Genomic DNA, 113,928 nt, shown 5'->3' on the forward strand with positions numbered 1-113,928 from the left:
TTGAATCATCAAACAGTAGGGGCGCCGCTTCATATTACAGCCCTGAATGCTGGAGCGGCTTTATATGTCGCAGGGAAGTCAGAAAACCTCATGGCAGGAACATTAAAAGCGATTGAAACGATTAAAAACGGCGCAGCCAAAGAACAATTGGCTCGTTTAAAACAAAAAACGAGAGAGGAAGAGATCTATGCTTAATCAAATCATTGCCCGCAAAAAAGAACATGTCCAAACATTGCAGTTACCAGTAGATGAACACTTTGAAAGACGATCATTTAAAGAAGCACTCATGAATCCTCATCGCTCAATTGGTCTAATTGCTGAGGTGAAAAAGGCGTCTCCTTCCAAAGGAATCATTCAACCAAATTTTGATCCTTTACAAACAGCAAAAGCTTACGAAAAATCCAACGCTGATTGCTTATCTGTTTTAACGGATGAACCATTCTTTCAAGGAAAAAACGAATACTTATCCCTCATTAAAAAACACGTAGATCGTCCAATTTTAAGAAAAGATTTCATCATTGACTCCATACAGGTAGAAGAGTCAAGACGTATAGGAGCAGATGCCATTTTATTAATTGGAGAAGTACTTGAGCCGCAAAAGCTGCACGAGCTCTATGCTGAAGCGAAAGAGAATGGACTTGATGTCCTTGTCGAAGTACATGCAGCAGATACACTGGAAAATATTTTAAAGTTGTTCACTCCTGAAATCATTGGAGTGAACAACCGGAATTTAAATACATTTACAACAACAGTTGAACAAACAAAAGAGATCGCCCCCCTCGTTCCAAAAGAGGTCTTACTAGTGAGTGAGAGCGGTATTCAAACATTTGATGATCTAACCTTTGTGAAGAATCATGGAGCGGGTGCAGTCCTTGTAGGAGAATCATTAATGAGAGAACAATCACAAGAAAAAGCCGTTCAGGCATTGTTTGGAGAATGAACAGGATGAAGCCTTATGTAAAATATTGCGGGGCAGTATCACAAGAAGATGTGGAATGTATTGCGCAATCTCACGCAGATGCCATCGGATTTATTTTTGCTCCAAGTAAAAGACAAGTCCTTCCAGATCAAGTGAAACAATGGCTCACCCAAACAAAATGTAAGAAAAAGATTGCCGGTGTATTCGTAAATGAAAAGATTCAAAGAGTACGCGAGATCTCAAAACAGATACCTTTAGATATCGTACAGCTTCATGGAGATGAAACGCAGGATGACGCAAAAGAAATCAAACAACAAACAGGGGCTGTCGTTTGGAAAGTGTTCCATCACGAGCTCGATTTAACAAGAACGCTTGAAAAAATGACGTCATTTGCGCCTGTTGTCGATGGCTTCCTCATTGATGCGAAAGTAAAAGGGATGAGAGGCGGCTCTGGAACAGCTTTTGCTTGGGAGGCAGTGCCTCTATACGTTAAACATGCAAAACGGCTGGAGAAGACTTGCGTAATTGCAGGTGGCATCACACCAGAAACGATAGCAGATCTGCTCGCCTATGGTCCAGAAGCGATCGATCTTTCAAGCGGAATAGAAGAAAACGGAAAGAAAAGCAGCGCTAAGATCGAAGCGCTCGAAGAAAGGATGTTAAATGATGTACGCATATCCAAATGAAATTGGCAGATACGGAGAATTCGGAGGGAAATTTGTCCCGGAAACGCTCATGCAGCCACTTGCAGAAATTGAACAGGCATTTCGTGAATTAAAAGAAGATCCTGCTTTTCAAGCAGAGTATGTATCACTACTTCGAAACTATTCAGGCAGACCAACTGCGCTTACATATGCTGACCAAATTTCAGCATACCTCGGCGGCGCAAAGATCTATTTAAAAAGAGAAGATTTAAACCACACAGGTGCTCATAAAATTAACAATGCGCTTGGGCAGGCCCTGCTTGCGAAAAAAATGGGGAAATCAAACATCATCGCGGAAACAGGCGCAGGTCAGCACGGAGTAGCTGCTGCAACGGTGGCCGCAAAGTTCGGGTTATCCTGCACGGTCTTTATGGGAAAAGAAGATGTGGAAAGACAATCACTCAATGTCTTCCGAATGAAACTGCTTGGCGCTGAAGTCATACCTGTCACAAGCGGAAATGGTACATTAAAAGATGCAACAAACGAAGCCATTCGCTATTGGGTTCAGCACTGCAGTGATCATTTTTATATGATCGGCTCCGTTGTTGGCCCTCATCCGTATCCTCAAATTGTTAGCGAGTTCCAGCGCATGATTGGTGATGAAGCAAAAGAGCAGCTGCTTGAAAAAGAAGGAAGACTTCCTCATAAAGTCATTGCCTGTGTTGGCGGCGGAAGTAATGCCATTGGAATGTACCGGGCATTCTTAGATGAAGAGGTAGATATCATTGGGGTAGAAGCTGCTGGAAAAGGAATCGATACGCCGCTCCATGCTGCAACCATCACGAAAGGAACCAAAGGTGTGATCCACGGGTCTTTGACCTATTTAATCCAAGACGAATTTGGCCAGATTATTGAGCCATATTCGATTTCCGCTGGTTTAGATTATCCGGGAATTGGACCAGAGCACGCCTATTTACATGCGAGCGGACGGGTTCAATATGTGAGTGCGACAGATGAAGAAGCACTAGATGCCCTAAAACTGCTGACTGAAAAAGAAGGAATACTTCCAGCAATTGAATCTGCACATGCGCTAGCCAAGGCGTTTGAGGTAAGCAAGACGATGAATGAAGATGAAATCGTTCTTGTCTGCCTGTCAGGAAGAGGCGATAAGGATGTGCATACATTAATGAACGTGCTTGAAAGTGAGGGGAAACAAAATGATTAGATTTCAATTAGAGCAAGATGAAAAATTATTCATCCCATTTATCACAGCAGGAGATCCGTCAGAAAACATCACGATTGATTTAGCTATCTCCCTTCAAGCAGCCGGTGCACATGCGATTGAACTCGGTGTTCCTTATTCGGATCCACTAGCGGACGGTCCTGTCATTCAAAGAGCCTCCAAAAGAGCTCTAAATCATGGCATGAATATCGTAAAAGCGATAGAATTAGCAGGGAAGATGAAAAAAAACGGTGTAAAAATTCCTGTAATTCTATTTACGTATTATAATCCTGTGTTACAATTAGACACAGAATACTTTTTCGCTTTACTGCGCAAAAATCATATTTCGGGACTCTTAACACCCGACTTGCCGTTTGAAGAGAGCAGCGAGCTGCAAAAGAACTGTCAAACCCATGACATTTCATATATTTCACTCGTTGCACCAACAAGCAAGGAACGATTAGTAAACATTGTAGAGCAGGCAGAAGGTTTTGTGTATTGTGTTTCATCTCTTGGTGTAACTGGTGTCAGACAATCCTTTGACGCGTCAATTACAGATTTTATTCAACAAGTGAAACAGCTGAGTCACATACCGGTTGCGGTCGGTTTTGGCATCTCAACAAGAGAGCAGGTAGACTCAATGAATAAACTGAGTGACGGCGTCGTTGTCGGCAGTGCACTTGTGAAAAAAATTGAAGAGCTTCAAGAACAATTGCTGGCAAGTGATACACGTCAAGAGGCTTTAAGAGAATTTGAAACATATGCAAAAACATTTAGTCCCCTCTATTCATTCAAATGAGGTGAAACATTTTGCAAATCAAAGATCAATTAAAACAGCTAAAACCGTATCAACCTGGGAAACCAATTGAAGAGGTCAAAAAAGAATATCAATTAGACAAAATTGTGAAATTGGCTTCAAATGAAAACCCTTTTGGATGTTCCGTACATGCAAGAGAGGCGATACAAGCTGAGCTCGAACATTTAGCCATTTATCCAGATGGATACAGCGCAAGTTTAAGAACGGAGCTGGCTGAATTTCTTCAAGTAAGTGAAAAACAATTAATTTTCGGGAATGGCTCAGATGAACTTGTGCAAATTATTGCGAGAGCATTCCTTGATCAACATACAAATACCGTCATCCCATCTCCATCTTTTCCGCAATACCGTCACAATGCAGTGATTGAACATGCTGAAATTCGAGAAGTGCCTCTTTTAGACGGAGGAGCTCACGATCTGAAGGGCATGCTGGATGCGATCGATGAAAACACGAAGGTTGTCTGGGTATGTAATCCAAATAACCCGACGGGAAATCATTTGTCAGAATCTGAGATTGTGGCGTTTTTAGACGAAGTGCCGGCTCACGTGCTTGTTGTACTAGATGAAGCGTATGTTGAATACGTTCGTGCAGAAGATTTTCCAGACAGTTTATCTTTATTACAATCCTATCAAAATGTCATTGTACTTCGAACGTTTTCTAAAGCGTATGGACTTGCAGCACTTCGAGTAGGTTATGGGATTGCATCAGAAGAGCTAATTACTGCCATTGAACCAGCGAGAGAGCCGTTTAATACTAGCCGTATCGCTCAGGCAGCTGCGCGTGCAGCGATAAAAGATCAAGACTTCATTCAATCATGCAGACAGAAAAATGAAGCAGGTCTCAAGCAATACCAAGATTTCGCTGACCGTTTTGGACTATATATCTATCCATCTCAAACAAACTTTGTGCTGATTAATTTTAAACGAGATGCAGATGAATTGTTCAATGCATTATTGAAAAAAGGTTACATTGTTCGTTCCGGTAAAGCACTTGGTTTTCCGACTTCTTTACGTATTACCGTCGGAACAAAAGAGCAAAATGAAGAAATTCTAAGTACACTTGCCGATTTACTGCAAGGCATTCGTGCGTAGCATAACCATAAAGTCATATCCTAATGCAGGATATGGCTTTCATTGTACCAACCTCCTATACATATAAGCCGTTGAAATAGGTTGTTTAATTTTCGCGAAAAATCAGGTGATGAATATGAACGATGCAAACGAAACTGTATTAATCGCTGGACTCGGTTTAATCGGTGGGTCCATTGCACTCTCGATTAAAAAAGAGTATCCTCATAAAAAAATTGTAGGATTTGATGTTTCCAAAGAGCAAATGGTTGCTGCAACAAAGCTGGGAATTATTGATGCAACAACTGATTCGTTTCTGACTGGATTAGAAGAATCTTCGACCATTATTTTGGCAACACCTGTCCAGCAAACTGTAAAGATGCTTAGTGATATTGCAGACTCTGGAATTGAAAGAGAGCTCACAATCACTGATGTCGGCAGCACAAAGCAAAAGGTTGTCCATTTTGCTGAAAAAGTGCTGCCTGAACATTACCAATTTATTGGTGGACATCCAATGGCAGGCTCTCATAAGTCAGGTGTTATTGCAGCAAAAGACTTTTTATTTGAAAATGCGTTCTACATTTTAACGCCTGCAAAGGAAACAAACCGTCAAGCTGTTGATCGGTTGATGGATTTGTTAAAGGGGACAAATGCTCATTTCATCGAGATGACACCAGAAGAACATGATGCTGTGACAAGTGTCATTAGCCATTTTCCTCATATTGTTGCAGCCAGCCTTGTGCATCAAGCGCATCATTTTGAAGAACAATTCCCACTTGTTAAACGGTTTGCTGCTGGTGGCTTTCGTGATATCACACGAATTGCTTCAAGCAATCCTGCAATGTGGCGGGATATCCTGCTGCACAATAAACACAAGATTTTAGACCGTTTTCATGAATGGAAAAAAGAGATTAACCGCATTGAGACCTTCGTACAGCAAGAAGATGCTGAAGGATTGTTCTCTTATTTTCAAGATGCAAAGGAATATCGAGATGGACTTCCTCTAAGGAAAAAAGGAGCCATTCCTGCTTTTTATGATCTGTATGTCGATGTTCCGGATCATCCTGGGGTCATTTCGGAGATTACAGGGCATTTAGCAAGTGAAAACATTAGTATTACAAATATCCGTATTATAGAGACGCGAGAAGACATTAATGGGATTTTACGCATTAGTTTTCAAACAGATGACGACCGGAAGCGTGCAGAAATCTGTATAAAAAATAGAGCGAATTACGATACATTTTATGCTGACTGAGGTGACAAACATGAAAATTCATAAAAATGCTCCAATGAATGGAGAAATTCATATCCCAGGTGATAAATCTATTTCACATAGATCAGTGATGTTTGGTGCAATTGCTGATGGAACCACAGTAGTGAAAAACTTTCTTCCTGGAGCTGATTGTTTAAGTACGATTGATTGCTTTAGAAAGATGGGCGTTGAAATTGAACAAAAAGGGACAGATGTTGTCATTCATGGTAAAGGACTGAAAGAGCTCAAGGAGCCGTCTGACATTCTCGATGTTGGCAACTCTGGTACAACCATTCGTTTAATGATGGGAATATTAGCTGGTTGTGAGTTTCACAGTACACTAATTGGTGATGAGAGTATTGCCAAAAGACCAATGAAACGTGTGACGGGTCCGCTTAAACAACTAGGAGCCAAAATAGACGGCAGAGCAAATGGCGAGTATACACCGCTGTCTATTCGTGGCGGTCATTTAAAAGGCATAACTTATGAGTCTCCAGTGGCAAGTGCACAAATTAAGTCAGCTGTCCTTTTAGCAGGGCTGCAAGCAGAGGGCACAACGACATTAACTGAACCACATAAATCAAGAGATCATACAGAAAGAATGCTCTCAATGTTTGGTGTAAAACTAGATGAAGATGAACAAAGTGTTTCCATTGAAGGCGGCCAAACATTAACAGCAACAGATATATTTGTTCCTGGGGACATCTCTTCAGCTGCATTTTTCCTTGTAGCTGGATCAATCGTTCCTAATAGCCGGATTGTCTTAAAAAATGTCGGGCTAAACAAAACAAGAACAGGTATTATTGATGTACTGAAACTTATGGGGGCAAATCTTGAAATCAATGAAGTAGATGCCAAAGGCGGAGAACCGTACGGTGATTTAACCATTTCTACTTCATCATTAAAAGGGATTGAAATTTCTGGTGACATGATTTCAAGACTCATCGATGAAATTCCGATAATTGCGCTTCTTGCGACCCAAGCAGAAGGAACAACAATCATTAAAGATGCTGCTGAGTTAAAAGTAAAAGAAACCAATCGAATTGATACAGTCGTATCAGAACTTAAAAAACTCGGTGCTGATATTGAAGCAACAGATGATGGTATGAAGATTCATGGTAAAACTATGCTTCAAGGCGGCGCAGTCGTCTCAAGCTACGGAGATCACCGTATCGGTATGATGCTGGGAATTGCCGCATGTATGACAAAGCAAGCAATTGAGATTGAAGATACAGAAGCTGTTCGTGTCTCATACCCGAATTTCTTTGAACACATTGAATATTTAACAAAAACAGTCTGAGGATGTCCTCAGGCTTTTTCTTTCCTTCTGCATATTTGTCAGAAATATAGCATAGCTTGTCTCAAGGTGAAACCTTGAAAAAAAACATTTTGTCCGATAAAAATAGTGTCTGCAGTTTACAAATCATCAGTTTCGTATAGGATGAAATGAAAAACAGTCTTTAAAACACAAAAATGGGTTCATTTTAAAAGAGCAACATATTTGCTGGATGTGCACCTGTCGATTATGATATGAAGTAACAATAGTTTAGGTTTTTGGAAACAGAAAGGAACGGTTTGATTTGAATAGTTCATTACAAGAAGCCATAAAATTAGTTGAGGCGGGTGAGACTGAAAAAGGACTCCAAACACTTGCTCAAGCAGAGAAACATTTGCACGATGAAGAAAAAGCGCAAGCGGCTCAATTATATTATGATTGGGGAGATATCGATAAAGCACGGAATCTCATCAGTGATTTACATGATTTATATCCAGAGGAAACAGGTTTAACGTGTTTTTATGCAGAGCTGCTGATTGACTCTGATGAAGAAGAGAAGGCGATTGCAGTATTAGAAACGATTCCTGAAGATGATGATGCGTACCCTGAGAGTTTATTGTTAATGGCAGATTTGTATCAGATGCAAGGACTATTTGAAGTCAGTGAACAAAAGCTTTTAAAAGCGAAAGAACTACTTCCGAATGAAGCTATCATCGATTTTGCATTAGGTGAGTTGTATTTTTCTCAAGGTCTTTCAAAGAAAGCGGCTGATTTTTTCTACAAAGTGGCAGATCAACAGCATGAGGTTGGCGGTGTCAATGTGTATCAGCGGCTTGCTGAATCACTCAGTACAGCTGGAGAATTTGAGGATGCACTTGAATGGTACGAAAAGGCAGTAAAAGATCAAGCAGACCCGAACACTCTTTTTGGCTACGGATTTACAGCGATGAGGGCTGGCAGAACAAAAACAGCCATTCAGCAGCTTACAGAACTGAAAGATATTGATCCATCCTATTCGTCACTTTATATGCCTTTAGCGAAAAGTTATGAGGAAGAAGGACTATATCACGAGGCTTTAGAGGTAGTAAAAGAGGGTATTAAAGTTGATGAGTATAACAAAGAATTATATTTATATGGTGCCAAGATTGATTTGAAAAATGGGGATTCAGTAGATGCGAAAAAACTGCTTCAAGAAGCACTTGCTCTCGATCCGGGTTATATTGAAGCTGTTCAAACTTTGCTGGCGATCTATTTAAATGAAGAGCTGTTTGATGAAATTCTAGATGTTATTAAAGAGGTTAAAAGCTTTGGGGAAGATGATCCAAAATGGAATTGGTATGCAGCATCTGCTTCTGTCGGGCGAGAAGAATACAAAGAAGCTGCCGAGTATTTCAAGCTTGCCCTGCCTGATTTTGATGAGGAACGTGACTTTTTATATGAATACGCTTCGTTCCTTTTAGAAGAGGGCAGACAAAAAGAAGCATTGCCGTTATTACGCAAAGTTCTAGAGAAAGATGGCACGAATGAAGAAATTGAAGAAACGATTTTAAGAATTGAAGACGAAATTTCCTTATAGTTTGCAGGAATGAAGAACTGGTTTGTTGAATAATTCATGTATAGCAATTTAATTTACGATAGAGGAGGGAATAACATGCAGACCCCTGTTTCTGTCAATGAAAAGAAGGAATTTATCCGGTGGTTCTTAAACCATTATCAGCTAAAGCGAAGAGAGTGTGTTTGGATATTAAATTATTTAATGAGTCACGACTCTTTGATGGAAAAGGTTCATTTTGTAGAGCAAGCAGAATTTTGCCCAAGGGGAATCATCATGTCAACACACTGTGTGGATGAAGTTCCCTTTAGATTTTATAAAGAAAACATCATGACGACAGATGCTGAAAAGTCATTTCATGATATTCGTTTGAATAAACAGCAGGATTTGTTTATTCAATTGAATTTCCGTTCTGCCTATCGTTCCCCGGAATATGCAGCTGTTCTTGAAACAAATCCCCATATTCCAAAGGATCTTTATGAGAACGAAAAAGATAAGGATCTTGCTGAGAAAGTGCTTGAGCACTCAATCGCAACTTTCCAAAAAGAACGGCTCATGAAAGAGATAGATGAAGCACTCGACCGTCATGATCAAGAAACATTTAATAAGCTGGCAAAAGAATTAAGCCTATTGTCATAAACTGAACGAATAAGCCTTGCCCTATACAGGCAGGGCTTATGTCATGAAAGAGGGGAAATTGATGAAGTTTCAAGCAGAGGATGCGGATCGCTTTTTGCAATCTAAAGCTTACATTGATACCGCTATCATTCCATTAGTTGGGATTAACGCAGATCAAATGAAACAAACCGTGTCTTTAGGAGAGTTTACTATTCTTGTAGCAGAGGAACTTGAAAGACAATTAAAAGGGCGGGTTTTTCTTTTTCCACCACATACATATTTGGAAGTGAGTGACCAGAAACAAGAAGACATACTCACAATGAAGCAGTCGCTCAAAGATCATTTTCAGCATGTCGCACTGATCACATCTGATCACCAGTGGAAAGAGCATGCTGAGATTAGAGAATCGCTATTTTTGCTCAAGCCGGTTCCACTGGAGCATTTGAAGGTTGAATTAAAGCAAAAAGTCATTCAAGACAGTGTTGAACAAATTTTGAACTTTTTGTTACAAAAATGGAACCCTTCATAAAAACCCTTACATTTGCATTGTACATAGCTTTTTAGGATGTTGACCTTGTGAATAGATTGATATATTATGAGGGTGTCCTAGTTTTATGAAATTTTTTCTAATTCAGTTATAAAGTAGCTGACGACCTGAGGGGGGGAGAAAAAAATGAGCGAGAAGAGACATGGAGTGTCCAGGCGTCAATTTTTGAATTACACGTTGACCGGCGTGGGGGGATTTATGGCCGCTGGAATGCTCATGCCTATGGTTCGCTTTGCGCTTGACCCTGTGCTTAAAGGAACAGAGGATCAGGATATGGTTCAAGTTGTCAGTGTAGATGAACTGACAAAGGAACCGAAGCGCTTTGACTTTAAAATTGATCAAGTAGATGCATGGTATGAGTCAAAGGAATCTAGGTCAGCATGGGTGTACAAAGAAGGGGATGAAATTGTCGCTTTATCGCCAATCTGTAAACATTTAGGATGTACAGTGAACTGGAACAGTGATCCGAAAAATCCAAACAAATTTTTCTGCCCGTGCCATTATGGGCTGTACGACAAGGATGGTACAAACGTACCCGGAACTCCACCGCTTGCACCGCTTGACCATTATAAGCAGCAAGTGAAGGACGGATACCTCTATCTTGGAAAAGCTGTGCCGAAAGGGGAAGGGTAACGATGCTTAACAAGATTTACGATTGGGTAGATGAGCGGCTAGACATTACACCGATATGGAGAGATATTGCGGATCACGAGGTGCCAGAGCACGTCAATCCAGCACATCATTTCTCCGCTTTTGTGTATTGTTTTGGCGGTTTAACGTTTTTTGTGACAGTCATCCAAGTCCTGTCGGGCATGTTTTTAACGATGTATTACGTGCCGGATATTAAAAATGCCTGGGAATCTGTCTATTATTTGCAAAATGAAGTGGCATTTGGCCAGATTGTCAGAGGGATGCACCACTGGGGTGCGAGTTTAGTCATTGTGATGATGTTTTTACATACGCTAAGGGTCTTTTTCCAAGGGGCGTATAAAAAGCCTAGAGAGCTGAACTGGATTGTTGGTGTGCTCATTTTCTTTGTGATGCTTGGACTTGGTTTTACAGGTTATCTTTTACCATGGGATATGAAGGCGCTGTTTGCGACGAAGGTTGGTCTTCAAATAGCAGAAGCAACACCTTTCATTGGTAAAGAGATCAAAACGCTGCTTGCAGGTCATCCTGACATTGTAGGGGCACAAACGCTGACGAGATTCTTCGCTATCCACGTCTTTTTCTTGCCAGCGGCATTATTTGGGCTGATGGCTGCCCACTTTATTATGATTCGTAAGCAAGGAATTTCTGGACCGCTATAAAATGTTGCGTTTGATGAATGTTCAATGAGGAGGGGATGACTTTGCATAGGGGAAAAGGGATGAAGTTTGTCGGAGATTCCAGAATACCGGCAGAAAGAAAACCTAACATACCTAAAGACTATTCCGAATATCCGGGAAAAACAGAAGCCTTTTGGCCGAACTTTCTTTTAAAGGAATGGCTTGTAGGTGCCGTTTTTTTAATTGGATTTCTTGTCCTAACTGTTGTTCATGCGCCTCCGCTTGAGCGGATGGCTGATCCGACAGATACTGGCTATATTCCGCTGCCAGACTGGTATTTCCTATTTTTGTACCAGTTATTAAAATATGAATTTGCTGCAGGTAGCTTCACTGTCGTCGGCGCGATGATTATGCCTGGAATCGCGTTTGGTGCACTTTTGCTCGCACCATTTCTTGATTCAGGTCCAGAACGCAGACCGTATAGAAGACCAATTGCAGTCGGGATGATGATCCTTGCAGTCGGCGCAGCAACGTATTTAACGTGGGAGTCTGTTGCAACCCATGATTGGGAAGCAGCGGCAAAACAAGGTGAGATTAAGAAAGAAGCAGAGATTGATACTTCAGCTGAAGAGTATAAAATTTATCAAGAGCAGACATGTATCTCCTGTCACGGGGATAACATGCAGGGCGGAGCAGCCGGACCGTCACTCGTTGACAACGGTCTTTCGCCTGAGGAGATCGCTAAAATCGCTGTAGAAGGAAAAGGCAACATGCCTAAGGGTGTCTTTAAAGGCAGTGATGAAGAACTCGAGAAGCTCTCTAAATATTTATCTGAGGTCAAATCAAAATAATTCAGTTGTTTAAATGCAAGTACAAGGATATACTCAAAAGAGAAAAAGCTGGCGCTGTCAGCTTTTTTCTGATTTTAACAGATCGTGAGTGAAGAGACATATGAGATGGATTCAATATTTGCTAGCGACGCGCTACATGCTTGTGCTGGTGCTTATGATCAATTTCCTTGGCACTGTTTATGGATACTATTGGTATATTCCGCAGCTCGTAGAGACGCCGGCTGTCTTTTTAGCTTTTGTACCAGACAGTCCAACGGCAAGCTTTTTCTTTTTATTTGTATTACTTGCGTTTTTGATGAAACGAAATGCTCCTTATTTTGAAGCACTTGCTCTTGTGACCTTGATTAAATATGGGCTATGGGCGGTAGGAATGAATATCTTTGTGCTTTTATCTGTTGATGATTTTCCGTGGGAAGGCTACATGCTGATTGGGTCTCACTTTGCGATGGCGGTTCAGGCTGTATTGTTTGCGCCGTATTATCGTTTTCAAATGCGTCATCTCGTGGTAGCGGGAATTTGGATTTTACATAACGATGTGATTGATTATGTATTTGGTATGATGCCGCGTTATTCTATGCTGTCTGCCTATTCAAACGAGATCGGCTATGCGACGTTTTGGTTAAGTATCGCGGTTCTTCTTGTTTCGTATTATCTCGTTCTATCGAAAAAATCGGTCAAGCTGGAACTCCCTTAACAATGTTGGTCTAACCTTGTCCTTTTCTTCATACGCTGTATGGAGAAGGGCTAGGAGGGACTTGCATGAAACGAAAGCCAATCGCGATGATTCTATTATTTTTTCTCGTATTACATCCGGCTGTTGCCAAAGGTGAGGAAACAGCTGCTAACACGCTGCAAGAATTAACGGAACTATCAGATTCCATCTTTCAATTAACGAGACAAGCTAAATATGATGAGGCATTACAAGTCGCATTGTATGTTGAAAAGACATTTAAAGCTGAGAATTGGCGTGGAACTTTGACGAATACGCAGATTCGGCAAATTACACTTGGCTATCAAGATATGATAAAAGGGCTGCCGCAGGAAGAATTGAATGAGCGCGAAAAGCTTCGTTATGCTTCTCAATTTAGAATGCTGCTTGATGCGATCCAGTCGGATTCTGAGCCTCTTTGGGGTTCGCTCGAGAAGCCCATTATGGGGTCTTTTCCTACTTTGAAAAAAGAAGTGAAAGATCCAGAATCAACGACATTTTATGAAACTTGGAATGAGCTGGTTTCTTTATACGATATGATCTATCCGAGTTTAACCATTGATATTTCGCCTGAAAAGCTCCAGACGATTAAGCAGCACATGGAAGTGATTGAGCAAGGTGAATTTTTAAAAGCATCAAGTGGGACAAAGCTTGAACGTCTCACGAAGCTGGAAGAGGATTTATCGAGTGTGTTTGCTCACGTCGATGAAGATGAAGCTGATCCATCGCTTTTATGGGTCATCTTAACAACCGGGAGTATCATTTTATTAACGTTAACGTATGTTGGATTTCGGAAATATCGTGCTGAAAAAGAAAAGAAGCAAAAACGTCAGGCTGATTATCCTAAATCATAAAAAAAGAAGCCCAAAACTGGTGCTTCTTTTTTAATGTGGATTGAGCGGCTTTTTGTGTTCATCTAATGTAAAGCCTTCACCGAGTACATCATGCACGTCACTGACAGATACGAACGCATGAGGATCGACTGAGGTCACGACGCTTTTGAGGTGGACAAGCTCGTTTTTCGGAACGACGCAATAAAGGACGTTGCGCTCCTGCTTCGTATAGGAACCGACCCCTTTTAAGATGGTGACACCGCGCTCCATTTCATCCGTGATTTTCTTTTGAATGATGTCATCTTTTTCAGAGATAATCATGGCGCCTTTGGCAGCGTAAGCGCCTTCTTGCATGAAGTCAATGACCTTCGCAGCAACAAATACTGCAACAAGTGTATACATCGCTTCTTTATAATTTAAGTAGGTAAGAGAAATGGTAATGACGCATGCGTCGAAGATGAACATTGTTCGTCCCATGGCCACCTGATAATGCTTGTTGATCAGCCTTGCAATGATGTCTACACCGCCTGTTGTACCGCCGAATTTAAAGATGATCCCGAGGCCTGTTCCGATAAACACACCTGCAAAGAGGGCGGCTAAGGCTAAATCGTGCTGGAGAGGCATATGTATTTGAAAGCGCTGGAAGATGGCAAGAAAGACAGAAAGACTGACTGTGCCTACAATTGTATAAGTAAACATCGTTCTGCCGAGCATTTTCCAGCCAATAAAAAAGATTGGAATGTTTAAGACAAGGTTTGAAATAGATGGGTCAATGTGAAATAGAAAATATAAAAGCAGTGTAATACCTGTAAATCCGCCTTCCGCCAAATTGTTCTGCATATTAAAATGAACAAGACCGAAAGAAAAAATCGCAGATCCTATTAAAATAAATACGATATTTTTAAGACGAATTTCTTTTAGCAAGAGATCACTCCTTTTTTTGCTTAGACAGCGATAATATTATATGGTATGGGAGAGAAACAAGCAAACTGAGTCTTAAACATTTGTCAAATTTTTATGATTTCGCTAACATGTAAGAGATGGATAGGAGGATGAGCTTCATGACGAAAGAAAAAACGCTGGGTCACGTGCAGCAAGAAGTAGATGATTACATAGGACAATTTAAAGAAGGCTATTTCAGCCCGCTTGCCATGATGGCCCGTCTGACAGAAGAATTGGGAGAGCTGGCAAGAGAGGTTAACCATTACTATGGAGAAAAGCCGAAAAAAACAACGGAAACAGAAAAAAGCATGGAAGAAGAAATAGGCGATGTATTGTTTGTGTTAACATGCCTCGCTAATTCACTTGATATTTCACTAGAGGAAGCACATGACCGTGTGATGCATAAATTCAACACAAGAGATAAAGACCGCTGGACGAAAAAAGAAGGGAAGTAGAGACGATGACGAATGAAACCATCAAAGTAGTAATCGCTGGAGCAAGAGGAAGAATGGGGATAGAGGCTGTGAAGCTGGCGGAAGAAACAGGCCATTTTCAGCTGGTGGCCGCACTTGATCACGTGCATGAAGGAAAAAAATTATCTGATGTGATCCATACGACCTCTCATGCGCCAATTTATACAGATATTGATGTGTGTCTTTCAGAAACAGCACCAGATGTATTAATTGATCTGACGACACCAGAAATCGGGAAAGTACATACAAAAAAAGCACTTGAACATGGCGTGCGTCCAGTCGTAGGCACAACTGGATTTTCAGAAGATGACCTAAAAGAGCTTCAGCAATTAACAGAAGAAAAGGGCATAGGCTGTATTATTGCGCCAAACTTTGCTGTCGGTGCGGTCTTAATGATGAAATTTGCCAAAATGGCCGCGAATTATTTTCCTGACGTTGAAATCATTGAGCTTCACCATGATAAAAAACTAGATGCCCCAAGCGGTACGGGCTTAAAAACGGCTGAAATGATTGCAGAAGTTAGAGAAAGCAAAAAGCAGGGACATCCAGAAGAGAAAGAATTGATCGAAGGGGCACGAGGAGCAGATTATGATGGTATCCGTCTGCACAGCGTCAGACTTCCTGGTATGATTGCACATCAAGAAGTGCTGTTTGGAATGGACGGACAGACGCTTACCATTCGTCATGATTCTTATAACCGTGCATCCTTTATGTCAGGTGTGAAGCTTTCAGTGGAACAAGTCATGCACATTGATCAGCTCGTCTATGGTTTAGAAAATATCATCGACTAATAAGGAGTGGATTCCTGATGAACATTGCTTTAATCGCTCACGATAAGAAAAAAAGTGACATGATACAGTTTGCCACCGCGTACCGTGATATTTTGGCAGATCATACACTTTACGCAACAGGGACAACAGGTTTGAGAGTGAAAGAAGCGACGGGGCTTCCCATTCATCGTTTCCAGTCAGGACCACTTGGGGGAGATCAGCAGATCGGTGCTTTAATTGCTGATAATGCAATGGATCTTGTGCTCTTTTTTAGAGACCCGCTAACTGCGCAGCCGCATGAACCGGATGTATCTGCACTCATCCGGCTTTGCGATGTGTATACCATTCCATTAGCCACCAATATGGGAACCGCTGAAATTTTAGTCAGGAATTTAAATAAAGGTACGTTTGATTTTCGAGATGTAGCAAAAAACGGAGGAACAAATGAAACGACTTGATATCCTTGCATTCGGTGCCCATAGCGATGATGTAGAGATCGGAATGGGCGGAACGATTGCAAAATACGTAAAAAAAGGGGCGCGCGTCGGGATTTGCGACTTGACCCAGGCCGAATTATCTTCAAATGGAACAGTAGAGAGCCGCAAAGAAGAAGCAAAAGCCGCCGCCGCTATTTTAGGTGTCAGAGCGAGAATCCAGCTCACACTGCCAGATAGAGGGCTGTATCTAAATGACGAAGCGATGAAGGAAATTGCGGGCGTGATTCGAACATACAAACCGAAACTGATTTTCGCTCCGCACCACCAAGATCGGCATCCAGATCATGGCCATGCGGGCTCACTTGTAGAAGAGGCCGCTTTTTCTGCAGGTATACATAAATTTGAAGATTCATACAAGCAGCCAGCGCATAAAATAAGCCAAATGTATTATTACATGATTAATGGGCACCATCGTCCAGATTTTGTGATTGATATTTCTGAGGAAATGCACCAAAAAATTGATAGCTTGCATGCGTATAAAAGTCAATTTATTAAATCGGCAAATTCAGTAGAGACACCTCTTGTGAACGGTTATATTGATTTTGTCAAAATGAGAGAGTCTATGTATGGAAGAGAAGTCAACAAAGCTTATGCAGAAGGGTTTATCACAAAGAAACCACTTTTGATGGACGATGACTTACTTGGGGGGTAATTATGAAAAAACTGAAGGTCGGAATTACATGTTATCCAAGTGTCGGCGGATCGGGCATTATAGCCACGGAGCTTGGAAAACGTTTAGCTGAAAAAGGGCACGATGTTCATTTCATTACCTCTAGCATTCCGTTTAGGCTTAATAAAGTGTATCCGAATATTTATTTTCATGAGGTGGATGTGAATCAATATGCTGTTTTTCAATATCCACCTTATGACCTTGCGCTGGCAAGTAAATTGGCAGAAGTCGCAAAACGAGAAAAGCTTGATATTATTCACGCACATTATGCGGTCCCGCACGCTGTCTGTGCGTTTTTAGCCAAACAAATGACTGGACACTCTGTGAAAGTCGTTACGACGCTTCATGGAACGGATATTACGGTTTTAGGGTATGATCCATCATTAAAGGAAGTCATTCGGTTCGCCATCGAATCATCGGATCGTGTGACGGCGGTGTCGCATTCATTAGCTGCACAGACGTATGATCTCATCAAACCAGATAAAAAGATTGATACGATTCATAATTTTGTTGATGAACGGGTGTATTTGCGTGAAGATCACGATTTGCTAAAGACACATTATGGTCTTTTACCGAACGAAAAGGTTATCATCCATGTATCAAACTTTCGAAAAGTGAAACGGGTGCATGATGTGATTCATGTGTTTCAAAAGATTTCTGAACAGGTGCAGGCAAAGCTGCTACTCATTGGTGATGGTCCTGAAAAATCGGTCGTATGCGAACTTGTGAAAAAACTGGGACTGACAGACCGCGTGTTGTTTTTAGGCAAGCAAGAGAAGGTTGAGGAGCTTTATTCAATAAGTGATTTGAAGCTGCTTCTTTCAGAGAAGGAGAGCTTTGGGCTTGTGCTTCTTGAAGCAATGGCGTGCGGTGTCCCTTGTATAGGAACGGATGTCGGAGGTATTCCAGAAGTCATTACACATGGAGAAACAGGGTTTCTTGTCCCGCTCGGCGATATAGACGGAGCAGCTAAGTACGCAGTGTCTCTGCTAAATGACGAAGCGCTTCATGAAAAAGTGTCAGCGGCAGCTCAGTCTAGTGTTCAGGCTCATTTCTCCTCTGAAAAGATTGTGAGTGAATATGAAAAGCTTTACCTAGAATTGATCGAAGGTGATGTTGAAGATGAATGAACCATTCACACATGCGATCCCTATATTACATACACTGCACGAACATGGGCATCAGGCTTACTTTGTCGGCGGAGCGGTGAGAGATGTTCTATTAGGACGGGAAATCGGCGATATCGATATTGCGACAGATGCAACACCTGATAAGGTTGAGTCCTTATTTGAAAAAACAGTAGATGTCGGTAAGGAGCATGGCACTGTCATTGTTTTACATGAGGGTGTCAGCTATGAGGTCACGACATTTCGAACGGAATCAGAATATGAAGATTTTCGCAGACCGAAAGAAGTGGCGTTTATCAAGTCGCTTAAGGAAGATCTTTTAAGAAGAGATTTAACGATTAATGCGATGGCTATGGATATAAACGGGGAAATCATTGATCATGTAGGTGGTAAACAGGATATTAAGCGGAAACGAATTCAAACCGTAGGAGATCCTGCGTGCCGCTTTCAAGAAGATGCGCTTCGTATGATGAGAGCTGTCCGTTTTTTAAGCCAGCTTGGCTTTGAGCTGGCTGATGAGACGGCTGAAGCTATGAAAAAAGATAAGCATTTGCTTGCCAACATATCGGTTGAGCGCAAAAAGATTGAAATGGAGAAGCTTTTAAAAGGCCGTCATTGTGAGCAGGCCATTCAAGTGCTCATCTCAACTAAGTTATATGAAGAATTACCAGGTCTCAAAGAGGATCGTCTTCACGAATCCTTTCAATCCTTTCCATATTACTTGCTGGATGGACTAGAAGAGGTATGGGGGGCTTGTATCCATTTGCTTGGCCTAGATGAAGCGGAGGCTGCGGTCTTCTTAAAAGAATGGAAGCTGTCAACGAAGCTTTTGAAAGACGCAATAGCTATTAGTAAATACGTTGATTGTGACTGGGATGCGGAAAACATGTTTGAAGCTGGTGAACACGTGCTCTTATCTAGTTTGAAGATCACGCAGCTAAAACATGAACGCCGCATTTTCTTTGATGAGCTGGAGGCAGCGAAGCGTTCTTATGATGCACTGCCGATTAAAAAGCTCCAAGACCTCGCTGTTTCAGGAAAAGATTTAATGGCCTTTCGGCAAAAGACGTCTGGGAAATGGATTGCAGAAGAGCTTCATTTTGTGAAAAAAGCTGTTTTGCAAAACCGTTTAGAAAACCGAAAAGAAGCCATAGAGGAGTGGCTTAAAGAATGCGATCCGCAATTAGAAAACGATTAATTGAACTATTTACAGCATCCAGCCAGGATTTTGTCTCAAGTCAGCAAATTTGTGATGAGCTTGGCTGCTCCCGAACGGCTGTATGGAAGCATATGGAAGACTTGCGAAAAGAGGGGTATGAGGTAGAAGCGGTCAGAAGAAAAGGATACCGTCTGCTTCGTAAACCGGACAAAATTAGTGAGGACGAAATTCTGTTTGGTCTTGAAACAGAGAGCTTCGGCAGGCATATTTACTTTCAGAAAGAAGTCGCTTCAACTCAGCTGATTGCCCATGATCTTGTAAATGAAGGTGCGCCCCACGGCACGATCGTTGTCAGCGATCACCAGACAGACGGAAAAGGCCGCCTTCAAAGAACGTGGCATTCACCAAATGGGACAGGCATTTGGATGAGTCTCATTCTCCGGCCTGAGATCCCGCTATATAAAGCGCCGCAAATGACGCTTTTGGCATCAGTAGCCATCGCAGAAGCGATTGCGAAGCAAACAGGACTCACTCCATTAATTAAATGGCCAAACGATATTTTGTTGAATGGAAAAAAGGTCGTTGGCATTCTGACTGAATTAAAAGCAGAAGCTGACCAGGTTCATGCGGTCATTATTGGACCGGGCATAAATGTGAACCAAACAGCTGATGACTTCCCAGCTGAACTAAAGGATGTCGCCACAAGTCTGCGAATGGAACTGAATGAAAAAGTGGATCGGGCTGCACTCATACAACAGATCATGTCCGCCTTTGAAAAAAGATATGATGATTATATGAAGCAAGGATTTGCACCAATTAAACAACTATGGGAATCGTTAGCGATGACGATCGGTCAACATATTGTTGCCCGCACCGTCAATGGGCAATATACGGGGAAGGCGCTTGGAATCAATGAAGAAGGTGTTTTATTGCTTGAAACGGAGGACGGTATCCAAAAAATCTACTCCGCAGACATTGAGATCAAGTCAACTTGAGTGGAACACCCGGCACATTTTTGATATACTTCGTGTGGGCAGTATCTGCAAAGAACTGTACCTGTTAGGAAGAAAAATTTGATAAATTTCTGCCTTGATCCTAAGGGACTTGGACAGAGGGATGATTCGCCGCACATGAGAAATTAACGCATGTGATGTGAGGCAAGCCATCTCCTCTCCAGAATGAGGAGGAACAAATGAAGACAAAGCTAGATTTTTTCAAAATGAAAGAACAAAATGAACCTATTGTGATGCTGACCGCATACGACTATCCAGCTGCAAAGCAAGCGGAAAAAGCGGAAGTCGACATGATTTTAGTTGGTGATTCACTTGGGATGGTTGTACTTGGATTAGATTCCACAGTTCAAGTCACGATGGATGATATGATCCATCACACAAAAGCAGTGAAAAGAGGCGCAAAAGACACATTTGTTGTGACTGATATGCCATTTATGTCTTACCATTATTCGTTAGAAGAAACAATGAAAAATGCAGCACGCATCATGCAAGAAAGCGGTGCCGATGCCTTAAAGCTAGAAGGCGGAGATGGAGTATTTGAATCCATTCAAGCTCTAACAAGAGGCGGCATTCCTGTCGTCAGTCATTTGGGCCTCACACCTCAATCAGTTGGTGTACTTGGCGGGTATAAGGTGCAAGGAAAAGACCACGAAAGTGCTCAAAAATTGATTGAAGACAGCTTGAAATGTGAGGAAGCTGGTGCAATCGCACTTGTGCTGGAATGCGTACCTGGCGAACTGACAAAACGAATTACCGACATGCTGAAGATTCCTGTGATCGGAATTGGTGCAGGAGCTGAGGCAGACGGACAAGTTCTTGTTTACCATGATGTGGTAGGATACGGGGTGTCTAGAACACCTAAGTTTGTGAAACAATACGCGCAAATTGATACTGTTTTAGAAGAAGCGCTCATTCAATATACAAAAGAAGTAAAAGCACGCACATTTCCAGAGGACATGCACACGTTTCATATCAAAGAAGAAGTCCTTGATGGCTTATATGGGGGAATCAAAAAATGAACGTTGTCACCCATATTCACGAGCTAAAAGAATTAATCAAGCAGCATCAAGATAAGCGGCATTCCATCGGTTTTGTTCCGACGATGGGCTTTCTTCATGAAGGACATCTGACGCTTGCGAAGGAGGCAAGAGGACAAAATGACATTGTCGTGATGAGTATTTTTGTCAATCCTTTGCAATTTGGACCAAATGAAGACTTTGAATCCTATCCAAGAGATATGGAAAGAGACCAGCGTCTTGCACAAGCAGCAGGAGTGGACATTTTATTTACACCTGATGTGAAAGAAATGTACCAAAATGAACCATCTATTACAATGACGGTTCAAAAGCGGACGGATGTCTTATGCGGAAAAAAACGTCCAGGACATTTTGACGGCGTTGTCACTGTGCTTACAAAGCTGTTTCATCTTGTGTTACCAACAAATGTCTACTTTGGTCTAAAGGATGCACAGCAAGTCGCTGTGATTGATGCGATGATCAAGGATTTCTTCTTTGATCTTCACCTTGTATCTGTACCAACAGTCAGAGAAGAAGACGGTTTAGCGAAAAGCTCAAGGAATGTATACTTGTCAGAAAAAGAAAGACAAGAAGCACCTGCATTATACCGCGCATTAAAAAAAGGACGGTCAGCTGTTGAAAAAGGTGAACGTGATGTCAGCCGTGTGTATCAGCTGATTGAAGAGGAACTTGTTCAGACGAGCGGGGAAATTGATTATATTGAGATCTACTCATATCCAGAACTTGAGCCGCTTGAGCAGTTAGCAGGTCAAGTCATTATGGCGATTGCGGTGAAATTTTCACGGGCAAGACTGATTGATAATGTGATTTTCCATGTACCTGAAAGCGGTGAAAAACATGTATAGAACCTTTATGACATCTAAGCTTCATAAAGCGACGGTAACAGAAGCAAACTTACATTATGTAGGAAGTATTACAATTGACGAAGATTTACTTGATGCGGCAGGTATGATGGCAAATGAGAAAGTACAAATTGTCAATAATCATAATGGCGCGAGACTTGAAACATATATTATTCCTGGCGAAAGAAAGAGCGGTGTCATTTGTCTAAATGGGGCGGCGGCGAGATTGGTTCAGCCAGGGGATGAAGTCATTATTATCGCTTATGGGATGCTGTCAGAAGAAGAAGCAAAGACACATACACCAAAAGTGGTCGTGTTAAATAAACAAAATCAAATTGAGCAAATGATTGGGCAAGAGCCTGCGAGAACGATTTTATAACGCAAGCTCCAGAAACAGAACAGTTTCAGGAAGGGAAGCTGTTCTGTTTCATCTATTTTGTCCAGAGTGTGTTTCACTTCAGGGTGAAACGAGGAATTGAGGTGTCCATTTTATGACCGATCAAAGGTTTGTTGTCGTTGATATTGAAACCACCGGGAATTCACCTAAAAAAGGTGATAAAATCATTCAAGTAGCTGCGGTGGTCATTGAAAATGGACAAATTGTCGAACGGTATTCAAAATATGTGAACCCGGGAAAAGCAATCCCTGGATTTATTGAACAGCTGACAGGCATTCAGCAGCACATGGTTGACGATGCAGTGTTTTTTGAGGACATTGCCCAAGAGGTGTATGATCTCATACAGGGTGCTTATTTTGTTGCGCACAATGTTCATTTTGATTTGAATTTTTTAAATGATGAACTAAAAGCATGCGGGAAAAATGAGCTGGATGTGCTAGCAATTGATACAGTTGAGATTTCTAGAATTCTTTATCCTGAGCTTGAAGGTTATAAGCTCACTGAATTAAGTGAAGAGCTCATGCTTCCACATGACCACCCGCATAGGGCGGATAGTGATGCGGAAGTTACTGCCATGTTATTTTTAACTTTATTACATCAATTAAAACATACACCGCAAAATGTGCTGAAGCAGCTGCGCAGATTATCCTCTTATCTTCTAAGTGATATAGGACTCTTAATTAAGCAGCTTGAAACGAGTCATGCCAGCCTGGAAGATTCTTTGGTGGAAGTCGGCTCTTTTTCTGTAAAAGATGTCACCAATCCTATCAGTAGGGCGACACATTCAGTAGGTGAAGATGATGAAAAGCTGTTTGAGGAGATCAAAAAGAAACTTCCGCAAACGGTAGAAGGCTATGAGGTAAGAGAAGGCCAGCTTACGATGATGAATAAAGTGAGAGACGTTTTTCATGAACGAGCCTATGCATTAATTGAAGCGGCACCAGGTATTGGGAAAACGCTCGCTTACCTCATCCCAGCTGCTTTAGAAGCGAGGAAATCAGGAAAACCTGTCATTATTAGTACATATTCCATCCTGTTACAGCAGCAAATGCTTCAGCGCGATGTGCCGATGTTGAATCAACTGCTCCCGTTTGAGCCTGCTGCCTGTGTCTTTAAAGGCCGGGCGCATTATATTTGTTTAGATAAGTTTGAGCATGTGCTTCATGAGGAAGATGATAACTATGATGTGGTCTTAACGAAGGCGCAAATTTTAATGTGGCTCCTTGTAACGGAAACAGGTGATTTATCTGAACTGAATTTACCGTCAGGAGCCGCCAATATAAAAGACCGCATTTCCTGTGTACATATGCCGTTTACATCAAAAAAGCGCCGTTTTAAAGAGTATTGCTTTTATGAGCGCGCCAAAAAAAGGGCAAAAACAGCTGATTTAATTTTAACGAATCATCGTCTGCTCTTATCACAAACAGAGGCATCGTCTATCTTTCAGCATGCTGACGTATATGTGATAGACGAAGCCCATCAATTTGAGAAAACAGCCAATGAAACACTAGGGGATAGTGCGTCTTATATCCAGCTACATGCGAAATTAACGCAGCTTGGCTCCTTGCAAGGCGGACTGTTAAAGAAACTGAAAAAAAGATTTCATCATGCAGGGTTACAGACGGACACTTTTATTGAAATGGATGAGTATCTGAATCAGCTTCAAATGGAAAGTGACGCTTTCTTTAGCACCGTTCATTCATTTGTGAAAAGGACAAAACCAAAAGCCGACATCAATCGTCTCATTCATAGAGTACGTCATCATTCAAAGCATGCTCAGTGGAAACGGATTAAAGAAACGGCAAGTAAGCTTTGTTCCTTGTTAATTGCTTGTGAGAAGCTGTATGAACAGCAAAAAAATGAGCTTCTTCAAAAAAGTGATCAGCTGACAGAACACTTTGCCTTTGAAGCAGAGGAATACGACCAAGTCATGTCGTTTATGCATACTTTTTGCAGTACGCTTTACCGGTTTATCTTTGAACCGAAAAACGATGAAACGGTTTGGATTGAAATTGATGCAAAGGGCGCCAAAAACGCTGTCTTTATGCATGCACAGCCGTTAGATACTGGGGAGCTTTTGGCTGATCGTTTCTTTATGAACAAAAAGAGTGTCGTCCTTACATCAGGGACGCTTACGATCAATCACCGCTTTGATTATTGCTTGGAACGGTTTGGCCTGCAAGATTTTTACCCTCATCTTGTGCAAATTGATTCACCTTTCGAACTTGAAAAACAGCTCAAGGTCATTGTTCCAGCAGACATGCCGCCGATTACAAATCGTGATGAACGAGATTATGTAAAGCAAGCTGCGCAATATATTAAGATTATGGAAAAGCAGCAGCATGCAAAAATATTGGTTTTGTTTAATTCACATGAGATGTTAAAAGCAGTCTATGATGAGCTAAAAACAGAAGGGATGCAGTCCGCCCTTTTTGCTCAAGGTCTGACAGGCGGAAGCCCCGTAAAATTAACGAAAATGTTCAAATTAGCAAAACAAGCCATTTTGCTTGGTACGGGTAGCTTTTGGGAAGGTGTTGATTTTCCAGGATCAGAGCTGACAACAGTCATCATGGCACGTCTTCCGTTCCGGCCGCCTGATTCTCCGCTCATTGAAGCAAAATGTGATGCAGCTAAAAAACAAGGGAAGAATCCATTTAAAGCCGTCGCTTTGCCAGAAGCTGTGTTAACCTTTAAGCAAGGAGCTGGACGCTTGCTGCGCTCTGAAAAAGACATTGGCACATTGCTGATTTTAGACCGCCGAGTGAAAACCGCTTCATATGGAAAACTATTTTTAGAATCACTCCCTCATGCGCCAGTTCACGAGATGTCAAAAGAGTCACTTGAGGCGTATATAGAAAACCTTAACAACGAAAAGCCGCTGTCATAAGCGGCCTTTAGCTGGTGTGGGTTTGGAGTTAATTTATCGTAACGGTTTTTTGTGATCCGTTGTAAAAATAGTATCGGTTCCCGTGCAGAAAAGTATGACTAACAATATTTACGTACCGAGGAGGAATTAGAAGTGGAAAGTAAAATAGAGGTACTTTCAACTGTTCAAATTAAGCATTCAGAAGACCTATACAAAATCGTTGATGTATTGAACAGAACGCTTAAAAGAGAAGATCTCATGTTTGGATTAGCATTAGACCAAGAAGACCAAAATCAAGCGGTATTCACGATATATCGCACATAGGGGAAGCTTGACATGAAAAAAATAGTCTGGATTATTTCATCTGTAGTGGCTCTCGTTCTGCTCATTGGCATCATCAGTTTTACGTGGATTTATCAAATTGCCATGGGACAAAGAGAACAAGGGCATGAAGCCGCGATCGAACGAGCAAAAGAACAAGCAAACATCGTACAAGTGGAGCAAGTGGAAACCTTTGTCGGGAAAGAAAAGCAATTTATTGTTGAAGGGAAAAACAAACAGAATGAAACGACCTACGTTTGGGTTCCTGCCAGCAAAAAAGAAAAAGTGATCGCAAAAAAAGCAAAAGAAGGCATTACCTCGAATCAAGCAGTACAAGCCGTTCAAAAGGAGAACACGGTCTCTAAGCTAAAAGAAGTCAAATTAGCGAGAGAAGGTGACGTACTCCTTTGGGAAGTGACGTACTTAAATGAGAACAATCAATATAGCTTCAGCTATGTCGACTTTTCGACAGGACGCGTGGAAAAAAATTTAACACCGTAGTTTCTCCTGTCTTGCGTTGACCATGCTGATTTAGAACGGTTATAATAAAATGTATGAAAAAAGATTCACACCTGACAAATAGGTGAGTTTCTTTCTGGCTTTGGAGGGAATTATGTTGAAAACAACGATTAATCAAGTGTTCAAACACGTCGATCAAGAAGTAACCATCGGCGCATGGATTGCCAATAAACGTTCAAGCGGAAAAATTGCATTTTTGCAGCTGCGTGACGGGACAGGGTTTATTCAAGGAGTCGTAGTAAAAGCAGAAGTGGAAGAGGAAGTCTTTAAGCTTGCGAAATCAGTCACACAAGAAACATCTGTCTATGTGACAGGTCAAGTGACAAAAGATGAGCGTTCACCACTAGGTTTTGAATTACAAGTGAAATCCATTGAAGTGATTCATGAAGCGACAGATTACCCAATTACACCGAAAGAGCATGGAACAGAATTCTTAATGGATCACCGTCATTTATGGCTTCGTTCTAAAAAACAGCATGCCATTATGAAAATCCGTAACGAAATTATTCGTGCTACATATGAATACTTCCATCAAGAAGGTTTCGTGAAAGTAGATCCGCCAATTTTAACTGGAAGTGCACCTGAGGGCACAACGGAACTGTTTGCTACTAAATATTTTGATGAAGATGCGTACCTTTCTCAAAGTGGTCAGCTTTACATGGAAGCTGCAGCAATGGCACTCGGAAAAGTATTCTCATTTGGCCCAACATTTAGAGCAGAAAAATCTAAAACAAAACGTCATTTAATTGAGTTTTGGATGATCGAGCCTGAGATGGCTTTTGTCGAATTCAATGAAAACCTTGAGTATCAAGAAAATTATGTGTCTCATGTTGTTCAAAGTGTACTTGAAAACTGTAAAGTGGAGCTGCATACACTAGGTCGTGATACAGCGAAATTAGAAAACATCAAAGCACCATTCCCGCGCATCACTTACGATGAAGCGATTAAATTCTTGCAGGAAAAAGGCTTTGATGATATCGAATGGGGAGATGATTTCGGGGCGCCTCACGAAACAGCGATTGCCGAAAGCTATGATAAACCAGTGTTTATCACTCATTACCCAACATCATTAAAACCGTTCTATATGCAGCCAGCACCAGATCGTGAAGATGTTGTCCTTTGTGCAGACTTGATTGCACCAGAAGGCTACGGAGAGATTATTGGCGGTTCTGAGCGTGTTCATGATTTAGAGCTTCTTGAAGCAAGATTGAAAGAACATGGGCTTGATCAGGAAACTTACAAATGGTATACAGAATTAAGACAATACGGTTCTGTACCGCATTCAGGTTTTGGTCTTGGACTTGAACGTACAGTTGCTTGGATTAGTGGAGCGCCGCATGTGCGTGAAACCATTCCTTTCCCAAGATTATTAAACCGTTTATACCCTTAAGACGTGAAAGCCTCCAACAAATGGAGGCTTTTTCAAACGTCTTTTTAGGGAGGCACGTGAAATAAAACGTGATATACTTAAAATGAAGAGGTGTATCCGATGAATAGGCAGCAATTTATTAATATGCAGCAAATGGGGGCGACAAGTTTGCCTAATTTGCTGATTGCTCATTATGAGCAGTTAGGACTGAATGAATCACAGATGATGGTCATGCTCAAGATTAAAATGAATGAAGAACAAGGTGTTTTCTTTCAAACATTTGAAGAGCTTTCTCATGGAATGACCATATCAGCGGAAGAGTGCGCGTATATGGTGCAGCATCTGATTCAAAAAGGATTTATCTCAATTCAGCCATTTGAAGACAGGTCTGGTATTCAGCATGACCGTTACTCAGTAGAACCTTTATGGGGCGTGCTGTTTGACTTTTTAGAAACAAAACAGGCGAAAGAAGCTCAAAAACAACATGTGCAGGCAGAAAAATCTTTATATGCTTTATTTGAAGATGAATTCGGCAGACCGCTGTCTCCTCTTGAAGGAGAAACACTTTCGATCTGGATGGATCAAGACCATCATGATGCTGAAATGATTCGGCTAGCGCTAAGAGAAGCCGTTTTATCAGGGAAATTAAATTTCCGTTATATTGATCGAATTTTATTTGAGTGGAAAAAGAAAGGGCTGAAAACAGCGGAAGAAGCAAAAGAGCATAGCCAGCATTTCCGTTCTCAGCAGAAAACGCCACCTTCAAAAGAAGAGACGTCCACTTATAAACGACAAGTTCCTTTTTATAATTGGCTGGAACAATAACCAATAAAGGAGAAGGCATGTTATCAAAAAAACAAATCAATGAGTGTTTAGATATTATAGGAGATATGTTTCCAGAGGCTGAGTGTGAGCTTGTTCATGCCAATCCATTTGAGCTTGTGATTGCTGTTGCGCTCTCTGCTCAGTGTACAGACGTGCTTGTAAATAAAGTCACCAAAACGTTATTTCAAAAATATAAAACACCAGAAGACTATTTAAGTGTACCGCTTGAAGAACTGCAGCAAGATATTCGCTCGATTGGTCTTTATCGAAATAAGGCTAAAAACATTCAAAAGTTGAGCAAAATGCTGATTGAAGAATATGGCGGTGAAGTACCAAAGGACCGGGATGAGCTTGTCAAGCTTCCTGGGGTTGGCCGGAAAACAGCAAATGTCGTCGTTTCAGTCGCTTTTGGGGTACCGGCAATAGCAGTAGATACACATGTAGAACGAGTCAGCAAGCGTCTAGGCATCTGCCGCTGGAAGGATTCTGTGCTTGAAGTAGAGCAAACCTTGATGAAAAAGGTGCCAAAAGAAGATTGGTCTGTGACGCATCACCGCCTGATCTTTTTTGGGAGATATCATTGTAAGGCGCAGCGGCCGCAGTGCGAATCGTGTCCGCTTCTTGATATGTGCAGGGAAGGGCAGAAGAGGCTGAAAAAAGGACTGGTGAAGCTGGCATGAGCGGGGCAGCTATTTTCACCTCATATGTCGAAAAGCTAAAAGAGGAAAAGGTAGAGATAAAAGGTGATCGAGTAGATATACTGAGAGCCAATCCGCTCGCATATGATCTATCTTCGGAACCTTTAACAGACGAGCTTCCATGGCAGGAAACAGAAGAATTTGTTCCATTCATGTTCGAACTGTGGAACGAATTAAAAGAAAAAATGCTTCCTCGTTTCCAAACAAGGAAATCCCGCTGTGATGAAGATGATATGCTGCAAGGAATCATCAGTATGATTGCGATGTTTTACTGGATTAAAGGGGAGAGAGTCCAAACGTTTGAATGGGAACTTATCAAGCAAGAGACATTTCCTGTTGCTCCGATTAATTGGACGGAACGTTTAGAGTTCATTTTGTTAAAACCTACTCAATATCACTGCTTTATTCAATTGGACGAGCTATATACGGAATTAAAAAAGCAGTATGGAAAATATGAAGCACTTAAGAAAATCAGACAGCAGCGTTAAAAAAAAGCACTTGCCAAGGAGGCAAGTGCTTTTTCATTATTCATCTTCTTTACGAGAAGTAGAATTTGATGGCGAATTGGAACTTTGAGAGTTGGCTTTCGCATCATCTTTCTTTTTATCTTTATGATCAGTTTGTGAGTTGCTGTTCCCATTTGTACTGTCTGAGCCATCATCTGAAGAACCATTATTTCCGTTTTCGGTATTTCCGCCTTGGTCTTTATCCTTATCTTGATCTTTTTTGTCATCAGGCTTTTGCTCATCAGTGCCAGGTGGCTGATTTTTGTTATCGTCTGTTTGGTCTGTCTGCTCGTCGTCAGGCTGCTGCGGTTCTTCTTCTTCTTTATTCTCATCATCCGCTTTTTCTTCTTCATCAGCGTCATCCTTAATGGTGAGGAAGGTAGAAGCCGCTTTACTTGTGACATCCTCTACAGTGGCTGTCACTTGGAATTTATATGTGGAGCCAGGCTTCACATCAGAGATGACCGCTTCTTTAGCAGAGCTGTTTTGAATCTCTTTATAGCCGCCATTATCAACCGCTTGCTTGACATTAAATGTAGCATCAGCGTCGTCAGAATAGCCCCAAGTCAGTGTGATGGATTTTTTCTCTTCATCATATACCGCTTTTAAGTCAGAAGGCTTATCGGCTTCTTTTTTCTCATAAGTGTCAGACACTTTTGTTGGAACTGTTCCTTTAACAAAGTATTCTGTTGTCTTTTTGTCACTTGGTGTATTCGGTCCGGCTAATTTTGCTGGATCTGAACCTTTTTCAACCGTAGCTTCGACGACACTGTCTGGTTTTTCAAATGAGCCGCTTCCATCATCAATTTGAGAAATTAATCGCTGGAAGACGATTTTGGCAACACGCTGCTCGTAATCAGTCAGCCACATTTTACCGTCTGCATCTTTTGAATTACCGATTCCAGTCCAAACGGCTGCTGTATATTGCGGCGTATAACCGACAAACCACGAATCTTTCGCACCGCCAGAAGGGATATTGTATTTATTAATATCATCTTGTGTAAAGTTCGTTGTACCGGTTTTACCAGCTACTTGAACGTTCGGTACTTGTGCAAGTGTACCAGTTCCAGATTGAACAGCAGTTTTCAGCATGTCTGTGATCATAAATGCTGTGTAATCACTCATCGCTGCTTTCGAGTCCGGCGTAAGGTCAAGCTTTGTACCGTCATTAAATTCAACAGATGTGACAGCGTGCGGTTCGTTATAGTATCCGTTATTACCGAATGCACTAAATGCTCCAGCCATCTTCAGAGAGGAGACACCATCGTCAAATCCACCGATTGAGTAGGACTCAGGAATGTCAGAAGGTAAATCCATACCTAAGTTATTAGCGAATTGAACGGCATTGTCCATGCCAGCTTCTTGGAAAGCTTTTAGGGCAGGAATGTTACGTGATTGTGCCAAAGCACTTCTCATCGACATTTTCCCTAAATGTCTTCTGTCAAAGTTATTAATCGGCGTCCCGTTTGAGTACGTATATGGTGCATCATCAATTTGCTGATATGTTGACCATTTTTTGTTTTCAATGACTGGGCCGTAATCTAAGATCGGTTTAATTGTGGACCCTGGCTGGCGTTTTGCATCTGTCGCATAGTTAAAGCCGCCGGCTGGTACATCACGTCCACCGCCAATGGCGCGTATTTCACCATTTTTCGTATCAAGCAGGGTGACACCCGCCTGCATACCTTTCGTAAATCCAACTGAATCTCCATTGATGATATCATCTAGGTGATCCTGTGCTTTTCGATCAAGTGATGTATAGATTTTTAATCCATCAGTTGATGCATCCACTTTAGCTTTTTTCTGTACTTCTTCCATCACTTCTTCAATGTAGGCAGAGTACTTACTAGAGTTTTGACTCTTATATTTACTAGCTGAAACAACTGTCTTGTTGACAGGGGTTGCTTTTGCAACGTCATAATCTTTTTCAGAAATATAGCCTTGTTTTTTCATAAGGCTTAAAACGATATTACGGCGTTTTTCCGCTGCCTCTGGGTGTTTCACTGGGTTATAGGCAGAAGGACTCTGCGGCATACCTGCAAGAGTGGCAGCTTGTGCAACGGTTAGTTTATTTAAATCTGTGACTCCGAAAAATTGTTCAGCTGCTTTCCCCACACCATAAGCATAAGGGGAGAAGAAAATACGGTTTAAATACATTTCTAAAATTTCATCTTTAGAGTATTTTTGCTCAAGCTGAATCGAGAGCCATACTTCCTGTACTTTCCGTTTTAACGTCTTTTGATTGCTCAGGAGGGAGTTTTTCACAACCTGCTGTGTAATTGTACTTCCGCCTTCAGCGCCAAAGCCGTCCTCAACGTTTGCGACAAGGGCACCGCCAATACGGATTGGGTCAATCCCGTGGTGCTTATAAAAACGTGCATCTTCAGTCGCAATAAAAGCGTCTTTTACCACATCGGGTATATCTTTTATCGATACATACGTTCTTTTTTCTGCACCAACTTCTGCAAACACTTTCTTGTCTTTATCATAAAGTTTTGAAGAGTATGGTGTTTTAAGCTTACTATCATCAATAGAAGGAGCGCTTGATGCAAAAACGGCAAAAGTTGTGATTCCGGCAACTAAACAAAGTAGACCGATCACGAGTAAAGATAAAAATATTTTTTTAAATAGACCTGCTTTCTTTTTGCCTTTTTTGTTCTTTTGCTTCTTATTGTTTTCTTGACTTGCTTTACGTCGCTGCTCACGACTTGTAAATTGATCAGACATCACATCTCAACCTTTCGTGTTAAACCTTTTTCGAACGTAATTGCTGCTTGCTTTCATCCGAAAAATGAAGTGTCTCCACTACTTTAATATAATCAATTCTTGGCGAATATCCAAGTGTCATTATGTGGCCAGCTTCCATTAATTCGTCTTTGCTAATGGATTTACGGCCGTTTTGCTTCTGCCGCTCCCAGAAGAAAAAGAGATCTGAAGCGGGCAAATAATAAACGGAGCCAAAAGCGGATATAATAACGAAACAAATGCCGCCTTGCTTTTCAACCTGTTTCATATGCTCAATTTGATGGTCGTGGAAATTTTTGAGCGGAAACGAGGTAGTGCTTTTGGTTTCCTTTGCTTCAAAATCGATATAGCGGCCTTTGTACACCCCGTTATAGTCTGTTGTGGAGGATTGTTTAAAATAGGCTTCTTTAATGACAGCAGCACTTCTTTTTGGATAATCCACATTCACAATTTGAACTGGGGTAGGCTTTTTATGAATGACTGCGATCCCGTTGACCAAATAGTATTGGTTCGTTTCATTTAAATCAGCCTCAAGCGTCATCCCGCGGTTACTATAAGAGGATTCGCCGCTGATTCTTTTTTTTGTCCCAATGGGCTGATACGATTTTCCGTTTGGATACCGAATCATCAAGTTTCAGCCTCCTTTTAATGCATTTTGTATTGGAGAGATCACCATGTTGTCCCAAGAAGAGCACATCATCACTCAGCAAATTTTGCGTGAAACGAAAGCAAAAAATAAAGACAACCTGACGAGGACAAATGCTTACAAGCGGTTTTATGACCGGCATCCAGAGATGAAATGGTCGCTGCTCGCTTCCTTTGTCTCGAGAAATGCAGGGTGGTCCATGACAGATTTAAAGGGCGAACTCTTCCATCCAGGTTTAACGGATCAGCAGGGGCATCTTTTTTTCACAGCATATGAAAGAGCGAATTGGCTGATCTTTTCGGATGCTTATCCTCAGCTTCTTTTGTATGAATGGTCTAAGAGATGCAGTCAACCTTTGTTTCATCTGCTGCCTTATTTCTCCGTGTCTCGTTTTATGAGCGCTGAGTGGAAACATTTTTGGCTAAAGCATGACACAGAGCGTCTGCTTTATGCACTCATCATAAATGAACAATATACTATACAATCTCCTATTATACAAAATCCTCTTCTGAAAAAGAATGTTTTTCACTCGATTCAATATCTTTTCAGCGAGTGGGGACATTTCCAAACCGTTGTTTTTCCAACGGTGGACGGGCATTTGTACGGCTTAACCATACGGAAGTTTTCCAATGTAAAGGAACGCATTACATTAGGTAAAAAACTAGCGAAACTATTATTTCGAGCCGATTTGTTTTCGGATTTTTATCATTTTTTGCATACCGTTCCGCATACTGGGTCTCGGTTTGATTTTGAGCCGTTTTTAGGGATCGCTAGAAGGTCAACACCTTTTCTTCGGACGGTTTATCCGGTGATGACACATTCATTAGACGATCAAAGGGAAGATTGGTTTCAAAAGAAATTGAGTCCATCTTTATTTGAGGCAGAGGCGCTGCCAAAGCAGATTGAGCTAACGGACTGGTATTTTCATAAAAAAAGACAGCTTCGTTTTCTTTTCTCATTAGAGCACTATTTTTTGCATAAATAAAAAGCAGGGGGTGCCTGCTTTTTTTACGTAGATGGACGATTAGGACCGCCGAGCTTTTTATCAAGCTGATCTGTACTGTTTTCTTTCCCTTTTGGATTTTGCTCTTTTGGTGCTGGCTTCTTTTTCATGAAATCTACCTCCTTTTGTCCTTAGAATTTACACAATCGGACGCAATCATACAAAGAAGGACAAGCATCTGTCGAAAAGGAAGAAATAGCGCTTATCTACACTTAGATTGGCGATTTGCTTCTAGTTTTGTCATGTGTGAAGGAGGGTGAGAAAGAAAAGAGAATGTAACGAGAGACGATAAAGGAGGAATCTGATGATGAGCGAATTTGTATCAAAAGAATCCATTATGCAGTTGTTAGAGGAAATCGAGCGAAAAATTGATGCGGTGGAAGCGGAGCTGTCTCTTGCTGTGAATCAGACAAAACGTGCAGCGATAGAAGAGCAAGAACAAATAATTGACCGCCTTGAATCAGAAGTAAAGGACTGTGAAGTGAAGCTTCATGCAGCCGAGTATAAACTGGCGGCAAGACCGGCATATCACGCCGGATAGCTTTTCTATTTGAGCAATAGGTAAACGTTTGATAGGATGGTTCATAGAGGTGAACACTTTGGATAATCAAACATTATTTGAACATACACAAAACTTGAGAATATGGATCGAAAAAGCGTATGAGCAGTACCAAAAGGGAAAGGCTGAAGAGGAGTACCCATCGTATGATTTTTATACGGATATTCAGCCAGCCGTTGATACATTTGATCAGAAAATGGAAGAGTGGCTCACCGCAGCTATTTCCTTTGTTCAACAGGTCAAACCTAGATATTTACACCAAGAACAGCTTGAAGCCGTAAAAGAAAATGGTAAAGAGGTTGTCCTGCAATCTTATTTTGGCAAACAGCATGCACCCCGTGTAAAAAATTTAGTTGAGTCAGTGGTTTACACACTGAACCTTTTAATAGAAGAAATCAAACAGCGCAGCTAAAGACATAATGCTGCGTTTTTCTTATGACTTCTTTAGGCACATCTTCTGCTTTTGATCATAATATATGAGTGACATCAATATGTGTTGAGAGCGAGAGGAGCGAGATAGATGTTCCCTTATTCAAACCAGCAGCCTTATGAATTCAATCAATTCAATCAAAGGCCTTTTCCGTATTCAGAGATGCAGCAGCAGCCTCCGCAGCCTCCAGACTATTTCATGCCGCCATATCAAGGTGGAATGAACCAGGCACCATCTACTGTTTATCAGCCGCCTTATGGATACCAAGAAAATGTGCCGCTTATGCAGCCGCCAGAAGCGATGAATCCACCCCAAATGCAGCCGCCAGGCATGATGCTCATGCAGCAGCCTATGAACCCATATCCTTTGCCAAGACCGCAAAAACAGCAGCCTTCTCAGTTTAAAAGTGTGCTGTCGCAATTCAAAAAGACGAATGGGCAATACGATTTTAACAAAATGTTTGATACAGCTGGCCAAATGATGAGTACAATGAATCAAGTAGGCTCATTGGCGAAAGGATTTACAAGTATTTTTAAAGCATAGTTAAAACCCAATAGATCGATCTATTGGGTTGTTTGCTTTGGCGCAGATACACGAAGCGATTGATCTTTCCACACACTTTGCATTTTCGTTTCATCTATTTTTGCCGGCATTAAAATGGTTTTGGTAAAGCTTGAATACGAGGAAGTCGTATCCGTTTTGATTTTTTCCTGCACTGATAAGTGTAAATATTGGGCTTTTACTTCTAACGCAATGTCACCTTCGACAAAATGGTCTGGAAATTGAATCTCGATATAGACATTCTGTTCATCCTCTGTCACATCAGTCGTAATTGATGCAAGTGATTGCGATGTGGTCATGAGTGCCTCCGCACTATTTAATATCTCGTGAAACGGGGAGGATGCAAAAAATTGTTCAATCGCTTCATATAGCATATCTTCATTTGCCAGCAATTCATGTTTGTTTTCGCCATCTTGTTTCATTTGAATCACCTCTCATCTACAGCCTATGCAGAAAGGGCTCAGGCGGTTATCAATTGATGAGAGGAAAAAATTATGATTAAATAGTGTTGAATGAAGCAAGGTGTATAGGCGTAAAGTTTCTTACACTAAATAGATTTAGGAAGCAAAGCTTGAAGGGAGCAAATTGACATTGCTGAAAAAATTATTCGGTTTCGGAAAAAACCAAGATTATGTAAAGGAAGAAGTCATTTATTCTCCAGTTGATGGAGAGTTAATGGATATGACTGATGTACCAGATCCCGTCTTTTCTCAAAAGATGATGGGAGACGGCGTAGCAGTAAAACCAAAAAGTGGGACGATTGTGTCACCAGTAGAGGGTGAAATCATTCAGCTCTTCCATACAAAACATGCAATTGGCATTCGAACACTCTCGGGGCTTGAGCTTCTGATTCATATCGGACTTGAAACAGTTGGGTTAAATGGTGAAGGATTTGAAGCGCACATTAAAGAAGGGGATAAAGTGAAAATCGGTGACCCTCTTATTACGTGTGATTTAGAACTGATTGAAGAGAAAGCATCAAGTACAGTGACACCGATTGTGATTATGAATGGTGACCTAGTCGAACGACTTGATAAAGAACCAAAAGGCTCTGTAGAAAAGCAGATGTCCAAGCTCTTTACAGTGAAAATGAAATAATTCATGAATAGAAAAAACTACCCGTTAATAGGGTAGTTTTTTTATTGAGGATATTAATCCTCCATTGGAACCCAGCCTTGACTCGCTTCCATGACAGACCACAATCCTTCTGGAATGAGATACTTGTCTTTTTGGCTGCGTTTAATGACGGTTTCAATCTCTTGTTCTCTGCCTTCTTTAATCTTTTTAGCCCAATCTGGGTCGACGATCAGCTCTCGTGCGACAGCAATCAGAGGAATCCCTTGATTGTAAGCATGGAGAGCATCTTCAGCTGTAATGACGCTGCCTACTCCAATAAGCGGAAGAGTATTGCCGCAGCGTTCTTTTAGCAGTTCCATACGTGTTTTATTAGAATCTGCGCCTCGTCTTGCTTTAGAGCCAATCTCCATTAAAGAGATATGCAAATAATCGAGGTTTTTTGTTTTGAGAACATCCACTAATGTAAACGTCTCTGTCATTGTTAAACCAGGTGTTTCAGGTTCTTCAGGAGATAACCGGTATCCAAAGATAAAAGGTTTAGCCGCATGTTCTTTGATGGCCTCTTTGACTGCATCTACAACAGCAATAGGGAAAGCTAGACGTTTTTCTTCATTTCCTCCCCATTGATCTGTACGCTGATTGCTATGAGGTGAGTAAAATTGCTGTAATAAATAACCGTTTGCTCCGTGAATTTCCACGCCGTCAAAACCTGCTTGAACCGCTCGTCTTGCCGCTTCTTTAAAGGAGTCGATAATATGAGTAATTTCCTCTTCTTTTAAAGCGCGTGCAATTTGTTTTCCATCTTTGAACACATCACTTGGCGCAACCACATCACCGTTTGGAACTAAATGAGGGAGAGCCTGTGAGCCGCCGTGATGAATTTGGATAATGGCTTTTGTTCCTTTTGCCTGGATTGCTGAAGCCAGTTTTTTCAGACCTGGTATATCTTCATCTCTTGCGATAGAAGGCTGTCCTTCAAATGCCTTCCCATCTGGAGTCACGTTCGCACATGCTGTAATCACCATACCCATTTCACTTGATCTAGCTGTAATGAAATCAATTTCGTCTTTTGAAATGGTGCCATCGTCATGAGAACCAAAGTGTGTCATTGGAGCAACCACTAACCTACCATCAATAGAGGCACCTCCAGGAAACGTAAATGGTTCAAATAAAGGCTTAAATTCGTTTTTCACTCTGATCATCTTCTTCCTTGATAAAATCATTTCACTATAGAAGTGTAATGGATACTGTTACAACAGTTCAAAGTATTTGCTCATAAGCCCAACATCAAAAAATTGCCGCCTAGTCATGCAAACAAATATTCGGTACACTAGAATGAGAGGTGGACGCAATATGAAAAAGAAAACAATGAACGAACTGATAGAAGAATTAAAGAAAGACGAACAGGTAGAGCATTGGCATGAAATTGAAGCAAAGCCTGCACAGACCTCTCCCGTTCCTGAAAGAGTGGATGACAGGCTAAAAAAGGCGCTTGAAAAACGAGGCGTGAAAGAACTGTACATTCATCAAAAAGAAGCCTTTGAACGAGTAATGGATGGTGAACATGTAGTAACGGTTACACCAACAGCTTCTGGTAAAACGCTTTGCTACAATCTGCCTGTTCTTCAGTCGATTGCAGAAGACCAGACAAACCGCTCTCTTTATTTATTCCCAACAAAAGCGCTCGCGCAGGATCAAAAGAGTGAACTTAACGAGATCATCCACGAGATGGATGTTCCGATTCATAGTGAAACATATGACGGTGACACCTCACCAGCCATTCGGCAGCGAGTGAGACAAGCAGGACATATTGTCATCACAAACCCAGATATGCTGCATTCAGCCATTTTGCCTCATCATACGAAATGGGTCAGCTTGTTTGAGAATTTGAAGTATATTGTCATTGATGAGCTTCATACATATCGAGGTGTGTTTGGCAGTCATGTGGCCAATGTGATTCGCAGGCTAAAGCGAATCTGCGCATTTTACGGAAGTGATCCGGTGTTTATTTGCACTTCAGCAACGATTGCGAATCCAAAAGAGCTGGCGCAGCAGCTCACAGGGAGCAAAGTGCATCTTATTGAACGAAACGGAGCGCCTAGCGGTAAAAAGAATTTTGTGTTTTATAACCCGCCAGTGGTGAATAAACCATTAAATATTAGACAAAGCGCTGCCACTGTCGTCAACCAATTGGCTAAAACATTTTTAAAAGAAAAAATTCAAACGATCGTTTTTGCTAGAAGCAGAGTACGAGTAGAAGTGATTTTAAGTCACATTCAAGAGCTTGTGAAAAAGGAAATCGGTCCAAAATCGATTCGCGGGTATCGTGGAGGCTATTTGCCAAAAGAGCGGCGCGTGATTGAAAAAGGGTTAAGAGAAGGAGACATTTTAGGTGTCGTCAGTACGAACGCCCTAGAATTAGGGGTAGATATAGGTCAGTTAAAGGTATGCATTATGACGGGGTATCCTGGCAGTGTAGCGAGTACATGGCAGCAGGCAGGACGTGCTGGAAGGCGTCATGAGGAGGCGCTTATCATCATGGTGGCAAGCTCCTCACCCCTTGATCAATATATTGTCAGACACCCTGAATATTTCTTTAATAGACCGCCTGAAGCGGCCAGAATCAATCCTGAAAATCTCATTATTTTAGTGGATCATCTAAAATGTGCTTCCTACGAGCTGCCATTTCGGACGGATGAACAGTTTGGCGACATGGAAGTAGAAGATATTTTGCAATACTTACACGAAGAAGGAGTTCTTCATTTTAGCGGGAACCGGTATTATTGGTCAGATCAATCGTTCCCAGCGCATGGCATCAGCCTGCGGTCTGCAAGCCAGGAAAATGTAGTGATTGTGGATCAATCAGATGTAGCGAATGTCCGAATTATTGGAGAGATGGATCGATTCAGTGCGATGACATTACTGCATGATGAAGCGATTTATTTACATGAAGGGGTTCAGTATCAAGTAGAAAAGCTAGATTACGAGCATCTGAAGGCTTATGTGAAACAAGTGGATGTAGAATACTATACAGATGCTAATTTAGCTGTTCAGCTCAAGGTGCTTGAAATCGATCAGACAACAGAGAAAGAAGCGGTATCTGTTCACTACGGTGATGTCACTGTCAACGCAATGCCAACAATTTTTAAAAAAATTCGGCTCAGCACTGGTGAAAATATCGGCTCTGGTCCGATTCACTTACCTGAAGAAGAAATTCATACGAGTGCGGCCTGGTTTGAATTACATGAAGCAGAGCGGAGATTTGAAGAGAAAACACTTGAACAGCTGCTGCTTGGCATCGCAAATGTTCTTCAACACATTGTACCAGCCTTTGTGATGTGTGACCGTTCAGATATTCATGTTGTTTCACAAATTAAAGCGGCACATACCGGTAAACCGACAGTCTTTTTATATGACCACTACCCTGGCGGAATTGGCTTAAGCAAAGAGGTCCAAGCTCGTTTCGATGAAATAGCAGGTGCAGCCATTCAGCTGATAGAGCGGTGCCGCTGTGAGAACGGCTGTCCATCCTGCATTGGCATGGAAATGAAAGAGTTGAGCGGAAAAAGCAGCATTATTGAATTGATGTCTGGATTTTAAGGGGAAGGAGGAAGAGGGCTACTCATGTCATTAAAAGGGAAATTAAATAGAATGAAGAAGCACTTATCGCACAACCAGCCAAACGAAAAACGGCAAAAAGCAGTGGGAGGAAAGCCTCAGCCAGTGCCGGCTGATAACATCCCATTTTTAAAGGAATGGGAGCAACTGGGTGCAGCTCCATATCACTTTGAGGATTCCTTTTGTCTCATTCGAGAAGTCACCTATTCATTAGATGACAAGCATGGACTCTATTCGTTTGCGGAACTGCCAAAGATCATCGAGGCATGGAATAAAAGCGGCATCCAGCATTCACTATCAGCTAAAGGTTACAAACCGCATGAACTGTTTTTCTTTGATACAGAAACAACAGGATTATCTGGCGGGACGGGAAATATGATCTTTTTGCTTGGACATGCCCGGGTTTTTGCTGACAAAGTAGTGGTGAAACAGCACCTGCTCACAAATCCGGGAAATGAAGCGGCTCTTTATAAAAGCTTTCTTGATGAAGTGAACGTAGAATCGCTTGTTACATATAATGGAAAATCATTTGATTGGCCGCAAGTGAAAACGAGACATACTTTGTTGCGAGATCAAATCCCTGCGCTTCCAGAGTTTGGCCACTTTGATCTTCTGCATGGGTCAAGACGATTGTGGAAGCATAAATATGAACGAATGGCGCTGTCTGTGGTTGAAAAAGAAGAGCTGCACGTTCACCGGGAAGGCGACACACCAGGTTTTTTGGCACCGATGATTTATTTTCATTTTTTAAAGGAACAAAATCCGAAGCTCATCGAAGGGATTTTGACTCATAATGAATTAGACGTCCTTTCGTTAATCAGCCTCTACATCCATCTATCCAAAAAAATTCTATCTATGGATGCGGTAAAGGAACACGATGAGAAATACGCGCTGGCTAGGTGGCATCTTGCGCATCGAGATGTACAGGAAGCTACGAAGCATTTGCGGGAATTAACAGGTGCTGATTTTGAACATGCCAATCAGGCGGCTTATGATCTCTCCTTACAATATAAACGGCTAAACGAGTGGGGTGAAGCGGTTCGAATATGGGAAACATTATTTGAATCAAGTGATGTCCATTTAGCATTAAAAGCGGGTATAGAGCTTGCGAAGTGTAAAGAGCATCGCCAAAAAGATGCAAGGTCAGCTCTTTCCATCACGGAATCTTTATTATCTTTCTCATCGTTAAGCGAACGAGACACGGAAGAGCTTGAGAAACGAAAAAAACGGCTATTGAGAAAAGCTTGGCAATGAAATATTATTACCCGGGAAAGCGCAAAAAATGACAACGTTCGGCTCTCGGCCGAAAATAAAAAATGTTTAGCACTTTTATTGTAGAAAGGCCGCGAATCCTGTAAAATAACGTTAGATATTGAATGAGGAGCGTATAGCATGTATAAGGGTCTTTTCTACTTGTTTTTTCTTGTGGTCATTTTGGTCGCTTTTGTGTTTTCAAACTATAAAGATATTTTTCTTGCCAACTTTTAAAATAGGTTAATGCATTAGTACATGTACACCTCTTGATTCATACATTGTTAATGTAAGAAAATAAAGGAGAGGGGAATGCTACATGTACCATCATCATCATCATTGCCATCCGAATGTTACACAGCCAATTGTTCATCCGACGAATCATTGCTGTACACACAGCGAGTCAACAACAATTGTGCCGCATATCCACCCGCAGCATGTGACAAATGTTCACCACCATAATTTCAAACATGTTCACTACTTCCCGCATACGTTTTCTCAGGTGGACCCGACAACACATCAACACTTTAACTGCGGTGGACCTTGCTGTAACAGATAAAGTGAATGGGACTTTTATAAGTCCCATTTTTTAAAAGCAGGTGAAGAAATGAAAATTATTGCTGTCACAGGGTACAAGCCGTTTGAGCTTGGGATATTCAAGCAAGACGAGCCTGCACTTCAATACATAAAAGCGGAGCTTCAAAAAAGGCTGACAGCCCTTATCGAAGAAGGTCTGGAATGGGTGCTCATATCAGGCCAGCTTGGGGCAGAAATCTGGACAGCCGAAGTGGTGTTTGAGCTTCAGGAGGAATATCCAGCGTTAAAACTTGCAGTCATTACGCCATTTTATGAACAGGAAGAGCGCTGGAATGAGCAAAACAAAGAATTGTACGAAGGAATTCTTTCACAGGCCGATTTTGTAGAAAGTGTCACGCATAGACCGTATGAAAGTCCGGCACAATTTAAACAAAAGAACCGCTTTTTTATTGAAAAAACAGATGGTCTTCTCGTCTTATATGATCCCGAGCATGAGGGATCGCCGAAGTATATGATTAGAGAAGCAGAAGCCTATACCGATTACCCCATTATGTACATCACAATGGATGATCTAAGAGCACAGGTTGAGGCGGAAGATCCGTTTTTTGATTAAAAGCAAGAGAAAATTTGACAACGTCACGTATTTCTGAAAAAATATACTATGAATTCACGATATGAGGTGAAAAAGATGCTTGCTGATAAAGTAAAGCTTTCTGCGAAAGAAATTTTAGAAAAAGAATTTAAAACAGGTGTCAGAGGGTACAAACAAGAAGAAGTCGATAAATTTTTAGATATGGTCATTAAAGACTATGAGACCTTCAACCAAGAAATCGAAAAACTTCAACAAGAAAACCTCCACTTGTCAAAACAGCTTGAAGAAGCTGTTGAACAGGGGAAAAGACAGCCTGCACAGTCTAATACAACAAACTTTGATATTTTAAAAAGACTATCGAACCTTGAGAAACACGTTTTTGGCAGCAAACTTTATGATTGAGTCTTGCTGAAAAAGCTTGTGTCAGATGTCATTGTCGTTTATAATAACGCTTATTGATTAACGTTCGGGTAATCGCTGTAATGCTATTTAGGGCATTGCAGAGGAAAGTCCATGCTCGCACGGTGCTGAGATGCCCGTAGTGTTCGTGCCTGGCGAAAAAATAAGCCAGGGCAGCCTGGGAAAGGCTGACGGCAGGAAAAATGCCTACGTCCTTTTTAGGATATGGCAAAGTATCCTTGAAAGTGCCACAGTGACGAAGTCTCACTAGAAATGGTGAGAGTGGAACGCGGTAAACCCCTCGAGCGAGAAACCCAAACTTGGTAGGGGAACTTTCTCAAAGGAACCAAACGGAGAGAAGGACAGAGAATTCTGTAGATAGATGATTACCACCTGAGTACGAGGCATTTGCCGTTTGCAGTACGATGGAACAAAACATGGCTTACAGAACGTTATATCCGTTATAATAAACATGATGAAAACAAAGCTCTCCTATTTCAACATATGGAGAGCTTTTATCTTGAATACATAAAAGGACGAGAAAACAGGTGATAAATCAATGAAAACCTATACACTCATCGCAACAGCTCCAATGGGGATTGAAGCAATTGTTGCAAAAGAAGTAAGAGACCTTGGCTATGAGTGCACAGTCGACAATGGAAAAGTAATTTTCAAGGGGGATGCTCTTGCGATTTGCCGTGCAAACCTTTGGCTGCGTACAGCAGACCGGATCAAGGTACAAGTTGCTGAATTTTCGGCAAAAACATTTGATGAGCTTTTTGAACGGACGAAAGCGATTGACTGGGCCGCTTTTTTACCGAAAAACAGTACGTTTCCTGTCATCGGGAAATCTGTGAAATCTCAGCTTGCCAGTGTGCCGGACTGCCAGCGCATCGTCAAAAAAGCCATCGCGCAAAAGCTGAAATCCTCCTACAACATTCAGTCTGAATGGCTTGAAGAGACGGGACCTGAATATAAAATCGAGATCGCTCTTTTAAAAGATAAAGCTGTGCTTACTCTTGATACATCTGGTGTAGGTCTTCATAAACGTGGATACCGCATGGATCAAGGCGGAGCACCTATTAAAGAAACGCTTGCAGCTGCGCTCGTCCTATTAACGAACTGGACACCTGACCGTCCGTTTGTTGATCCTTTCTGCGGATCAGGAACAATCGCCATTGAAGCAGCGATGATAGGACAAAACATTGCCCCGGGATTCAACCGGGATTTTGCGTCTGAATCATGGGAATGGATCGGTGAAGACGTATGGAACAAAGCGCGTGTAGAAGTAGAAGAAAAAGCAAACTATGACCAGCCGCTCCGCATTATTGCAAGTGATATCGACCATCGTATGGTAGACATTGCAAAAATGAATGCAGAAGAAGCAGGACTAAGTGAACTGATTGAGTTTAAACAAATGCAAGTAAAAGACTTTCAAACAAAAGAAGAGTATGGTGTGATTGTCGGAAATCCTCCTTACGGTGAACGACTGAGTGATAAACCAGCAGTTGAAAAAATGTATCAAGGAATGGGTGAAGCATTTAAGAACCTAGATACCTGGTCCATTTACATCTTAACGTCACACGAAAAATTCGAAGAATGCTTCGGAAGAAAAGCGACGAAAAAGAGAAAGCTGTTTAACGGTTTTATCAAAACAGACTATTATCAATATTGGGGAAAACGCCCGCCTAGAAAACAAACAACCGAATCGTAATAAATGGCCGCACCGAAAGAAGGTGTGGCTTTTTTGTGCTGAAAAGGTATAACTCTAAGCGAGAAGGAATAAACTGAACTTGATTTTAAAAAAAGAGGTGTCTTCATGATTCATTATGATCAAATTCAGTTAATCCAAAAAGCACTCACTTCGACTGCTCAAGAAATAGAAGGGCATGAAGGTGGACAATCTGCTCAGCTAACGGCAGCCATCGAAGATTTGGCACTGGCTCAGGCATACATAGAACGTTCTGAGCATGCATTTTTAATGAAGGAAAGCTATCAACATCGCCTGCGGTCATAAAAAAAGATTGTTTTTCCCCAGCGTAAATGGTACTATTGAATGTCTGAATGATTCAAAAGTTGGGGGTTGAAGCAGGTGACAGCATCTCGTTTGCCTTTTTCATTATCAAAAGAACACAATTTTTACGAAGAACTGGGCAACTGGATTGGTGATGTGTTTTATGACATTTTGCCAGAAAAGGGCTTTGATCTTCGAGATGAACAAATATTCATGGCTTTTCAGCTAGAAAGAGCCTTTAAAGAAAAAAGTGTGATGTTTGCCGAAGCTGGGGTAGGCACAGGCAAAACCATCGTCTATCTATTATTTGCCGTCACATATGCAAGGTATACAGGGAAGCCTGCGATTATTGCATGTGCAGACGAAACGTTAATTGAACAGCTCGTTAAACAAGAAGGTGATATCTATAAAATTGCCAATCACCTTGATATTCAAATAGATGCGAGATTAAGTAAATCGCATGACCAATATTTATGCTTAAAGAAGCTAGAGAAAACGATGCAGCGTGAAGATGATGAAAAGTGGCTCGATATTTATGAATCACTGCCTTCATTTGTTCATGAATCACAAGGTATGCAAACCTTTTATCCGTATGGCGATCGAAAAGAGTATCCAGAGTTATCAAATGATGAATGGTCACGAATTGGCTATGACTCATTTCAGGACTGCCTGACGTGTGATATGCGTCATCGCTGCGGTCTGAATTTATCAAGAGATCATTACCGGAAAGCGACAGACCTCATCATCTGTTCACATGATTTTTACATGGAGCATGTGTGGACGAAGGAATCCCGAAAACGTGAGGGTCAGCTTCCGCTGCTTCCTGAGCATAGCTCCGTCGTATTTGATGAAGGACATCTTCTCGAGTTTGCCGCACAAAAAGCGTTAACGTACCGAGTGAAGCAATCAACGCTCGAAACATTTTTGGAACGTCTTTTGCAAAACGACATACGCGAAGAATTTGCAGAGCTTGTTGAAGATGCACTTGCAACAAACGATGAATTCTTTTATCTCTTAAAAACACATGCCAAAGAAGTCAAAGGCTCGCACCGGCTTGAAATTGGGCGTGTCGATGAGGTGAAGCGTTCTGCAAGCGAATTGTGTGACTTGCTTGAAAAAATCGGAGAAGCGCTCGTGTTTGAATCTGAAATGTATACGATCGATCAATACGAATTATCTGTTGTGGAAGAATACATTGAACAAATGGCGTATTCTCTATCGCTCTATCAAAAAAATGCCATTAGCTGGCTGGAAAAACAGGAATTAGATACGACATTTGTTGTGATGCCGAAGACGGTTGCAGAGGTACTTGGCGAAAAAGTTTTCTCGCAAAAAAGACCATATATTTTCTCTTCCGCTACATTGTCTGAGAATCAATCCTTTGATTATTTAGCTGAAAGTCTTGGGATTAAAGATTACTTATCAATGAGTGTCGCTTCGCCGTATGATTACGATGAACAAATGAAGATTTATTTCCATGGAATTCAGCAGATCGCTGAGCAAGAGGCAAAAGCACAGCAAGTGATCACTCAGCTGAAAGAAAATGGAGGGCGATCTCTGATTCTATTCCCTTCATTTGATGAACTCCATTTCTTTAGAAAACAGCTGGAAGCAGCAAATGAATCACTGCCGTTTGACGTATATTTTGAGGGGGACGAGGAAATCAGCACAATTGTTCAAAAGTTCCAAGCTGATGAGACGTCTGTGTTAAGCTCTGTTCATCTGTGGGAAGGGCTTGATATTCCAGGTGAATCATTAACGAATGTGATCATCTGGGGACTTCCTTATCCGCCGCATGATCCGGTATTTGAAGCGAAAAGAAATGAAGCAAAGGATGCACATGCTGAAGTTGACCTTCCGTATATGCTGCTTCGCTTACGCCAAGGGATCGGAAGACTGATCCGGACAAGCCAAGACGCAGGAAGCATTCATATATATTTTGATCGTAAGGAAGATACAGCGCTTCAAAGTAAAATTGAATCCGTCCTGCCAGTGAAGCCCATCATCACATCTTAATTAGCTGAAAACTTGTAAATGAGGAGGATACCGCTGTGGATCCTCCTTTTTCATTGACAAAAGAACATTCATTGAAGTAGCCTTGAAACGTACATACATATTATTGATTGGGGGAACAAACGCATGAGTCTTGAAGCAACTGAGAAAGCGTTTTATCAATTACTAGGGAAAATCGCCCATTATACAGAGGCGCTCCATTTACTTTATTGGGACTCTAGAACACAAGCGCCTAAAAAAAGTGCGGATTTTAGAGCGGAAACGATCGGTCAATTATCAAGTGATATTTTTAATATGAAGACTTCTGACGAAATGAGAGATCTTCTTCACGAATTAAACAAACATCGAAATGAGCTGTCAAAAGATACACAAAAGGCGCTCGAATTATCACAAAAAGAGTATGATGAAAACAGCAAAATTCCGAAAGAAGAATTTAAAGAATACTCGATTTTGCAATCAAAAGCAGAGCATGTTTGGGTAGAAGCAAGGGAGAAATCAGACTTTTCACTCTTTGCACCATACTTAAAACAGCTTATTGACTTTAACAAGCGTTTCATCCAATATTGGGGCGTGAAAAAAACGCCTTATGATGTGCTGCTCAATAACTATGAGCCAGATATGACGGTTGAACAGCTTGATCAAAAATTTGGTGCACTTCGTGACGCTATTGTTCCTCTTGTGAAAAAAATCGAAGCTTCACCAAATAAGCCGGATACTTCATTTTTATCGAAAAGCTTTCCGATTGATAAACAAAAGGAATTGAGCCTCTTTTTCTTAAAAGAATTAGGATATGACTTTGACGCAGGCCGCCTTGATACAACCGTCCATCCATTTGCAGTGACATTAAGCAGAGGTGACGTGCGTGTGACGACCCGTTATGATGAGCATGATTTTCGAATGGCGATCTTTGGCACGATTCATGAATGTGGTCATGCGATTTATGAGCAAAACATTGATGAAGCACTGAGCGGAACGCTTTTGTGTGATGGCACTTCAATGGGTATCCATGAATCACAGTCTCTTTTCTTTGAGAACTTTATCGGCAGACACGAAGACTTCTGGAAAACGTATTATCAAAAGCTGCAAGAAGCATCTCCTGAGCAATTTAAAGATGTTTCTTTAGAAGACTTTGTGCATGCAGTGAATGAATCGAAGCCGACTTACATTCGAATTGAAGCCGATGAACTGACGTATCCACTTCACATTATCATCCGCTATGAAATTGAGAAAGCGATTTTCAATGAAGAAGTAGCGGTTGAAGACCTACCTGCACTTTGGAATGAAAAATATCAAGCGTATCTTGGTATTACGCCTCCTAATGATGCACTCGGTATCTTGCAGGATGTTCACTGGTCTGATGGAAGCTTTGGCTATTTCCCTTCATATGCCCTTGGTTATATGTATGCGGCCCAATTAAAACAACAAATGATCAAAGACTTACCAAATTTTGATGAGCTAATTCAAAATGGGTCTTTTGCACCGATAAAAGAATGGCTGACGGAACATGTTCATCAGCATGGAAAACGGAAAAAGCCATCTGAAATCATTCAAGATGCAACAGGTGAAGAATTAAATGTTCAATATTTAATCGACTACTTAACGGATAAATATACGAAACTGTATTTATCATAAAAGAAGGGCACCCTTTCATGAGAAGGGTGCTTTTTTGATGCTTGAATATTCTAAAAACGAACATTTTGTTCTGATCTATTATTTAAGTTCGGTATTTTTCTAGAAAAGTGCTTTCCAAGCGTCTGAAATCTTGTTATAATTTGAACACTATAACACTCATATAATCGCGTGATGATGGCACGCAAGTTTCTACCGGACACCGATACGGTCCGACTATGAGTGAGCAAATGAAACAGCTCTTGTTTGAGCTGAAGATCCGTTGATCGTTTTCGCATTGCTTGCTCCTCATGGACAGCAATGCTTTTTTTATGCAAAAAATCGAATGTTTGCCAATATGCTAGGGGGAAGAATGATGGAATTGTTACGTCAAAAAATTGAGAACGAAGGAATCGTTCTGTCAAATCAAGTGTTAAAGGTAGATGCTTTTTTAAATCATCAAATTGATCCTGTGTTAATGCATGAGATTGGGCAAGAGTTTGCTAGATTATTTAAGCATGATGGCATTACAAAAATCATCACAATTGAATCTTCAGGCATCGCACCTGCTGTGATGGCTGGGCTTGCTCTTCAAGTCCCTGTTGTGTTTGCAAGAAAACGTCAATCACTCACATTAACGGATAACCTGTTAACAGCCAGTGTGTACTCTTTTACGAAAAAAGTAGAAAGCACGATTGCTGTCTCAAATACTCATCTGAGTGAACATGATTGTGTGTTAATCATCGATGACTTTTTAGCAAATGGTGAAGCTGCGAAAGGACTTGCAGCGATTGCAAAGCAGGCAAAGGCGAAAGTAGCCGGATTTGGCATTGTCATTGAAAAATCATTCCAGCCTGGAAGAAATGCGCTTGTGCAAATGGGCTACCGCGTCGAGTCCCTCGCACGTATTGAATCACTTGAGGAAGGGAAAGTCACGTTTGTACGGGAGGTACAATCATGAGTACCGCTAAAAAAGTCAAAACGCTCTCGCTGGGCATTCAGCATGTACTGGCAATGTATGCAGGTGCTGTTCTTGTACCGCTTATTGTTGGAGATGCGCTCGGGCTCACGCCTGCACAGCTGACTTACCTAATCTCTGCGGATATTTTCATGTGCGGGGCTGCTACATTGCTTCAAGTATGGAAAAACCGCTTCTTTGGAATAGGTCTGCCTGTTGTATTAGGCTGTACATTTACTGCGGTTTCGCCGATGATTGCGATTGGCTCTAAGTATGGAATTTCGTCTATTTATGGCAGTATTATCGCTTCTGGGTGTATTGTCATTCTTCTTTCTTTTTTCTTTGGGAAGCTTGTGAAATTTTTCCCGCCTGTTGTCACAGGCTCTGTCGTCACCATTATTGGGATCACCCTCATTCCTGTAGCGATGAACAATATGGCAGGAGGAGAAGGAAGTGCGGACTATGGTTCTTTTGAAAATCTAGGGCTCGCTTTCCTTGTACTGTTTATCATTGTACTGCTCTATCGATTCACGAAAGGGTTTATGAAGGCGATCGCCATTTTAATTGGTATTCTCCTTGGGACAGCAGTTGCTGCGTTTATGGGGAAAGTGGAAACAGCTGAGGTGGCAAACGCCCAGGTTTTCCGCATGATTGAGCCATTTTATTTTGGGATGCCGACCTTTGAATTTGCACCGATCATGACCATGACGTTAGTTGCGATTGTGTCACTAGTTGAATCAACAGGCGTTTATTTCGCACTAGGTGATTTAACAAACCGTTCATTAAAAGAAAAAGATTTGGCTAAAGGCTATCGGGCAGAGGGGATTGCTGTGTTATTAGGTGGAATCTTCAATGCTTTTCCGTACACAGCCTACTCACAAAACGTTGGGTTGATCCAGCTAACTGGAGTCAAGAAAAACCAAGTCATTGTCGTAACAGGGGCATTACTCATGTTATTTGGTCTTTTTCCTAAAATCGCTGCCTTTACGACGATTATTCCAAAATCGGTTCTTGGCGGTGCAATGGTTGCCATGTTTGGTATGGTCATTGCATACGGTATTAAAATGCTCTCGCGCGTGGATTTTGCAAAGCAGGAGAACTTGCTAATCGTTGCTTGCTCCGTGGGAATCGGCTTAGGTGTTACCGTCGTGCCGCAAATGTTTGAGCATCTGCCAGACTCGATTAAATTATTAACAAGTAACGGTATTGTGGCCGGAAGCTTTACCGCTATTTTGCTTCATATTATTTATCACATGATTCCTTTTAAAAAAGAAACCGGGCATGACCTGGTAGAAGAACCTAAGCAATCTGTTATGTAAACCCGTTAAGATTATGGACAAAGAGCTAAAATGACCTTTTATTTTAGCTCTTTGTCTTCTTTTTAGCTTGATAAATGATAAAAAACCTTTGAAGTCCTAGGATCCTAGGAAGGAGCGTGTGAGGGTTTGTCTACAAGCTGAAAGCCCGCATCTTTTGGATACGGGCTTTTTGTGATTAGCACTATTAATGTTGTACCGGCGGCATTGTTTCGTTAATGACTGCAAATGTATAGCCCCTTGCTTTTAGCTGTATAATCAGGCTGTCTAAATAGTTTGTGGTAGAGGGTTGATCATGCATTAATATAACTTTTGGTTCCCATGGTTTATTTTTCTCAAACATTTGCAATTGATTCAATACCTCTGGAACATATTGTGAGTTTTTATATCTCCAGTCAAGGCTATCAATCGTCCAGTCCCAGTAAATAAAGCCATTTTGGTTTAAACGTACTTTTTGATGATATGTTAAATTTGGAACACTGCCATAGGGGGTTCTTACAAGACGGCTGTAGACGCCTGTAACAGAGGCAAGAATACGCTGAGCTTCTCTCATTTCATTTGAGGGAGACTCGCTGTTCTGATAAAAGAGGTTTATATCATGCGTCATGCCATGAAGACCTAATTGATGTCCTTCTTGATAAAGTCTTTTCACAGCCGATTGGTGTGCTTGGATTTGCGGTCCAAGCATGAAGAACGTCGCCTTCACGTGATGTGCTTTTAATACATTTAACAGCTGATTTGATGTAGCAGAAGGACCATCATCAAATGTTAAAAAGACCGTTTTATTCGTTGCCTGTTGGTTTGGATTGGTCTTAAAATGTGTATCCAATGTTCTTGTAGACTGATCTTTTGCTTTCAGACTGATGCTTGTGTCACGGAAGTCACTGCTGGCAACATTTTTTGCTTGCCCATTTGTCGCCTGCAAATGGGGTTTAGACATATCCCAGATAAAAAAGAGAAACAGTGTAAGAAGCACTAAACCAATTACCTTTGAGAGAAGTATCATGTTGTAGGGTGTCTTTTTTTTGGAAACCTTTTTCATTACAATCACTCCAGTCAATTAAATTTTGAGCCGAACCATGTTGTAGATTCTTTCTTTTTTCACTGTTTTTCTTGGTACACATATTGATTATGTATATAGTGGAAAAAATCCTTTTTATATAGAAAATTCAAATGAATTAGAAATTTATGGTTGTTACTTTGTGTTGATCAGCAAAAAAAGGTGATCCATTCATGTTTAAATAAAATCATTCTGAATAATGATTGAACCGTTAATATTTATACGCTAAGATAGCAGCAGATTTGACCATTAATTCGAAGCGAAAGGGAGATTCCTTATGAAAGTGTTGTATAATGACGATTTCATTGAAAGGTGCTTATGTGGAAAGTGAAGACAGAGGCGATTAATCTCAAAAAACAATAGAGAAAAGCTCGTAACACTACAAAATAAAGAAGAAACAAAAGAAATCAAAGTCAGTACAACTGAATCAGAGATTGGCTACTATGTAAAAGGTGAACGTGAAAAGTCATTTGCTTATTCATTTCATACGCTTGTGATTCAAAAGGATTTATTTTGTTGGATATAAAACACCTTACATCGCTAAGTTTTTATGGATCAAGAGATAAAACCTGTCAAGCCTTACATTCGTCCGAGGATAGCAGCAGGGTTATTTTAAAAAGAATGAATGCGTGTATGGACGCATATTGTGACCATATCGGCAAATTCGCTCTTACCATACAACGACTAGAGAAGGATTTAAACAATATGTGTCCGGTTTTCTTTTCTAGATAACTGTACACAAAGTCAAAATCATACCAAGCAAATTCATCGCATATTTGGCAAGACTAGATGAAGTAAACTACCTAAGACTCACTGAAATAAATAAAAGCAACTATGCAAAGCGGAGAGAAATAAAGAACGCGTCTTTACGGATGCAAAAGAAAAGCATAGTATGCGTTGGGCGAAACTTCGTGTACTAAAAAAATTTCAATGCAAGCGATGCTTACTCTCGCTGCCATGAATCTTAAAAAATTAGCTAACTAGACATGGAAAACACTATGTCCAGCGTAAACCCTTTATAATGATAGTGAAAATCCCACTTTTATTTAAAGTAAAGGGAGGTTCTACGGCCTGAACACTTCTCTTTTAGAAGTGTTTTTTTGCATAAAAAAAGCAGGTTCGCTTGGCTTAGAACGAACCTGTGAAGGAGGAAAACTACATCATGTTTTCACCTATATTATCCAATATTTATCAATTGTCGTCAAGACAAAAAGTTAGACGGAGGAAAATATTTTGACTGAATTGTGACGTTTTGGCATGTATATCCTTTTTTCGATAGGGGATATTAATCGAAAAAAGAGGTGAAGCCGATGGCGTACATTCTTTCTGTTGGAACGAGTCTGCCACAACATCATGTGAATCAGAAAAAGGCGGCTGATTTTGCTAGATCCCAATTTAAACGATCGTTTAAAGATATCGACCGGCTGCTCAGAGCTTTTCAAAATGGAGAAATCGAGAGCAGACAGTTTGTGCAGCCAATTGAATGGTATCAGACGCACCACTCTTTTGAGGAGAAAAACAACCTCTATTTGGAAAAAGCATTGGCTCATGCAAAAGAAGCGGTCATACACTGTCTTCATGAGAAGGCATTCCTGAAAAAACCGATTCCGTTTGAAGAGATCGATGCATTGTTTTTTATTTCAAGCACCGGACTTTCGACACCAAGCCTTGATGCAAAACTGATGAATGCTCTTCCTTTTTCGCCTTATACGAAACGAGTGCCGATCTGGGGCTTAGGGTGCGGGGGCGGAGCGGCGGGGTTGTCTCGGGCTTACGAATACATAAGAGCATTTCCAGAAGCAAAGGTGCTGGTTGTCGCCTGTGAAATGTGCAGTTTAACCTTTCAGCCGCAAGATCAATCAAAAAGCAATTTAATCGGTACATCTTTGTTTGGAGACGGGACAGCAGCGCTTTTGTTAACTGGAGAAAAAGGCGTATCTGAATATACCCATTTAAAAACAGTTCCTAAAGTGATTGGTACACAATCCGTCACAATGAAAGAATCTGAGGATGTGATGGGCTGGGAATTTACAAGTGACGGCTTTCGGGTTATTTTCTCCCGTGACATTCCTTCCATTATTTCCGGCTGGTTAAAAGAGCAAGTCGATCAATTTTTAGAACAGCAAGGGTATTCGGCAGAAGACCTATCAGTTTTTCTTGCCCATCCTGGTGGAAAAAAAGTGATTGATGCCTATATTAAAAGTCTATCCTTACAAGAAGATCAGCTCTTTTCATCAAAAGAAGTGCTCAGACAACACGGAAATATGTCCTCTGCCACAGTTTTGTATGTGATCAAGCATTATCTTGAACATCAATCCGCTGAAGCGGGAGATATGGGTCTTTGCGGAGCGCTTGGTCCGGGATTTTCATCAGAGCTGCTGCTCATGAAATGGGAGGAGGTCTTATCATGATTATTTGGTTCGTCATTGGTTTCTTCGTGTGTCAGCGTCTTATTGAAATGCTTGTGGCTAAAAGAAATGAAAAGAAAGTGAAAGCGGTCGGTGCCATTGAATTTGGTGCAAGTCATTATCCTTATATGGTCGCTATGCATGCGGGCTTTTTTCTCTCACTCATGGTTGAGGTATGGGGGTTAAACAGGCCGCCGTCGCGCTATTTTCTTGTGCTGCTCGTTTTCCTGCTGGCTACACAGGTTATTCGATATTGGGCATTATGCTCTCTTGGAACGTATTGGAATACAAAGATTTTAGTTGTACCAAATGCGATGATGGTGAAAAAAGGACCTTATCGCTGGTTAAAGCATCCTAACTATGTCGTGGTGGCGATTGAGCTTATGCTGATCCCGCTTTTATTTAATGCCTATTTTACCGCCATTTTGTTCACATGTTTAAATGCATGGATGATGGCTGTGAGAATTCAAACAGAAGAGAAAGCGCTCAATCAGTATTTGTTAAATTAATATTGAAAATCATTATCAATTGTGATACACTTTCATTAATGATAAGCATTCTCAATCACGAAGGATGGACGGTGATCACATGACAATGGTTTTCTTACTCGGTACGGTCTGTGTATACAGCCTATTAATTGGCTTCGTATTAAAAGGTGTTTCTAAAAAATCTGCTTCCTGATCGCAGTCAATTGCGACTGATCGGGCAGCAGATTTTTTTTATTTCCTCAGATCAGAAGAAAAATCTCTTGATTTTGTGTAAAATGGTATCACATACATAACTGACTTTTCTAAAAACAAAGGGGTTTATCGTCATGGAAGACTTGTCTATTCGAGATTCGCTCGTTCAAACTACAGGTGCTTTATATCAAAGCCTTCTCAAAAGGGATGATCATGAACGCGCAGCCAAACTTGCATCGATTATCAAAAAGGAAGCAGAAGAAGAAGTATATATCGCATTTACCGGTCACTATTCAGCTGGAAAGTCATCACTTGTGAATCATCTGCTTCATGATCACATCCTGCCAACGAGTCCAATTCCAACAAGTGCAAACTTGGTCGTCGTGAGGAAAGGGGAGAGTGAAGTAAAGCTTCACACCTCAGATGGCCGTTTTGCAAAAATGAGCGGTTCTTATGATAAAGAAGCAGTTCAGCGTTTTTGTAAGGACGGAGAACAGATTGAAATGGTGGAAATTAGCGGGGACTATAGAGGATTGGAAGAAAAGGTGGCACTGATTGATACGCCTGGAATTGATTCAACGGATCATACCCATTTTTTATCTGCCGCGTCTATTCTACATCAAGCAGATGCTCTTTTTTATGTCGTGCACTACAACCATGTTCATTCGGAAGAAAACATTCGTTTCATTCGCTCCATTAAAGAGAAAGTGCCAAATCTTTATTTCATCGTAAATCAAGTCGATCGACATGATGAGCATGAGACAGCGTTTGAAGACTACAAAAATCAAGTGGTTGATATGCTTCTTAAAGAGGGCATTGAAGAAGAACATCTATACTTTACATCTGTAACCGATGAGTCGCATCCAAGAAACGAAATGATTCGTTTAATCGAGAAACTGCAAGAATTACAAACATTGCCGAAAGCATCTCTTCGCGCCTATACCGAGCAGAAAATAGAGAATGTTTTAAAAGAACATATTGACTCATTAAAAGAAGAGCTGCAAGAAGAGGATCTTGATTCACTGGTTCAAGAAAAAAGAAAAGAAGTCATGGAGCTTGAAGCGAAAAGGAGCTTTATTGAAAATGGAGCAAAACAGTTAGAAGATGAAGTGTCTTCTGAAGTCGAGAACATTTTAAAAAATGCAAACCTAACCCCATTTAAAATGAGAGAGCTCGCAAGTGACTATATTGAATCGAAAGCTCCTGGCTTTAAGGTAGGACTACTGTTCGCTAAAAATAAAACCGAGCAGGAAAAAGAAAAGCGGGCGAACGATTTCTTAGCAGATGTCAAAGCAAGAATGAAAGCTGAAGTGGACTGGCATATTGCTGAGCTGCTCAAAAGAGAAGTCAAGAAACATCAGCTTGGTGAAGAGCTATTAAATCAAGTGATGGCATTTGAAACACCTGTGGAAGAATCACTACTTGAAAACGTCATCCATCATGGTGCGACATTTTCAAATGAATACGTTTTGCAATATGCAAAAGATGCTGGTGAAGCACTGAAAAGACAGACCAAACAGAAAGCAATACCATTGATTGAACAAATGACTGAGACGCTGAAAACCCAGCTCATGAATGAAAAGGGAAAGCAGCAAGATAAATGGGCCCAGGCAGCACAGGAGCTCCTAGCGCTCGAGCAAAGCATGGCAAAAAATGATCATATCAGAAGAGATATTGAGCATATATGGGATATATGGCAAAACGGAACAAATGAGCAGATCACAGATGATTGGTTTTATGTGAAAAAACATCGGATGCAGCATGACGAGCTAAATCAGAATCATACGTCCACTCATGCGGAAGAAAGCGAGAAAGAAAATCAGCAACAGACAGAGTTTGATCAAATGCGTCAATCACAGCATATTACGACAGCGCAGTCGATTGACCAGTTTGAGCAGCTTTCTCAAATTTTAATGCCATTAAATGCGCTGCAGTCTCAAAGAAAGTCCTTTGAACAACGAACAAAGCGGCTGCAAGCGAAGGAATTTACACTCGCCTTATTCGGTGCTTTTAGTTCGGGGAAATCTTCGTTTGCCAACGCCCTTGTTGGGAGAAAGGTGCTGCCATCATCTCCTACACCAACGACGGCCACGATTAATAAGCTGACGCGGCCGACAGAAGACCATCCGCATGAAAGTGTGAAAGTGGTGTTCAAAACCGAGCAGGAAATATTAGAAGAGCTCGATCAAATTCTCGGTTTTTCTATAACGGAAGAAAAGGGAGATACGTTTCAAGCGAAACTCGATCGAACGCTGAAAAAAAGAGCGCTTGAACAGGATCACCGCATCATTGTTGAACATTTTTTAAACGCTCATGAAAAGTTCCGTGATTCCATTCAAAAACAAACGCCGCTCAATGTCACCCTTCAAGAACTAAAACCATATGTGGCAGAAGAGGCTGTTTCTTGTGTGGTGAAGGAAGTGACGGTGTATTTAAGTACACCTTTAACAGATAAAGGACTGACGATTGTTGATACACCAGGCGCCAGCAGTATGAATAAACGTCATACAGAGATTGCCTTTCAATATATGAAGGATGCTGATGCCCTTCTTTATTTAACTTACTACCAGCATTCTTTCTCAAAAGCAGACCGGTCATTTTTACGTAAACTCGGGCTTGTAAAAGATTCATTTAGCATGGATAAAATGTTTTTTATTATCAATGCAGCTGACCTCGCAAAGGATCAAACAGAGCTTGAAACTGTCTTTGACTATGTGAAAAATGAGCTCACAAAAGAAGGCATCCGGCATCCAAACCTTCATCATGTATCCAGTAAGGAAGAGATCGAAGGAAAGGATCAGTCGCCTTATAATCAGTATGCACAGCTTAGAACACAGCTCGACTATTTTATTGAGGAAGAATTAACGAAAGATGCGATTGAGCTGCTGTATTTTGAAGCGAGTACATTATGTAGAACAGTCGACAAGCTGCATGAGACGCTGCATCAGTCAGAAGATGAAAAGCAAGCAGAAAAGAAAAAGATAGACACATCCTATGAAGTGATCGTTGATCAAATGAGCCATATTAAACGATCTAAGCTAGTGACAGAAAGTGTGAAAAAGGACTTGCACGAACAGCTTTACCACATTGTTCAGCGCTTGTCACTTTATGCAAATGATCTGTTAAAGACAGCCTTTTATCCTGGAATATCTCAAGGGGAATTCAGGCAGGAGTTGAAAAAAGCGCTTGAACAGGCGCTAAAGGATTATGAATTTGAATTTGTACAGGAGATAAAGGCGCTTGATATTCGAATGGAATCGTTTATCACTCAATATTTCAAAGAGGAGTGGGAGAAAGGATTACAGGCTGCGTGTGCAGAAGATCCTTACTTTTCTCTCCGGCTGTCGCCGCCAGATGAGAAAAATGCAGAGCTGAAACAAATTGAAGTGGAAGCGGACCTAACGCCGTTTGAGCCGCTCTTAAAGAAGCAAAAATCAGCAAAAGCTTTCTTTGAACAGAACGGGAAGGCAGCGTTTATTGAAGCGATTCGAGATGTTCTTTTCCAGTTAACGACGAAATGGGCAGATAAAGAAAAAGAAGAATTACAGAGCAGATACGAAATGATGGTGAAGACCTTTACTGAAAGATATGAGACAGAAGCGCTCAAGCAGCTGAATGAACAAAAACAAACATTTATCATGAGCTTGACGACAGATGCGAAAGAGCAGGCGATGATAGAACAAGTATACAAGCAGACAAATGAATGGAAGAATCAGTTGAAAACCATTTGATTCATGATAGACTATATAAATAAAGAAAGCAGTTGATAAAAAATGACGAGCGTACATGAAGAGATTTCCGCACATTCACAAAAACAGAATGCTCATATCAAGTCGTTTCTTGCGCTTGAGCAGAAAAGAGAGCAGGCAATAGAGACTGCTGTTTTCAAGTGTGAGCAAAACGAACCATTTACAACTGACGATATCAATGCGATTACTTCGAAGATGAATGAGCTTGCACGAGGCGGTATTGTTCCGCTGCGTAAGCATGTTACGATTGATATGGTTAAGGAGTATGTCGAACGAAAACAGAAGTAAAGAGTAACTTTCTCTTTTTTGGTCATCTTAACAAGTGAACCGAGAAAGGGGAATGATGATGGAAAAAAAGCAGCATGCAAAAAAGCAGGATGAGCGTAACCCGAAACAAAAAGAGATGCCGTCCTACGCAGAAGCAGAATCGAAAAAAATGCAATACGGTCAAAAATAATCCAAAGGTGCCACTTCTTTTCCAAAAGAAGAGGGCGCCTTTTTTATGTCGAATTCTATGTTCTGTGATAGAATAGGAGTATTGTTTTGAAAAAGGGAGTTTATAAGAATGAATAAACACGTACTGCTTGTTGATGGTATGGCGCTTCTGTTCAGATCGTTCTATGCAACGGCTGTCCATCGCAATTTTATGATAAATGATCATGGCGTCCCGACGAATGGCGTGAATGGTTATTTGAAGCATTTATTAACCGCTGTTCAGACATTTGAGCCAACTCATATTGTGTGTTGCTGGGATATGGGAAGCCAAACATACCGAAATGAATTGTTTCAAGATTATAAAGCAAATCGAGGAGAGGCGCCTGTCGAGCTCATTCCGCAATTCGATTTAGCAAAAGAAGCGACAGAAGAACTAGGAATTGTAAACGTTGGTTTAAAAGGCTTTGAGGCAGATGATTGTATCGGCACGCTGGCGGCAGTCTATCAGAATGAAGCACGTGTGACGGTTCTAACCGGCGACAGAGATTTGCTGCAGATATTGAATGAACGAGTGACTGTTGCTTTGATGCAAAAAGGGATCGGGAACTATAAACATTATACAAAAGCCTTATTTGAAGAGGAAATGGGCATCTCTCCAAAGGCGCTGATCGATATGAAAGCACTTATGGGAGATTCAAGTGACAATTACCCAGGTGTGAAAGGAATCGGAGAAATAACAGCATTAAAATTTATTCAAACATATCAAACCATTGATGGATTATTAGAAAATGTTCATGAACTAACGGCCGCACAGCAAAAGAAAATGCAAGCAGGATTAGAAGATTTGAAGCTCTCCCGTTTATTGGCAGAGATCAAATGTGATGTCCCGCTGAGCTGTCCAATTGATGAGACGAAGATGAATATCAATCAAGAACGGGCTGCTGCCATGCTGCGATACCATCAAATCAAAGGAATTGAACCGATGGTGAATCGATTAAGTAAAATAGAGATCAGCTAAGCCGATCTCTCAGCGTATAGACAAACCCTCGCATTCGTTGTCAGGTCTGCGCTCCGGTGCTCACGAATGTCAAATTCGCTCCGCTCCGGTACTCGCCCTTCCTAGGGCTGCAAAGGTTTTCTATCACGCTGAAAAGAAGACAAAGGACTAAAATAAAAATCATTTTAGCCCTTTGTTAGAGATAAGCTAAGCTGATCTCTAAGGTCATCTTTTTGTATTGCTTTTCTTCGCTCTATTTTCGAGCTGAGATAGTGGCTGCTTATCTTTTGTTTGCGCATCACCTTGAGGGGTTGTCCCATTTGTGACACGACCTTTATTCTCTTTATCCAATCAGTATCACCTCATACATTAGCATAACCGAAAAAAAGCGATTCATCCTTTAGAAAGGTGAATCGCTTTTCTAGCGAGCTGATCAGCTACTTGATTTTCCTTGCTTGGAATCCACTTTATGAAAAATAAATCAAACTGCCGTTGAAGCTCGATCATCTCTTTTATAAAAGGCTGAAAAGCTGGATTTTTAGCAAATCCTGCATTGGCCGCACGGTCAACTACCTGTGAATCTGTTCGAAACGAAACGGAACGCAGTCCTTTTTCTACGCAGATTTTCATCCCTTCAATGAGAGCGGAAAATTCTGCTTCGTGATTGCTCATTGATCCGAGAGGAATCGAGAAAGATTCTGCCTTTCCATCATATTTAATGAAAATGCCGATGCCAGAAGGACCTGGATTACCTGCGCTAGCACCATCAATGTATATTTCAGCTGGCAATTTATTTCACCCTTTCATCAAGCGGAACCATTCTTTTCGCTGCATACGCATATGGTGTCCCAATCGCGGCGACGATAAATTTAATCACATAAGTCGTGATGAAGATTTCGATCCATACATGAAATGGATAGGTGCCAAGAAAGGCAATGGTTGTGAAGATCAGTGTATCAAGCAGCTGGCTGATCATCGTACTTCCAGCGTTGCGCACCCAGAGCGCACCATCGGAAGGAAATATCCGGCGAATAAACGAATATACATAAACATCTAACATTTGACTGATGATATAAGCAGCAAGACTGCCAAGTGCGACCCTTGGCATAAAGCCAAATATCGTTTCGAGCGATGTTTGAGACATGTCAGATGGAGCGGGATGGAAAAGCAAAGCCTCCTGCATGACAACGGTTAGCGTTAAAAGGGTAGCAAAGCCAATCCAGACAGCTTTCCTCGCTTCATTTTGTCCATATTTTTCATTCAATACGTCCGTTGCAAAGAACACACTGCCATATAAAATGTTTCCAAGTGTTGCCGTTAAGCCAAACAATTCAACGGTTTTGACCACTTGTAAATTTGCAGCAACCGTCGCAAAGCCAATCCAGACGAAAAGGCCCATCTTGCCAAATCCTTTATAAAATAGAAGAACAATGATAAAATTAATGATCGCAAATAAGATCCAAATACCTTCATTAAACAAGTGACATGAACTTCCTTTCTCATTGTAAAATGTAACTTTTTGATTATAGCATAACGAACGTTTACCTTAAAAGCACGGGAAGGCGATGTGATCAATGAAATTAAGAGCGCACTATACAATGAAAGTGAAATCGATTGGGTCCATTGCTTTTTTCCAAGAAGATTGGATGGAGCTAAAAGAGGCCTTGCTTTTAGCAAAACATATCGATAAAAAAGAACCACAGTCACTCCTATCATTTGAAGATGAAAAAGGAGCGATGTGGTCTGTTAAAGAACTTGAAAAGCTAAATGAAGAACTAAAGCTTGAACCTGATCAGCTTCAGGTCTATTTTGATGCAAGTTTTCACAAAGAAACAGGCGACTCTGGCCTTGGGGTTGTCGTCTACTATAAGCTCGGAGAAGATGCTTATCGTTTGAGAAAAAATCAGTCCTTTCAAGGAATCACCAATAATGAAGCGGAGTATGCAGCTTTATTTGAGGCAGTAAACGCTTTGAAAGACCTTGGGGCAAGCAGAAATTCTGTCACGATTAGAGGCGATTCATTAGTTGTCATGAATCAATTAAAAGGAGAATGGCCTTGTTATGATGATATACATAACAAATGGCTCGACCGGATTGAAGCGGCTTTAAAGGAGCTGAGGCTTACGCCAACATATGAAGTCATCGATCGTAAACAAAATGCAGAAGCGGATCAGCTTGCAAGGCAGATACTTGCAGACGTCCCAATTGAAAGTAAATTGAAATTAGAAGCAGACGGAGCTGAATAATGTGGATAAAAAAACAGCAGTACAAGAATTGACGGATCTCCAAGACACGTATTGTTCAGATTGCTTGATTAAGAAGCACTTTCGAAAAGAATATGGCAAAAAATACGCCCACTCCTTTTGTATTCAGCAATGCACAGTAGGAGAGAAAATAAAAGAATACGGACAGACGCTGCTTAAAAAGTAAGCGGCTGCCCCGGTTTTCCTTACTCAAACATCCGCTCGTGAAAAAAAACGGATAGAATGTGTTAAAAAAGAACATATTCTGAAAAATGAGCCGATATAACTATAGAAAGTTTTGGTTGAGTTACTTTTTGACTAAGTGACGGATAATAGAGGAAAAGGGGAAGGCCGGCATGAATAATAAGGATTTCGAAACGGTATTACATCGAACATTTCAAGAGGTATACAGCGATCTAGAGCAGCTAGTAGATGTAGCAAAGAAGGGAAGACCTTTTCTCGAAAAAGATATTTCTGAAATTGAACAACGACTGAAGCAAAATATTTTAGCCATTGAAATTCAGCTGAAAATCAAATAAGAGAGGCATATGCCTCTCTTTATTTTGTCGTTTCATCATTGATTTAGTTGATTAGATTTTTGTTACGTTTGCAGCTTGAGGTCCACGATTACCTTCAACGATTTCAAAAGAAACTTCTTGTCCTTCTTCTAAAGACTTGTAGCCGTCACCTTCGATAGCTGTGAAGTGAACGAATACATCGTCTCCGCCTTCAACTTCAATGAAGCCGAAACCTTTTTCATTATTGAACCATTTTACTTTACCGTTTTGCATATTGCTTTTTCCTCCTAGTACTGTAGCACACCTTTTGGGCATACTAAAAAAAATTTTCATCACCTAACGACTTTACAGTTGTTAAATGATGGTTCCACTATACACCATCAAAAGTAACGCGTCAAGCAGGCGAGCCAAATTTTGAGCAGAATGTTTGATTTTTTTGTTTTTTTGGTGAATAACAATGAAAAATAAAACGTTCTTTTCGGAACCTAACGTGCAGCTTGTCCGTAAATAAAAAAAATACAGAAAGAGGTGCAATCATGAATCGTTATACACTTGAAGAATTTGTTCAGAATACGCAGCAAGAAGATAAGGGAGAAGGGGTCTTTGAACTTGAAACATCAAGGCTTCTAGAAATTAATTTGACTGACACCATTTGGGCAAAAACAGGTTCCATGGTTTCCTATCGAGGGAAAATCAAATTTGAACGTGAGGGTGTTTTTGAGCACGGCGTCTCAAAGATGTTCAAAAAAATGCTCTCAGGAGAAGGCACCTCACTAATGAAGGCGACAGGTGATGGGAAATTATATGTGGCAGATCAAGGCAAAAAAATCTCAATTCTCCGTTTGGCCCAAGGGGAATCTATTTTTGTTAATGGAAACGACCTGCTCGCATTTGAACCGTCTGTCCGCTGGGATATCAAATTAATGAAAAAGGTATCAGGCATGCTTGCAGGCGGATTATTTAATGTCAAATTAGAAGGGCCGGGCTTAGTTGCAATCACAAGCCATTATGAGCCGCTGACACTCATTGTTCAGCCTGGTGACTCTGTTTATACAGATCCGAATGCGACTGTTGCGTGGTCAGGGGATCTAAAAACTGAATTTGTGACAGATGTTTCCTTTAAAACTTTTATTGGCAGGGGAAGCGGAGAGTCCATTCAAATGAAGTTTAGCGGAAGCGGCTTTGTTGTCGTTCAGCCGTTTGAAGAAGTATACACAACAAATGGAAATCAAGGGTAAAGAAAAAGGTGTCCGTCATTGACGGACACCTTTTTATGATAATGCGCGAGCATATGTTTTGTTATTCATGATGAGATCTGACTGCTCGACGATATCTTCCAAAATGGTTTGAGAAGATTGTTTTAAGTGCAGTTTTTTCATGTTTTGTTTCATTGTTTCTAATTTTTCTTCGTCCTGAAGCAAGTTGGTCACAGATTCTAAAATGTCTTCATGTCTGTTAATGACGATGGCAGCGCCATAATCCTCAAAGAAAAGAGCATTTTCTTTTTCTTGGCCAGGGACAGGCTTGTAAAGAATGACCGGGACACCGATTGCAGTTGCTTCTGTTAAAGTAATGCCGCCTGGTTTTGTAATCATACAATCTGTTACTCTGAACAATTCATCAATTTGTTCCACATATCCAAGCGCCTTCAATTGATCTGGGTGTGCCTGCTCAAGAACGCTAAGCGATTGTTTCAGTGCGGCGTTCTTTCCGCATACAACAACAATTTGTACTTCACTGTCGAGAAGCAGCGCCTCACATAATTCCTTCACATTTTTTAGTACACCGTGAGCACCGGCCATGATAAGAAGTACTTTTTTGTCTGATGATAATCCATATTTTTTATAGATCATCGATTTTGGCACGTCTGCTTCAAACTGTGGTCTAATAGGAATACCTGTCACTTTGACATCGCTTGGATGTGTGCCGATTTCCACTAATTTTTGTTTCACATAATCGGTTGCAACATAGTATCGATCGATGTTTTCATGTACCCAAATCTTATGGAGACAAAAATCGGTCATGACATTAAAAGTTGGAATCACTTTCCCTGTTTTGTTTCGATATTCTGGTACAACAATCATCGGGAATGTAATAATGATGATATCTGGATTGTGTAACTGAATTAATTCATCGAGACGCTTATTTCCCATCTTTAAATAAATGTTAAATTTGCGTTTATTGTAAATTTTATCAACACCGTAATAAAACAAGCGATAAAATTGTTTCCCAATGGAAAAGCTCTTCAAGTATAAATATTGAGTCACTTCTGACACAATGGGATTCGATTCTTGATACAAATTAGAAACTACAACATGTTCAAATCCTTGGGATTTGCATTCATCATACAGTGTTTTTGCTACCTGCATATGTCCATTTCCATAATTTGCGGTCAAGATTAATATTTTTTTATTGGTATTCAAGAATATTCACCTCAAATGTAATCAACAACAACAAAACTTCGTACGAAACTATTAATCTCATAGGTCTACATATACATAAAGATAACATATAAACAGTTAGAGCATATCATTCGTTACGAAAGAATTAAACTAATTTTAAAAAACAAACAGATTCAATTGATAATGGAAGACAGAGCCATTTGTATTTTAACACATTTTGCCGATTTATCGTCAGGCCACAGTCTATTTTATTCCCAAACGTATGGTGTTTCTTGATAAACATAATAATTAAGCCAATTCATAAACAATAAGGTTGCATGGGCTTTCCAACGATTTACTGGGATTAATGTGTCACCATCTTCTATAAAATAGTGGACAGGTTTTTGGACTGTATCATGTTTCAACAAATCTCTTTCATATTCCTGCATCAATGTATCTGTATCATACTCAGGATGTCCAGTTAAAAATACTTGTTTATCATCATCTGAAACAATTAAACAAACACCTGCTTCTTCAGACATACTCAAGACTTTCAAATTCGGCGTGTTTTTTAATTGTTCTGTATTAATATCTGTATGCCTAGAATGTGGGACATAGTATACTTCATCAAAACCTCTGACTAATCTTTCTTTTTTCTCTTTCACAATATGCTCAAATACACCAAATTTCTTCTCGGGAAGCTTGATCTTTTCAATCCCGTAATGGTGATATAAACCTGCCTGTGCACCCCAGCAAATATGAAGGGTAGACGTCACATTGGTTTTACTCCAGTCCAAAATGTCCTGCAGCTCTTTCCAATAAGAAACTTCTTCAAAAGGTAAGTGCTCAATTGGTGCGCCAGTGATGATCATTCCATCAAATTTTTTATGGCGAATCGATTCAAAGGTCGTATAAAATTCATCTAGATGCTCTCTCGACGTATTCTTCGGTGTATGTGTACTTGGAATCAAAAACGTAAAGTACACTTGTAAAGGAGAATTTCCGAGCATTCTCAGCAGCTGCGTTTCAGTTTGTATTTTTTTTGGCATTAAATTTAAGATCACGATATTCAAAGGACGGATATCTTGCTTGAATGCCCTTGTCTCATCCATGACGAAAATATTTTCGCTCTCTAGTATTTGTTTTGCCGGCAGATGAACTGGTATGTTAATAGGCAACTCGCCACCCCCTGAACCAAAGCTAATTTCACTTCATTATAGGAACTTTCTGGCGATATTTCAATGTTTCAATTATGTTACAATGAAAAATAGAGCAAAAAAGAATGCTGTTTCTGTAAAAAAAGGAGGCCGTTTTGTTATGATCACAAAGCATTTATCAGATATTGACATTGCCCAAAAGGCTAAGCTAAGACCAATTCAAGACATCGCAGCAAAGCTGCAACTACATGACGAAGAATTAGAATGCTATGGTTTCACAAAAGCGAAAATATCTTTGACTATTTTTGACCGTTTAAAGGAACAAAAAGAAGGACACGTGATTCTTGTCACTTCCATCAACCCAACGCCAGCAGGTGAGGGGAAATCCACGGTAACAGTCGGCCTTGGTCAAGCCTTCGAAAAAATTGGCAAAAAAGCGATCATTGCGATGCGTGAGCCATCATTAGGTCCTACAATGGGGATTAAAGGCGGGGCAGCGGGCGGAGGATATTCACAGGTGCTGCCAATGGAAGAAATCAATCTTCATTTCACAGGAGATTTTCATGCCATTACATCTGCACATAACGCCTTATCTGCTTTTATTGATAACCATATCCATCACGGAAATGAACTCGGCATCGACATGCGCCGCATTGTATGGAAGCGGGTGCTTGATTTAAACGATCGTGCATTAAGACAAGTCGTTGTCGGACTTGGCGGTCAGTTAAATGGGTATCCTAGAGAAGACGGATTTGACATTACAGTTGCTTCTGAAATGATGGCGATCCTCTGTTTAGCAGAAGACTTAACTGACTTAAAAAAACGTCTTTCTTCTATTGTTGTTGCCTATAATCAAGAAGGCGAGCCAGTCACAGTGGGAGCACTTGGATATGAAGGTGTCTTGACGTTACTTTTAAAAGACGCACTCAAGCCGAACCTTGTTCAAACGATTGAAGGAACCCCAGCCCTTGTCCATGGCGGTCCTTTTGCCAATATTGCACATGGATGCAATAGTTTAATTGCAACCAAAATGGCAGCAAAGTTAGCTGATTATGTCGTAACAGAAGCTGGATTTGGAGCAGATCTTGGAGCAGAAAAGTTCCTTCACATTAAAACAAGAGCTGGTGATTTCAAACCTGGTGCAGTTGTCATTGTGGCGACAGTGAGAGCATTAAAGATGCATGGCGGAATGAAGAAAACCGAACTCAAAGAAGAGAATGCACACGCCGTATTAGAAGGTATACATAATTTAGAAAAGCATATTGAAACCGTTCAAGCTTTTGGTCTTCCATATATTGTCGCGGTAAACCGTTTTATTACGGATACAAAAGAAGAGATTCAAGCGATAGAAGATTGGTGCGGCAAACATGGCCATCCAGTTAAAGCCGTGAATGTATGGGAAGAAGGAGGCGAAGGCGGGACAGCTCTTGCAGAGGAACTAGCGGAACTCATTGAAAAGAAAAAGAACAACTTTACCTATTTGTATGAAGAGAACGATTCCATCGAAGAAAAGTTATCTAAAGTGGCCAAAGTGGTTTACGGGGCAGATGGGGTCACGCTCACATCCAAAGCAAGAAAGCAGCTGGCTGCCATTGAGGAAAACGGCTGGGCTCATTTGCCGGTATGTATGGCAAAAACACAATATTCTCTTTCAGATGATCCAGCTTTAATCGGCAGACCTAAAGGCTTTACCATTACGATTCGCGAGTTAAAGCCATCTGTAGGAGCAGGATTTATTGTGGCCTTAACCGGAAGCATTTTGACAATGCCTGGATTACCTAAAAAACCTGCGGCTCTCGAAATGGATTTATTAGAAGACGGCAGTGTGACAGGACTCTTTTAAACGGAAGCATAAAAAGCGATTTTCTAAAAGAAGCATGTTACGATAGGAAAAAGTGAATCCTAGGAGGCTATGAGATGTCAATTTATGATATTCAGGTCAAGACCATTAACGGTCAGGAAAAATCGATGGCAGATTACAAAGGAAAAGTGCTCATTATTGTAAACACAGCAAGCAAATGTGGACTGACTCCTCAATTTAAACAATTACAAGAACTATATGATCAATATCATGAAAAGGGCCTTGAAATTTTAGGATTTCCGTGTAACCAATTTATGAACCAAGAGCCAGAAGGAGAAGAAGCCATTCAAGAATTCTGTTCTTTGAATTATGGAGTGACCTTCCCTATGTTTGCGAAAATAGATGTTAATGGCGAAGAGGCGCACCCGCTATTCAAGCATTTAACAAGTGAAGCGAAAGGTGTGCTTGGGACAAAAACAGTGAAATGGAATTTCACAAAATTTATCGTGGACCAAAACGGAGAAGTCACTGAACGGTTCTCCCCGAAAACGCCACCAAAAGAATTAGAAAGCTCAATCATCGCTCTGTTGGACAAATAAGATGCTGACAGTCATGCAGCGAAAACAATTGGAGGCAGCTGCCTCCTTTGTTTCAGACAGGCTGAAGGATGAACCAACTGGACACGATGCGGCTCATGTTGCTCGTGTGCGCGAGCTTGCCGTCCGTATTGCACATCAGGAAGGCGGCTCTTTATTTATCATCGAAATGGCGGCAATTGTACATGATGTCATTGATGAAAAGCTGTCAAGTGAATGGAAGATCACTACGGAGCAGCTTGAGTACCAGCTCCTTTTGTGGGAATTGGACACGCGGGATATCCGCTATATCATGGACATCATTACAACGATGTCTTTTCGTCACCGACATAAGCAGTTTAGGCCGATGACGTTAGAAGGGGCTATTGTTCAAGATGCGGATAGGCTGGATGCGATAGGAGCAAGCGGTATCGCTAGAGTGTTTACGTATGCTGGCGCAACAGGTGAGCCCCATTATACAAAGGACACGCAGCAGGGCTCTGTGCTAAAGCATATGGAAGAAAAACTGCTCAAATTAAAAGACTTGATGAACACTCGTGCAGGGAAGCAGCTTGCTGATGAGCGGCATGAATTGATGAGTTTATTTATCAAGAAATGGAAAGAAGAATGCGGCCTTACAGATGAGTAGGGTCTTTATGTGTGTAAGGAGGATATATCAATGAAAATAACAGCCATAGAACCGACGCCAAGTCCGAATACCATGAAGGTTATTTTGACAGAAGCACTTGCCGGCGGTAAAAGCAACAACTACAAAAAGGATCAAAAAGACGAAGCCCCAGAAATGATCAAACGTATTTTAAGCATTGAAGGTGTAAAAGGGGTTTATCATGTCGCAGATTTCTTAGCAGTCGAGCGAAATGCAAAGTTTGACTGGCAGGGTATTTTACAGCAGGTCAGAGAAGCCTTTGGACAAGAAACAGAAGGCCTTCAGGAAGGATCGCAGTCAGGCGATGACACATTTGGTGAAGTGAAAGTGTTTGTCCAAATGTTTAATGGGATTCCGATGCAGGTCAAACTGTCAGACGGTGAAAGAGAAGAGCGGTTTGGCATGCCTGAACGTTTTCAAGCAGCCATTTTAAAGCTTAGAAGCAGCTCAGACAATGTCGTGTTTGAACGTGTGTGGAAAGAACACGGCGTTCGTTTTGGGGAATTTGCTGATATCGGTCAGGAAGTCACAGAGGAGCTGCAAGCAGCCTATGATGATGAGCGTTTAGCCCGATTAACAGAGGCAGTTAAAGAAGGGCAGGAAGCTGTAGATAGACAGGTGAACCGAAAAGCATATGATGTAACAGAAGACATGCTGCAAGAGGAAGATTGGAAAAAACGTTTTGCCCATTTAGAGCAAATGCAGCCAGAGCAAAAGGATATACCTGTTTTAATGAAAGCAATGGAGGATCCAAAAACGTCTATTCGCAGACAAGCCGTTGTGAATGCTGGCATGATTGAAGATCCTGCCATTCTGCCTATTCTATATAAGGGGCTCGAGGACAAAACAGTGACGGTCCGCAGAACGGCTGGCGACTGTATTTCTGACCTTGGTGACCCTAGCGCTATAGAAGCCATGATCGCAGCATTAAAGGACCCGAGTAAGCTCGTCCGCTGGCGTGCAGCGATGTTCCTTTATGAAGAAGGGGACGAAACGGCACTTGAAGCATTAAAAGAAGCAGAGCAAGACCCTGAGTTTGAAGTCAGTCTTCAAGTCAAAATGGCGATTGAGCGCATTGAGCATGGAGAAGAAGCGAAAGGCTCTGTGTGGAAGCAAATGACAGAAAGTAGAAAGAATGCATCAGAATGATGAGAAAAATGAACAAGCTGCCAATGACAAGCAGCTTGTATTTCTAAAAAAGATAGACAGAAAAATTTTTTTAGAAAAATTATTTTGAATATTGTTGAAATATGCGAAAAAACTCTATATAGTAGTACCAATATAGAATATTGGAGGTCAGATTTTATGACACGAACCTTGCTGAGCGCTTGCTTCAGCAGCCATGTTAGTCATCAGTCATTCATAGGTGGCTAAATAAACAGAAAATTTGTAAAATAAAATCAACTCAAAATCATGCAGTCAACAAGACTTGTAGTATAGGAGGCTTTTTAAACAGATGGCAGAACTACGCAGTAATATGATTAAACAAGGAATCGACAGAGCACCTCACCGAAGCTTACTAAGAGCAGCGGGGGTAAAGGATGAGGATTTCGGCAAGCCATTTATTGCCGTATGTAATTCCTATATTGATATTGTCCCAGGACATGTCCATCTTCAGGAATTCGGGAAGATTGTGAAAGAAGCCATTCGTGAAGCTGGCGGCGTTCCATTTGAATTCAATACGATTGGCGTCGATGATGGAATTGCCATGGGTCATATCGGGATGAGATATTCATTGCCAAGCCGTGAAATCATTGCTGACTCTGTAGAAACCGTTGTATCTGCTCATTGGTTTGATGGAATGGTTTGTATTCCTAACTGCGATAAAATCACACCAGGAATGATGATGGCAGCGATGCGCGTGAATATCCCGACTGTTTTTGTGAGCGGCGGACCGATGGAAGCGGGTAGAACAAGTGATGGCAGAAAAATTTCTCTTTCTTCTGTATTTGAAGGCGTTGGTGCATACCAGTCAGGTAAAATCAATGAAGAGGAATTAAATGAATTAGAGCAGTTTGGCTGTCCAACCTGCGGATCTTGTTCAGGTATGTTTACAGCTAACTCAATGAACTGTTTGGCAGAAGCACTCGGGATTGCTCTTCCTGGAAATGGAACAATTTTGGCGACATCACCAGAGCGAAGAGAATTTGCGAAAAAGTCTGCAAAACAACTCATGGAGCTCATCAAAAAAGATATTAAACCACGTGATATTGTCACTGAAAAAGCAATTGATAATGCATTTGCATTAGATATGGCACTTGGTGGTTCAACCAATACCGTTCTTCACACATTGGCGATTGCGAATGAAGCAGGTGTTGAATATTCACTTGAACGCATCAATGAAGTAGCCGAACGTGTGCCTCATTTATCGAAACTTGCTCCAGCTTCAGATGTTTATATTGAGGATTTACATGAAGCAGGCGGCGTTACAGCCGCACTAAATGAATTGTCTAAAAAAGAAGGAGCTCTTCATTTAGATACAATGACCGTCACTGCGAAAACGCTTGGCGAGAACATTGCGGGACATGAGGTAAAAGATTATAACGTCATTTATCCAATTGATAAGCCATTTACTGAAAAAGGCGGCTTAGCCGTTTTATTTGGAAACCTTGCGCCAGATGGAGCCATCATTAAAACGGGCGGGGTACAAGACGGGATCACACGCCATGAGGGACCTGCGATCGTATTTGAATCCCAAGAAGAAGCCCTTGAAGGCATCATTAATAGAAAAGTAGAAGCAGGACATGTTGTCATCATTCGCTACGAAGGACCTAAAGGCGGACCTGGCATGCCTGAAATGCTTGCACCTACTTCACAAATCGTCGGTATGGGACTTGGACCAAAGGTTGCTTTAATTACAGACGGACGTTTTTCCGGCGCTTCTCGCGGATTGTCTATTGGACACGTCTCACCAGAGGCAGCTGAGGGCGGCCCGCTTGCCTTTGTTGAAAATGGTGACCATGTCGTTGTCGATATCGAGCAGCGCATTTTAAGCGTAGATGTTCCAGAGGAAGAATGGGAAAGAAGAAAAGCAAACTGGAAAGGCTTTGAGCCAAAAGTAAAAACAGGTTATCTTGCTAGATATTCAAAACTTGTGACATCAGCCAATACAGGCGGAATCATGAAAATTTAATCTGATATCGAACATTTGAAAATTGGCTCTCTCTATAGTATCCTTTATTCACAACATAAGGATTATAGAGGGGGCTTTTTTATGTCAATGGCATATGAAGAATACATGCGCCAGCTCGTTGTACCGATGCGTCAAGAGCTGACAAGTGCAGGATTTCAAGAACTAACAACGGAAGAAGAAGTAGAACAAACGATGCAAGAAAGAGAAGGAACGACATTTGTGGTTGTCAATTCTGTATGCGGGTGCGCTGCCGGCTTAGCACGCCCAGCTGCTACACAAGCTGTGATGAAGGCAGAAAAAACGCCAGATCGAATTGTAACAGTTTTTGCTGGCCAGGACAGGGAAGCAACGGCAAAAATGAGAGAATACTTCACAGGCGAAGAGCCATCGTCTCCATCTATGGCACTTTTAAAAGGAAATGAACTTGTTCATTTTATTCCGCGTGACGAAATTGAAGGTCATGAAATGGAAGACATCATGAACAACGTCTTATCTGCATTTGAAAAACATTGCTAATACACATGTTGAAATGTCCTGTGATCAAATCAGGGCATTTTTTCTTGATCATGATGGAGGAACCGCATGCTTATCACAACAAGCTTTAGAGCAAATGAACAAACGATTGAAACAGCAAAAGCCCTTGCAGAGGATTTACATGGCGAGTATGTAGAGAGGCGCAAACAATCTGTCAAGCAGCTTGCGATAAAACGAGGAGACGTCCTTGTCGTGGGGAAAGAAAGATTCGAATGGTATCAGCCAAATGGTGAAAAGTTTTTCTTTCATCCAAGCTCAGCAATGTTCAGGGTGAAGCGGCTCATGCGCGGAGAAAAGGATCCTTTAATCGAAGCCACGCAGCTTCAGCCTGGCGATTCCTTTTTAGATTGTACGCTTGGCTTAGGATCAGATGCCATTACAGCAAGCATGCGAGTAGGTACGAATGGAAGGGTCGTTGGTATCGAAAAGAATCCCATGACAGCATTGCTAGTGCGAGAAGGACTAAACACATGGGAGACAGGGATAAGAGAAGTAGATGAAGCGATGAAACGGATATCTGTTGTAAGTGGAGACAGTATCGAGCAGCTAAAGAAACTCTCTGATGGTTCATTTGATGTCGTCTATTTTGATCCGATGTTTGAGGAGACAATTCAAGAATCTGCAAGTATCGCCCCGCTACGTCATGCAGCAGAGCACCACTTTGACCACGAAATAGCCGTCCAAGAAGCGCTGAGAGTGGCGAGAAAAAGGGTAGTTTTAAAAGATCATTGGAAAAGCACCCGATTTCTAGCAGACTCCTATCAATTTCACGTTTTAAAACGAAAAACAGCTCAATTTCATTATGGATATATTGAGAAAGAAAAAAGCCCTCACTAATAGACAATGCTTTGAATTCCTTGTCAATCATCTAAAAAAGCCCTTATTTAGGGCTTTTAATCTGTAATCTCCATATAGACAAAATAAAATAACGTCAACAAGGAAGCCGTAATGAAAAACCCTTCAAGCATACCCATTCCTCCCAAATTTTAGTCGCCTTTGCTACCATTGTAAACGTTTTATTATGAAAAAGAAAGTCTCAAATCGGTGGCCAAATTGAATGACTGAAAATTCATTATATGCTAGAATAGCAGTATGATAACTTATGGAAGGAATTAGATATCATGAAGATGTGGATGAGAAAAACGCTTGTTGCGCTCTTTACGATTGCAACTTTTGGTTTAGTCTCTCCTCCGTCGGCTTTGATGACAGACAAGCCCTCTGAACTTTCTTCATCTGATAAAACGCCTTATACAGCTGTTTATGATAAATCAGATGAAATGCGCAGCTGGGAACTAACGCAACAGGAAAGCAAAGAGCAGACAGATCCCTTTGAGCAATATAAGCAAGAGGTGCTATCAAATGCAGAAAATCAATCCTTTCTCAAATTTGGTCGTAAAATCACACCTGTCATTGAGGACGAGTACAGAGAAGAGATTCAGCCGAAGATTGAACAAGTGTTAACCGACTATTTAACAAATTTCAAAGATGACGAAAAATTTCAAGATGTTGTTTTAACTGATCAGCCTTCAAGCGGAAATGGCGAAAAAATCTTCCACATTTACAACCGCAAGACCGGAGAAGATTTGCTCCGTTTCCATGTCAGAAGAGATCAGCCGCCTCACAGCGGATATTGGTTTAACTTTCATTACCATACAGCAGAAGATGGATTCCAGACGCATCATGAACTCGGTAATATTTACTGGGATAAAAACACCCCGCCGAGCTGGATGAGCCACTAGAAGGAGATGTCATGCCAATTGAAAAAATATACAATGAACGAAATGGTGCAGATTACAAAACAAATGTTAAACGATCGCGGAGTGAAAATTGAAGATATCGCACACATTGTGCTGAAGCTCCAAGAAAAATATCATCCAAACCTTCCACTTAGTGTCTGTATTGAAAATGTTGAAAAAGTGCTGAATAAAAGGGAAATTGTCCATGCAGTTTTAACAGGACTTGCCCTTGATCAGCTGGCAGAACAAAAGCTTTTGCCAGAGCCTTTACAGCACTTAGTTGAAACAGATGAGCCGCTATATGGAATTGATGAGATTATTCCGCTTTCCATTGTCAATGTATATGGATCAATCGGTTTGACCAACTTCGGTTATTTAGATAAAGAGAAATTTGGTATTATTCGTGAATTAGATGAGGGCCGTCCAGGTGAAGTGCATACTTTCCTTGATGACCTAGTCGCTGCACTTGCCGCAGCAGCTGCAAGCCGCATTGCTCACTCACACCAAGATATTAAAGATGAAGAGCAGGAACGAGTGAATCAAGTATAAAAAGAAAAACATGTCTGCTCATCATGCAGGCATGTTTTTTTGGTTTCAACAAAAGCAGAAATAAGGTAAACTACAACAAGAACATAAATAAAGGATGAAAAAAATGAAACAATACAAAGAGTTATGCCGTCATGTATTACAGCACGGGGATGAAAAAGGTGACAGAACGGGTACAGGTACAATCAGCACGTTCGGTTACCAGATGAGATTTGATTTACAGGAAGGATTTCCTCTTTTAACAACAAAGAAATTACACCTGAAATCAATCATTCATGAGTTGCTTTGGTTTTTAAAAGGTGATACAAATGTCAAATATCTTCAAGAAAATGGTGTCCGGATTTGGAACGAATGGGCAGATGAAAATGGAGAGCTTGGCCGTGTGTACGGTGCACAGTGGAGATCATGGGCGAGTGGAGACGGCGAGACCGTGGATCAGATCACAAAGCTGATCCATGATATTGAGCACAACCCGAATTCAAGAAGACTGATTGTCAGTGCTTGGAATCCGGGGGAAATTGATCAAATGGCGCTGCCTCCTTGTCATTGTCTGTTTCAATTTTACGTATCAAACGGGAAGCTTTCCTGCCAGCTATATCAAAGATCGGCAGATATCTTTTTAGGCGTGCCATTTAATATCGCTTCATATGCTCTCCTAACGATGATGATTGCTAAAGTCACAAATCTTGAGCCAGGCGAGTTTATTCATACACTTGGAGATGCTCATATTTACCAAAATCATCTTCCACAGGTGAAAATGCAGCTAGAGCGCGAGGAACGCACGCTTCCTAAGCTTCGCATCACAAGGGATGTAAAGAGCATTTTTGATTTTACGTTTGATGATTTTGTGCTTGAGAACTATGATCCACATCCGCATATTAAAGGAGAAGTCAGTGTATGATTTCCATGATTGTGGCGACAGGAGAAGACAGAGTCATTGGTCAAGATAATCAAATGCCTTGGCATTTACCAGCAGATTTAGCGTATTTTAAAAAAGTCACAGGCGGTCATACGATTGTCATGGGCAGAAAAACCTTTGAATCCATTGGACGAGCGCTGCCTAATCGCCGAAACATTGTGCTGACCACAAGTTCTTCTTTTAAAGCAGAAGGATGCGAGGTTGTTCATTCAATTGCTGACGTTTTGGCAATTGCGGAAAGCGAGACAGAGCTATTTATTATTGGCGGGTCTAAGCTGTATGAAGAAATGATGCCATATGCGGATCGTCTCTATATCACGCACATTCACCATGCGTTTGAAGGAGACCGCTATTTCCCGTATTACAATGAAGACGAATGGACGATTGTATCACGCGAAAAAGGCCATCGTGACGAAAAGAACCCCTACAATTATGAATTTGTCGTCTATGACAAAAAAGGATAAGTGAGTAGGAGGAGTACGGTTGTTTCGTTATTGGTTTTTAACGATTTATGTTGTTGTATCCTTTTTAAAAAGTATGAGGCATTTGTACGATCATGAATTAACGGATCCACGCATTTCCTATACGAAACGAATGCATCTCATTCATGAGCATGCAAAAAGGTTTGCCCGGGGATGTATTGACCAATCAGGATCAGTCATGACCATTCATCAGCAAAAGAAACTGCCAGATGGGCCGGTTATTTATGTCACAAAAGAGCTGAATCCAGTCACGACGACATTATTGATCGGCCACCTTGAGCAGCCATTTGCTTTCATGGCAAAGCCGAAGCTCTTTCGGTGTCCGATTTTAAAACAATGGCTGAAAAAAATGGCGGTCATTCACCAGAATCAAACGGATGAGGTTTTATTAGAAGAAGCAAAGGAAAGAATCATGTCTGGGCAGAGTCTACTGCTTTCAGAAGAGTATCGTCATGTTGCAGAGGCGCTTGCTGAAGAATTCGATTGCCCGCTTGTACCGATTGAAACGAGCGGAACGGATCGTCTTTTAACGGGGAAGTTTGTGAAAAGAATGCGTCCTGTTAATGTCGATATTCATATTAAAGCTCCTGTCATGATCAGTGATTACGCACAAAAGCGCGCATAGAAAAAACCAGCATCCGAATAGTGGATGCTGGTTTTTTTATGCAGCAGGAATGTTTACGCAATAGAATAAAATACAGAAGAACATCGATGCACTGCCGCCGAGAACAAAGCTGTGCCAAATCGCATGATGATAGGGGATTTTCCGCCAAATATAAAAGATGGTTCCGACTGAATATAATATACCGCCTAACAGTAAGAGTCCAAATCCTGCACCTGTTAATTGGATATAAAGCGGTTTGATGGCAATGATAATCATCCAGCCCATTAATAAATAGACGAGGGTAGATACGATAATAAAGCGTTTGACGAAAAAGATTTTAAAGACAATCCCACCAGCAGCAAGCGCCCATACAATCGCAAGGAGCGTATAGCCGAGTGCACCTTTTAGTGGTCCAAGTAAAAAGGGTGTATATGTACCAGCAATCAATACATAAATAGCCGAGTGGTCGAGGATTTCAAAAATATCTTTTGTTTTTTTGTGCCGAATGCTATGAAGCAAGGTTGAACTTAAATAGAGCAGCAGCATGGATGCGCCAAATATCGAAAAGCTGATAATTTCTGTGACTGTGCCGTATTGAACAGCGAATAAGACGAGAAACACAATGGCTGGGATGGATAAAATAACACCAATGCCATGTGTAATGGCGTTTGCAATTTCTTCTTTTACAGTAAACAATGGATGTCCTCCTTTTATTGAACCGGTATATAACCATCAAGCGACTTCAGGAATGAAAGACCTTCAAGTGTAATCTTTGTTCCGGCTCTGCCTTTTCCTTTTGTCACGTATGCTTTTTTCTCAAGATCATCTAAGCGGTTTCTCACCTGCTGAGGGGTGAGCGGAATGTCTCCTTGCTTGCTTAGTTCAGACAAGATGCGTCTACTGGCTGCTTCTCCTTTTTCATTGAGAGATTTAATGGCTTCCAGCAAGAAAACAAACTCTTGTTTTTCCATTAGTGTAAGCTGGTGTTCTTCCTTTTTACCTTTCACGGCTGATGGAAGAGGTGCTAACACAAAGGGAGGTAAATGATGTAAAAATACCGTTTGGCCCTCGAGTATGGATGCAGCGTAATGAACGATATTTTTGAGCTCTTGCACATTTCCTTCAAATGGATACTGCTGCAAGGCTTCCCAAACACTTGGATCAATGTCAGGAGCCATGTTCAGCTCTTGAAAGAAAGCATTTGTTAACACAGGAATGTCTGTTTTTCGTTCAGCTAAAGCCGGAAGGGCCAAATGAAGAACATTCAGACGATAAAACAACTCGGGTAAAAAGGTAGAAGAAACCCTGAGTGCCTCTATTGATAAAGACGAAGAAGCGATTACTTTTGTTGCAGGTGACGTTTCTAGAAAGTGAATGACCTGGTGCTGCATAGAAATACTTAATGCACCGATTTCATCTAAATAAAGAATTTGATTGTTTTTTTCTGTGAAGGCTTTTTGTAAGGTTTCTTCATTCAAGATGGGGCAATACATGTGTGTCAGTGATGCGTTCGCCATTTCTTGGGCGAATAGCGTTTTGCCTGTGCCGATGTCTCCTGTTATTAAGACAGGCTGCTCGTTTCCTGAGAATTGTTTTGCCAGATGAATTGCATGCTTGATGTCTTGATGATCTCCATATATAGACGTGATCGATTGTGTGGCCATGAGGTGGTTCCTTTCTTTGTGGTTCTAATTGGTTCAATTGTAACACCCAATTAAAACAAATGTACAGGAAAACGAAAAAGTTTATAAAATTTATGATGGATCCGTGATCTATTGGTTTATTTTTTGAATATTCATGTTATAATGACAAATTAAATAAGGTTAAAGAGAAAGGATCTTGTACATGAAACCGTTGCTCAAAGAAAATACGCTAATTCAAGTGAAAGACATCTTAAAAGCCCATCAAAATTTGAAGGATGTAGTCATTCATACACCACTTCAAAAAAATGAGCGACTTTCTGAACGATATGAATGTAATGTCTACTTAAAAAGAGAGGATCTTCAAGTAGTTCGTTCCTTTAAATTAAGAGGCGCTTTTAATAAAATGAGCCAACTTCCAAAAGATAAACTAGAAAATGGCATTGTCTGTGCAAGTGCTGGAAATCACGCGCAGGGTGTTGCCTATTCTTGTAAATATTTAGGCATCCACGGGAAAATCTTTATGCCTGCTACGACGCCAAGGCAAAAAGTATCCCAAGTGGAGCTGTTCGGAAAAGAATATGTTGAAATTATTTTAACCGGAGATACGTTTGATGATTCATATCATGAAGCCGTAAAATGCGGAGATGAAGAAAAGCGCGAATTTATCCATCCGTTTGATGATTTGGATGTGATGGCAGGACAAGGAACGACTGCTGTCGAAATATTAAATGATATCGAAGTGGAGCCTCACTTTTTATTTGCAAGTGTCGGAGGTGGAGGTCTGTTATCTGGTGTTGGTACATATATCAAAAATATCTCACCAGAAACCGAAATCATTGCAGTCGAACCGCTTGGCGCAGCTTCACTGCATGCGTCACATGAGAAGGGCGAGGTTGTGACACTTGATTCGATTGATAAGTTTGTAGACGGAGCAGCGGTTCAGCGGATTGGCGAAAAGACGTTTACATCGCTTCAGTCTGTTGTCGATAAAATCAGTCTAGTACCAGAAGGGAAAGTATGTACAACAATTTTGGAGCTGTATAATCAATGTGCGATTGTAGCAGAACCGGCAGGCGCATTGCCGATCGCAGCATTAGATGCCCATCGCGAGGAGATTAAAGGCAAAAATGTTGTCTGTATTGTCAGTGGAGGAAATAATGACATCGGCAGAATGCAGGAAATCAAAGAACGCTCAATGATCTATGAAGGGCTTCAACATTACTTCATTGTCAATTTCCCGCAAAGAGCAGGAGCACTTCGAGAATTCTTAGATGAAGTGTTAGGACCAAATGACGATATCTCACGCTTTGAATATACGAAAAAGAATAACCGAAGCAAAGGCCCTGCGCTTGTCGGCATCGAATTGAAAGAAAGAGATGACTATGCCGCGCTGATTGAGCGGATGGATAAAAAAGGCTTCCACTATGTTGAAGTAAATAAAGATCAAGATTTATTCCACCTATTTATTTAGGCTTAACAGATAATTGGAAAAGAGGATTGATCGTTTGTGCTGCTCAAAACAATATGTTTTAGACGGATGGATGGAGCTCAGATCAAGGTAACAGAAGTCCCTGTTCTAAAGGGAGATGAGACGTATCGTTTTATGCTCACCTTTAGACTTGAAGCTTTCTTGAAAAAAGTCTATGTATCTAAAGGAAAGAGAGCTGTGTACTCTTTCAGAGAGGATGTGAAACGTAACGTCAAGTGGAGCACATATGAACAGATCTATCAGGAGCCTACACTGAAACACAATGCGTAAGCAGGAATCTTTGTCAAAAGGGGTAAGCAGCCATTTTGAAACGGCTGCTGCTCAGTTTGGCAAGGATTTTTTTCGTGACTAGAAGAAATTGTGACAATTTCAAAAACGTTAGGTCAGTTGTTTTCAAGTGTGCAGGAAATAAGGTAATATCATAAGTAAAGACTAAGACAGCAAGGATGAGACGATAGTGAAACAAATTAAAATTGTAACAGATTCAACTGTGGACCTTCCGCAAGACAAAATCAATGATCTTTCCATTCACGTGATTCCGCTCAATATCTCCATTTCTGGAGTTGATTATATTGACCGAGTGAATATACAGCCAGATGAATTTATTGAAAAAATGGAGGCCGCTGAGGAACTGCCGAAAACGTCTCAACCTGCGATCGGTCAATTCGTCGAATTATATGAAAAGCTGACGGCAGATGGAAGTGAAGTGATCAGTATCCATTTAACTGGCGGGATGAGTGGTACTGTTCAAACTGCTGAAAGCGCTTCGAAAATGGTAGATGGAAACATCACGGTGATTGATTCGAATTTTATTTCCTATGGATTAGGATTTCAAGTCATCAAAGCAGCAGAACTAGCCAAAAAGGGTGCAAGCCGTGAAGACATTATCACAGAATTAGATAAAATCCGTCTTCAAACAAAGCTATATGTCACAATCGATACATTAGAAAATCTCGTCAAAGGCGGCAGAATTGGAAGAGGAAAGGCGCTGATCGGCTCACTTCTTCACATCAAACCAATTGCCAGCTTAACAGACGGGGTATATACGCCAGAAGCGAATGTGAGAAGCTATTCTGCGCTTGTCCGGCATCTGACAAAACAGTATGTACAGGCGGTGAAGGGGAAAACAGTTCAAGCCATTGGGATTGCACATGCAGATGCATTAGAACTCGCTGAAAAGCTAAAACAAGCGCTGCTTGATCACACACCTGAAGCATTGATTGACATTGCCTACACAACACCGATTATTTCGTGTCATACCGGAAAGGGCGCAATAGGCTTTACTTTTTATACCGATTGATGGAAAAAGGGGATGGGCATATCATGGATAGAAAAAGGGGAGCCTTGCTTGGTGCGCTTATGATGATAAGCGTGCTTCTTTTAGTCTCATGTTCAAATGGACAAATCAAGGATGCGTTAAATTATCAAATAGAGCCGTTTGAGTTTGAAAACCAAGATAGTCAAAAGGTGTCATTGGATGATTTGAAGGGGAAAGTATGGGTAGCAGATTTTATTTTCACAAGCTGTGAAACGATCTGTCCGCCGATGACCGCTCATATGACAGAGCTGCAAAAACGGTTAAAAGAAGAAAAATTGGATGCGCATATCATTTCCTTTAGTGTGGACCCAGAGGTCGATTCACCGAAAAAGCTAAAAGAATTTGCAAAAGCCTATCCATTGTCCTTTAAAAATTGGGATTTTCTCACGGGATATTCACAGTCAGAAATCGAAAAATTCGCAATGAAAAGCTTTAAGACCATTGTCAAAAAACCTGAAGATGAAGACCAAGTGATTCATCAGTCCCTGTTTTTCCTTGTTAATCAAGAAGGGAAAGTGATGAAAAATTATGATGGCGTGCAAAACACACCTTATGATGACATCATCAAGGACATCAAAACGCTGAACCGAAGCTAGCATAAGGATGTTCAAATGGGCGAAAACATGATACACTTTTTTAATCAGAAAAAGGAGGGACATCATCGTTTGAAGGCTCGTTTGATTTTGATTGTGATGTCTCTAGCTTTTGTTCTTTCTGCATGTTCCGCGCAAGAGGCTGGCATAAAGGATAAACTAGAAGACACACAAAACGTAAAAGAACATATTACCATCGCAGCGGTTGGAGATTCCTTAACAGAAGGAATCGGAGATCAAGATAAAAAAGGCTATGCAGGCATGACCCGTGACAAGATAGAAGCGGTGGACGGCGTGCAATCTGTCACATTAAAAAACTATGCCATTAAAGGCAGTAGAACAGTAGATTTGTTAAAAAGATTAAAAGAAAAAAAGGTGCAGGACGGACTGAAAGACGCTGATTATATTTTCTTTACAATCGGCGGGAATGATCTCATGCATGTTGTCCGTCAAAATGTGCTTAATTTGACGTTTGCTCCTTTTAAAAAAGAGCAGGGTCCTTTTGAGGAGCGCTTTAAAACCATTCTTGCTCAACTGAGAGAACAGAATGACCATGCGAAAATCATGTATGTCAGCATGTACAATCCTTTTAAGTTCAGTTTGTCTGAGCTGCGAGATATTGATGAAGTCGTCAAAGACTGGAATGCCGCTGCCAAAAAGGAACTCAAAAAAGACGGCAATGCGGATATGATTAATGTAGCAGATTTATTTGAAGAAGGTTCTGATGAAAAATTACTGGCAGATGATGATTTCCACCCAAACCAAAAGGGGTACTCTCTTATGGCAAATCGTTTATTCTCCGAAGTGAAAAAAGAAGGACTGCCGAAGGAATAGGGTGAAATAGATGAAAAAATGGAAAAGCTTATTTTTTATTTTACTTGCAATCAATCTATTGATTGTGATTGCCTGCGGTATTTTAATGCTGCTACCAGGCGGTCAATCCGCTTCAACCAAAGAAGTGAAAAGCGAATATGCTTTTAATATATCCAGCTCAAAAGAATCGCTCACCAGCTTTGTGAATGATTATTTGAAAAATCAAGGATCAAATGATATGCCAGACTTTCATGTAGCGATCGATCAAGATGTGAAAGTAACAGGCGCAATTAAAGCTTTCTCTTCGACGATTGATGCAAACGTCTCATTTACGCCAACTGTTGAAGATAATGGTGATGTGCTTTTGAAAGTGGATGACTTTTCAATTGGACAATTGAGCATTCCGATTAGTTTTGTTTTAAGCTACATGGGTCAGTTCTATGAGTTGCCAGAATTCGTTCATGTTAAACCGGATCAAAAAACGGTTGAAGTGCGCCTTTCAGAAATGCCGTTGACGAATGATATGTATGTCAAAGCGAACAAAATTGATCTACAGAACGATGAAATTGAATTCTCATATTATCATCCAAAGCAATAGAACGTGTGAGTCAGGAGTGAAATCATGAAGCGAGTCTATCAATATTTTAGTTTACTGTCGTTTTTATTTGCTGCGTACTTTGGCATAACAGCTGCCAATGCTTTAAAAGCAGAAAATATCGATCAGTTTTACTTAAATATTGCCTACTGTGCATTATTTCTAGGCACGATGATTCTTGCTTTTGATTTTCAAAAGCAAGAAAAAGCTGAAGATGTCTCTTAAAGAGCCTTTTCCATTGAGGAAAGGCTCTTTTTTATAGTTGCTGAGACAAGACGACCTTCGCCATAAGTTCAGGTTCTCCGTTAGCAAATCCATGAAGCAGAATCAGGTATGCGCGCTTTGTTTGCAAATGAACTTTGGGGATATCAAGCAGTACACTTTGAGTGCCGGTGGCTTTCAATTCAAAATGATATTTATTCGGGGAGAAATGATGAATGTGGGTACTGTTTACATAATCAAGTTCCTTCGATATGATCCCTTGGTCTCGTTCATATATATCTATGGAAGGAAGGTCTGGAGACAGCTGTACAAATGTAAGTGCTGACAGGTCTTCTTGTTTGATCAAAGTAGTCTGCTGCTCAGTCAGCAGTGCAAAGCCTGCACGAGCACCTGTGATACAGAGTGTATAGACCTCGCCACTCTTAAATTGAATGCGAGAATGAAGAATTTTTTCATTTGTAGCCAGTTTGAACACTTCTATTTCATACATTCCCTCATCCCATTCCGTATAAGCGGTCAAATGGCTGTAAGGCATTGTTTTCATCAGCTGCTTCCGGTTCACATAAACAGCAAGCTCACTGAGATCTGGTGCAGCGTGAAATAATCGAATAAAGGCTTTTGATGAAGGGCTGCTTTGAAGATGCTCATAGGCGGCAGTGAATGGCCGATATGGAAAGTCATGATAAAAGAGCTGCTGCATGTCATCGATCCCTTCTTTCTTATACAAATGGTGTTTTTTGTAGCGTATGCATGAAAAAGACGATCTGTATAGGCAAAAGAAGCAAAGAAAAAAGCCTGACGTATTCCGTCAGGCCGGCATGTTAAGAAGGAGAAGAATATTGATGATATTCAGCTAGTTTAATGAACGTTTTTTCATCCTCAATTAAACCACAAACGCCGCACTGGACCTTCATTTGAGGACCTTGATAGCTCAAGTGAAAAGGGGACAGCTGCTCTCCTTCGTATCTTTCAACAACTGCTCCTGTCGCTGGATCTAGCTTTACAGGTTCTGAAAGCTGCTCAATGAGATTAAAGCGCGTTCTGTTTGTTTTACAGTTTGGACAAAGATAAGGGCTAGTCATGGTTCATTCCACCTCTTTTTATCCGTAGCATGTCCTAAGCGCTAAAATCTATGCTTAATCCTTTTGACTTTTATCCAGCTTTTTAAATAATTTGATCATCGTTTTTAGTTCTTCGTCATCAAATGACTCAAATCGCTCCATAAAGTATTCTGTTTTCTTTTTCTCAAAATGCTCAGTAATTTCCTTACCCTTATCGGTTAAGTGGATTTTGATGATGCGACGATCCTCTTTTGAACGGATACGGGTGATCCAGCCTTTTTCTACGAGTGTGTCAGTCACAGCGGTAATATGACTTGCCGACACTCCAAGAATGGAAGCGAATTCCGTTACTTTTTTTGCACCTTGCTCACGGAGCAGATTTAAAATAAGAAATTCATTCCGAGATAATTCGTTTTCGAGCAGGCTGTTAATTTCATAACGGATCTGCTTAAATACGGTTCTCAGTAAAGTGTCCATTTCGTACATCATTTGTTTTCTTTGTTCCAATCATTAAACCCCCATTATATTTTAAAGATACGACAGAATGCTTTCTTTTATTTTAGGTATACAAGTCGTATCATTTTCATTATTTTTTATCATGTTATAATATGATGATACCATTTTTTAAATGAAGGGGGCACTAATATGTCTGAAAAACAAGAATTAGCCACATTTGCAGGAGGCTGCTTCTGGTGTATGGTTAAACCTTTTGATGAACAGCCGGGCATTATCAAAGTTGAATCAGGGTATACTGGCGGACATACAGTGAATCCGACCTATGAGGAAGTATGTACAAATACAACGGGACATAGAGAAGCGGTTCAAATCACGTTTAATCCTGACGTGTTCCCGTATGAGAAGCTGCTAGAACTGTATTGGCAGCAAATAGACCCAACAGACGATGGTGGGCAATTTGGTGATAGAGGAGAATCTTACCGTACTGGTATTTATGTTCATCATGACGAGCAGCGAAAGCTAGCGGAAGCATCGAAAGAGCAGCTGAGCCAAAGCGGGGTTTTCAAAAAGCCAATCGTGACAGAAATTTTAGATGCAGGTCCTTTTTATCCAGCAGAGGAATATCATCAGCATTATTATAAGAAAAACAAAATGCACTACGAACGATATCATGTCGGTTCGGGCAGAGCCGGTTTTATTGAGTCCCATTGGAGTGATAAATAATGGCAAATGAAAAAGAAAAGCGTATAAAAGAATTAAACCGCATGCAGTATGAAGTCACTCAAAATAATGGTACAGAGCCGCCATTTCAAAATGAATTTTGGGATCATAAAGAAGAAGGTATTTATGTGGATATCATTTCAGGTAAGCCGCTGTTTTCTTCTTTAGATAAGTTTGATGCCCACTGCGGCTGGCCAAGTTTTACAAAACCGCTTGAAGAGGAAGAAGTGGCAGAGAAGGTTGATACGAGTCATGGAATGGTGCGGACAGAGGTTCGCAGCAAAACAGCTGATTCTCATCTTGGCCACGTTTTTCCTGATGGACCAGGGCCAAACGGTCTTCGGTATTGTATTAACTCAGCCGCTTTGAAGTTTATCCCAAAGGATGATCTTGAAAAAGAAGGCTATGGGGATTTGAAACATCTATTTGATTGATTCATTTAAAAATCGTCACATGGAAAGCATTTGCTTCCGTGTGACGATTTTTTATTTTTTATGGTGTGTATGATGTAATTGTTCGATGATGTGGAACAGCTTTTCTTTTGTAATGAGCGGTGCTTCTTTTGAGGTGTAATTCGTTAAGTCGACTTTTTGAAAGGCAGGGTTCAAATGTGGTCTCGGTAAAATGGCATAAAATTGTTCATGTTCAAAGAGTGCATCTGCTTCGTGCGGGAATGTGAGCTCCTCGTGAAGCTTTTCGCCAGGTCTTTTTCCGACTACAAGTACATCTGGAGATTTAGCATTGATTTGGGCGGCATATTCATGAAATGCTTTTAAGAGATCGGCAAGCTGTAAGGACTCCATCTTGAGAATGAAAGTTTCGCCGCCTTTCATCATGATTGCTGCTTGAAGTGTGAGGGAAACAGCTTCTTCAATGGACATAAAAAAACGTGTCATATGAGGATCAGTCACGGTTAAAGGTTTTTCATTTAATAGCTGCTGGAGCATGATCGGAATGACGGAACCTCTAGATCCAAGCACATTGCCAAAGCGTACAGAGCAAAACTTGGTTTTTTGATTCGGAATACTTTCGTTTGCTTGGAAAAATAATTTTTCTGAAATCAATTTTGTTGCACCCATGGCATTAGTCGGAGAAACTGCTTTGTCAGTTGAAATGTTGACAACATGACTCACTTCATGTTCGAGGGCGGCTTCAATGACGTGCTGCCCGCCGATGATATTCGTTTGAACGGCTTCGAACGGATTATCTTCACAAGTGGGTACTTGTTTTAAGGCCGCTGCATGAAAAATGATATCTACACCTTTGACGAGCTGTCTCACGCGGCTTGCATCCCGGACATCTCCTAAAGCGAATACGACCTCTGGATGATCTGCGTACTCATTTTTCATCATGTATTGTTTGCTGTCATCTTTACTGAAGACGATTACCTTTTTTGGAGAGCAGCTTGTTAATTTATTCACGATTTGCCGGCCGATGGATCCTGTTCCGCCTGTAACTAATATCGTTTTGTCACGAAAAAAGGTCTTCAAAGTCGTTTCTATCTGATTGGACATATCTAATCCCCCAACTCTCATTTCTCTACTTTGCATCATATGTGAAAGAGCGGCATTCGTTTGAGGAAAAGAACCACTTCATGTATAAATTAGGTGAACAAATTATAACCATCTGCTTGCCGTCTTAATAGAATATGGAGAGATAAGAGATTAACTAGAAAAACGAGAGACCTGATTACTTCAGTACTGCGATCAGCTCGGTCAGAGAAGAAAATTGTAAGGGAGCTGTGAGCGAGGGGAGAAGAGAAGACATGTATAGGGGAAATCGTATTTTAGCCATGATACCTGCATTTAGAAGTCACGACGGCCAGCATGATGAACATATACGCATATTGGCAGAGCGGCCGCTTATCTATTGGACCATTCAGCCGCTTTTGCAAATGATTGAGTTAGATGAAGTCATCGTCTCCACAGAGGATGTCAATACGCAAATCATTTCATCTCACTATGGAGCAAATGTGATTGAACTGCCAAGCACACATGTAACAGAACAAACGCCGTCGCTGGTAGCTGTGAAGCATGCGCTTGCTTATTTAGAGCGGGAGGGGAAAACCTTTGATATTGTGCTATATCTGCATCCATCGTCTCCACTAAGACAGCCGGCAGATATCGAGAAGTGCTTGCAGCTTTTAGTGGAGGGGGGATATGACTGCACCGCATCTTTTACAGAGGCGTTAGAAAACCCAAATGAAACTTGGACACTGCATGAAAACAATGAAGCTACTTTATATAAGGACAATCATTACTTTTTCATGCCAAAGCATGAGCAGCCATATACGTATGGCCGCCTAAATGGTGCGGTATATGCTTTTCATGCTCATTATGCCAAAGAATGCATTCATTCCTTTTTAGAAGGGTCTGTCGGAGCATATATGATGGATCACACGCGGTCGCTTGTGGTGAAACAGGAGGCAGACCGGAAAGAGGCCGAGCACGTCTTATTGGCTCGCCGAGATGCAGAAGATCATGCATAAGCTGGCCTTCAATAAGAAAAAGCGCCTAGTTATAGGGCGCTTTTTACGATTTCATAAAGCCTTTGCGGCATCGTATCAAATGTATTCCAGCGAACGGCTTGCTCGTAGTTGTTCAGTGCGGCCGCCTTTCTTTCACCTGCATTTGATCCATAGTATTCCACCTGTTTGATCAAATCGTCCTCATCTTTGTAAAAAGCAAAGCTTGAAAAAGTAGGCGGCGGATGTAGATCCGTCAATTGAAAACTTCCAGTTGCAGCAATGTCAAATGCTCTGTTATTGAGGCTCATATTTTGAATCATGGCTTTATTTTTATTATATACAAATTGAGACGGCCTATGCGGATTCAGGACAATCGCTGTCTGTTGATAGATGTCCGCCATTTGCTGAGGACTCAGCCAATTCGTTATAAGGGTGAAATCACGATAATGTCTCCGTGATTTATTTAAGTGACGGTGCCATTCCTTACCTGCAACGAGAATACGCCATTTGTTTTGCTTTAAGAGTGTATCGATGGCTTTGATTCGGTTGGGATAAGGGTAGCCAATGAGTGCAATGTCAAACGTGCACATCTCATCTGGTGATTCATTTTTCTGAAAGACACGTGTATTTGTCGGAATGGGAAAGTAGTGTGTATTTTCGGCGCCTAATTGTTTGTAAAATGGCAAAATCCCTTCATCAATCGTTAAGATAAGCTGAGCATCACGTGCGCAAGCAGCTGATATATCAGTATAAAAAGGATCTTCTGTCATCCAAAGAACAATCGGAATTTTTTCTTGTTTGAATTGATGAAGTACATCTTTCGGAACATGATCACCGATCATCATCAAAACAAAATCCGGAGAAAATGTCCGGATTTTGTGCATGTTAGTGGGTAGAGATTCTCTATCAATCTTTACAAATGAAAAGGGGGAATCAATGAAGCTTTCTTCTACCCATTGATCAAACATGTGATAGATTCCGCCGTAGCCAGAACTGATATAAAGAAGCTTCATGATGACCCTCTCACATTAAGATGTGAATGTAACACTTTCAACTTTATCTACATCTAAAAGAGTCGTTGCTGAGCCGGTAGGTGTGACAGAGCTTTCTTGTGTAACAAATACAACACCTGTTGAAGCATCGAATGATACAAATTGAACTGGCCCAATTAAATCTCCTGAGTCAGTGACAATACTAATGACTGTTCCTGGTGCAAGTCTTGCAAAGATCCATCTTGCTGGCTGAGATACATCGAGTGTTGTAGCAGAATCTGAAGGTGATGCCTCAGCTGCCACTTCACTTAATAAATCGTTCAATTTCTCTTCCACTTGAACTCCTCCTTCTTCGAGATTAGCTGTTAATGCATGAGTAATTGGTTTGAAAAACACTTTCAATAGTTCTTTTTTTAATTCAGCACGCTTTTCGCTCATTTTTTCCCCATCCTTTCTTCATCAATTCAAACTCACCCCTATGTATATGCCGTTCATTTTTTTTGGCATAAGCAGAACGCTGATTCCTGATTCTTTTTTTCAATTAATCACTTCACACATTTTTAAAAATGTTTTCAAATGCTGAGGCTAAATGAAGTGGCGCTCATACTCTAGTAAAGATTAAATGTGAAGAGAGAGGGATTATGAATGGAATTTGAACAATTATTAGATGGTTGGAACGAAGAATTACTAGAGTCGGAAGGAGTGCTTGAAGTCATCTTGATTTTACTTCTTCTTCGCCTTTTAGAAGAAAGTGAGGAAGAGAATGTGTCAGACATCAAAGAATTACTTCGTCCATGGCTTGAGCTTGGCATTCCAGTGCCGCGTGTTCATTTGGTCAATGGAGATGTACTTCAAAACGTGGTTATCGTGCAATTGTTTGATACGGTCGCGGTCTTTAAAAACGCGACAAATCAGCTAAGAGTGAGTGTTCCTTTTGTGAACATTGTCAGCTGGGGGGCATTTTAAACTAATCAAAAAGGATAATGATCATGAAAGTATCGGTGATTTTAACAAGCTACAATAAACCAGATTTCATTGATCGTGTGTTAAAGAGTATGGTAGAACAAACGTATCCGCATTGGGAGCTTTTGATTATGGATGATGGCTCAGAACAGGGCACCATTCAAAAGATCCAGCCCTATTTGAGTGATGGACGCATTCAGCTGTATTCGCACACGGTTCATCCGGCAAAACGGCTGTTAACCGCACGATATGCGACGCTTATTAATGAAGCATTAACCCGTATAACAGGTGAGCTCATTTGTTATTTAACCGATGATACCGTGTACCATAAAGATCGTTTGCTTAAAATGGTGGATGTTTTTCGGTCGAAGCCTCATATAGATATTGTGTATTCCTCGCAGCGGGTTGTGCATGTGAATCAGCATTTAGTGGAAACGATGAGTTTTGTTCGAGAAGCAGATCAAATCTTAGAGCATGCGTCCTTTCAAGTGGACCATTGTTCGGTCATGCACAGAAGCCGCTTGCTTCCACTGATTCATGAAAAATACGGACAATATTGGGATGATGAGCCAAAGCACTGGCATCATGCAGATTCTGTTTTTTGGATGAGGCTGAATCATTTCGCTTCGTTTTTTCCATTAAAAGCTGTACTGGATACAACATATAAAACGCCCCATTCCTTTCATCATCAGTTTTCGAGTATGCCGTATGATTTAATTGACGGAACGATCATTGAAAAAGAAGGGGATTATTATCAAATCGCAGACGGGAAACTTCATGGAATTGAAAAGCGCTGGATCAATGAAAAGAACAGGCGTGCGATCCGTGTTCCGCTATTATGTGAGATGAAATATGAAATAAAAGAGAAGCTGGCAGTACCCAATTATACAGTTGTCACCGCAGATCAGGGGAAAACGTTCTTTTATATTGAAAAACAGAAAAAAAGAAGGTTTGCTTCAAAACGTGACGTGCAATATTTTCAGTTTCACCCAAAGGAGACCTATACGATTTCAAATGACCAGCTTCAGTCATTTGAGGATGGCGATATCATCAAAGTTTCTCCTGTATTCAGTCCGCCAAACAGGCGGCTGTTTAAATGGAAACAAGATGTTTATTTACTTGTGCATCATGCCTTTTGCCGTATTGATCCTGAGGTGGTGAAGCGGTTTGCTTTTTATCATCAGCCGATTAAGCTGTACCCGTCCCAATTTACGTTATTTCAGGAAGGAAAGTCGATTGTTCCGCTGTATAGGGAATCGCTGCAAGAATTCGATATGTCTCTTTATCAGACATCCGGGCGAAAGCACTCCTCATAAGAGGGGTGCTTTTTAAAATTTTTGCAGGAAGTAGAACGGAAAAAGCGAAACATGAAAAAGACAGGGAACCATTTAGAAATGATCAAGCCGCTGAAAAATCGGCAATTGATGCCGGTTTTTTGGCACTGAAAGTGAGGGGGAAAGAATGGGGAAAGTTGTCGAAAGAGCAGATTGGTTTGAATTAATTTTAGAAGCCATCGATGAAGCCATTCACGTTGTAGATGATCAAGGGATGACGATTTTCTACAATCATAATGCCGCTAAGTTTGACTGTTTACAAAAAGAAGAGGTGATTGGCAAGTACATCCTTGATGTGTATCCCTCTTTAACTGAAAAAACAAGTACGCTTATGCATGTGTTGAGAACAGGAAAGCCCATTTATCATTCGCTGCAAACCTATTTGAATAAAAACGGAGAAAGAATTGAAACAGTGAACACGACATTGCCTATTATTGAAGATAACGAGTTAATAGGTGCGGTCGAAGTCGCAAAAGATGTATCCAAGCTGTCTGCTCTTTCCAATCGTTTAGATCAAAAAAAGCGAACATATGACGTGGATGGGGTAGAACAAATGCATGATTTTGCTTCATTTTTAACAAATGATCCGCTTTTAAAAGAAATGCTTGAAAGGGCAAAAAAAGCAGCTGCTTATCCATCATCAGTTGTTGTCTACGGAGAAACTGGGACAGGAAAAGAAGTGCTTGTTCAAGCCATTGTCCATGAATCTGACCGAAAAAACCAAGTGTTTATTCCGCAAAACTGCGCAGCACTCCCAGAAACATTACTTGAAAGTCTATTGTTTGGATCTGTCAAAGGGAGCTATACGGGCGCAATCGATCGCAAGGGACTTTTCGAATTGGCTGATGGGGGCACGCTTTTTCTTGATGAGCTGCAAGCGATGCCGCTCACCCTTCAGACGAAATTATTACGTGTGTTAGAGGATGGCGTTGTCCGCCGCATCGGTGATGCAAAGTCCATTCAAGTGGATGTTCGGCTCATTACCGCGCTCAATATGGACCCATTCGAAGCAGTGAAAAAGCAAATTTTAAGAGAAGATTTATTTTATAGACTGCATGTATCATCTTTTCATATTCCGCCGCTTCGTGAGAGAAAGCAAGATATCACGCTGCTATCCCGCCACTTCATTCAAACCTATCATCAGCAGTTTTCAAAAAACGTCACATGCCTTTCTGAAGAAACGAAACGATTGTTTATGGCGCACCACTGGCCTGGGAATGTTAGAGAATTAAAACATACGATAGAGCATGCCGTGTTGATGATGCCAAAGGAAGCGGAAGAGATCACCCCTCTATACCTTCCGGCTCATTTACGTGAGCAAAAACTGGAAAAGGAAACATCTGAATCCTCCTTAAAAATTCAAGTGTCTTCATTTGAACAAACATTGATTCAAGAAGCTTTACATCAGCATAATGGGAATATTAAAAAAACCGCCGCCGCCTTAAAAATCCCTCGACAAACGCTGCAATATAAACTGAAGAAATATGCAGATGCCGAAATCTAGGCACAGCATCCAATTGAATATGACGGGTAAAGCTCCTTTTGTAAAGAATAGGGGCATTTTCCCATGTTGGCACATAACTTGCATAGTATAAAGTGAATGCTGATAGGGGGAATGGATATGAATCAGAAATTGTATGAACCGGCGCGTCACTGGAAGGACATAGAGCTTTGGAAGGATGTACCTGAGGAAAAGTGGAACGACTGGATTTGGCAGCTGACGCATACCGTGAAAACGCTTGAGGATTTAGAAAAAATCGTAAACTTAACAGAAGAGGAACGAGAAGGGGTGAAGATCTCCACCAAAACCATTCCACTCAATATAACACCCTACTATGCCTCACTGATGAATCCAGACGATCCAAGATGTCCAATACGTATGCAATCTGTGCCAATTGCAGAAGAGCTTCATAAAACAAAATATGATCTGGAAGACCCGCTGCATGAAGATGAGGACTCACCTGTCCCGGGGCTCACACACAGGTACCCAGATCGCGTGCTGTTTCTTGTGACAAATCAGTGCTCGATGTACTGCCGCTATTGTACGAGAAGACGTTTTTCCGGTCAGATTGGTATGGGTGTGCCGAAAAAGCAATTAGATGCTGCCATTGGATATATAAGAGAAACACCTGAGGTGCGGGACGTGTTAATTTCTGGCGGAGATGGGCTGTTAATCAATGATCAAGTGCTTGAATACATTTTGAAAAACTTACGAGACATTCCGCACGTTGAGATCATTCGGATTGGAACCCGCGCGCCGGTTGTCTTTCCGCAGCGTATAACAGATGAGCTGTGCGAGATATTGAAAAAATATCACCCAGTTTGGCTGAATACTCACTTCAACACAAGTATTGAAATTACAAAAGAAGCAAAGGAAGCGTGCGAACGTCTTGTGAATGCCGGTGTCCCTGTAGGGAATCAGGCCGTCATCCTTGCAGGTATTAACGACAGTGTGCCGATTATGAAGAAGCTGATGCACGACCTTGTGAAGATTCGGGTCAGACCATATTATATTTATCAATGTGATTTATCTGAGGGCATTGGCCATTTTAGAACGCCGGTATCAAAAGGGCTTGAAATCATTGAAGGCTTAAGAGGACATACGAGTGGTTATGCAGTGCCAAGCTTTGTGGTAGATGCGCCAGGAGGCGGAGGGAAAATTGCCTTACAGCCAAATTATTTATTATCGCAAAGCCCTGACAAAGTCGTCCTTCGTAACTTTGAAGGTGTCATCACCTCTTATCCAGAACCAGAGTATTACGTCGCAGGTCAGGCAGATGCGTATTTCAATGAAATTTATGAAGAAAAACAAGAACCAGCAATTGGTATTACCGCACTATTTGAGGATGAAGCAAGATCGTTTACGCCTGAGAATTTAAATCGAATGAAACGTAGAGAAGCATATGAGACAAATCCTGAGCATGACACACTTAAAAACAAACGTGAAAAACGGGATGAATTAAAAGAGAAGAAATATCAAGCTCAGCTCAAAAAAGAACAAACCGTGAAGGAGGAGAAATAGCCTTGCTGACATGTGATTGGTGTGAGGAAAAGAAAGCAAATGCTAAGCAGACAACAGTCTATTGGGAACTGATCACGGGCACACAATCAATTGAAATCATCGAAACGCCGTCCATCTCCTGCACGCACTGCGGTATGACCTATCAAAAGGATGAGACGGTCAAAGAGATTGAAGATCAATTAATTTTAGTGGACCAGACAAAACTTCCAGAAAAAATCTCCTATGAAGAATTAATGAGCATGGAGCGGTTATTAAAGCGAAATTACTTTGACTTTTCTTCATAAGTTGTACCTCCGCCTATACAAGTCATCAAATTGCTGTATAATATAACAACAAAATAGAGTGTCGCGGAGGGAAAAACAGGTGAAGTCGTTTTACCATTATTTAATGAAGTTCAGACATCCAAAACCGAAAGATGAAATCAGCCATTTTGCAAATGCTGCGTATGAAGATCACAGCTTTCCTAAAGCTTCCACTGATTATCATGAGCTGTGTGCTTATTTAGAATTAAATGGTGATTATCTAAGCTCAATGACAACATTTGACGAAGCGTTTGAGCAATACGAAGTAGAAGTCAAAAAAAAATAACACACAACCGCTTGTTCCATATGGGAGAAGCGGTTTTTTTATAAGAAATAAAATGGCGTTTTGCATGGTGTGGTTGCCCATGCAGAATTCCTTGCGCCGGCATACGATACGTTAAGACCAAAAGTCGGGCAAGGGGGAGACAGAATGAAGGCGAAAGCACCAAAATATCAAGTAGGGGATATTGTCGTCGTTGTCATGTACGGCACAGTCGGAACGATTACAAAAGTCCATCAAATTGACCAGCACTATTTATATGAGGTCAATCATAATGAGGTGCTTTATTTTGAAACATCACTTCAGCTTTACGATGAGTATAGCGGGGTGATTGTCGATACAGAAAAGCTGGACATTGAATATGAGTTCCTCATTGGCGATGTTGTATATGTAAAAGATTACGGAAAAGAGCTATTTAAAATCATCGGTCATCGGACCGAAATTTGGCGCTACCTTGAAGATGGCTGGGAGGATGTCATTTACGAACTTACGAGGCTGAAAGACGGAGAGTGGCTGGAAACAGAAGAGGAAGATTTAACGCTTGTCTTAAGGAAATATGAGATGGATCAGTTTGTTCATCAGCTTCTTTTTGTGCATTACGTCGGAGAAACCTCAAAAGAGTTAGAAGAAGATATGGTTCAAACGGCTCTATTGCAGCTAGAAGAGAAACAAGAAAGCGAAGCTTCACTTGAATTTCTCGCTGTATCTATAGTGGATGAGCTTCTTGATATTTATAACGATTATAAAATTCTTTACGAATTTTTCAAAGATCCAGAATATAAGGATATGATGGATTTTATTTTGGAAAGTTTACACGAACATTTTGGTTAAAGAAAGACTTGTCCTAACACGAATAAAAAATAAGGCACACAGAAAAATGCAATCACATAAAACCATCCCCTCAAGATACGGCCCATCACCTGATCAAATGTTTCTCCATCTAATATGCTTAACCATTTCATTGCTTCAAGCCCCTTTTCTTTTTGTTTACTGCATTTATATGTATGGAATGAGCCATTATGACAAACTGTAATAAAAAACAGCTGGCGTTCATACATCATAAAAAAGGAGGCGGAATGCAATGAAAGAAGCAGATTTGGTGATTGATACAGAGGAAATTGCGGAGTTCTTCTACATGGAGCTGATCAAAAGAGGGTACATACCTGCTGAGCTTGAAACATTTGAGCTGGCTGACATTACATTTGAATATATGCTGAAAAAAGCAATGATAGTTGAAGAAGAGGCGTGGTAGGCACTATACTTTGAAGAGATTCTGAAGAGAGAGGGAGGGGAATCCTTCGCGTGTACATCCTATTTCTTTTCATTTTATTTGGCGCCATTGCTGCGCTCATGGTATCTGGGGCTTTTCAAGATTTGGACAACCAGATCATCTTATGGTTTGAAAGCATCAGACTCCCTTTTTTAAATGATGTCATGCTGGCTTTGACAGACTTTGGCATCAGCGCGCTGCTCGTTCCAATCATGCTCATTTTTAGTGTGGTATTGTTTATGTATAAGCGCTACTACTCTATCATGATGCTTTTTCTATTATATCTCACAGAAAAAACAATCAATCATGAATTAAAGGGGCTTTTTGCTAGAGAGCGTCCGGCCTTTGATCACCTTGTAGGTGAAACGTATTACAGCTTTCCGAGTGGACATTCGATGAATGCAGTCACCATCTATCCTTTTATGGCTTATCTATTAGTTGAGATGATTCCATGGCTGAAAAAACGACAGAAAATCGTCTATTTAATCACAGGACTGGGAGTCCTAGTCATTGGCATCAGCCGGATGTATATTGGCGTGCATTATTTGACAGATGTCGCTGGAGGCTTTGCGATAGGACTCGCTTTATTTCTCATTTGTAAAAAGATTGACGAAAGATTGCCTGTCATTCGACAAAAATAGAAGAAGGAAATTGACAGATCCCAGCCAATTTTATATAAAAGGGGAGGGATTTGAATGCAATTGACGTTGAGATTTTTTCAAAAGAAACCTTCAGCATTTCACTTAACCATTTATCAAACACCTGAATATGGCGCTGCAAGTGGGCATCAGCCTGTGTACCGGACAAAGATTGGCGGCAGAACACACCTTGATGTACTGGAGAAAGCATTCTCGACATTTAATGTACAAGATACAGTCCCTAATGATTACAATGCGCGGTTTATCACAACTGGCGATATTGTTGTGATTGATGATAGGAAAAAGGGGAAGTGCTATTATCAGCTCTCTCCGGCAGGATGGAAACGCAGTGAACGACTAATGACGATAGGCTAAATAGATGATAAATGATGCCAGCTTGAGATCCAGCTGGTATTTTCTTTTTTAAGCTCTATCGTTTATAATAAATAGGATAAAATACATAGTAAACGTAAGTGGAGGCTAAAAAATGAGTGTACATATTGGAGCAGAAAAAGGACAAATTGCAGAAACGGTATTGCTGCCAGGCGATCCGCTTCGTGCGAAATATATTGCAGATACATATTTAGAAGATGTTGAGTGCTATAACGAAGTGCGCGGAATGTATGGCTATACTGGAACCTATAAAGGAAAACGTGTTTCTGTACAGGGCACTGGGATGGGCGTACCATCTATTTCGATTTATGTGAATGAACTCATTCAAAGCTATGATGTTCAAAACTTAATTCGTGTTGGTTCTTGCGGGGCAATCAAAAGGGATGTCAATGTACGTGACGTCATTTTAGCGCAGACATCATCAACAGATTCACAGATGAACCGTGTGGCATTTGGACCGATTGATTATGCGCCATGCGCTGATTTTGGCCTGCTCAAGAAAGCATATGACACAGCGGAAGCAAAAAATGTCGCTGTACGTGTCGGAAATGTATTTACAGCAGACCAATTTTACAATGAAAAACCACTTGAGCTCATGGCTCAATATGGTATCCTAGCGATCGAAATGGAGACAACCGCTCTTTATTCTCTTGCAGCAAAATTTGATCGAAAAGCGTTATCCATTTTGACAGTGAGTGATCATGTTCTAACAGGAGAAGAAACAACGGCTGAAGAGCGTCAAACAACGTTTGATGAAATGATCTTAATTGCGCTAGACTCTGTTTTATAATAGTATAAAGGGTGTGCTACTATGTAGCGCATCTTTATTTTTTTAGAAGAGCAAAAGGAAGGTATGTCATGAAGAAAAGCTACAAAATACTCTCAATCGCATCGATTCTTGGTTTGACAGCCGCACTATCAGGCTGCCAGTTGCTGGATCAAAAAAGCGGTACATCTGAATCAAACAAAACAAACGAACAAAAAAACGCAGCAAGTTCATCTCCCCAGCACAACTCAAACGAAACGGCAGATTCATCGAATCAAGAGCTGACGTTAAAGAGTGAATATTTCAATGACATCAAGGTTGTGAGCGGTCTGAAAACCATTCAAAATCCTGAAAATGTGCTAGCACTTGTTAACAAAGAATATGCATTACCAGGAACCTATAAACCTTCTGATCTCGTTGTGCCAAAAGTAGAATTCTCTTTTTCGGAGGATATAGAAAAACGATATATCCGCAAAGAAGCAGCGGAAGCGCTTGAGAAGTTATTCAAAGGTGCAAAAAAGGAAAACTTCGAGCTTGCTGCAGTATCTGGCTATCGCTCCTATGACCGTCAAAAAGTCATTTTTGATAGTGAGGTCAAATTAAAAGGCAAAGAAAAAGCACAAGAAGCAGTCGCTTTACCAGGCGAAAGTGAACATCAAACAGGTCTTGCCATGGACATTTCCTCAAAAAGTGCCGGCTTTGAGATCTCTGAAAAGTTTGGTGAAACACCAGATGGCAAATGGGTGGCTAAAAACGCCTATAAATATGGCTTTATCATCCGTTATCCAAAAGGAAAAGAAGACATTACGAAATATGAGTATGAGCCGTGGCATTTGCGATATGTGGGAAAAGAAGCCGCAAAAGCGATGCATGATCACGATTTAACATTTGAAGAATACATGAACAAAGTAAAGAAAATCTAAACAAGTAAAAGGCCTCCCAGCTATTCGGGAGGCCTTCTCTTATTCTTCTTTTAAAAAAAGAACAATCCTGCTAATGCGAAGCCGGTAATGAAACCGAGGCCGATGCCATACGCTGCACCCCAGCCATAATATCCGCCCCAATAGCCATAACCATAGCCCCCGCGAGACCCGCCGACTGGACGAATATAAACTTTGCGGTTTGTCACACGCTCAATGCGTCCGACATGTACTCTGCCATTACGATCAGTGATTCTAGCGACTTTCCCCATGTGCTGCTGACAAAGCTTGTAGTAGCGCTCCATGTTTTTCCTCCTTATGACAAACTCTTTTCACTCTTATCCTATGCGAGAGACCTCATAGAGTTTGGACAAAACATATAGGGGATTCGCTCATTTTATACAGTGCATTCAAATAGAATGTGACTTAGCTGCTTTCTGTGTGCTTGAATGAGATCGTAGTGTGTTTGCAGTGTCTCGTAAAGAGAAGGCGGTATGTGTTCAGATAATTCCATTTCTGTTGGTTCCTCCTGTACCATATGTTCATCGAATGAGAGAATCTGAATGTCACGGAAGCCTGCTGCTGTTAACTGCTCCTTCCATTCTTCAAGCGACAAAAGCGAGTGAAAGCCATAAAAATCCCGAACAACGGTCATCTCTTCAGGCGTAAGAGGGGCTTTTAACACAGCTTCATTTGCAATCAATTGACTGCCAGGAGCTAGGACGCGTTTGATCTCAGCAAGTGCAACAGGCAGCTTGGTAAAGCTTAAAACAGATTCACTGATGAGTAGAGAGAACGCTTGATCTGGAAAGGGCAGCTGCTCAATGGATGCCTCTAAGGCACGGGTTGGCAGTTCTTCCCGCTTGAATCGCAGGTTCGCCTTTTCAATCATCAATGGATGAGTATCAATGGCCTCCACCTGATAACCTATATTTCCTAAATAGGCGGCCGTCTGTCCTATACCGCATCCGGCATCCAGTATACGTGCATGAGGCGGCAGTTTTATATGCTCAATCATCGTTTTTGTTAACTCAATTCCGCCAGGATGGGCACCTGATACGCCAAAATAGGCAAGCATTTCTACATAATCACTCATATCATCCCTTCTTTCCTTATCCTGTTCCTCTCTAAAGATTATGCAATAGAGGAGCAAATGGCTTATCTTTTCAAGTAGAAGTTGATCCTTTGGTTGACGGATGAAGCATCGTCCTTGATAATAATGAAAGGAGATAAAGGTGGTGTTTTTTTGAAAAAACAAATGAAGTTCGTGGTAGCCATTTTGGTGACTGCTGCACTGTCCTCTGCGATTACATTTGTGATCACAAAACAAGGTGCTGTCAGCGTCTCTGGAGACGAGAAGTTTAGTAAACTCATGGCTGCGTATACGAAGGTAAAGGATGAGTATTACGAAAAAACGGATGATCAAAAACTAGTAGATGGTGCGATCCAAGGAATGATTGCATCACTTGATGATCCATACTCTACATATATGGATCAGGAGGAAGCCGAAGGATTTAACAACACCATTTCTTCATCATTTGAAGGAATTGGTGCACAAGTAGAAGAGAAGGATGGACAAATTTTAATTGTCGCTCCGATTAAAGGCTCTCCTGCTGAAAAAGCTGGTTTGAAACCTCATGATCATATTTTAAAAGTGGATGGAAAAAGTACCAAAGGCATGTCGGTCAATAAAGCAGTCTCTCTCATCAGAGGAAAAAAAGGAACGGATGTCCAGCTGCATCTCAACCGTCAAGGAGTGGGCAATGTAGATGTGACCATCACAAGAGACACGATTCCGCTTGAAACGGTGTATGCCAAACTCACAAAAGACAAAATAGGAGAAATCCAAATTACGTCCTTTGCTGAAACTACATCGAAAGAGCTGGATAAAGCGATTGATGACCTCGAGAAAAAAGGGGCAAAAGGTTTTGTCATTGACCTCAGAGATAATCCAGGCGGCATTATGACAGAAGCCATTGAAATGAGCAATGACTTTATTGATAAAGGAAAAGTCATTATGCAGGTTGAAGAAAAAGGGAAGAAACAAGTGTACAAGGCTGAAAAAGAACGCAAAGTCCATCAGCCGGCAGTTGTTCTTGTAAATGGCGGCTCAGCCAGCGCTGCTGAAATCATGGCGGCGGCTCTGCACCAATCTTCAGGCATTCAAATTGTGGGTGAAAAGACGTTCGGCAAAGGAACTGTTCAAAATGCGCAAAACTATAATGACGGTTCTAGTGTCAAGTTAACCATTGCAAAATGGCTGACTCCAGACGGTTCTTGGATTCACAAAAAAGGAATCGAACCACAGGTCAAAGCAGCTCTTCCAAGTTATGCAAAGCTGCCGTACTTAAGCCCGAAAAAATCGTATGAGCTAAATGACAATGGAGATGAAGTCAAAGCGGCTCAAAAAATGTTCCAAGCGCTCGGCTACAAAGCAAAAGCAAACGGTGAATACGATCAAGCATTCCAGACTATCGTCAAAAGCTTCCAAACAGACAACGATTTAAAGGTAGACGGTATTCTGACAGGAGATACAACGACCGTTCTGATGACAAAGATCCAAGATAAGTTAAAGAACAACGATACACAAATGAAAAAAGCCATTGAAGTCTTGAAAAAAGAAATGAAATAAAGAAAAAGCAGTCCTCATAGGGGACTGCTTTTTCTTATCTTGTGATCGCTTCTGTTTTTTCATCATCCTTTTCAAATAGTTCATTCATGACAGAATTGGATGTGACCTTCTTTTGGAAGAATGGATTTAAAATCAAGATGACTACGACGTTTGCTAGTAAACCAAGAAAACCTTCATAAAGACCAAACGTGACTTGTGAGATATTCGCTGTAAAGGTGACGATGATTCCAATGACTAACCCAGCAATCGTTGCTTCTCTCGATTGTTTTTTCCAGAACAAGCTGATGGCAATAGCTGGGAAGATTTGAACCATTCCTGAAACACCAATGAGCTGAAGTGTGACAAGTGCAGTTGGGAACAGCATCCCGAATAAAAGAGCGAGCCCGATAACGATAAATACCATCGAACGTGTAATGATGGTCAATCTTTTAGGTGACACATTCGGATGAATTAAGTCACGGTATAAATTATTGGCAAATAAATTCGATGCGCCAATAGCCATGATGGAGCATGGAATGAGGGAAGCCAGTGCAATCGTTGAATAAGCGAGCCCCTGCATCACGCCGCCATATGATGTTTGAATTAAATGAAGAAGAGCAAATCTTGGATTTGTATCTTCTGGTAAGACTAAAAAGGCAATAAATCCAAGGAAGATGACCAAAATCAATACAATATTATAAAGAGGCAAAAACATGCTATTTTTACGGATGGCATCTGCGCTTTTGGCTGTAAAAACCCCAGTTGCCGCATGTGCCCACATAAACAAAGCAAGGGCAGAAACGCCTGAAGCAGTAATGAACCATAAAATCCCCTTAGGACCGCCTTCAGGGATCGTGAGAAGTTGAGGCGCTTCTTTGGCTAACGTGTTCATCATCGGTGTCCAGCCGTTAAAATGAATAATTGGCAGTGAAACGACCATAAACAGCATGATCACCCAAACGAGAATATCCTTAATAATGGCTGTATATGTAGGACCTTTAATACCACTGAAAAATGTATAAAGTGCGACTAAAATAAATGAAATGATAACAACTGCATTGACATTAATATAATTCGTTCCAGCGACAGTTAACGTATCTTGAATCCCGCTCAGCTGAAGACAAATATAAGGAATCAGCATAAGTACCCCAACAATCGCAATCAAACTAGATAACAGCTTGCTGTCAAACCGCTCACGTGCATAATCGGCAAGTGTTGTAAGGTTGTGACTTTTCGCTACCGTCCATAGTTTCGGTAAAAAGAAATAAGCAATAAAATAAGCTAGGACTGAATACGGAATAGCGAAAAAAGCGACGCTTCCAGCTGTATAAGCTGTACTTGTAAGCCCTAAAAAAGTATAAGCTGTATATAAGTCTGCGCCAACGAGGAACCAGACAAGCAGTCCGCCAAATTTTCTTCCGCCGACAGACCATTCTTCTACTGACTGTCTTGATGATTTGTCACGACCAGCGGCAAAACCGATGACCACGACGATGAAAATAATACTTGCAGTAATCAATAAAGCTGTTAAATTTCCTTGCATTAGTCAGTTCCTCCATTTGAATGTTGCATCTTATAAATGATAAATGTGCAAATTGGTGTGAGTACAATCCATAGTAAGAGCCAGAAGTGGAAAAAGGGAAGGCCGATGACAAATGGATGAATGCGATTCGCAAATGGCAGTAATGCGAGCTGTCCAATGAATGGAATCGCGATAAGTAGTGCCAGCATCAATTTTTTGTTCATGATTTCCTCCTGAATATTTTGTAATTTCATAATAATAGCAGTTGTCAGATTAGATCACAAGACCATTTTCAGAAAAAACAATCATTTTGGTGGATATCATACTAATATAACGCTTTCATTCTTAAAAAAGGAGAAAGAGTGAAGATGTAAAGAGGGGGAAGGTGAAAGAAAGTATGTAGAAATAATATTTAAACCAAATAAAAAAGCCTCAGCATAAAAGCTGAGACCTTGCCAATTTTTAAAGGAAATCAGATACTTCTTCGATGTCGAAACGATTACTTTTATGAGCTTCTTTTGCTGCTTTACCAACTGAAATCAGCATCACTGGCTCGTAGCGGCCGCTTACATTGAATTCTTTGATGTATGCTTCTTTACTGAAGCCACCCATTGCACACGTATCATAGCCCATTGCTTTTGCCGCAATCATTAATTGCATAGCAGCTAATGAAGCATTTGAATACGCTGCTTCTCGAGCATATTGCTCACTTTGATATGCGCCATTGATTTGAGTCATCAATGTTTCTTTAATGTCTTCAGTAATAAAGCCTTGTTCAGCCAGCTCACTGTAGATTTTTTCGCCATTTTGGTTAGCTTCAAGGTCACCTAGAACTGCAATAACAGCTGATGCTTGTGATACTTGCTTTTGGTTGTACGCGATTGGAAGTAACTTCGCTTTTGCTTCAGCACTATGGAAAACAGTGAAGTGCCAATGTTGAAGGTTCCAAGCAGAAGGTGCTTTTGTTGTGATTTCAAGAAGCTCTGTTAACTCTTCTTTTGTCATTTCATGAGTAGTGTCATACTCTTTTACTGAAGCTCTTTGTTTTAAGATGTCAATCGTTTTTTGATCGGTCGCCATATGGATATTTCCTCCCGTTTTTGCAAATAGTATGGTACAATAACTAAAAAGTGAGAAACTTACTTATTGTAACTAGACATATTTTAAATTGTACACCGTTAGTTTGTCAAACAATCATGAAAAGAAAGGCTGAAATTTATGGAATTCCAATTATGTCCACACATTCAGCAAGCTTTTTTACTCCTAGGCAAAAGGTGGAATGGGCTTATTATACATGTATTGCTTGATGGTCCAAAGCGTTTTAAAGACCTCACAGACACGATACCGTCTATTAGTCAAAAAATGCTTGCAGAGCGTTTAAAAGAGCTCGAGCAAGAAGGAATTATAGAGAGGACTGTCCTGCCTGAGACGCCTGTCAAAGTCATTTACAGTTTAACTGAAAAAGGGAATGCGTTACATGATGTGTTTCATGAGGTATCTCGGTGGGCAGGGGAGTATACAGACACTCACGACAAAAAGGAGCAAGCCTAGTTTCAGGTTTGCCCAAACATTTTAACTCCTGATGAATATGCTGATGTTAGGCACATGACAAAGGAGGAGAAATGCATGTACCCTCATACTCCGTATTTTCGAGGCGGCGCCCCTGGCATTCCGCCATATGAATCCAGAGTCCCTTTGTTTTTTGGTTTTGGCGCTCCTTTGGTCGGCGGACTGCTTGGCGGATTTCTAGGAAGTGCGATTTTTAATTATCCCCGCCCATATTACCCCCCGCCACCACCGCCTGCTCCACCACCTTATGGCGGCGGATATCCACCATATTATTAAGAAAAAAGAGTAAGCCTGCTTCCATTCCAAAGCAGGCTTTTTATAATGGAATATCAATTTCAGAAATTCCTGGATCATCATGCTTTAAAAACATAATTTCCAATATACCGTCTTGGTACGACGCCTTCGTTCCTTTTCGCTTCACAGCAGCAGGGAGGACGACTTTCTTCTGCGCCCCTTCTTCAGGAAAATGATCAATAAACAGCAGATTGGCTGTATGTTTGATTTTGACTTTTTCTGTGTTTGGACGAGCAAGTTCAATTTTGACAAACACATGATCAGTCGTCTCGAACACTTCGACTTCTGGCTCTTTTTCCTTTTGGACGTCAGTTTCTCTCGTTTTTTGATTTTGAGAAAGGGGGTCCTGAAATGGGAACTGAGCAGGATAATTGGAGCCGAATACACTTTCCATGACTTGATTGACATACTGCTCAACGTCTTTAGGATCTGAATTCTTTAAGGCTTCTTTTGAGAACTGCTTTTGAAAAGGGAATAATCGGTTCCAGTCGAACATGCGAATCATCCTTTCTAAATGCCCTGAATTAGTATATGCCCATTCGTCAGCGTGCGTGCTATAATATACGTTAGATTTAGAAAGGGATGGTTACATTGAACGAACAGCATTCAAAAGGTGTTCTCTACACGGCAGCATCTTTTACACTCTGGGGTTTATTCCCGTTATATTGGAAGCTGATGGAGCATATTTCGTCAGGCGAAATTTTAGCGCACAGAATTGTATGGTCATTTGTGTTTATGTGCGGTATTCTTTTGTATTTAAAACAAGTCCGCCCAGCGATGCAGACAGTAAAAGGTCTCATACTAGATGGTAAAGCATTTTTTTCATTACTTTTATCTGCTATTTTAATTTCGGTCAACTGGTATGTATATATTTGGGCAGTCAATCATGGTCTTATGCTAGAAGCAAGTTTAGGGTACTATATTAATCCGCTTGTATCCGTTCTATTAGGGATTATTTTCTTAAAAGAACGACTAAATAAATGGCAAACCATTGCCATCCTCATTGCCGCATTTGGGGTGGTCCTTTCAACAGTTCAATACGGGTCATTTCCTGTCGTTGCTTTCTTATTAGCCTTTAGCTTCGGTTTTTATGGTCTGATTAAAAAAAGGATGAGCTTCACGAGCGCGATTGGTTTGACAATTGAAACACTGCTTCTCGCACCGGCTGCACTAGTGTACTTATTATTTTTCTTAAAAGAACCTGTTGTGACTATGAATCCTAACAGCTTCGGATCGCTCGGACTCCTATTTTTTGCAGGTGTTTTTACAGCCGTGCCGCTTCTTTTATTCTCAGAAGGCGCAAAAAGAATTCCTCTTTATCAAGTGGGCATTTTGCAATACATTGCACCGACAATTACGCTGTTTTTAGGGCTGTTTGTCTATCACGAACACTTATCCGCAGCTAAAATTGTGACGTTTCTTTGTATTTGGGTGGCGATTTTACTGTTTACCACCTCTCAATTACGCATGAAAAAAACAGCGAATTCTCATTAAGTCAAACGAGCAGTTTGCTTTTTTTTGCAGGCGGATCATGTCATAATAAGTTGTTACCAAAACTGTAGAGGTGATCATATGTCGTCAGCTCATGAGCTTGCAGCCGCCTATCAATCTTTATGGAAAAATCGTCAGCTTGATGTTGATGATATGTCTTCTTTACACGAGGCCATATGTGATGATTTACTTGATGCACGAACTCATCCGCGGGCGAGGAAATCATTACATCAAAAGTATGTGCTTGCTGTGGAGAGGATTTTAGAAAGTGAGCTTAAGCATGATCATCAGCTGCAGCTGATCAGCTTACATACGAAAAAGCTGCGAGAATTAATTCAAAATGAAGGAAGGAACCACTCATGAAACCAATTCAAACGGAAGATGTCACAGCACATCTTGAATCGTTTTTAAATCGTCCAGTCTTCGTTCATCTTGAAACGACAACTGGTTCTTATTCAGCTCATGTAAACGAACAAAATATGACGGTTGTGGCGTATATCCGCAACGCGAAAGTCGTCTATTCACAGGCGAAAATAAAAGGACAAGGTCCATACCGTGTTGGAATGAAAACAGAAGATGGCTGGATTTACGCAGAAGGATTAACCGATTATGTGTTTGATGACCAAGGCCGCCTGCTTTTAGCTGGGCACTTGCCAGACGGGAAACTAGCGATCTCATTACAAATTAGTGAAACACCATTTCAGGTGTAGAAGAAAGGGTGACGAGTCATGAACGAACATGTACTAGTGATGCTGCCTCACCCCGATGATGAATCCTTTGGGGTTGCAGGTCTCATTGCACAAAGCAGAAAACGCGGAATTCCCGTCACATATGCATGTGGGACACTTGGGGAAATGGGCAGAAATATGGGAAGCCCAACATATGCTAACCGTGAAACACTTCCGGAATTAAGAAAACAGGAATTAATCAATGCCTGCAAAGAAATGGATATCACAGACTTACGTATGCTTGGCTTGCGTGATAAAACATTGGAATTTGAAGACGACGAGTATTTGGCAGATGTGATGGAATCCATCATTGATGAAGTCAAACCGACACTCATTGTGACGTTTTATCCAGGGCACGGTGTACACCCTGATCATGATGCGACAGGCGAAGCTGTGATTCGTGCTCTATACCGCAAGAAAAAAGAAGACCGCCCTGTCACATACTGCATGGCCATTACGAAAAATAGAGAAGAAGTGCTTGGAAATGCGGATATTGTCATTGATATTACAGATGTTGCAGATATCAAATTAAATGCACTGAGAGCGCATAGAACGCAAACAGAAGGCATGCTGAGAGAACTGGAACAAAAACTGAAAAACAAAGAACCTGTCGTCCAAAAATGGTTTGATGAAGAAATTTTCTGGACGTACCAATGGAATGATTAAACAAAAAAGCAGCTGACATAGATCAGCTGCTTTTTTGTTGTATTTAGTGATTCGATACATATCGAAGTTGACGTTTTTGAATCAACCTGAGACGGATAAAGAGGACGATGGCACCTGCGGCAAGGCCGGCAATCAGCCCTATCCAATAACCAAACGCACCAAAGGAGGTATATGTGCCAATGAGATAACCGGCAGGAAGACCGATGACCCAGTAAGAGACAAAGGCAGCAATCAGCGTATAATTCACGTCTTTATAGCCGCGCAGAGCCCCTTGAATGGGTGCAGCAATCGCATCTGACAGCTGGAAGAAGATCGCGTAAATCAAAAAGTGCTGTGTCATTTGTAAAACAGCTGATTCAGCTGTATATAAACCAGCGATCTCTGGTCTGAATAACAAAATAAGTGCGGCCGTACATAATGAGAATAATACCGCCGTACCAATGCCGATATAGCTGTAGCTTTGCGCGTCTTTATATCTCTTAGCCCCCGCTTCAAACCCAACAACGATCGTTAAAGCCATAGAGATACTAAGCGGTAAAATATAAAGAATAGAAGCAAAGTTCATCGCTGCTTGGTGACTGGCGATTGTAATGGTATCAAAGTGACCCATTAAAAGCGTCACTGCTGCAAAGATACTCGTTTCAAAAAAGATCGCAAACCCGATAGGAAGGCCAATTTTCAGTATTTGCCCTACACGGGAGATATTCATTCGAGGCAGTTTTTGAAACAAACGAAATGAGGCGAATGGCTCTGCTTTAACGACAATACAAATACTCATGATGAAAATCGCCCAATACGTCATTGCAGATGCAAGGCCGGCACCCGCACCGCCAAGCTTTGGAAAGCCAAAATTTCCAAAAATCAATACGTAATTTAAAACAAAGTTAATAGGAAGTGCTGTGAGCGTGATGAACATCGTCACACGTGTTTTCCCTAATGCATCAATAAATGACCTTAGCACCGAATAACCAAACAGCGGGATGATGCCAAACGCAAGAAAGCTGAGAAAATGCTGAGCAATTTCCTCTACAGATTGCTCGAGTCCAAGTCCTCCGAGTATATAAGGAACGCTGATCGTACCAATGACAATCACAGCGATACTTAAAAGAAAGGATAAATAAATCGCCTGAAAGACAGCCCGGGGAACATCTTCTTTATGCCCAGCCCCCATCAGCTGAGCCACAATTGGAGTAACGGCCATTAAAATACCGGCAAGTCCTGTATAAACAGGTGTCCAAATACTAGAACCGATCGCAACACCCGCAAGGTCTTCTGCACTTACTTTTCCAGACATCACCGTATCTAAAAAGGTAATAAGTGAAAGACCTGCTTGGGTGATTAAAATCGGAATCAAAATGGTTAAAAATAGTGTCAGCTTTGCTCGAATGCTATTCGTTTCTCTCATCATAAGTTCCTCTCTGAACAGAAATAACGAGAGGAATTATATCATGCTATGTAAAAAAATCAATTCTCCGTCGGATTATTTTTCTTAGATGGCTTCGTTTTTTTAAACATTTGGGCATAAATAAAAGAAAGACTGACAACACCTAAAATGCTGCAAGCATATTGGATGATTTTCTGAATGGTCATATTAAGTTCACCTCCATACAAATAGAATGTGCACAATTTGCTATTTTATAACAACAAGCGAAAGAAGGAGGGAAAAGGTCAGATGATCCACCGGACGAACGAAGAAGTCATATTTAAAGCCGGAATGAGAACACACTTGATGAACATTATGAAGGATGCAAGTGACATCATTGATTCTCTTGATGAAACAGAGCAGTGCTTACTTTGTGATCTCGAATCATTGCATGATCAGTTTAATGAAATGCATGCAGAGGCTTCGTCGTTTTATTTGCAAGCGTATATGGAAGAATTCACACCAGGATTTGCTCAATTTTCTTTAGCCATTGAGCATTTATCAAAACAAAAGCATGGTGCACTCATTGTGATCCAAAGAAGGGATGAGGTTGAAGATTTTATTCAAAAAGGGACAAACCTCCATGCGAAAATTAGTGCTTCCTTAATAGAAAGCATTTTTTACCCGGGAAATCCACTTCATGATGGGGCTCTTTTAGTCAAAGAAAATACACTTGTTTCTGCTGCAAATGTGCTGCCGCTTACATCAAAAAAAGTGAGCCCGTCGCTCGGCACAAGGCACAGGGCAGCGATCGGACTCTCTGGTATGACCGATGCACTTGTTCTTGTCGTATCAGAAGAAACGGGAAAAATGTCGTTTGCGAAAGAAGGCGTGCTTTATCCGCTTACCGTAAAAGATCCGGAAATAAGAAAATAAAAACGAACGCTGCATTCTTCATTCGGAAGGATGCTTTTTTATTTGTGGAGAAAAAATAGGCAATTAAGCAAAAAGTCATTTGATACAGAAAAATTTGTCATGTAGAATAGAACTATGAAACTAGCAGCGTGCTTGTTTTGACAAATTTCTAAACGTCAACTTAAAAATTCCTTAAAAAATGTTTATAAATAAAACAAACAGCCGATAGAAACGATATGGCTTTGTTTTTTAGCATTTTGAGTTGGCTGCTTTAGCCTATTTGTTATTGCCCAACGTCTTCATGTCGAGTAATATAATAGAAATAAAGATAAAATAGTGCAAGAGAAGCAGAACCATTAAATGCTAAACTCGAAACTAGTACATAAGTCTTAATGAACCAAATTACGAAAGGCGGAGATTTCTTTATGAAGAAAAAAGTAGTAACCGGCCTCACAGTTTCAGCGATCGCTGGCTCAGCTGTGTTTGCTGCACCGGCAGAAGCACAGACGATCAAGGTGAAAAGCGGTGACTCACTTTGGAAGATTGCCGAACAGTACAATACAAGTATTTCGGAGCTTCAATCTCTTAATCAATTAAAAACGACAATGATTTTTGCAGGACAAAGCTTGAAAATTCCTAGCGAAAAAAGCAAGAAATCCAGTTCATCAACAGGATCAAAAGCAACGAAGAAATCAAGTGCCTCAACGACTTCCAGCTACACTGTAAAGCTTGGAGATTCTTTATGGCTGATTGCAAAAAATCATAAAATGTCAGTTGCGAGCTTAAAAAGCCTAAACAGCTTAAACAGCGACTTGATTCGTCCTGGTCAAAAGCTAAAGGTATCTGGCAGCACGAAGACGAGCGGAAGCCAGTCATCAAATTCAAACTCATCTTCAAATTCCAGCTCAAGCAATAAGACAACGAACTCAAATAGTTCATCGTCTTCAAGTACATACAAGGTTAAATTAGGGGATTCTCTTTGGAAAATTGCGAATTCGCTAAATATGTCGATTGGTGAAATCAAAACATTGAACGGATTAAAATCTGATATGATTTATCCGAATCAAGTATTGAAAGTAAAAGGGACGGCTGCATCAAAACCAAGTCAGTCAAAACCTACTAAACCAAGCAATTCAAACAGTAACCAGTCTTCTAGCGGGAAAACAACATCTTATACTGTAAAATCAGGCGATTCGTTATGGAAAATTGCGAATCAATTCAAAGTACAGGTTCAATCCATCCGCACAGCCAACAGCTTGAAAAGTGATGTGCTTAGAATTGGACAAGTATTAAAAATTAATGGTGCAGCTTCCGGCTCAACTGGATCGAACGGTTCTACGTCTAACGGTTCAACAACTCCGGTCAACAATAACAAAAACGATGTACCAATGAACGCAAAGATCACGACAATGATCCAAGAGGGGAAAAAGCTGACAGGCGTTCCTTACAGATGGGGTGGTAATACTCCAGCAGGATTTGACTGCAGCGGCTTTGTTTACTATCTCATTAACAAAGTTTCATCTGTATCCAGACTAAGCACAGCAGGCTACTGGAATATGATGACTTCTGTTAGCACACCACAAGTTGGAGATTTTGTTTATTTTACAACGTATAAAGCGGGCCCTTCTCATATGGGACTATACCTTGGCGGGGGAGATTTCCTTCATGCAAGTGACAATGGAGTAGGGATCTCGAACCTAAGCAACCCATATTGGAAAAAAGCCTACTTAGGTGCAAAACGTTTCTTCTAAAAAAAGCCGATTTTCGGCTTTTTTTGTTTGCCCGCTGCTGTGATTGTCCATACTGATAACAAAAGGGGGCAGTCATAAATGAAAAAGTCAGTGTGGATGATCATGATATGTTTGGTCTTTACTGCGTCAGCATGTCATGCACCGCCGAAAAAAGAAATGACAGAAGAAACAAGCGAAGTTGCCGCACCTAAACAATCACCAGTCACGACGTCACTTATAAACGAAAGCGGGCAAAAAATAGGAAGCATTGAAATCAGAGAATCCTCAGAAAATGGGCTGGATTTGCATGTGAAGGCGAAAGGGCTGCCGCCAGGTCCTCACGGTTTTCATATTCATGAAACAGGAATATGTGAAACGCCAGATTTTGAAACGGCAGGAGCTCACTTTAATCCAACCCATAGAGAGCATGGTTTTGACAATCCAAAAGGGCACCATGCTGGAGATATGCCTAATTTAGAGGTAGGGGCAGATGGACAAATCGATGTTGTCGTGAACGTACCAGATGTGACGTTAAAGGGAGGCCCAAATCAATTAATCGATCAAAATGGGCGAAGCTTTATCATTCATGCAGAAGCAGATGATTACTTAAGTAACCCTTCTGGAAACTCAGGGAAACGCATCGCTTGCGGATCAATGACAAAAGAAATGGTAAAATAACAGAAGTCTAACCTTTATGTATTGAGTGCATAAAGGTTTTTTTAGTATACTTGGTGAGGAAAATGATCGAAGAGAGGAATTAATCATACATGTTTAACGAACAATCACTCCCAGAAGAAATTCAAGCAATGATTGAAGCAAAAGCAAAAGTGTTGGAAGATGAATTTCGTCCACTTATTGGAACAGGCGGCTATGAATCACAGGATACTTCTATCATTCAAGATGCCATGATTGCATTAGCACTAGGAAAAAACGTTCTTTTAAAGGGTCCGACCGGCTCAGGTAAAACAAAACTAGCAGAAACATTATCCGCTTTCTTTCAGCAGCCGATGCACAGTGTGAACTGCTCGGTTGATCTTGATGCTGAAAGCTTGATTGGCTATAAAACCATTCATAATGATGGTCAGGTGGCTTCGATTGAATTCATCGAAGGACCTGTGACAAAAGCAATGAAAAAAGGCCATCTTTTATATATTGATGAAATTAACATGGCGAAGCCAGAAACACTTCCTATTTTAAATGGTGTACTCGACTACAGAAAAATGA

Annotated in this window: 135 protein-coding genes, 1 other RNA gene, 1 pseudogene and 1 riboswitch (2 of these 138 only partly in view); of the genes and pseudogenes, 107 read left to right on the forward strand and 30 right to left on the reverse strand. The window is 41.0% G+C overall.

Translation table 11 applies throughout. The annotated features are described in order from the left end of the window. The 16 genes from trpD to ypjB form a co-directional block, all read left to right on the forward strand. A protein-coding gene (gene trpD, locus C9414_RS08450; protein ID WP_039179552.1) for an anthranilate phosphoribosyltransferase crosses the window boundary here: on the forward strand, positions 1-195 show its 3' end. It extends 828 nt beyond the left edge of the window; the window shows 195 of its 1,023 coding nt (coding positions 829-1,023); the start codon falls outside the window, past its left edge; the stop codon is at positions 193-195. Continuing rightward, positions 188-940, forward strand: coding sequence for an indole-3-glycerol phosphate synthase TrpC (gene trpC / locus C9414_RS08455; RefSeq protein ID WP_107163421.1), 753 nt, complete (start codon positions 188-190; stop codon positions 938-940). Before trpD ends, trpC begins: the two co-directional genes overlap by 8 nt. Next, positions 937-1,605 carry a phosphoribosylanthranilate isomerase gene (locus tag C9414_RS08460; RefSeq protein WP_107163422.1) on the forward strand — a complete coding sequence of 223 codons (669 nt, stop codon included), beginning with the start codon at positions 937-939 and terminating at the stop codon, positions 1,603-1,605. The genes trpC and C9414_RS08460 overlap by 4 nt, the downstream gene beginning before the upstream one ends. After that, complete coding sequence (gene trpB / locus C9414_RS08465) at positions 1,586-2,788, forward strand: tryptophan synthase subunit beta (protein WP_047203218.1); 1,203 nt, start codon at positions 1,586-1,588, stop codon at positions 2,786-2,788. Before C9414_RS08460 ends, trpB begins: the two co-directional genes overlap by 20 nt. Beyond that, positions 2,781-3,584 carry a tryptophan synthase subunit alpha gene (trpA, locus tag C9414_RS08470; RefSeq protein WP_107163423.1) on the forward strand — a complete coding sequence of 268 codons (804 nt, stop codon included), beginning with the start codon at positions 2,781-2,783 and terminating at the stop codon, positions 3,582-3,584. Before trpB ends, trpA begins: the two co-directional genes overlap by 8 nt. An 11-nt stretch (positions 3,585-3,595) precedes the next feature. After that, a complete protein-coding gene (gene hisC, locus C9414_RS08475) occupies positions 3,596-4,693 on the forward strand; it encodes a histidinol-phosphate transaminase (RefSeq protein WP_107163424.1) in 1,098 nt (365 codons plus the stop codon). Positions 4,694-4,808: 115 nt separating this feature from the next. After that, complete coding sequence (locus C9414_RS08480) at positions 4,809-5,924, forward strand: prephenate dehydrogenase (RefSeq protein WP_047203221.1); 1,116 nt, start codon at positions 4,809-4,811, stop codon at positions 5,922-5,924. Positions 5,925-5,934: 10 nt separating this feature from the next. Beyond that, positions 5,935-7,221, forward strand: coding sequence for a 3-phosphoshikimate 1-carboxyvinyltransferase (aroA, locus tag C9414_RS08485; RefSeq protein ID WP_107163425.1), 1,287 nt, complete (start codon positions 5,935-5,937; stop codon positions 7,219-7,221). Positions 7,222-7,501: 280 nt separating this feature from the next. Continuing rightward, positions 7,502-8,773 (forward strand): tetratricopeptide repeat protein, encoded by a 1,272-nt coding sequence (locus C9414_RS08490; protein WP_058837950.1) that lies wholly within the window; start codon positions 7,502-7,504, stop codon positions 8,771-8,773. Between the two features lie 75 nt (positions 8,774-8,848). Further along, on the forward strand, positions 8,849-9,388 hold the full coding sequence (locus C9414_RS08495; RefSeq protein WP_008344562.1) for a ReoY family proteolytic degradation factor: 540 nt from the start codon (positions 8,849-8,851) through the stop codon (positions 9,386-9,388). Between the two features lie 61 nt (positions 9,389-9,449). Beyond that, positions 9,450-9,896: a YpiF family protein gene (locus C9414_RS08500; RefSeq protein WP_047203224.1), complete on the forward strand. Its 447-nt coding sequence runs from the start codon at positions 9,450-9,452 to the stop codon at positions 9,894-9,896. Positions 9,897-10,040: 144 nt separating this feature from the next. Then, positions 10,041-10,547, forward strand: a complete 507-nt coding sequence (locus C9414_RS08505; RefSeq protein ID WP_007500911.1) for a ubiquinol-cytochrome c reductase iron-sulfur subunit — start codon at positions 10,041-10,043, stop codon at positions 10,545-10,547. A gap of 2 nt (positions 10,548-10,549) precedes the next feature. Then, on the forward strand, positions 10,550-11,224 hold the full coding sequence (gene qcrB / locus C9414_RS08510) for a menaquinol-cytochrome c reductase cytochrome b subunit (protein ID WP_003215804.1): 675 nt from the start codon (positions 10,550-10,552) through the stop codon (positions 11,222-11,224). Positions 11,225-11,265: 41 nt separating this feature from the next. Continuing rightward, entirely contained in the window at positions 11,266-12,033 is a 768-nt protein-coding gene (locus C9414_RS08515) for a menaquinol-cytochrome c reductase cytochrome b/c subunit (RefSeq protein WP_039179522.1), read from the forward strand. 100 nt (positions 12,034-12,133) lie between these two features. Then, positions 12,134-12,727 (forward strand): lipoprotein heptaprenylglyceryl N-acetyltransferase LhaT, encoded by a 594-nt coding sequence (gene lhaT, locus C9414_RS08520; protein WP_047203225.1) that lies wholly within the window; start codon positions 12,134-12,136, stop codon positions 12,725-12,727. A gap of 65 nt (positions 12,728-12,792) precedes the next feature. Next, the gene (gene ypjB, locus C9414_RS08525; RefSeq protein ID WP_034280441.1) at positions 12,793-13,596 is read left to right on the forward strand and encodes a sporulation protein YpjB; all 804 of its coding nucleotides are present in this window, start codon (positions 12,793-12,795) and stop codon (positions 13,594-13,596) included. A 30-nt stretch (positions 13,597-13,626) separates the two neighbouring features. Here ypjB and C9414_RS08530 read toward each other — a convergent pair whose 3' ends face one another. Further along, the gene (locus tag C9414_RS08530) at positions 13,627-14,499 is read right to left on the reverse strand and encodes a YitT family protein (protein WP_024422789.1); all 873 of its coding nucleotides are present in this window, start codon (positions 14,497-14,499) and stop codon (positions 13,627-13,629) included. A gap of 137 nt (positions 14,500-14,636) precedes the next feature. On the opposite strand from C9414_RS08530, the gene C9414_RS08535 reads away from it, so the two are divergent. The 17 genes from C9414_RS08535 to C9414_RS08615 all read left to right on the forward strand — a co-directional run bounded on the left by C9414_RS08535 (position 14,637) and on the right by C9414_RS08615 (position 29,588). Next, positions 14,637-14,972: a nucleotide pyrophosphohydrolase gene (locus tag C9414_RS08535; protein WP_107163426.1), complete on the forward strand. Its 336-nt coding sequence runs from the start codon at positions 14,637-14,639 to the stop codon at positions 14,970-14,972. Positions 14,973-14,977: 5 nt separating this feature from the next. Beyond that, complete coding sequence (gene dapB / locus C9414_RS08540) at positions 14,978-15,781, forward strand: 4-hydroxy-tetrahydrodipicolinate reductase (RefSeq protein ID WP_039179514.1); 804 nt, start codon at positions 14,978-14,980, stop codon at positions 15,779-15,781. 17 nt (positions 15,782-15,798) lie between these two features. Continuing rightward, a complete protein-coding gene (gene mgsA / locus C9414_RS08545; RefSeq protein ID WP_034280445.1) occupies positions 15,799-16,218 on the forward strand; it encodes a methylglyoxal synthase in 420 nt (139 codons plus the stop codon). Continuing rightward, complete coding sequence (gene bshB1, locus C9414_RS08550; RefSeq protein ID WP_059377981.1) at positions 16,205-16,909, forward strand: bacillithiol biosynthesis deacetylase BshB1; 705 nt, start codon at positions 16,205-16,207, stop codon at positions 16,907-16,909. Before mgsA ends, bshB1 begins: the two co-directional genes overlap by 14 nt. Before the next feature lie 2 nt (positions 16,910-16,911). Further along, positions 16,912-18,057: an N-acetyl-alpha-D-glucosaminyl L-malate synthase BshA gene (bshA, locus tag C9414_RS08555; protein WP_107163427.1), complete on the forward strand. Its 1,146-nt coding sequence runs from the start codon at positions 16,912-16,914 to the stop codon at positions 18,055-18,057. Further along, complete coding sequence (locus C9414_RS08560; RefSeq protein WP_107163428.1) at positions 18,050-19,252, forward strand: CCA tRNA nucleotidyltransferase; 1,203 nt, start codon at positions 18,050-18,052, stop codon at positions 19,250-19,252. The genes bshA and C9414_RS08560 overlap by 8 nt, the downstream gene beginning before the upstream one ends. Further along, complete coding sequence (locus C9414_RS08565) at positions 19,225-20,208, forward strand: biotin--[acetyl-CoA-carboxylase] ligase (protein WP_107163429.1); 984 nt, start codon at positions 19,225-19,227, stop codon at positions 20,206-20,208. The genes C9414_RS08560 and C9414_RS08565 overlap by 28 nt, the downstream gene beginning before the upstream one ends. Before the next feature lie 197 nt (positions 20,209-20,405). Further along, complete coding sequence (gene panB, locus C9414_RS08570; protein ID WP_024422781.1) at positions 20,406-21,245, forward strand: 3-methyl-2-oxobutanoate hydroxymethyltransferase; 840 nt, start codon at positions 20,406-20,408, stop codon at positions 21,243-21,245. Continuing rightward, on the forward strand, positions 21,242-22,108 hold the full coding sequence (panC, locus tag C9414_RS08575) for a pantoate--beta-alanine ligase (RefSeq protein WP_107163430.1): 867 nt from the start codon (positions 21,242-21,244) through the stop codon (positions 22,106-22,108). Before panB ends, panC begins: the two co-directional genes overlap by 4 nt. Further along, positions 22,101-22,484, forward strand: a complete 384-nt coding sequence (panD, locus tag C9414_RS08580; RefSeq protein ID WP_024422780.1) for an aspartate 1-decarboxylase — start codon at positions 22,101-22,103, stop codon at positions 22,482-22,484. Before panC ends, panD begins: the two co-directional genes overlap by 8 nt. A gap of 112 nt (positions 22,485-22,596) precedes the next feature. Further along, the gene (gene dinG, locus C9414_RS08585; protein ID WP_107163431.1) at positions 22,597-25,389 is read left to right on the forward strand and encodes an ATP-dependent DNA helicase DinG; all 2,793 of its coding nucleotides are present in this window, start codon (positions 22,597-22,599) and stop codon (positions 25,387-25,389) included. A 132-nt stretch (positions 25,390-25,521) separates the two neighbouring features. Continuing rightward, positions 25,522-25,692, forward strand: coding sequence for a YpmA family protein (locus C9414_RS08590; protein WP_064497519.1), 171 nt, complete (start codon positions 25,522-25,524; stop codon positions 25,690-25,692). Positions 25,693-25,704: 12 nt separating this feature from the next. Beyond that, positions 25,705-26,190 (forward strand): cell wall elongation/penicillin-binding protein regulator TseB, encoded by a 486-nt coding sequence (gene tseB / locus C9414_RS08595; RefSeq protein ID WP_039179489.1) that lies wholly within the window; start codon positions 25,705-25,707, stop codon positions 26,188-26,190. Positions 26,191-26,305: 115 nt separating this feature from the next. Next, positions 26,306-27,598, forward strand: coding sequence for an asparagine--tRNA ligase (asnS, locus tag C9414_RS08600; RefSeq protein WP_087975939.1), 1,293 nt, complete (start codon positions 26,306-26,308; stop codon positions 27,596-27,598). Positions 27,599-27,697: 99 nt separating this feature from the next. Continuing rightward, complete coding sequence (locus C9414_RS08605; RefSeq protein ID WP_047203234.1) at positions 27,698-28,402, forward strand: DnaD domain-containing protein; 705 nt, start codon at positions 27,698-27,700, stop codon at positions 28,400-28,402. A gap of 17 nt (positions 28,403-28,419) precedes the next feature. Beyond that, positions 28,420-29,082: an endonuclease III gene (gene nth / locus C9414_RS08610; protein ID WP_024422776.1), complete on the forward strand. Its 663-nt coding sequence runs from the start codon at positions 28,420-28,422 to the stop codon at positions 29,080-29,082. Next, positions 29,079-29,588 carry a YpoC family protein gene (locus C9414_RS08615; RefSeq protein WP_107163432.1) on the forward strand — a complete coding sequence of 170 codons (510 nt, stop codon included), beginning with the start codon at positions 29,079-29,081 and terminating at the stop codon, positions 29,586-29,588. Before nth ends, C9414_RS08615 begins: the two co-directional genes overlap by 4 nt. Before the next feature lie 36 nt (positions 29,589-29,624). Here C9414_RS08615 and C9414_RS08620 read toward each other — a convergent pair whose 3' ends face one another. After that, positions 29,625-32,333 carry a PBP1A family penicillin-binding protein gene (locus C9414_RS08620; RefSeq protein ID WP_047203236.1) on the reverse strand — a complete coding sequence of 903 codons (2,709 nt, stop codon included), beginning with the start codon at positions 32,331-32,333 and terminating at the stop codon, positions 29,625-29,627. A gap of 19 nt (positions 32,334-32,352) precedes the next feature. After that, the gene (gene recU / locus C9414_RS08625) at positions 32,353-32,979 is read right to left on the reverse strand and encodes a Holliday junction resolvase RecU (protein ID WP_107163433.1); all 627 of its coding nucleotides are present in this window, start codon (positions 32,977-32,979) and stop codon (positions 32,353-32,355) included. A 46-nt stretch (positions 32,980-33,025) separates the two neighbouring features. On the opposite strand from recU, the gene C9414_RS08630 reads away from it, so the two are divergent. Next, positions 33,026-33,982, forward strand: coding sequence for a DUF2515 domain-containing protein (locus tag C9414_RS08630; protein WP_107163434.1), 957 nt, complete (start codon positions 33,026-33,028; stop codon positions 33,980-33,982). Between the two features lie 23 nt (positions 33,983-34,005). Here C9414_RS08630 and sspM read toward each other — a convergent pair whose 3' ends face one another. Next, on the reverse strand, positions 34,006-34,110 hold the full coding sequence (gene sspM / locus C9414_RS08635; protein WP_039179471.1) for an acid-soluble spore protein SspM: 105 nt from the start codon (positions 34,108-34,110) through the stop codon (positions 34,006-34,008). A gap of 197 nt (positions 34,111-34,307) precedes the next feature. On the opposite strand from sspM, the gene C9414_RS08640 reads away from it, so the two are divergent. The 3 genes from C9414_RS08640 to C9414_RS08650 all read left to right on the forward strand — a co-directional run bounded on the left by C9414_RS08640 (position 34,308) and on the right by C9414_RS08650 (position 35,532). Next, entirely contained in the window at positions 34,308-34,541 is a 234-nt protein-coding gene (locus C9414_RS08640) for a DUF5446 family protein (RefSeq protein ID WP_224928722.1), read from the forward strand. Between the two features lie 49 nt (positions 34,542-34,590). After that, positions 34,591-34,971, forward strand: a complete 381-nt coding sequence (locus tag C9414_RS08645) for a YppE family protein (RefSeq protein WP_258182586.1) — start codon at positions 34,591-34,593, stop codon at positions 34,969-34,971. Positions 34,972-35,079: 108 nt separating this feature from the next. Continuing rightward, positions 35,080-35,532 carry a YppG family protein gene (locus C9414_RS08650; protein ID WP_107163436.1) on the forward strand — a complete coding sequence of 151 codons (453 nt, stop codon included), beginning with the start codon at positions 35,080-35,082 and terminating at the stop codon, positions 35,530-35,532. Between the two features lie 20 nt (positions 35,533-35,552). On the opposite strand, the gene C9414_RS08655 is transcribed toward C9414_RS08650, so the two are convergent. Next, entirely contained in the window at positions 35,553-35,972 is a 420-nt protein-coding gene (locus C9414_RS08655; RefSeq protein WP_047203241.1) for an Hsp20/alpha crystallin family protein, read from the reverse strand. A gap of 169 nt (positions 35,973-36,141) precedes the next feature. On the opposite strand from C9414_RS08655, the gene C9414_RS08660 reads away from it, so the two are divergent. Further along, a complete protein-coding gene (locus C9414_RS08660; RefSeq protein ID WP_107163506.1) occupies positions 36,142-36,648 on the forward strand; it encodes a PTS sugar transporter subunit IIA in 507 nt (168 codons plus the stop codon). 53 nt (positions 36,649-36,701) lie between these two features. On the opposite strand, the gene C9414_RS08665 is transcribed toward C9414_RS08660, so the two are convergent. Then, complete coding sequence (locus C9414_RS08665; protein ID WP_258182587.1) at positions 36,702-37,820, reverse strand: NADH-dependent flavin oxidoreductase; 1,119 nt, start codon at positions 37,818-37,820, stop codon at positions 36,702-36,704. 160 nt (positions 37,821-37,980) lie between these two features. On the opposite strand from C9414_RS08665, the gene C9414_RS08670 reads away from it, so the two are divergent. From C9414_RS08670 to pbuX, 12 genes are all read left to right on the forward strand, one after another. Then, a complete protein-coding gene (locus tag C9414_RS08670) occupies positions 37,981-40,227 on the forward strand; it encodes a DEAD/DEAH box helicase (RefSeq protein WP_106025049.1) in 2,247 nt (748 codons plus the stop codon). 24 nt (positions 40,228-40,251) lie between these two features. Continuing rightward, positions 40,252-41,499 (forward strand): ribonuclease H-like domain-containing protein, encoded by a 1,248-nt coding sequence (locus C9414_RS08675; protein WP_107163438.1) that lies wholly within the window; start codon positions 40,252-40,254, stop codon positions 41,497-41,499. A gap of 316 nt (positions 41,500-41,815) precedes the next feature. Next, positions 41,816-42,055 (forward strand): CotD family spore coat protein, encoded by a 240-nt coding sequence (locus C9414_RS08680; RefSeq protein ID WP_073206049.1) that lies wholly within the window; start codon positions 41,816-41,818, stop codon positions 42,053-42,055. Between the two features lie 48 nt (positions 42,056-42,103). Beyond that, positions 42,104-42,646, forward strand: a complete 543-nt coding sequence (locus tag C9414_RS08685) for an SLOG family protein (RefSeq protein ID WP_047203245.1) — start codon at positions 42,104-42,106, stop codon at positions 42,644-42,646. A gap of 75 nt (positions 42,647-42,721) precedes the next feature. Continuing rightward, positions 42,722-43,027 (forward strand): cell division regulator GpsB, encoded by a 306-nt coding sequence (gene gpsB, locus C9414_RS08690; RefSeq protein ID WP_012010336.1) that lies wholly within the window; start codon positions 42,722-42,724, stop codon positions 43,025-43,027. A 60-nt stretch (positions 43,028-43,087) separates the two neighbouring features. Beyond that, an RNA gene (rnpB, locus tag C9414_RS08695) (RNase P RNA component class B) lies at positions 43,088-43,474 on the forward strand. 109 nt (positions 43,475-43,583) lie between these two features. Next, complete coding sequence (locus C9414_RS08700; protein ID WP_039179443.1) at positions 43,584-44,738, forward strand: THUMP domain-containing class I SAM-dependent RNA methyltransferase; 1,155 nt, start codon at positions 43,584-43,586, stop codon at positions 44,736-44,738. A 105-nt stretch (positions 44,739-44,843) separates the two neighbouring features. Next, entirely contained in the window at positions 44,844-45,041 is a 198-nt protein-coding gene (locus C9414_RS08705) for a hypothetical protein (protein ID WP_047203246.1), read from the forward strand. A 75-nt stretch (positions 45,042-45,116) separates the two neighbouring features. Continuing rightward, positions 45,117-47,054 carry an ATP-dependent DNA helicase gene (locus C9414_RS08710; protein ID WP_047203247.1) on the forward strand — a complete coding sequence of 646 codons (1,938 nt, stop codon included), beginning with the start codon at positions 45,117-45,119 and terminating at the stop codon, positions 47,052-47,054. A gap of 123 nt (positions 47,055-47,177) precedes the next feature. Then, positions 47,178-48,683, forward strand: a complete 1,506-nt coding sequence (locus C9414_RS08715) for a carboxypeptidase M32 (RefSeq protein WP_039179434.1) — start codon at positions 47,178-47,180, stop codon at positions 48,681-48,683. 136 nt (positions 48,684-48,819) lie between these two features. Continuing rightward, positions 48,820-48,919, forward strand: a riboswitch (purine riboswitch). 116 nt (positions 48,920-49,035) lie between these two features. After that, positions 49,036-49,620, forward strand: a complete 585-nt coding sequence (xpt, locus tag C9414_RS08720; RefSeq protein ID WP_047203248.1) for a xanthine phosphoribosyltransferase — start codon at positions 49,036-49,038, stop codon at positions 49,618-49,620. Further along, positions 49,617-50,936: a xanthine permease PbuX gene (pbuX, locus tag C9414_RS08725; RefSeq protein WP_047203249.1), complete on the forward strand. Its 1,320-nt coding sequence runs from the start codon at positions 49,617-49,619 to the stop codon at positions 50,934-50,936. Before xpt ends, pbuX begins: the two co-directional genes overlap by 4 nt. 184 nt (positions 50,937-51,120) lie before the next feature. Here pbuX and C9414_RS08730 read toward each other — a convergent pair whose 3' ends face one another. Beyond that, positions 51,121-51,975 carry a polysaccharide deacetylase family protein gene (locus C9414_RS08730; RefSeq protein WP_107163439.1) on the reverse strand — a complete coding sequence of 285 codons (855 nt, stop codon included), beginning with the start codon at positions 51,973-51,975 and terminating at the stop codon, positions 51,121-51,123. 382 nt (positions 51,976-52,357) lie between these two features. Between C9414_RS08730 and C9414_RS08735 the strand changes: the two are divergent. The 7 genes and pseudogenes from C9414_RS08735 to C9414_RS08765 all read left to right on the forward strand — a co-directional run. Next, positions 52,358-52,977, forward strand: a pseudogene (locus tag C9414_RS08735) (transposase); the annotation flags it as partial. A 326-nt stretch (positions 52,978-53,303) separates the two neighbouring features. Further along, the gene (locus C9414_RS08740; RefSeq protein WP_039179425.1) at positions 53,304-54,404 is read left to right on the forward strand and encodes a type III polyketide synthase; all 1,101 of its coding nucleotides are present in this window, start codon (positions 53,304-53,306) and stop codon (positions 54,402-54,404) included. Next, on the forward strand, positions 54,401-54,910 hold the full coding sequence (locus C9414_RS08745; RefSeq protein WP_107163440.1) for an isoprenylcysteine carboxyl methyltransferase family protein: 510 nt from the start codon (positions 54,401-54,403) through the stop codon (positions 54,908-54,910). The genes C9414_RS08740 and C9414_RS08745 overlap by 4 nt, the downstream gene beginning before the upstream one ends. An 85-nt stretch (positions 54,911-54,995) precedes the next feature. Continuing rightward, entirely contained in the window at positions 54,996-55,082 is an 87-nt protein-coding gene (locus tag C9414_RS08750; protein ID WP_226340839.1) for a Fur-regulated basic protein FbpC, read from the forward strand. Positions 55,083-55,215: 133 nt separating this feature from the next. After that, entirely contained in the window at positions 55,216-58,812 is a 3,597-nt protein-coding gene (gene dynA / locus C9414_RS08755) for a dynamin GTPase (protein ID WP_107163441.1), read from the forward strand. Between the two features lie 42 nt (positions 58,813-58,854). Continuing rightward, complete coding sequence (locus tag C9414_RS08760; RefSeq protein WP_039179417.1) at positions 58,855-59,118, forward strand: YpbS family protein; 264 nt, start codon at positions 58,855-58,857, stop codon at positions 59,116-59,118. Positions 59,119-59,395: 277 nt separating this feature from the next. Continuing rightward, positions 59,396-60,283 (forward strand): 5'-3' exonuclease, encoded by an 888-nt coding sequence (locus tag C9414_RS08765; RefSeq protein ID WP_107163442.1) that lies wholly within the window; start codon positions 59,396-59,398, stop codon positions 60,281-60,283. Positions 60,284-60,487: 204 nt separating this feature from the next. On the opposite strand, the gene C9414_RS08770 is transcribed toward C9414_RS08765, so the two are convergent. The 3 genes from C9414_RS08770 to C9414_RS08780 are packed head-to-tail and all read right to left on the reverse strand — an operon-like array spanning position 60,488 to position 61,742. Beyond that, the gene (locus tag C9414_RS08770) at positions 60,488-60,613 is read right to left on the reverse strand and encodes a hypothetical protein (protein ID WP_003215584.1); all 126 of its coding nucleotides are present in this window, start codon (positions 60,611-60,613) and stop codon (positions 60,488-60,490) included. Between the two features lie 42 nt (positions 60,614-60,655). After that, complete coding sequence (locus C9414_RS08775) at positions 60,656-61,051, reverse strand: reverse transcriptase-like protein (RefSeq protein WP_039179411.1); 396 nt, start codon at positions 61,049-61,051, stop codon at positions 60,656-60,658. A gap of 1 nt (position 61,052) precedes the next feature. Then, on the reverse strand, positions 61,053-61,742 hold the full coding sequence (locus C9414_RS08780) for a queuosine precursor transporter (RefSeq protein ID WP_047203254.1): 690 nt from the start codon (positions 61,740-61,742) through the stop codon (positions 61,053-61,055). Between the two features lie 94 nt (positions 61,743-61,836). On the opposite strand from C9414_RS08780, the gene C9414_RS08785 reads away from it, so the two are divergent. From C9414_RS08785 to C9414_RS08795, 3 genes are all read left to right on the forward strand, one after another. Further along, positions 61,837-62,508, forward strand: coding sequence for a ribonuclease H family protein (locus tag C9414_RS08785; protein ID WP_107163443.1), 672 nt, complete (start codon positions 61,837-61,839; stop codon positions 62,506-62,508). Between the two features lies 1 nt (position 62,509). Continuing rightward, positions 62,510-62,692, forward strand: a complete 183-nt coding sequence (locus C9414_RS08790; RefSeq protein ID WP_024422748.1) for a zinc-finger domain-containing protein — start codon at positions 62,510-62,512, stop codon at positions 62,690-62,692. A 169-nt stretch (positions 62,693-62,861) separates the two neighbouring features. Continuing rightward, complete coding sequence (locus C9414_RS08795; protein WP_039179402.1) at positions 62,862-63,044, forward strand: hypothetical protein; 183 nt, start codon at positions 62,862-62,864, stop codon at positions 63,042-63,044. Between the two features lie 51 nt (positions 63,045-63,095). On the opposite strand, the gene cspD is transcribed toward C9414_RS08795, so the two are convergent. Then, positions 63,096-63,296 (reverse strand): cold-shock protein CspD, encoded by a 201-nt coding sequence (cspD, locus tag C9414_RS08800; protein ID WP_003215784.1) that lies wholly within the window; start codon positions 63,294-63,296, stop codon positions 63,096-63,098. A 263-nt stretch (positions 63,297-63,559) separates the two neighbouring features. Here cspD and C9414_RS08805 point away from each other — a divergent pair, with 263 nt between their 5' ends. Beyond that, the gene (locus C9414_RS08805; protein WP_041085797.1) at positions 63,560-64,261 is read left to right on the forward strand and encodes an AIM24 family protein; all 702 of its coding nucleotides are present in this window, start codon (positions 63,560-63,562) and stop codon (positions 64,259-64,261) included. A gap of 33 nt (positions 64,262-64,294) precedes the next feature. On the opposite strand, the gene C9414_RS08810 is transcribed toward C9414_RS08805, so the two are convergent. Together C9414_RS08810 and metA are read right to left on the reverse strand one after the other, a co-directional pair. Continuing rightward, positions 64,295-65,446, reverse strand: coding sequence for a diglucosyl diacylglycerol synthase (locus C9414_RS08810; protein ID WP_024422744.1), 1,152 nt, complete (start codon positions 65,444-65,446; stop codon positions 64,295-64,297). Positions 65,447-65,673: 227 nt separating this feature from the next. Further along, complete coding sequence (gene metA / locus C9414_RS08815) at positions 65,674-66,582, reverse strand: homoserine O-acetyltransferase MetA (RefSeq protein ID WP_024428133.1); 909 nt, start codon at positions 66,580-66,582, stop codon at positions 65,674-65,676. A 139-nt stretch (positions 66,583-66,721) separates the two neighbouring features. Between metA and C9414_RS08820 the strand changes: the two genes are divergently transcribed. From C9414_RS08820 to C9414_RS08875, 12 genes are all read left to right on the forward strand, one after another. Next, positions 66,722-68,404, forward strand: a complete 1,683-nt coding sequence (locus C9414_RS08820; protein ID WP_107163444.1) for a formate--tetrahydrofolate ligase — start codon at positions 66,722-66,724, stop codon at positions 68,402-68,404. A gap of 74 nt (positions 68,405-68,478) precedes the next feature. Next, on the forward strand, positions 68,479-68,961 hold the full coding sequence (locus C9414_RS08825; RefSeq protein WP_047203257.1) for a glutathione peroxidase: 483 nt from the start codon (positions 68,479-68,481) through the stop codon (positions 68,959-68,961). Between the two features lies 1 nt (position 68,962). After that, positions 68,963-69,586: an HD domain-containing protein gene (locus C9414_RS08830; RefSeq protein ID WP_107163445.1), complete on the forward strand. Its 624-nt coding sequence runs from the start codon at positions 68,963-68,965 to the stop codon at positions 69,584-69,586. A 30-nt stretch (positions 69,587-69,616) separates the two neighbouring features. Beyond that, the gene (locus C9414_RS08835; protein WP_047203259.1) at positions 69,617-70,753 is read left to right on the forward strand and encodes a conserved virulence factor C family protein; all 1,137 of its coding nucleotides are present in this window, start codon (positions 69,617-69,619) and stop codon (positions 70,751-70,753) included. A gap of 307 nt (positions 70,754-71,060) precedes the next feature. Continuing rightward, positions 71,061-72,737, forward strand: a complete 1,677-nt coding sequence (gene ilvD / locus C9414_RS08840) for a dihydroxy-acid dehydratase (RefSeq protein ID WP_024422739.1) — start codon at positions 71,061-71,063, stop codon at positions 72,735-72,737. An 81-nt stretch (positions 72,738-72,818) separates the two neighbouring features. After that, the gene (locus C9414_RS08845) at positions 72,819-73,253 is read left to right on the forward strand and encodes a BrxA/BrxB family bacilliredoxin (RefSeq protein WP_039179382.1); all 435 of its coding nucleotides are present in this window, start codon (positions 72,819-72,821) and stop codon (positions 73,251-73,253) included. Positions 73,254-73,319: 66 nt separating this feature from the next. Continuing rightward, on the forward strand, positions 73,320-74,108 hold the full coding sequence (locus C9414_RS08850) for a class I SAM-dependent methyltransferase (RefSeq protein WP_107163446.1): 789 nt from the start codon (positions 73,320-73,322) through the stop codon (positions 74,106-74,108). Positions 74,109-74,392: 284 nt separating this feature from the next. Then, positions 74,393-75,010, forward strand: coding sequence for a YpjP family protein (locus C9414_RS08855; RefSeq protein ID WP_047203261.1), 618 nt, complete (start codon positions 74,393-74,395; stop codon positions 75,008-75,010). Positions 75,011-75,028: 18 nt separating this feature from the next. Then, positions 75,029-75,556 (forward strand): phosphatidylglycerophosphatase A family protein, encoded by a 528-nt coding sequence (locus tag C9414_RS08860; RefSeq protein ID WP_047203262.1) that lies wholly within the window; start codon positions 75,029-75,031, stop codon positions 75,554-75,556. Positions 75,557-75,659: 103 nt separating this feature from the next. After that, positions 75,660-76,454: a thymidylate synthase gene (locus tag C9414_RS08865; protein WP_041085780.1), complete on the forward strand. Its 795-nt coding sequence runs from the start codon at positions 75,660-75,662 to the stop codon at positions 76,452-76,454. Beyond that, positions 76,451-76,936 carry a type 3 dihydrofolate reductase gene (gene folA, locus C9414_RS08870; protein ID WP_047203264.1) on the forward strand — a complete coding sequence of 162 codons (486 nt, stop codon included), beginning with the start codon at positions 76,451-76,453 and terminating at the stop codon, positions 76,934-76,936. The genes C9414_RS08865 and folA overlap by 4 nt, the downstream gene beginning before the upstream one ends. Before the next feature lie 19 nt (positions 76,937-76,955). Next, positions 76,956-77,579 (forward strand): lysophospholipid acyltransferase family protein, encoded by a 624-nt coding sequence (locus C9414_RS08875; protein ID WP_107163447.1) that lies wholly within the window; start codon positions 76,956-76,958, stop codon positions 77,577-77,579. A gap of 36 nt (positions 77,580-77,615) precedes the next feature. Here the strand turns inward: C9414_RS08875 and trhA are convergent, their stop codons facing one another. Then, a complete protein-coding gene (gene trhA / locus C9414_RS08880; protein WP_107163448.1) occupies positions 77,616-78,254 on the reverse strand; it encodes a PAQR family membrane homeostasis protein TrhA in 639 nt (212 codons plus the stop codon). 14 nt (positions 78,255-78,268) lie between these two features. Further along, on the reverse strand, positions 78,269-79,222 hold the full coding sequence (locus C9414_RS08885; protein ID WP_107163449.1) for an AAA-type ATPase lid domain-containing protein: 954 nt from the start codon (positions 79,220-79,222) through the stop codon (positions 78,269-78,271). 181 nt (positions 79,223-79,403) lie between these two features. Here C9414_RS08885 and ilvA point away from each other — a divergent pair, with 181 nt between their 5' ends. The 7 genes from ilvA (at position 79,404) to ypmT (ending at position 84,234) form a co-directional block, all read left to right on the forward strand. Then, the gene (ilvA, locus tag C9414_RS08890; protein WP_025093104.1) at positions 79,404-80,672 is read left to right on the forward strand and encodes a threonine ammonia-lyase IlvA; all 1,269 of its coding nucleotides are present in this window, start codon (positions 79,404-79,406) and stop codon (positions 80,670-80,672) included. Positions 80,673-80,708: 36 nt separating this feature from the next. Further along, a complete protein-coding gene (locus C9414_RS08895; protein ID WP_024422728.1) occupies positions 80,709-80,960 on the forward strand; it encodes a YpmP family protein in 252 nt (83 codons plus the stop codon). 187 nt (positions 80,961-81,147) lie between these two features. After that, entirely contained in the window at positions 81,148-81,990 is an 843-nt protein-coding gene (locus tag C9414_RS08900) for a DegV family protein (protein WP_047203268.1), read from the forward strand. Positions 81,991-82,013: 23 nt separating this feature from the next. Continuing rightward, positions 82,014-82,604: an SCO family protein gene (locus C9414_RS08905; RefSeq protein WP_047203269.1), complete on the forward strand. Its 591-nt coding sequence runs from the start codon at positions 82,014-82,016 to the stop codon at positions 82,602-82,604. 69 nt (positions 82,605-82,673) lie between these two features. Beyond that, complete coding sequence (locus tag C9414_RS08910; RefSeq protein WP_047203371.1) at positions 82,674-83,435, forward strand: SGNH/GDSL hydrolase family protein; 762 nt, start codon at positions 82,674-82,676, stop codon at positions 83,433-83,435. 10 nt (positions 83,436-83,445) lie between these two features. After that, on the forward strand, positions 83,446-84,012 hold the full coding sequence (locus C9414_RS08915) for a YpmS family protein (RefSeq protein WP_041085768.1): 567 nt from the start codon (positions 83,446-83,448) through the stop codon (positions 84,010-84,012). A 24-nt stretch (positions 84,013-84,036) separates the two neighbouring features. Beyond that, positions 84,037-84,234 (forward strand): protein YpmT, encoded by a 198-nt coding sequence (ypmT, locus tag C9414_RS08920; RefSeq protein WP_024422723.1) that lies wholly within the window; start codon positions 84,037-84,039, stop codon positions 84,232-84,234. A gap of 31 nt (positions 84,235-84,265) precedes the next feature. On the opposite strand, the gene C9414_RS08925 is transcribed toward ypmT, so the two are convergent. The 3 genes from C9414_RS08925 to C9414_RS08935 all read right to left on the reverse strand — a co-directional run bounded on the left by C9414_RS08925 (position 84,266) and on the right by C9414_RS08935 (position 85,799). Then, positions 84,266-84,931: a DUF4397 domain-containing protein gene (locus C9414_RS08925; RefSeq protein ID WP_047203271.1), complete on the reverse strand. Its 666-nt coding sequence runs from the start codon at positions 84,929-84,931 to the stop codon at positions 84,266-84,268. Positions 84,932-85,052: 121 nt separating this feature from the next. Beyond that, positions 85,053-85,313: a hypothetical protein gene (locus tag C9414_RS08930; RefSeq protein WP_024422721.1), complete on the reverse strand. Its 261-nt coding sequence runs from the start codon at positions 85,311-85,313 to the stop codon at positions 85,053-85,055. A 54-nt stretch (positions 85,314-85,367) separates the two neighbouring features. Continuing rightward, positions 85,368-85,799, reverse strand: coding sequence for a MarR family transcriptional regulator (locus C9414_RS08935; RefSeq protein WP_007500780.1), 432 nt, complete (start codon positions 85,797-85,799; stop codon positions 85,368-85,370). A gap of 138 nt (positions 85,800-85,937) precedes the next feature. On the opposite strand from C9414_RS08935, the gene msrA reads away from it, so the two are divergent. Next, complete coding sequence (msrA, locus tag C9414_RS08940; protein WP_047203272.1) at positions 85,938-86,471, forward strand: peptide-methionine (S)-S-oxide reductase MsrA; 534 nt, start codon at positions 85,938-85,940, stop codon at positions 86,469-86,471. Further along, on the forward strand, positions 86,471-86,902 hold the full coding sequence (msrB, locus tag C9414_RS08945) for a peptide-methionine (R)-S-oxide reductase MsrB (protein ID WP_024422719.1): 432 nt from the start codon (positions 86,471-86,473) through the stop codon (positions 86,900-86,902). Before msrA ends, msrB begins: the two co-directional genes overlap by 1 nt. 51 nt (positions 86,903-86,953) lie before the next feature. Here msrB and C9414_RS08950 read toward each other — a convergent pair whose 3' ends face one another. Beyond that, complete coding sequence (locus C9414_RS08950) at positions 86,954-87,982, reverse strand: SDR family NAD(P)-dependent oxidoreductase (protein WP_107163450.1); 1,029 nt, start codon at positions 87,980-87,982, stop codon at positions 86,954-86,956. 251 nt (positions 87,983-88,233) lie between these two features. Between C9414_RS08950 and C9414_RS08955 the strand changes: the two genes are divergently transcribed. Continuing rightward, positions 88,234-88,956 (forward strand): acylneuraminate cytidylyltransferase family protein, encoded by a 723-nt coding sequence (locus tag C9414_RS08955; protein WP_107163451.1) that lies wholly within the window; start codon positions 88,234-88,236, stop codon positions 88,954-88,956. 29 nt (positions 88,957-88,985) lie between these two features. Here C9414_RS08955 and C9414_RS08960 read toward each other — a convergent pair whose 3' ends face one another. Next, positions 88,986-89,948 (reverse strand): CgeB family protein, encoded by a 963-nt coding sequence (locus C9414_RS08960; RefSeq protein WP_107163452.1) that lies wholly within the window; start codon positions 89,946-89,948, stop codon positions 88,986-88,988. Between the two features lie 15 nt (positions 89,949-89,963). Then, a complete protein-coding gene (locus C9414_RS08965; protein WP_039179354.1) occupies positions 89,964-90,365 on the reverse strand; it encodes a hypothetical protein in 402 nt (133 codons plus the stop codon). 207 nt (positions 90,366-90,572) lie between these two features. Between C9414_RS08965 and cgeC the strand changes: the two genes are divergently transcribed. The 8 genes from cgeC to C9414_RS09005 all read left to right on the forward strand — a co-directional run bounded on the left by cgeC (position 90,573) and on the right by C9414_RS09005 (position 96,659). Then, the gene (gene cgeC / locus C9414_RS08970) at positions 90,573-90,893 is read left to right on the forward strand and encodes a spore maturation protein CgeC (RefSeq protein ID WP_107163453.1); all 321 of its coding nucleotides are present in this window, start codon (positions 90,573-90,575) and stop codon (positions 90,891-90,893) included. 17 nt (positions 90,894-90,910) lie between these two features. Beyond that, positions 90,911-92,206, forward strand: a complete 1,296-nt coding sequence (locus tag C9414_RS08975) for a glycosyltransferase family 2 protein (protein ID WP_107163454.1) — start codon at positions 90,911-90,913, stop codon at positions 92,204-92,206. A gap of 5 nt (positions 92,207-92,211) precedes the next feature. After that, the gene (locus C9414_RS08980) at positions 92,212-92,391 is read left to right on the forward strand and encodes a hypothetical protein (protein ID WP_107163455.1); all 180 of its coding nucleotides are present in this window, start codon (positions 92,212-92,214) and stop codon (positions 92,389-92,391) included. After that, a complete protein-coding gene (locus C9414_RS08985; RefSeq protein ID WP_107163456.1) occupies positions 92,352-93,728 on the forward strand; it encodes a sigma-54 interaction domain-containing protein in 1,377 nt (458 codons plus the stop codon). The genes C9414_RS08980 and C9414_RS08985 overlap by 40 nt, the downstream gene beginning before the upstream one ends. Before the next feature lie 117 nt (positions 93,729-93,845). Then, positions 93,846-95,246: a lysine 2,3-aminomutase gene (gene kamA / locus C9414_RS08990; RefSeq protein WP_107163457.1), complete on the forward strand. Its 1,401-nt coding sequence runs from the start codon at positions 93,846-93,848 to the stop codon at positions 95,244-95,246. 2 nt (positions 95,247-95,248) lie between these two features. After that, positions 95,249-95,530 (forward strand): YokU family protein, encoded by a 282-nt coding sequence (locus C9414_RS08995; protein ID WP_047203280.1) that lies wholly within the window; start codon positions 95,249-95,251, stop codon positions 95,528-95,530. 79 nt (positions 95,531-95,609) lie between these two features. Beyond that, positions 95,610-95,834, forward strand: a complete 225-nt coding sequence (locus C9414_RS09000) for a YozE family protein (RefSeq protein ID WP_024422709.1) — start codon at positions 95,610-95,612, stop codon at positions 95,832-95,834. A gap of 144 nt (positions 95,835-95,978) precedes the next feature. Next, positions 95,979-96,659 carry a hypothetical protein gene (locus C9414_RS09005; RefSeq protein WP_039179337.1) on the forward strand — a complete coding sequence of 227 codons (681 nt, stop codon included), beginning with the start codon at positions 95,979-95,981 and terminating at the stop codon, positions 96,657-96,659. Here the strand turns inward: C9414_RS09005 and C9414_RS20490 are convergent. Further along, positions 96,656-96,790 carry a hypothetical protein gene (locus C9414_RS20490; protein WP_255290989.1) on the reverse strand — a complete coding sequence of 45 codons (135 nt, stop codon included), beginning with the start codon at positions 96,788-96,790 and terminating at the stop codon, positions 96,656-96,658. The two genes, C9414_RS09005 and C9414_RS20490, sit on opposite strands and share 4 nt — an antisense overlap. A gap of 119 nt (positions 96,791-96,909) precedes the next feature. On the opposite strand from C9414_RS20490, the gene C9414_RS09010 reads away from it, so the two are divergent. The 5 genes from C9414_RS09010 (at position 96,910) to C9414_RS09030 (ending at position 99,818) form a co-directional block, all read left to right on the forward strand. After that, entirely contained in the window at positions 96,910-97,080 is a 171-nt protein-coding gene (locus C9414_RS09010) for a YozD family protein (RefSeq protein WP_064497481.1), read from the forward strand. Between the two features lie 50 nt (positions 97,081-97,130). Further along, positions 97,131-97,739, forward strand: coding sequence for a phosphatase PAP2 family protein (locus C9414_RS09015; RefSeq protein ID WP_047203281.1), 609 nt, complete (start codon positions 97,131-97,133; stop codon positions 97,737-97,739). 54 nt (positions 97,740-97,793) lie between these two features. Then, complete coding sequence (locus tag C9414_RS09020) at positions 97,794-98,111, forward strand: hypothetical protein (RefSeq protein WP_107163458.1); 318 nt, start codon at positions 97,794-97,796, stop codon at positions 98,109-98,111. A gap of 112 nt (positions 98,112-98,223) precedes the next feature. Beyond that, complete coding sequence (gene deoD, locus C9414_RS09025) at positions 98,224-98,919, forward strand: purine-nucleoside phosphorylase (RefSeq protein ID WP_012010274.1); 696 nt, start codon at positions 98,224-98,226, stop codon at positions 98,917-98,919. A gap of 68 nt (positions 98,920-98,987) precedes the next feature. Next, entirely contained in the window at positions 98,988-99,818 is an 831-nt protein-coding gene (locus C9414_RS09030; protein ID WP_047203283.1) for a M15 family metallopeptidase, read from the forward strand. Positions 99,819-99,868: 50 nt separating this feature from the next. Here the strand turns inward: C9414_RS09030 and C9414_RS09035 are convergent, their stop codons facing one another. Together C9414_RS09035 and C9414_RS09040 are read right to left on the reverse strand one after the other, a co-directional pair. After that, entirely contained in the window at positions 99,869-100,120 is a 252-nt protein-coding gene (locus tag C9414_RS09035) for a hypothetical protein (RefSeq protein ID WP_048239413.1), read from the reverse strand. 92 nt (positions 100,121-100,212) lie between these two features. Then, positions 100,213-100,911, reverse strand: coding sequence for a class I SAM-dependent methyltransferase (locus tag C9414_RS09040; protein WP_107163459.1), 699 nt, complete (start codon positions 100,909-100,911; stop codon positions 100,213-100,215). 150 nt (positions 100,912-101,061) lie between these two features. Here C9414_RS09040 and C9414_RS09045 point away from each other — a divergent pair, with 150 nt between their 5' ends. Then, the gene (locus C9414_RS09045; protein ID WP_107163460.1) at positions 101,062-102,447 is read left to right on the forward strand and encodes a S41 family peptidase; all 1,386 of its coding nucleotides are present in this window, start codon (positions 101,062-101,064) and stop codon (positions 102,445-102,447) included. Positions 102,448-102,481: 34 nt separating this feature from the next. On the opposite strand, the gene C9414_RS09050 is transcribed toward C9414_RS09045, so the two are convergent. From C9414_RS09050 to C9414_RS09060, 3 genes are all read right to left on the reverse strand, one after another. Continuing rightward, entirely contained in the window at positions 102,482-103,969 is a 1,488-nt protein-coding gene (locus tag C9414_RS09050; RefSeq protein ID WP_039179321.1) for a sodium:solute symporter family protein, read from the reverse strand. After that, on the reverse strand, positions 103,969-104,172 hold the full coding sequence (locus tag C9414_RS09055; protein ID WP_024422700.1) for a DUF3311 domain-containing protein: 204 nt from the start codon (positions 104,170-104,172) through the stop codon (positions 103,969-103,971). The genes C9414_RS09050 and C9414_RS09055 overlap by 1 nt, the downstream gene beginning before the upstream one ends. Before the next feature lie 238 nt (positions 104,173-104,410). Next, complete coding sequence (locus C9414_RS09060) at positions 104,411-105,028, reverse strand: nitroreductase family protein (RefSeq protein WP_095408800.1); 618 nt, start codon at positions 105,026-105,028, stop codon at positions 104,411-104,413. Between the two features lie 138 nt (positions 105,029-105,166). Here C9414_RS09060 and yodB point away from each other — a divergent pair, with 138 nt between their 5' ends. Beyond that, positions 105,167-105,499: a transcriptional regulator YodB gene (gene yodB / locus C9414_RS09065; protein ID WP_041085725.1), complete on the forward strand. Its 333-nt coding sequence runs from the start codon at positions 105,167-105,169 to the stop codon at positions 105,497-105,499. A gap of 75 nt (positions 105,500-105,574) precedes the next feature. Next, positions 105,575-105,793: a hypothetical protein gene (locus C9414_RS09070; protein WP_024422697.1), complete on the forward strand. Its 219-nt coding sequence runs from the start codon at positions 105,575-105,577 to the stop codon at positions 105,791-105,793. Positions 105,794-105,833: 40 nt separating this feature from the next. On the opposite strand, the gene C9414_RS09075 is transcribed toward C9414_RS09070, so the two are convergent. Then, positions 105,834-106,307: an Hsp20/alpha crystallin family protein gene (locus C9414_RS09075; RefSeq protein ID WP_039179316.1), complete on the reverse strand. Its 474-nt coding sequence runs from the start codon at positions 106,305-106,307 to the stop codon at positions 105,834-105,836. An 86-nt stretch (positions 106,308-106,393) separates the two neighbouring features. Between C9414_RS09075 and rarD the strand changes: the two genes are divergently transcribed. The 4 genes from rarD (at position 106,394) to bshB2 (ending at position 108,696) form a co-directional block, all read left to right on the forward strand. Further along, positions 106,394-107,305, forward strand: a complete 912-nt coding sequence (gene rarD / locus C9414_RS09080; RefSeq protein ID WP_241218592.1) for an EamA family transporter RarD — start codon at positions 106,394-106,396, stop codon at positions 107,303-107,305. Positions 107,306-107,383: 78 nt separating this feature from the next. Next, positions 107,384-107,665, forward strand: coding sequence for a hypothetical protein (locus tag C9414_RS09085; RefSeq protein ID WP_024428326.1), 282 nt, complete (start codon positions 107,384-107,386; stop codon positions 107,663-107,665). Beyond that, complete coding sequence (locus C9414_RS09090) at positions 107,662-108,012, forward strand: YojF family protein (protein ID WP_008359999.1); 351 nt, start codon at positions 107,662-107,664, stop codon at positions 108,010-108,012. Before C9414_RS09085 ends, C9414_RS09090 begins: the two co-directional genes overlap by 4 nt. Positions 108,013-108,030: 18 nt before the next feature. Continuing rightward, complete coding sequence (gene bshB2, locus C9414_RS09095) at positions 108,031-108,696, forward strand: bacillithiol biosynthesis deacetylase BshB2 (protein WP_039179311.1); 666 nt, start codon at positions 108,031-108,033, stop codon at positions 108,694-108,696. A 43-nt stretch (positions 108,697-108,739) separates the two neighbouring features. On the opposite strand, the gene C9414_RS09100 is transcribed toward bshB2, so the two are convergent. Then, entirely contained in the window at positions 108,740-110,101 is a 1,362-nt protein-coding gene (locus C9414_RS09100; RefSeq protein WP_107163462.1) for an MATE family efflux transporter, read from the reverse strand. A 59-nt stretch (positions 110,102-110,160) separates the two neighbouring features. After that, positions 110,161-110,286: a hypothetical protein gene (locus C9414_RS20495; RefSeq protein ID WP_008359993.1), complete on the reverse strand. Its 126-nt coding sequence runs from the start codon at positions 110,284-110,286 to the stop codon at positions 110,161-110,163. A gap of 82 nt (positions 110,287-110,368) precedes the next feature. On the opposite strand from C9414_RS20495, the gene cdaS reads away from it, so the two are divergent. From cdaS to C9414_RS09120, 4 genes are all read left to right on the forward strand, one after another. Next, entirely contained in the window at positions 110,369-110,995 is a 627-nt protein-coding gene (gene cdaS, locus C9414_RS09105) for a sporulation-specific diadenylate cyclase CdaS (protein WP_039179307.1), read from the forward strand. Between the two features lie 404 nt (positions 110,996-111,399). Continuing rightward, positions 111,400-112,725, forward strand: a complete 1,326-nt coding sequence (locus tag C9414_RS09110; protein WP_142398055.1) for a C40 family peptidase — start codon at positions 111,400-111,402, stop codon at positions 112,723-112,725. Positions 112,726-112,803: 78 nt separating this feature from the next. Further along, a complete protein-coding gene (locus tag C9414_RS09115) occupies positions 112,804-113,382 on the forward strand; it encodes a superoxide dismutase family protein (protein WP_039179302.1) in 579 nt (192 codons plus the stop codon). An 89-nt stretch (positions 113,383-113,471) separates the two neighbouring features. Continuing rightward, positions 113,472-113,928, forward strand: partial view of an ATP-binding protein gene (locus C9414_RS09120; RefSeq protein ID WP_047203292.1) — the 5' portion only. The gene runs 422 nt beyond the window's last position; 457 of the gene's 879 nt are visible here — the first part of the coding sequence; the start codon lies at positions 113,472-113,474; its stop codon lies off the right edge, out of view.

It is taken from the genome of Bacillus sp. Nf3, from assembly GCF_003028545.1.
Taxonomy (GTDB): Bacteria; Bacillota; Bacilli; order Bacillales; family Bacillaceae; genus Bacillus; species Bacillus safensis.

Coding starts and splice junctions, on each gene's coding strand:
- C9414_RS08680 (WP_073206049.1), top strand. CDS start 41,816: ATGTACCATCATCATCATCATTGCCATCCGAATGTTACACAGCCAATT.
- C9414_RS20490 (WP_255290989.1), bottom strand. CDS start 96,790: ATGAAATGGTTAAGCATATTAGATGGAGAAACATTTGATCAGGTGATG.
- C9414_RS08605 (WP_047203234.1), top strand. CDS start 27,698: ATGAATAGGCAGCAATTTATTAATATGCAGCAAATGGGGGCGACAAGT.
- cspD (WP_003215784.1), bottom strand. CDS start 63,296: ATGCAAAACGGTAAAGTAAAATGGTTCAATAATGAAAAAGGTTTCGGC.
- panC (WP_107163430.1), top strand. CDS start 21,242: ATGAACGTTGTCACCCATATTCACGAGCTAAAAGAATTAATCAAGCAG.
- C9414_RS09010 (WP_064497481.1), top strand. CDS start 96,910: ATGAAAGAAGCAGATTTGGTGATTGATACAGAGGAAATTGCGGAGTTC.
- C9414_RS08650 (WP_107163436.1), top strand. CDS start 35,080: ATGTTCCCTTATTCAAACCAGCAGCCTTATGAATTCAATCAATTCAAT.
- bshB2 (WP_039179311.1), top strand. CDS start 108,031: ATGAACGAACATGTACTAGTGATGCTGCCTCACCCCGATGATGAATCC.
- C9414_RS20495 (WP_008359993.1), bottom strand. CDS start 110,286: ATGACCATTCAGAAAATCATCCAATATGCTTGCAGCATTTTAGGTGTT.
- C9414_RS08460 (WP_107163422.1), top strand. CDS start 937: ATGAACAGGATGAAGCCTTATGTAAAATATTGCGGGGCAGTATCACAA.
- C9414_RS09035 (WP_048239413.1), bottom strand. CDS start 100,120: ATGGAGCGCTACTACAAGCTTTGTCAGCAGCACATGGGGAAAGTCGCT.
- C9414_RS08885 (WP_107163449.1), bottom strand. CDS start 79,222: ATGGCCACACAATCGATCACGTCTATATATGGAGATCATCAAGACATC.
- C9414_RS08640 (WP_224928722.1), top strand. CDS start 34,308: ATGAGCGAATTTGTATCAAAAGAATCCATTATGCAGTTGTTAGAGGAA.
- C9414_RS08765 (WP_107163442.1), top strand. CDS start 59,396: ATGAATAAACACGTACTGCTTGTTGATGGTATGGCGCTTCTGTTCAGA.
- C9414_RS08985 (WP_107163456.1), top strand. CDS start 92,352: ATGGGGAAAGTTGTCGAAAGAGCAGATTGGTTTGAATTAATTTTAGAA.
- C9414_RS08805 (WP_041085797.1), top strand. CDS start 63,560: ATGAATCGTTATACACTTGAAGAATTTGTTCAGAATACGCAGCAAGAA.
- ilvA (WP_025093104.1), top strand. CDS start 79,404: ATGAAACCGTTGCTCAAAGAAAATACGCTAATTCAAGTGAAAGACATC.
- C9414_RS08950 (WP_107163450.1), bottom strand. CDS start 87,982: ATGTCCAATCAGATAGAAACGACTTTGAAGACCTTTTTTCGTGACAAA.
- C9414_RS08955 (WP_107163451.1), top strand. CDS start 88,234: ATGTATAGGGGAAATCGTATTTTAGCCATGATACCTGCATTTAGAAGT.
- trpC (WP_107163421.1), top strand. CDS start 188: ATGCTTAATCAAATCATTGCCCGCAAAAAAGAACATGTCCAAACATTG.
- kamA (WP_107163457.1), top strand. CDS start 93,846: ATGAATCAGAAATTGTATGAACCGGCGCGTCACTGGAAGGACATAGAG.
- C9414_RS08730 (WP_107163439.1), bottom strand. CDS start 51,975: ATGAAAAAGGTTTCCAAAAAAAAGACACCCTACAACATGATACTTCTC.
- xpt (WP_047203248.1), top strand. CDS start 49,036: ATGGAATTGTTACGTCAAAAAATTGAGAACGAAGGAATCGTTCTGTCA.
- C9414_RS09090 (WP_008359999.1), top strand. CDS start 107,662: ATGAAACCAATTCAAACGGAAGATGTCACAGCACATCTTGAATCGTTT.
- C9414_RS08495 (WP_008344562.1), top strand. CDS start 8,849: ATGCAGACCCCTGTTTCTGTCAATGAAAAGAAGGAATTTATCCGGTGG.
- C9414_RS08715 (WP_039179434.1), top strand. CDS start 47,178: ATGAGTCTTGAAGCAACTGAGAAAGCGTTTTATCAATTACTAGGGAAA.
- C9414_RS08700 (WP_039179443.1), top strand. CDS start 43,584: ATGAAAACCTATACACTCATCGCAACAGCTCCAATGGGGATTGAAGCA.
- C9414_RS08905 (WP_047203269.1), top strand. CDS start 82,014: ATGGATAGAAAAAGGGGAGCCTTGCTTGGTGCGCTTATGATGATAAGC.
- C9414_RS08855 (WP_047203261.1), top strand. CDS start 74,393: ATGAAGATGTGGATGAGAAAAACGCTTGTTGCGCTCTTTACGATTGCA.
- C9414_RS08750 (WP_226340839.1), top strand. CDS start 54,996: ATGGTTTTCTTACTCGGTACGGTCTGTGTATACAGCCTATTAATTGGC.
- C9414_RS08500 (WP_047203224.1), top strand. CDS start 9,450: ATGAAGTTTCAAGCAGAGGATGCGGATCGCTTTTTGCAATCTAAAGCT.
- C9414_RS08630 (WP_107163434.1), top strand. CDS start 33,026: ATGTTGTCCCAAGAAGAGCACATCATCACTCAGCAAATTTTGCGTGAA.
- ypjB (WP_034280441.1), top strand. CDS start 12,793: ATGAAACGAAAGCCAATCGCGATGATTCTATTATTTTTTCTCGTATTA.
- C9414_RS09110 (WP_142398055.1), top strand. CDS start 111,400: ATGAAGAAAAAAGTAGTAACCGGCCTCACAGTTTCAGCGATCGCTGGC.
- dynA (WP_107163441.1), top strand. CDS start 55,216: ATGGAAGACTTGTCTATTCGAGATTCGCTCGTTCAAACTACAGGTGCT.
- C9414_RS08705 (WP_047203246.1), top strand. CDS start 44,844: ATGATTCATTATGATCAAATTCAGTTAATCCAAAAAGCACTCACTTCG.
- panB (WP_024422781.1), top strand. CDS start 20,406: ATGAAGACAAAGCTAGATTTTTTCAAAATGAAAGAACAAAATGAACCT.
- tseB (WP_039179489.1), top strand. CDS start 25,705: ATGAAAAAAATAGTCTGGATTATTTCATCTGTAGTGGCTCTCGTTCTG.
- C9414_RS09005 (WP_039179337.1), top strand. CDS start 95,979: ATGAAGGCGAAAGCACCAAAATATCAAGTAGGGGATATTGTCGTCGTT.
- C9414_RS09085 (WP_024428326.1), top strand. CDS start 107,384: ATGTCGTCAGCTCATGAGCTTGCAGCCGCCTATCAATCTTTATGGAAA.
- mgsA (WP_034280445.1), top strand. CDS start 15,799: ATGAACATTGCTTTAATCGCTCACGATAAGAAAAAAAGTGACATGATA.
- C9414_RS08850 (WP_107163446.1), top strand. CDS start 73,320: ATGCTTATCACAACAAGCTTTAGAGCAAATGAACAAACGATTGAAACA.
- recU (WP_107163433.1), bottom strand. CDS start 32,979: ATGATTCGGTATCCAAACGGAAAATCGTATCAGCCCATTGGGACAAAA.
- C9414_RS08965 (WP_039179354.1), bottom strand. CDS start 90,365: ATGAGCGAAAAGCGTGCTGAATTAAAAAAAGAACTATTGAAAGTGTTT.
- bshA (WP_107163427.1), top strand. CDS start 16,912: ATGAAAAAACTGAAGGTCGGAATTACATGTTATCCAAGTGTCGGCGGA.
- yodB (WP_041085725.1), top strand. CDS start 105,167: ATGGAATTCCAATTATGTCCACACATTCAGCAAGCTTTTTTACTCCTA.
- folA (WP_047203264.1), top strand. CDS start 76,451: ATGATTTCCATGATTGTGGCGACAGGAGAAGACAGAGTCATTGGTCAA.
- sspM (WP_039179471.1), bottom strand. CDS start 34,110: ATGAAAAAGAAGCCAGCACCAAAAGAGCAAAATCCAAAAGGGAAAGAA.
- C9414_RS09040 (WP_107163459.1), bottom strand. CDS start 100,911: ATGAGTGATTATGTAGAAATGCTTGCCTATTTTGGCGTATCAGGTGCC.
- panD (WP_024422780.1), top strand. CDS start 22,101: ATGTATAGAACCTTTATGACATCTAAGCTTCATAAAGCGACGGTAACA.
- ypmT (WP_024422723.1), top strand. CDS start 84,037: ATGAAGCGAGTCTATCAATATTTTAGTTTACTGTCGTTTTTATTTGCT.
- C9414_RS08535 (WP_107163426.1), top strand. CDS start 14,637: ATGACGAAAGAAAAAACGCTGGGTCACGTGCAGCAAGAAGTAGATGAT.
- C9414_RS08975 (WP_107163454.1), top strand. CDS start 90,911: ATGATCATGAAAGTATCGGTGATTTTAACAAGCTACAATAAACCAGAT.
- msrA (WP_047203272.1), top strand. CDS start 85,938: ATGTCTGAAAAACAAGAATTAGCCACATTTGCAGGAGGCTGCTTCTGG.
- C9414_RS08820 (WP_107163444.1), top strand. CDS start 66,722: ATGATCACAAAGCATTTATCAGATATTGACATTGCCCAAAAGGCTAAG.
- C9414_RS08685 (WP_047203245.1), top strand. CDS start 42,104: ATGAAAATTATTGCTGTCACAGGGTACAAGCCGTTTGAGCTTGGGATA.
- C9414_RS08655 (WP_047203241.1), bottom strand. CDS start 35,972: ATGAAACAAGATGGCGAAAACAAACATGAATTGCTGGCAAATGAAGAT.
- C9414_RS08785 (WP_107163443.1), top strand. CDS start 61,837: ATGAAATTAAGAGCGCACTATACAATGAAAGTGAAATCGATTGGGTCC.
- C9414_RS08670 (WP_106025049.1), top strand. CDS start 37,981: ATGAAAAAGAAAACAATGAACGAACTGATAGAAGAATTAAAGAAAGAC.
- C9414_RS09115 (WP_039179302.1), top strand. CDS start 112,804: ATGAAAAAGTCAGTGTGGATGATCATGATATGTTTGGTCTTTACTGCG.
- C9414_RS08560 (WP_107163428.1), top strand. CDS start 18,050: ATGAATGAACCATTCACACATGCGATCCCTATATTACATACACTGCAC.
- C9414_RS08845 (WP_039179382.1), top strand. CDS start 72,819: ATGTCAATGGCATATGAAGAATACATGCGCCAGCTCGTTGTACCGATG.
- bshB1 (WP_059377981.1), top strand. CDS start 16,205: ATGAAACGACTTGATATCCTTGCATTCGGTGCCCATAGCGATGATGTA.
- pbuX (WP_047203249.1), top strand. CDS start 49,617: ATGAGTACCGCTAAAAAAGTCAAAACGCTCTCGCTGGGCATTCAGCAT.
- qcrB (WP_003215804.1), top strand. CDS start 10,550: ATGCTTAACAAGATTTACGATTGGGTAGATGAGCGGCTAGACATTACA.
- C9414_RS08795 (WP_039179402.1), top strand. CDS start 62,862: ATGAATAATAAGGATTTCGAAACGGTATTACATCGAACATTTCAAGAG.
- C9414_RS09100 (WP_107163462.1), bottom strand. CDS start 110,101: ATGAGAGAAACGAATAGCATTCGAGCAAAGCTGACACTATTTTTAACC.
- C9414_RS08565 (WP_107163429.1), top strand. CDS start 19,225: ATGCGATCCGCAATTAGAAAACGATTAATTGAACTATTTACAGCATCC.
- C9414_RS08830 (WP_107163445.1), top strand. CDS start 68,963: ATGCTGACAGTCATGCAGCGAAAACAATTGGAGGCAGCTGCCTCCTTT.
- C9414_RS08825 (WP_047203257.1), top strand. CDS start 68,479: ATGTCAATTTATGATATTCAGGTCAAGACCATTAACGGTCAGGAAAAA.
- C9414_RS09020 (WP_107163458.1), top strand. CDS start 97,794: ATGCAATTGACGTTGAGATTTTTTCAAAAGAAACCTTCAGCATTTCAC.
- trpA (WP_107163423.1), top strand. CDS start 2,781: ATGATTAGATTTCAATTAGAGCAAGATGAAAAATTATTCATCCCATTT.
- gpsB (WP_012010336.1), top strand. CDS start 42,722: ATGCTTGCTGATAAAGTAAAGCTTTCTGCGAAAGAAATTTTAGAAAAA.
- C9414_RS09030 (WP_047203283.1), top strand. CDS start 98,988: ATGAAGAAAAGCTACAAAATACTCTCAATCGCATCGATTCTTGGTTTG.
- dapB (WP_039179514.1), top strand. CDS start 14,978: ATGACGAATGAAACCATCAAAGTAGTAATCGCTGGAGCAAGAGGAAGA.
- cdaS (WP_039179307.1), top strand. CDS start 110,369: ATGATCCACCGGACGAACGAAGAAGTCATATTTAAAGCCGGAATGAGA.
- nth (WP_024422776.1), top strand. CDS start 28,420: ATGTTATCAAAAAAACAAATCAATGAGTGTTTAGATATTATAGGAGAT.
- C9414_RS08930 (WP_024422721.1), bottom strand. CDS start 85,313: ATGACTAGCCCTTATCTTTGTCCAAACTGTAAAACAAACAGAACGCGC.
- C9414_RS08915 (WP_041085768.1), top strand. CDS start 83,446: ATGAAAAAATGGAAAAGCTTATTTTTTATTTTACTTGCAATCAATCTA.
- C9414_RS08745 (WP_107163440.1), top strand. CDS start 54,401: ATGATTATTTGGTTCGTCATTGGTTTCTTCGTGTGTCAGCGTCTTATT.
- trpB (WP_047203218.1), top strand. CDS start 1,586: ATGTACGCATATCCAAATGAAATTGGCAGATACGGAGAATTCGGAGGG.
- deoD (WP_012010274.1), top strand. CDS start 98,224: ATGAGTGTACATATTGGAGCAGAAAAAGGACAAATTGCAGAAACGGTA.
- rarD (WP_241218592.1), top strand. CDS start 106,394: ATGGTTACATTGAACGAACAGCATTCAAAAGGTGTTCTCTACACGGCA.
- lhaT (WP_047203225.1), top strand. CDS start 12,134: ATGAGATGGATTCAATATTTGCTAGCGACGCGCTACATGCTTGTGCTG.
- C9414_RS09055 (WP_024422700.1), bottom strand. CDS start 104,172: ATGAACAAAAAATTGATGCTGGCACTACTTATCGCGATTCCATTCATT.
- C9414_RS09060 (WP_095408800.1), bottom strand. CDS start 105,028: ATGGCGACCGATCAAAAAACGATTGACATCTTAAAACAAAGAGCTTCA.
- C9414_RS08620 (WP_047203236.1), bottom strand. CDS start 32,333: ATGTCTGATCAATTTACAAGTCGTGAGCAGCGACGTAAAGCAAGTCAA.
- ilvD (WP_024422739.1), top strand. CDS start 71,061: ATGGCAGAACTACGCAGTAATATGATTAAACAAGGAATCGACAGAGCA.
- C9414_RS09050 (WP_039179321.1), bottom strand. CDS start 103,969: ATGCAAGGAAATTTAACAGCTTTATTGATTACTGCAAGTATTATTTTC.
- C9414_RS09070 (WP_024422697.1), top strand. CDS start 105,575: ATGTACCCTCATACTCCGTATTTTCGAGGCGGCGCCCCTGGCATTCCG.
- C9414_RS08675 (WP_107163438.1), top strand. CDS start 40,252: ATGTCATTAAAAGGGAAATTAAATAGAATGAAGAAGCACTTATCGCAC.
- C9414_RS08760 (WP_039179417.1), top strand. CDS start 58,855: ATGACGAGCGTACATGAAGAGATTTCCGCACATTCACAAAAACAGAAT.
- msrB (WP_024422719.1), top strand. CDS start 86,471: ATGGCAAATGAAAAAGAAAAGCGTATAAAAGAATTAAACCGCATGCAG.
- C9414_RS08925 (WP_047203271.1), bottom strand. CDS start 84,931: ATGCAGCAGCTCTTTTATCATGACTTTCCATATCGGCCATTCACTGCC.
- C9414_RS09075 (WP_039179316.1), bottom strand. CDS start 106,307: ATGTTCGACTGGAACCGATTATTCCCTTTTCAAAAGCAGTTCTCAAAA.
- dinG (WP_107163431.1), top strand. CDS start 22,597: ATGACCGATCAAAGGTTTGTTGTCGTTGATATTGAAACCACCGGGAAT.
- aroA (WP_107163425.1), top strand. CDS start 5,935: ATGAAAATTCATAAAAATGCTCCAATGAATGGAGAAATTCATATCCCA.
- C9414_RS08865 (WP_041085780.1), top strand. CDS start 75,660: ATGAAACAATACAAAGAGTTATGCCGTCATGTATTACAGCACGGGGAT.
- C9414_RS08740 (WP_039179425.1), top strand. CDS start 53,304: ATGGCGTACATTCTTTCTGTTGGAACGAGTCTGCCACAACATCATGTG.
- C9414_RS08505 (WP_007500911.1), top strand. CDS start 10,041: ATGAGCGAGAAGAGACATGGAGTGTCCAGGCGTCAATTTTTGAATTAC.
- cgeC (WP_107163453.1), top strand. CDS start 90,573: ATGGAATTTGAACAATTATTAGATGGTTGGAACGAAGAATTACTAGAG.
- C9414_RS08960 (WP_107163452.1), bottom strand. CDS start 89,948: ATGAAGCTTCTTTATATCAGTTCTGGCTACGGCGGAATCTATCACATG.
- C9414_RS08835 (WP_047203259.1), top strand. CDS start 69,617: ATGAAAATAACAGCCATAGAACCGACGCCAAGTCCGAATACCATGAAG.
- C9414_RS08615 (WP_107163432.1), top strand. CDS start 29,079: ATGAGCGGGGCAGCTATTTTCACCTCATATGTCGAAAAGCTAAAAGAG.
- C9414_RS08480 (WP_047203221.1), top strand. CDS start 4,809: ATGAACGATGCAAACGAAACTGTATTAATCGCTGGACTCGGTTTAATC.